The organism is Acidobacteriota bacterium (assembly GCA_016703965.1).
Lineage (GTDB): Bacteria > Acidobacteriota > Blastocatellia > Pyrinomonadales > Pyrinomonadaceae > OLB17.
This window is the reverse complement of the sequence record JADJBB010000021.1, coordinates 1,268,774-1,384,116: the sequence shown is the minus strand read 5'-3', so window position 1 is coordinate 1,384,116 and position 115,343 is coordinate 1,268,774. Positions and strand designations below refer to the sequence as shown.

Sequence of the window (115,343 nt, the reverse complement as noted above, 5' to 3'; positions counted from 1 at the left end):
TCGGCAGAGATATCGCATGCCTTACAGCTTGGGTTTAGAACGACGAGTAGAGTTAGGTTGTTTGCGGAGTCTGGATTTTTTTGCAATCCGTCAAGACCTACGAGATTTGATGAGTCAAACCGGAAGCCAATACCCGGAAACTCCGATCCCTTTTCTTCAAGGACTTTTGCAAAGTTAAATCGTTCGCCTACCAAAAGGTTCGGGGGAGGTGGGAAGACGATTGAGTATCCAAAAACCAGCCCAACCGTAGTCGCAAAACCAGCGCAGATAGGAAAGAAATACTTGCGAAATCTCTTCATGATCTAGGAGGTTGATTCTTTGGCAACAATATCAAACATTTTGCTGCAACAACGGACAATACCGATAAATTGAGATTTATGCGGGACCGCGGCTTTGATATCCGTCCGATGTTGTCAAACAGTTTTGCATCTTGGTCAATCAAGATTTTCTCAGAAAACGGATTGCCGATATCGATCGGCCTTATTTCAAAGTCGGCCATAGACTTCTCGGATAAAGAACTGTTAAACGAATTGGCGAGATCTCGCAACATATTAACCGCGATATCTGCGAAGCCTCTTTTGCCGGCCCATTCTATTAAACCAAACCAATAAACCAGTTTCCGTGGCAGAGGCTTTTCGGCCTTGACAATCTCAACAACAGCCGCGTTGAGAACATCTTCAATAAATTGATCCCCAGATGCGACGGCACCAGAGCGTTTCAAAAAACCAAGTCTTGCGAAGGCTCTAATAGAAGCTGGTGTATTTTGGAGAATTCGCGTCGCCTCCAATTCATCACCTCCCTTTCGTAGCGCAAAAGCAAATCGAGATGATACATCTGCACGGAGATCATCCCAAAGATTTTCATCAATATTTCGTTCTTTTTCCGTCATGCCATCCAAAACTTTAATGGCAGTTGCATACTTTTCTTGGTCACGAGCTAGAAGGCCTGCTCGTGTCAAATAAATTGCCCTAAGCGGATGATTCTCCTTCTGTTCATTTGCAAGCTTAAGGAGATCATCAATGGTCAGACCATTTGTCGGATCCAAGCTCCGACTCGAAGGTTCATTTGAAACCCCTAAGCATTTGGCAACCGCACTTTGCACTGTAGCAGCTTCCGAAGGTAGCAGATCAACAAACTGGGAGTGAAGCACGCCTATAAGTCGTGCTTCACCAGAGCAGCCTCTGTCGGGCGACGATAATGCGGCTTGAATAATATACTGTGCAAAAAATCGCAGTGCCGCCAATTTTTCTTTTCGTTCAAGCATTGCCACGTCATGGACTTCACCGACAATAACTTGTGGAAACGCGGCTAACTGAATAGTTTGGAGCCTTACAAAACTTGGGTCGGATCCCGCTTTTCCAACTGCTGCATTGAAAAGCTGGACAGCAAGATCTGGCTGTTGTCGATTCAATTCCCATATGAGCTTGTAAAGAAAACGCGGACTCCCAAGACCAATAGCCGTAGTGCCCAAACTATGCGCGAATCTCGGGTTATCACGTACGTTTTGTAAGCCATACTCTACAAGGGAGTCTGCATTCAACTCCTTTTCCTTTTGCGAAACATCCGAAATTTCCGCAAGGATACCAATCAACCGATCACGTTGCTTGTCAACACGATTCCCAATTATTTGAAGAATTTTTCTTGACGTCTCGAGATAGGCATTTTGAGAAGTGCGACGCTCATTCGAGGACAGAAAGTACAAGCCGTCAACTGCTTTTACGAACCACTCCGTAGATTTGTCGCTATCAATTTTCCACCAAGCATCCCCAAGCTTCGCTAAAACAAGTGATTTATCGACTTCACTTAGCTTTGATGAGTCTCTAAGAATGTTATCGGTAACCGATTCAGCCCGCGACATCCACAATTGAGCGTCCAAACTCGGCGTTTGCGACTGTGCTCGGACATGCGCAGTAACCGCGGCCAAAATCATAAAAACAAAAAGAAATGAGACACACTTTTTCATTTAGTTCTACCGCCTAATCCCCCAAAACAAGCCCCTCAAAAAACTAGTCTCCTTCCGGCGGTGAGCATTCTCCGCCGACGTGACACTGGGCACCGTTCTCAAGAGCAATAAATTTGCATTCAGAAGCTCCTGCTAGCGGTTTATAGCAGGTAAAGAATGCGCAATTTGGCGGAGGTGGGCATTGGGACTCGTCGGCTTCAGCTCTCGCCATCCATGCTCTCGGCAAAAAAATCGACAATGCCAATACAACGCCGAATAGAAAAGCAGCGAATCGTGGCAATAAACTAAGGACTTTATGATTTTTCATCAACTTCAACCTCCGTTAAATTCATTTGATTTATGTTCGTTACTCAATTCAGAGTGCTAACATGTTGACTCGTTGTTCACGACGAGTCAACGATCATTTCTTGTCCAAAACTGTCACCTCTTGTCCAAACCTATCATTCCTGTCCATCGGAATAGTTTTGGGGACGGGATTGGTGGATTTCGGCTTGGTTGGTTTGGTATTGGGTAGGGGTCATCCCAAACTTTTTCTTGAAGTCTGCAGCAAAGTGGCTTTCGTTTATTAGGCCTACCGCATTGCCGATTTCACTGATGCGGAGAACGCACTCGGGATCGCCGAGCATCTCCGCAGCACGATCGAGTCGCAAGTCGTGAAGGAATGCTTTTGGCGTGACCCCACCATTTGTTATTCTGAATAAACGGTGAAAATTGGACAACGACATGTTAGCTGCTACAGCCATATCCTCGGCCGTCCAATCACGGCCTAAATCCTGGGAAAGTCGCTTCTTGAGATGGAAGATGCGTTTGTCCATTGGGAATTTGTATTTGACAAATGACGCTGAGAATATTACCCCCCCCAGTTCAATTGTCAACGAATTTCCGTACCAAGTCTGAAAGGGTGTGCCAAGTGTTTTGAAGTGCGTTGAGATTCGTCGGCAGCCCTGAGTATCAAAAAACCTGTCACAAACCGCAAACCATCGGTGTATTGCTTGTAGAAATCACAATTTCTTATCAAACAATTTCCGGAGGGCTACGCGAAAAATGAATTATCTTTCTAAAAATCTTAGATACCTCGCGACGATGTGCGTCGCAGCCGTGATCGGCATTGCAGCTACAAACGCTATCGGACAGGACACCGCCAAAGCTGTGGCAAAGTCGGACAAGAGCGAATACAAGTCGAGAGGCTTTTGCGAAAACAACAACTGGTCGGGTAACGACCGCGTCTCGGCAAATGATCTGCGTGAGCTGACGGTTTCTTCGAACGGAACATTGAACGTCGATGCCGGAGCAAACGGCGGCATCAGCGTCAAGGGCGAAGACCGCAGCGACGTTTTGGTACGTGCCTGCGTCCAGGCCTGGGGTGCGACCGACGGCGAAGCAAGAGCCGCGATCGCCTCGATCCGCATCAATACCTCAGGCGAGATCAAGGCCGAAGTTCCCTCGGAGCTAAAGAACTGGTCCGTGTCGTACGAGATCCGCGTACCGCGCTCGTCGAACGCAAGCCTCAAAGCCCACAACGGCGGCATCTCGATCAGCAATGTCGAAGGAAACCTCGAGTTTAATACCACCAACGGCGGCGTCAACGTCAGCAACGCAGCCGGAACCGTGAAGGGACGCACCGCTAACGGCGGCGTCAACGTCACCCTTTCGGGCACCTCGTGGAAAGGCACTGGTATCGACGTTCAGACCACGAACGGCGGCGTCAACCTGACCATCCCTGAGAATTTCCAGGCCAACATCGAAACGGGCACCGTCAACGGCGGATTCCGCTCCAACATCCCGAGCCTCAACGTGACGACCGAGGACGTCAAAGGCGACAATTGGACCCGCTCCAGATCAAAACGCCTCAACCTCGCCCTCAACGGCGGCGGAGCACCTGTTCGCGTTGTCACCACTAACGGCGGTGTCACCATTAACACCCCGGATAAGGACAAGTAGGAAGATTAAGGCAGTGAGCATGGAGGTCAATGCCCGCACATCGCCTTAGCGTCTTTGCGATACCTTTGCGGCTTTGCGGGAACAATATCTGTTCCCTCAGAGCCGCTCAGTTTTTTAGCCGAGATGCCGCCGATGATGGTCTAACGACCATCCTCTCACCGCTCGGATCATCGCTAGACCGAACACCTCTAATGATCGATCGATCGCTGCTCCAAATAGGCCGTCAATAATGCCTTCGAAGATAGGCGGGGTAAGCTAAACTCGTTTTGCGAAGACCGAAGTATGCGAGAGGGCTCGATCTTGACCTGAAGCGCGGTTCCCGGACGTTCGACCAATCTCCAATTTACCTCTACCAAACTGCGTAAAACACCCGGCAGAACGTGCAAAGATTGGCGTTTCAAGTATTTTTGTCGGCTTTTGTCGTTTTTCGAGCTACTAAACCGTTGCTTCAACAGCATTTATCGCCTTTGTAAGCGAGCGGAAAATGTCGCGGCCATCGTTAGAGCCAAGCAATTCTTCGCAAGCCCTCTCCGGATGCGGCATCATGCCGAGAACGTTCCGGTCAAGGTTGCAGATGCCCGCTATGTTCGATCTCGCACCATTCGGATTCGAGGCTGCGGTGATCTGCCCATCGGGTTCACAATAGCGAAAAACGATCTGGCCGTTCTCCTCCAACTGGTGAAAAGTCTCGTCGTCACAGGTGTAATTCCCTTCCGCATGGGCGATCGGTATCGACAGAATTTTGTGTGGATCGACCTCGGAAGTAAACGGCGTATTTGGGTTTTCGAGCTTTAGATTCACATGTTTACAGATAAAATGAAGCCCCGCATTCCGCATCAAAGCCCCCGGAAGCAACCCTGCTTCGCACAAGATCTGAAAGCCGTTACAGATACCGAAAACGAACTTCCCATCGGCCGCAAACTGCTTGATCGCTTTCATCACAGGAGAAAACCTCGCGAGTGCCCCGGCCCGCAGGTAATCCCCATAGGAAAATCCCCCCGGAATGATCACAGCGTCATACCCGGAAAGGTCCGTCTGCTGATGCCAAATAAAATCCACGGGCTGCCCAACATGTTTAGATACAACATGATACGCGTCGTGGTCGCAGTTAGAACCGGGAAAAACTACTACGCCAAACTTCACGCTTCTACCTCCACGCGATAATCCTCAATGACCGGATTTGCAAGAACGTCTTTGGCGATCCGTTCTACTGAAACTCGGGCGTCAGCCTCGGACAATGCAGGGTCGAGAGCGATCTCAAAATACTTGCCCTGACGTATGTCGCCGATCTGATCGAACCCGAGGGATGCGACCGAATGGTGAATGGCTTTTCCCTGCGGATCGAGTACGCTGGGCTTGAGTGTTACAAAGACCTTTGCTTTCATTAATATCGCTCCAAAATAAATTGTAGAATCTAGCGTAAATTCTTGTATTTATCAAAGTCTTGTGTTAGATTTCACGTAAATTTCAGTCAAAGCAATACTTAACAAACTAAACCCTCTAAAGGAGATCGTCTAAATATATGGAAAACGGTAAAACCGCTCTAGGTCTGGATAAAAATGTAGGTTCGCTTCTTTGCTACCTGCCGGTCTGTCTCATCAGCTTGATCTACAGCATTATTGTGATCGTCACGGATAAAGAAAACAAAGACGTACGCTTCCACGCGTTTCAATCTCTTCTTCTTTCAGTTCTCTACATTGTCGTTATTGTCGCCGTGCAGATCGTAGCCGGGATCGCAGGAGCCGCAGGCTCTGGAGCCCTTGCAGGGCTGGTCGGTTTGCTGGCCCTCGTCGTTATCGTCGCTTTTTTAGGCGCTATGATCTTCGGCATGATCAAAGGCTATCAGGGCCAGCAGTTCAAATTCCCGATCGTCGGGGACATGGCTGAAAAATGGGCTAACGGATAAAGTTTTCGGCATCTAATGCTGATTTCAAACGAAATTAAGGGCGAGATCGAAACCAGTTTCGATCTCGCCGTTATTTTTCATAGTCAGTTTAGTGCAGTCTTAAACAACTGTCGTTTTTTCGGACGACTAGCTAAACACCCGGTCAAATACCTTCTCAACGTTTCGCAAGTAATGTTTCAGATCAAAAACCCGTGCTATTTCCTCAGTCGAAAGATGAGATGAAATGTCCGTATCTTGCTTGACCAACTCGGGATAGTCGCCGCCTTCGTCCCAAACCTTCATTGCATTTCGCTGAGTCCAGGCGTATGCGTCTTCGCGTGAAACGCCTTTTTGCGTAAGTACAAGCATCAATTGTCCGCTGAAAACCAAACCTTTGGTGAGATCAAGATTCTTCAACATGTTTTCGGGATACACGATGAGCGTGTCGAGCAGACTCGTGGTTTTGGCGAGTATGTAATCAAGCGTGGCTGATGAATCCGGCAAAACTATTCGTTCGGCAGAGGAATGCGAGATATCGCGTTCGTGCCACAGGGCGACGTTCTCGAGGCCGACGATGGAATTTGCCCTGACGGTGCGAGCCATGCCGCAAATGCGTTCAGAGAGGATCGGATTGCGTTTGTGCGGCATCGCCGACGAGCCTTTCTGGCCGGTTTTGAATTTCTCCTGAGCCTCGCGGACCTCCGTCCTCTGCCAGTGGCGGACCTGCAGAGCGATCTTCTCAAGTGTCGACGCGATTATCGCGAGCGTGCAAAGATATTCAGCATATCGATCACGCTGAATGACTTGCGTCGAAACATCCGCGGCTTTCAAGCCAAGCTTCGCACAAACCTTTTCCTCGACCTCGGGAGCAAGATGAGCAAAAGATCCGACCGCGCCGCTGATCTTACCCACAGCGATCATTTCCTTCGCTCTCGAGAGCCGGTCGCGGTTCCTCCTAGTTTCCGAATACCAGAGTGCCCAAACGAGCCCAAACGATGTAGGCTCGGCGTGTATGCCGTGAGTTCGGCCGATCTGGGGCGTGTCTTTGAATTCAAATGCACGACGCTTCAAGACCTCAAGCAACGCATCCGTTTTTGCCAGCAAAATATCGCACGATTCCTTCAGCAGCAAAGCATTCGCCGTATCAACTACATCGCTCGAAGTCAGCCCGTAGTGAACAAAACGCGCAGAATCACCAATATTTTCGGCCAGATTCGTCGTGAACGCGATCACGTCGTGATCCGTTGTTTTTTCGATCTCGTTGATCCGCTCGACGGTAAATGAAGCCTTCGCTTTGATCTCAGCGACCGCATAGGCCGGGATCGTGCCCATTTCGGCGTGAACTTCGCAAACGGCGATCTCGACATCGAGCCATTTTTGGAATTTGTTGTGAAGCGACCAGATGCCGCCCATTTCGGGTAGTGTGTAACGTTCGATCATAATTTCTGACTCCCTCCCAACGAAGAAGGAGTGGCGGCCGCTTCGGCTGACGGGGTGGTTCTTTCTTCCTCTGGTAATTCGTACGAACCTAATTTATCGCCGAGTACGTCCTCAAAATAAACCATCTTCACGATCACGACCATAACTGCAAGGAGCGGCGTCGCCAGCACTAATCCCGCGCCGCCGATCATCGCTCCAAGGGCCAACTGGAAAATTATCGTCAGAGCTGGCGCGAGCTCAACCGTTTCACGCTCAATTATAGGCGTGACGACGTTTGATTCGATCAACTGAACTCCTACATAAAGTCCGAGAACATAGACCGCACTTATGGGGCTGTCAATAAATGCCAAAAGCAAAGCCGGGATCGCTGAAATTATCGGACCAAAGTTCGGAATAAACGAGAGAAGCCCCGCTATCAGTCCCAGCGTCAGAGCGAGCGGAACTCCCAGGATCGACAGCCCGATCCACGTCAAAAGCCCTATAAAGATCATCGAACCGACCTTCCCGATCAACCACCAGCGTAGTGTTTCGTAGATCGTATCGAGTATTTCTCTCGCGCGACCACGTCTTTCGATCGGGAAAAACCGTGTCATCCCCTCGGCGTAGAACCGGGGCTCGCTTGCTAAATAAATAGCCAGCAATACGGTGACGAAGACATTTCCAACCGCTCCAACTGTTGATGAAAAGAACCCGCCAACCCGCGTGAGCATGCTGGCGGCGTCGATCTTTGCCATAACGTCATCGACGCTAGGCATCTGAGCAAGCACCGTTTGGCCCCAGCTGTAGTGTGATAAAAACTCACCTGCTCGCTGTGCCGACCTAGGGATCTCAACGCGCAAAACGCGAACCTGTTCAGCAACGCTAGGAGCCAGCAAGGCTCCGGCTCCGGCAACGATAACCACCAGAAAAGCGGCGACTAGGATGACCAGCCAGCCTTCGCCGATCGGTATCCAGCGTCGCAGTATATCCGCGAGTCCTCGCAAAAATATAGCAAGAAGGGCCGCTGCAAAGATCAGCAGCAAGATGTCAAAGACAAAATAAACTAGCGCGAGTCCAAGAACCACAAGGCACACGACCGCGACAGCGATCAGTACTCGCCGCGTGAAGTTAGTGCCAGACTCGGTCTTCTCGGCCATTGTTTAGATAAGGTTTTTTGCGATCAGCAATTCTGCATTCAAAACCGCCGAACCCGCCGCACCTCGGACCGTGTTGTGACTCAGGGCGACGAAACGGTAATCAAAAATATTGTCCGGGAAAATGCGGCCGACGGTGATCGTCATTCCCTTCCCGTTATCGCGATCCAGTTTAGGCTGCGGTCGCGAAGGCTCGTCCGTGACCTCGATAAATGTCTCGGGTGACGAATAAAGATCGAGCGACGGAAACGTTTTCATCGCGTCGACAACCTCTTCCAAGGTTGAAGGCTGCCGGAGCTTCACCCGAACCGACGCCGTGTGGCCGTCGATCACATTTACACGAAAACACTGAGCCGACACGGTAAAATCGGCCTTCTGAACGCCGTTCGCTCCTAAAATACCAAGAATTTTTTGAGCTTCTGTCTCAACTTTCGGCTCTTCGCCAGCGATGTACGGGAAGACATTATCTGTGATATCCAACGACGCTACGCCAGGATAGCCGGCACCTGAGATCGCCTGCATTGTCGTGACAAACACAGATTCGACGCCGAATTTGCGGTGCAAAGCGGCAAGAGGCGGGGCAAAGCTGACGACTGCGCAGTTTGGATTCGTGACAATAAAGCCCTTTCCAAACCCGCGATTCTCGCGCTGCTTTTCGATCAAGCCAACATGGTCGCCGTTGATCTCAGCGATCAGAAGCGGCACGTCCTCGTCCATGCGGTAGCTCGACGAATTCGAAATAACCGGATAGCCCGCACGCGCAAAAGCTTCCTCGGTTTCACGGGCGACCGTTGAAGGAAGGCTCGAAAAGACGATGTCGCAATCCAGCGGCGGCTCGATCGGCGTGACGATAATGTCGCGAACCGAAGCCGGAATTTTCCCCGGCAATTTCCACGCACACGCCTCCGAATACGGCTTCCCCGCCGACCGGTCGCTCGCCGCCATCGCCGTTATCTCAAACTGCGGATGATCCTCCAAAAGCTGTGCAAATCGCTGTCCAACGGTGCCCGTGGCACCCAAAATTCCAACTCTATATTTCTTAGGCATAATTAAAAGACTAAAGACAAAACGGTATTGTATTTCATTCGCCGTAAAATGCAGAAACACGGCTTTTTAGAGCCGCGTTTCAATTGCAAATTTGTATCAGTTGCCGCTAGATTCCCAGCCCTGCTTTCATTCGGGCAACACCTTCCGCCATTTTTTCTTCGGTGTTGCAAAATGAGATCCGCAAAAAGCCCTTCGCCTCATCACCAAATGCAACGCCGGGCACGGTGACGACTCGATTCTGCAAGCATTTTTCCGCGATATCGAGATCGTCACCGAGCGAGCGGACGTCGAGCATCGTGTAAAAAGCACCTTCGGGCGAGGTCGCTCGCAGGCCAAGTTCTTTATCGAAAAGATCAACGAGAAATTCGCCGCGTTTTTTGTAAACCTCGCGGGCGTGCTGTTTTGCTTCTTCTGCCTGGTCGTTCCAGCCGAGGAGCGAAGCTTTTTGCGTGATCGTCGATGTGCAAACGGTCGTGAACCCGTGCAAAACCTGAATGGCTTCCATAATCTGAGGATCCTTGCTCGCGGCCCAGCCGAGACGCCAGCCGGTCATCGAAAGTGATTTAGATAAACCGCTGACGATAATGGTCTTATCGTAATATTCCGACGCCGAATGCGGACGTTCGCCGAAATAAAGATCGCTGTAGATCTCATCTGAGATCAGCCAAATACCCGTACCGTCGAGAGCGGCAGCGATCTGTTGCAAATCTTCGGGCCGCATTATTTTGCCCGTCGGGTTTGAGGGTGAAATAACGACCGCAGCTTTGGTTTTCTCGGTAATTTGGGATTTGAAATTTGAAATATGGAATGCAAAATCATCGTCCGCCGGCATCCGGTAATAGACTGGCGTTCCCTGTGCGATCCGGGTACAGGCGTCATAAGCCGGAAAGCTCGGGTTCGGCAGCAAAACCTCATCGCCCTGATCGACGACGCACATAAATGCATCCGTCATCGCTTCCTGCGATCCGCAGGTGACGACAACACCGGTCCTCGGCAGATCGAGATGTGGATATTGCTCAGCGATCTTGTCACGCAGGGCCGGAATGCCGGGATGCGAAGTATACCCATTCTGCTCGTCCCGAGCGATCCTAGCCGCCTCGTCCCGCAAAAACTTTGGCGTCGGCAGATCGGGTTCCCCGAGCCCGAAATTGATCGAATCAGGCAACGCACGCTCAAAAAACTGACGGATCAACGTCGGCTGAAGCCCACGCATACGCTGAGGCAAAACGAATTCTTTTCGCATCGATGCTTCCATTTTCTACCAGCTTCCTCCGGCCGGGCTTTCTCCCTTACCTTTGTCTTCAAGATCTTCTTCGATCTCCTCGCGAATGGTGCCGACCTCGACGTTATATTCGCCTTCAGCTTGAGCCCGCGGGTCGGCGTTGATGACGCCGGCAAGCGTCTCAATTTCACCGATGATCGTCTGGCCAAGACCGCCGATCTTTTCTAGGATGCCGTGTTTTTGTTCGTCGTTTGAGATTTGATCGTTCATTGTGTAAAACTCCTGAATCCTTATTTTAGGCTATTTCGAATGAATAAGAAATGGGCATGGTCGTATCTCGTACAGAGCTCGCGAGCATGCCCCAGTTATGATCCTTAAAACGATGAACGCAGCAATAATTTATCCTCACCAACTCTTTCGAGATAACCCTGCAATAGGTAAGGGCGATCTGGTCTACCTGATCGAAGAACCGCTGCTGTTTACCCAATTCAGGTTTCATCAGCAGAAGCTAGTTTTCCACCGCGCGTCGATGAAGTGGTATGCGGATCGGTTGGAGCAAAGATCCTTCCGCGTGCGGTATATAGATTCATCTGAGATAGAGAAAACGGCAGACATTGCGCAGGTCCTTTCGAAGGATGGCGTATCTAGCGTCAAATTTATCGACCCGGTTGACGATTGGCTTGGGCGGCGTTTGATCGGATCGCTTGATGCGGCAACCATTAGGTACGAGCAGATAGATTCGCCAATGTTCATCAACACGGCTTCGCAGATCGAAGACTATTTCGTTGGACGAAAGTCCTATTCGATGGCTCAGTTCTATAAACGCGAACGTGAACTGAGAAATATTCTGATGGCGAACGACGGGCAGCCTGTCGGCGGAAAATTCTCATTCGACACGGAAAACCGCAAGAAATTGCCAAAGGGTTTGCGTTTGCCAGCTATCGCAAGGCCAAACACGAATACGTTTGTTAATGAAGCGATCACCTACGTTTCTTCAAATTTCCCGGATAATTACGGTTCTGCTGCCGATTTTAACTATCCCGTCACGTTCGACGACGCCGACGCGTGGCTCGACCAGTTCCTTAGCGAGCGGCTGAAACAGTTCGGCGATTACGAAGACGCGATGTCGCCGAATGCCAATTTCGTCTTTCACAGCGTGCTGACGCCGATGTTGAATACCGGTCTGCTTACGCCCCAGGAGGTGATCGACAAAACATTGGCTTTTACTGCCAGAAACGACATTCCACCGAATTCACTTGAAGGATTTATCAGGCAGATCGTCGGCTGGCGCGAATTTATGCGTGGCATCTACGTTTCGCTTGGCCGCAAGCAGCGTACCTCAAATTACTGGAAGCATCATCGGAGGTTACCCGAGAGTTTTTGGAAAGGTAAGACCGGTTTCGAACCAGTCGATGACGTTATCCGCAAAACCCTGCGAAACGCGTACAGCCACCACATTGAGCGGTTGATGATAATGGGAAACTTTATGGTGCTGACCGAGATCAATCCAAACGACGCGTATCGGTGGTTCATGGAAATGTATATCGACGCCTACGATTGGGTGATGGTGCCGAACGTTTATGGCATGAGCCTGCAATCGGACGGAGGCTCGGTCGTTACCAAGCCCTACATTTCCGGCTCAAACTATATTCGCAAAATGTCCGACTATAAACCGGGGCCGTGGTGCGAAATCTGGGACGGATTGTACTGGCGGTTCATCGCCAAGCATGAGGATTTCTTCCGCTCAAACCATCGCCTCTCAATAATGCCAATGCTACTGGCGAAAATGGACATCGAAAAACGCGAGCGACATATGAACACAGCAGAAAACTATCTCGCGGCTTTTAACCGATAGCGGCAAAATCGATAAAGCCCGTTCGTGGGTCAGCCGAAACCAGCCGAACTTTCACCTTCTCACCGACCTGAAGCCCGTGTTCGCCTTGCTCGATGCGGCCATCGACCGGCGGACGAAGGATGCGGGCGAATGTACCACTGGCGGTGACGCCGGTGACGATCGCTTCGAAATTCTCACCAATGTGTCGCTGCATTACCGTCGCGGCGACGACCTTTCGCATCTTTCGCTCGACCTTTCGAGCCGATTTTTCCTGCTCGTTACAGTGTTCGGCTATGGCGTCAAGTTCCTCATTCGAATATGGCTGCGGTTGGTTTGAGATCACCGCCTTGACGAGCCGCTGAACCACGATATCGGTAAATCGCCGATTCGGGGCGGTCGAATGGGCATAATCACGGACCGCGAGGCCAAAATGCCCGCCGGAATCTTCGCCTTGACGTTCGACGACATATTCTCCGCCGCCGATGAGTTTTACGATCGAGAGCGATAGATCGGGGAAATGCTCAGAATCAGCAGCTCGCCTCTTGTTGAGAAATGCGGCCAGAGACGGTTGATCGGGCAGCTCCGGCAAATTCTCGCCATATTCACTCGCAATTCGCCGAATGCCATCCCAACGCTGCGGCTCTTTCACAACACGTCGCAGCGATGCGAAGCCTTTTGCCTCAAGAAATTCCGCCATCTCGACATTAGCCGCTACCATGAAATTTTCGATCAGCTTTTTCGCTGAGTTCGAGCGAACTGAAACCAACCCTTTGATCTCACCGTCTTCAACAACCGCCGAAGACTCGATAGATTCAAATTCGAGTGCTCCCTTTTTCTCACGGTACGCGGCGAGCCGTTTCGCGGCTTCTCGCTGTAGCTCGATCTGAGCCTTTAACTCGGGCAAACGCTGAAGTTCTTCGGGCATCGGGCCATCACCGTCAAGCCATTCGCCGATCTCTTCGTATGAGAATTTTGCGTGATTGCGGATGAATGCTCGAAAAAAGGTGCTCTCGGGAACGTCACCGTTGGCTCTGACGGTCATGTCCGCAACGACCGCGAACCTGTCTTCGTCCTGATTGAGCGAGGTTTTGTCGGTTGAAAGTTCCTCGGGCAACATCGGGAAGATCTTGCTTTCGGTGTACACCGTCACGGTATTCTGAGCCGCGTGAACGTCGATCGGCGTGCCTTTCGCAACGATGGCATCGACGTCCGCGATGCCAACGAGAACTCGAATGTCGTCATTCTCCAACCGCTCAGCCCACTCAACCTGATCGAGATCGCGCGAAGTCCGATTATCGATCGACGACCACAACAAATGCCGCAGGTCCTGAATATCGGCGCCGTGCGAAGGCTCACCGCGATCCGCGATCTGCCGCAGCTGCGAGTAAACCGCGTCCGAAAATTCCGGTTCAAATCCATTGTCGAGCATCGCTTGGTGTGCCCGCTCGGTCAGCCAACTGTTGTTGTGATGGTCATCCATAAATTCATCGTTTCGCGGTTGATGCGTGCCCAGCCATTTTCGGTCTGTTTGTATATCTTATGTTCCGCAGGGCGAAATCCGTCGGCGACCGAGCGGCATTCCAGGCGTTCGATCCGCAGCCAGGGATTATCAAACTGGATCAAATTGAACGAGTGCGGCTCACCGCGAACCCGAGCCGAAGTCGCAGTTCCCGCTTGGATTATCAGTGCGACGCGCCCATTGGGAAGCTTGTACCGATTCGCCGTCGTTTCGATGTTACTCACATGCAGATGGCCTGCCAAAAACACGTCTCCGCCGCAATCCGCGATCATATGTATCGCACGTTCCGCGTGGCCGACGACATCGTCTTCATCGTGTCCGTCGGGCAGATCAAATGGATGATGCGTCACAACGACTTTGAGCATATCGTCGCTAAGATTCCTCAACTGAGACTGTATGTAGTGAGTCTGCTCCTCACTGATCCGTCCGCCTTTGATGGTCAGCGACCGCGCAGTATTCACGCCGACGATGGCGATCTCTTCGTCAATAAAAGTCGGCGTCAGATCATCCGTAATATATTTCTCGAACTTATCAAGCTTTCGCAAAAACCTGTCAAAAACATTATAAAGCGGTACGTCGTGATTGCCGGGCACAACGATCTGCGGCTTTGGCAAACGATCGAGGAAGGCTCTCGCCTGTTTGAATTCTATGCTTTTCGCCCGCTGCGTCAGATCGCCTGAAACTACGACGACATCTGGCGATATTTCATTGATCTTCGAAACAACAAGTTCCGTTACAGCCGGATCTGCCGTTCCAAAATGCACGTCGGAAAGGTGAACGATCTTACGCATCTTCGCTTTCCTCCGTTGCAGGCTTGGGAACAAAAACTCGCACGGCTTTCGGCAGAATGGTATATCTCAGCGGTGTTTTGGCGACCGAGACCTCGCCGTCGAATGCGACATGAATTCGCTTTCGCCTCGTCTGAATAGACACGTCCTCAGCTAAAACCTCTTCGAAATCCTTCCACTGCTTTACGCGGCCAGTAACCGTTCGAAACAAAAGCCGGATTACACCAAAACGACCGCCGCGATGGAGGAAATAAATGCTCAATTTCCCTTGATCGAGAGCCGGGCGACGGCCGATGTTGTAGAGGTCCATTTCGTATTGATTGTTGCCGATGAAGACGAAAGGCGTTTTGCGTAGGAAAAATTTCCCGTCTACAACGATCCCGACCTTGAGAAATGGCGACAGACGAAAGATCTTCAACGCCGCCCAGAACGCCGCACGCCATTTACCGTAACCTAGTCGCTCCTGCTGTTTCTCACGATCTTTTACGATGTGCGGATAGAGCCCAATACTTGAATTGTTAATGAAAATGCGTCCGTTTAGCTCGGCAAGGTCGATCTCGGCGACGTTTCCGTCCGCGATCATACGAACGGCCTCGGTAATGTCCTGCGGGATCTGTAGATCTTTTGAAAAATTATTGAGAGTTCCCAATGGCAGAACGCCAAAGGTTTTGTTGGCTTTCGACACGATCGCGGCGACCGAGCTGATCGTCCCATCACCGCCGCCGGCCACAATTATCTCCGCATCACTTTTCGCAGCGGCTTCGGCAAATTCGCCGATCTGTTCTCCGGTTCTTGCGAGATTGATCTTGGCATCAAGGCCATTCACGGCAAAGGCATCTTTCAGCTTTTGCTCGGTCTCACCCTCGACAAAACTGCCGCCGGCAGCATTTATTATTACTTCGATCGGCGGCATGTTTATAAGTTAGCACACGAGACTGTATGCTTTAGCGCAAATAGTCTTCGAGTTTGGTCGAGGCGTCAGTTTTTTCGTCGCGATATTTGACGATGATCGGGCAATAGATCGACAGGCCGTTCTCTTTGCCAAATCCGCTCGTCACCGCACGCGATCCCTGAACGACCACAGCTCCTGCGGGAATTTCCAACGAACTTCCGCCTTCTGATTTTATGATGCGATTATTTGGCAGATCGAAAACGGGCGTAGAACGCGTCAGAATAACTCCGCTGGCAAGCACCACGCGTTCCCGTACGATCGTTCCCTCATAAACACCGGTGTTTCCGCCAACCAGCACATCGTCCTCAATAATTACTGGCGTCGCATTGACCGGTTCAAGCACTCCGCCGATCTGCGCCGCCGCGGAAAGGTGAACTCGCTTTCCTATCTGTGCGCACGAGCCGACGAGAGCGTGCGAATCGACCATCGTTCCCTCGTCAACATACGCACCGACATTAATATAAGCGGGCGGAACCACAACGACGCTCGGAGCAACGTACGAACCATCGCGAATAGCCGAACCGCCCATCACGATCCTCACACCGTCTTCCAAAGTCATCGGTCGCAGCGGAAATGTGTCTTTGTCAAAAAACTGAAGCGTTTCCGTCGGTTTCGACATCTCGACCATCTTTCCCATCCGAAAACCGAGCAGGATTCCCTGCTTTACCCAGGCGTTTGCGTTCCAATTCCCATTAGAATCTTTCTCAGCCGAACGAATTTCTCCGCGACGGAGGGCGGTTTTGAATGTTTCGTAAATTTCACGATCGTCGGAGGAAAATTCCGACTTGCTGAAAAGTTCTTCAATATGCTGCTTCAAAGATTTCATTTATTTATAATAGTGAACGAATAGTGGCGACGTCCCTGTAACGTACCGATAAGGCCCAATCCATTCTTTCTGAAACTGATTGAAAACCTCACGTTGGCCTTTCCAAGATCGCGAGCCAGCCGTTCCTTGGAGGTCTAGCCTATTTACAAGAAAGCTACTTTCGACTTTTTGTTCAACTTCAGGATAGCTTGCGCGGTCAATTTCAACGGCAGCTCCAGGAACTACAACAGCCTCGATCCAACCTTCCTCTTCGTTAATCCGAAATCGGTCTGATGGAGTGCCCGACGTAAAATGTTCCTTCTTCGCCCATTCTTCAGTTGAATAAAGATATGGCGAGGCCATAGTTGGATACTTGGTGTAGAAACGAACTACAACGTCCGAAGAGGTCGAGTTTGCGACTACGAATCGGGACCACGGCGGCGAATCGCAAGATATTACGGCGAAGAGAAGTACAATGAGTGCGCCGCCCAACATCGGGGAATTTCCTCGTCGGTACCGCACGATTTTTTCCCGAAACAACATCTAGTCCGAATGCTTCATTACCGCCCGTGCGATCAAACCGATCCCGCCAGCAAACAAAACCAACATAATTATCGTGTTAAAAAGGCTCGTGGGTTGGAAATATATCTGTAGATTCATCAAAATGCCCGATGCGATGACGATTATGCTTATCGCGATCAGGATCCAGCCAATAATCGACTTGCCGTTAAAGAAAACAAAAGCGATCCCAAAGATCAGCGGCACGAGCGACAGTCCAAAAGTGTTGTAGCCGCCCCAATTCCAAAACCCGCTGGTCACGATCACGCGGCTGATGAGCATATATCCGCCCGCGATAGTCATGATGAAGCCAATTACAAACTCTGCCAAGCCTCCCGAAGTCCCGCCCGGGTTTTTTAGATCCTCAAATTGCATAAATTTCGTCTATCGGTGATTGATATCCTCGATCGGCAACCAAAAAGAAATATTGACCACGGATGGACACAGATGAACACGGATCTTTTTCTAACTTCTTATCTGTGTCTATCCGTGTTTATCTGTGGTTAATTTTCCTAACTTCAGCTCGTCCATTATGTATCGCAGCGTTTCTTTGGTTCCGGGGCTTACGGGAACCAGCGGCAGCCTCAAATTCTCCTCACACAACCCCATTTCCTTCATCACAAACTTGCACGGGGCTGGCGAAGCCTCGATGAAGTTCGCTTCCATTAGCGGCCGAATCTTGTAATGAATTTTGCGGGCAAAATGGAACGATCCGTTTAGAGCGTGGTCTACCATCTTGACGGTTTCTTTGGGAATTTCGTTTGCGCAGACGGAAACCAAACCATCGCAGCCTAAAGATATCAGCGGCACCGCCGAAGCGTCGTCGCCCGAGAATACTTTGAACCCACGCGGGCGTTTTGCGAGGATTTCCATGATCTGCGAATAATTTCCGGACGCTTCCTTGGTCGCAACGATGTTTTCGAAAGCCGCAGCGAGCCGCAAAGTCGTCTCGGCAGAAATATTCGAAACCGTACGCGACGGAACATTATAAAGCACGATCGGAAAGCCTTTCACCGACTTCGCGATCTCTGCATAATGGGCAAAAAGGCCTTCCTGCGTCGGTTTGTTGTAATAAGGTGCGACGATCAGGGCCGCGTCGGCTCCGGCTTCTCTTGCGGCACGCGTGTTTTCTATCGCGGCCGCCGTATTATTTGTTCCGGTGCCCGCAATTACTTTCGCACCGTGTTTTTTCGCAACCTCAACCGTCAAACGGATCACATGCGACTGCTCTTCCGAAGCCATCGTCACATTTTCACCCGTCGTCCCGCACGGCACGAGCAATTTCACACCACCTTTTATCTGCCGCTCGACGAGTTTGTGAAAACAAACATCATCAACCGATCCGTCCTTCCGAAACGGAGTCACAAGCGCCGTCGCCGTCCCGTGCAGCCAATCTAATTTCATTGTCATAACGAAATTCAGTATATTCTGAGCCGCGTAGAACTTACAAAAATAGATACGAGGAATTTATGGCAAACATAAGGAATAGTTTTGCAGTAATTTAGTTACGAAGAAAATTAACCACAGATGGACACAGATGAACACAGATATTTTAAGGACTTTTCCAAGTCTTATCCGTGTTCATCCGATTTCATCTGTGGATAAATTTCTTCCTAATCGCTACTCACCGGCTTGCCGCAGCAAAAAATCGTTCCAATTTAAACATGTCGAGGTTCCCGTCGGTTCGCACACCCGAACAAATGTCCAAACCGAAGGGCTGAACGACTTCGATCGCTTCGCGGACGTTTTCGGGGTTTAACCCGCCCGCTAAAAATACTGGTTTGCCGCAGGTTTCGACTATTTTGCGGCTCAATTTCCAATCATGCCGCCTGCCCGTGCCGCCTAACTCTTTGACAGCAAGCGTAGGATTCCCGCTATCAAGCAAAATCGCGTCAACAAGCTCCGCCGCCTCGTCAACCGAACTTTCCCCGACAACATGAATAACCTGTACGAGCTTCACGTGCGGCAAAGCGGAACGTATCGCACCGTATTCACGCCCCAACAATTCGTCAACGATCTGAATGGTATTCGTATGCGTCCGCTCATGATGTGCACCGATGTTTTCTGCAGTTTGCTCACTCGCCCCCAAAACACTAGCCACCGGCGGCGGCACAGAAGCCGCAATTGTCTTAATAAGTTCATCCGCGATCGGCCCCGGCCCACTAGGCATCTTCCCAACCAACCCAATAGCCGACGCACCAAAGGAAATAGCCTGGGCAGCTTCGGCATCGCTTGAAATACAGCATATTTTGATTCGCGGCATCATATAAACCTATCTTACAGCTAAGAAAAAAAGCGTGAAAGTGATCGCTCACCTTCACACTTTGCCCCTTGAACTTTGTAGGAATTCTTAATTCAAAACTTCATCGAAAGCTTTTTCGTAGTCGCTCTTTTTGTCATTGTTTGAGGTCTTGAAAACGACCTTGTGATCTTTCAAAACGGCGACGGTAGAGGTTTTTCCTTTGTATTCGTTAAAGAAATCAGACATTCCGAGTTTCTCTGCTTTTGCTTTTGCAAGCGCGGTGGTTTCTGCATTTGTAACGTCAAACACTACAAAGTTCAACTTTTCCGAGTAACTCGATTTCACTTCGTTTACGACCGGATCGATTCGTTTGCAGTACGGACACCAATCGGCGGCGATGATAGCGACGACGGGACGCTTGTCGTCCATTATCATAGCGTCGTCTTTCATCATGGAATCTTTCTTCATTCCATCATGCTTTTTCATATCGTCATGTTTCATCGGCTCCTGAGCGAAAAGTGCCGACGCAGAAACGAGTGTAAAAACAGCTACGAATAACAGCGAAAGTATGGATCTATTGGATTTCATTTTTGTACTCCTGAATATTTTGTCTAAGAATTCTTTGCCCGCCGAAAATAAAGCGGCACGCTAACAAGATGTTTGCGTGCCGCGAAAATATTCCTTATCGGAGGTTAAAACTTACATTTCATCGATCACATCAGTAAATTCAAAGAACCCTTTCTTCCCAACGATCCATTCTGCGGCTGTAATTGCTCCGGAAGCGAAACCTTCACGCGATCTGGCGGTGTGTTCTAAGAGGATTTGATCCGACGGGCCGTCGAAACCTACTCGGTGAGTTCCGGGAATGTTTCCCGCACGGGTTGCGGCGATGGTCAAGTCTTTTTTGATGTGCTCGGCGACTATTTCTTTTAGTTTTAGGGCCGTGCCGCTCGGGGCGTCGAGTTTGCGGGAATGATGCTGCTCTTCGATAAAGGTTTCGTAATCGGGGAACTTTGCAAAAAGCTCGGCGGCAAACGCCGCGATGCGGTAGAAAAGATTTACGCCTATCGAGAAGTTCGCCCCAAACAAAAACGCCCCGTTTCCGTCCCGAACGATCTTTTCAATAGCCTCGCGGTCCTGATTCCACCCCGTCGTGCCCTCAACCAAAGCAACACCAGCCGCCACGCAGGCAGAAACATTCCGTTTGACCGCCCCGGCGACCGTAAAATCTATCGCGACCTCCGCAGAAACCAATTTCGCCGCGAGCGATTTCGCCGAAGCCTGTGCAAATCTGTCGTCAATCACCACAAAAACCTCATGCCCCTTTTCCTCCGCCAAACGCCGGATCAACCTCCCCATCTCTCCGTATCCGATCAGTGCAATTTTCATATAGTTTTATTTACCACAGATTGAAAGAAAATTAACCGCAGATGAACGCGGATGGACACAGATGTTTTCTCAAAGCAATCTTATCTGTGTTTATCTGCGTCCATCTGCGGTTAATTCGTTTCGCTAGATAACAATCGTTTTGCTAGGTTTACGTACAGTTCGACGGCAAACTCGAGATCTTTTTCAGAACAAATTCGTCCTTAGTATGAGCAACGAGGATCGAGCCGGGACCCAAAAGCAGTGGTTGGCCCCAGTTTTGGAGGTGTGGAATGTCGGTTGTAAACCGTACGACCTTTTGTTTGAAGCCTTCGACTGCCAGCATTTTTACCGGGAGGCTGTAGGACATCACTTCGAGTTCGCCGCGGTCGCGGATGAGGCTGTTTAGGGCGTTTACGATCGCTTCTTCGGGCGTGGTGAGACGGATCAGGATGCCGGCTTCCGCATTTGGCGGAATTACATTCAATGCGATGCCGCCGTCGAGCGTTGCGATGTTGCAGGTGGTCTCGCCGAAGAATTCGTCGTTTGGAAACTTTGTATGGCGAACGTCTTCGAGAATATCGAGCAGCTTTTCGATCGCGGAATCTCCCTGCTCGGGATACGCGGAGTGCGCGGCTTTGCCTTTAGTCTTGATCTTCGCCCGAAAAGCACCTTTTGAACCGATCGCAAGATCATTATCGGTCGGTTCGCCGTTGATCATGTATTCACACTTTGCTGCGAAAGGGTGATCGTTCGCAATTTTTGCTCCCGTGGACGCACGCTCCTCTTCGACAGTGTAAAGCAGGCCGATATCTTCGATCCCGTCTTTGCGGAGCAGTTCCGCAGCCGTAATTTGAGCCGCGATGATCCCTTTTGCATCGCAAGAACCGCGCCCGTAGATCTTTTCGTCGTCCTCAGTCGGCGCAATAAACGGCGGAACCGTATCCATATGCGTCGAAAGCCAAACTCGCGGCGTTTCGTTCAGATACGCGATCACGTTGCTCTGATTTTCGGAAACCTGTTGCAATTCCACAGTCCAGCCAAGGCTTTCCAGGTGATCACGAAGAAAAAACCCAACCTCCGCCTCGTCACCGGAAGTGGATGGGATGGTCATGAGGGATTTTGTTAGTTCGAAAAGATTCATTTGTTTAAATTTCGGCGACTTCGGATCAACACCAACATCTGTCGGTTGTATTTTACCCGAATCCCTCACCCGGTGTTTCGCTACCTGCCATATTACGAGATAAAAACCTCCGGTTTTGCTCTCTTAGTCGCAAATTCTTTTACTATTCCGGGCTAAGTTCGCTGGCCATACGACTTTTTTCGGATGAAAAATTCTGGTAAGATTCGGAACAAGTGAATTCTATCCTCCGTCTGATCCTGCTTGCAATTGGTTGTTTTGCCGTTACGGTGTTGCTGGTTATAGTCCTCAACACGATCGTAACGGCGACAGCAGACTGCTATCACACCGGAGATTGCTCCCGCACACCAATTCTGGGCACCATCGCCTACTGTTTTGATGCTCTAAAGATCTTTTGTTACTTCGCGGTCTTTCCCGCCGGTATGCTATTTGGCCGCCGTGATTTTCGTAAGGTGTTTAAGAATAGAATGGTTCGTCGTGCAGCCCGCATTGCGTTCGCTCTTATTCCGTTATTTTTACTGCCGTTGAAATATTTTTTTACTATCAGTTTCTTTCAATAATTTGCCCTAAAACAGTTCCTCGTGAAGGCTTTTTATCACCTCGGCGGCGAATTCTTCTTTAATAACGAAGGTCAGGTTGACGCTTGAGGCTCCGTGAGAAACGAGGGCGATATTGACGTCTTTTATAGTTGAGAAAACCCTGGAAGCGAGCCCGGTCGAGGCTCGAAGGCCTTCGCCGACGACACAGACAACAGCGTAACCGCCTTCTACCTCGACATCGCCGAATCGCGAAAGTTCAGTGACGATCTGTTCGAGTGAATCAGTATTATCGAGCGTCAGAGCAACCGAAACCTCAGACGTAGAAACCACATCGATCACCGTCCGATACCTTTCAAACACCTGAAACAGAGCGCTCATGAACCCGTAGCTCCCGAGCATTCGAGCCGAAGTGATCCTCAGGATCGTGATGTTCTTCTTTGAGGCGATCGATTTGATCTTGTTCGGCGTTTCATCCGAATCGGCGAGCACCATCGTGCCAATTTCGTTCGGTTCGAACGTGTTGCAGACTCTGACGGGGATATTCGTATCGACCGCGGGCTTGATCGTTTTCGGATGAAGGACTTTGGCTCCAAAATATGCAAGCTCTGCAGCTTCTTCGTATGAAAGAACTGGAATTGTAACTGCGGAGCTGCAAATTCGCGGATCACATGTCATCACGCCGGTGACGTCGGTCCAGATCTGCAATTCGTTCGCGTGTAATGCGGCCGCGACCAAAGCAGCCGAATAATCAGAACCGCCGCGTCCCAATGTCGTAGTTTCGCCACCGCGACTAGCAGCAATAAATCCACCCATGATCGGAACTTCACCGCCCGCGATCATTGGCTCGATCTCGAGTTTGACCAGTTTCTCGGTGTCTTCCCAGATGGGTTGAGCCGCCCCGTATTCGTCGTCGGTAACGATCAGCCTTCGCGAATCGACTTGTCTTGCATTAATGCCTTTTGTTTTGAGCACCTCAGCTACGAGCCGCGATGAAAGCTGTTCGCCGTACGAAACTACAGCGTCCTTCAGCATCGAAAGCGGCAGGCTGCGGCGGGAAACGCGTTTGAGCAGGTCGGCGAGCTCTTCGCGAGCGTATTCGAGTTCGCCGTGGAACGCACTGGTGTCGGGAATCGAGAATTGCCGCGTCACCTCAACATGGCGTTCAAAATGAGGCTGCAGCGAAGCAACCGCTGTATCGACATCACCTTTTTTGGCCAGTTCAAATGCGGCAAGCAGTGCGTCCGTCACCTTGGTCATCGCCGAAACGACAACGACCGGATGCCGGTCGTACTGCGTCGAGACGATTTGAAAAACACGTTCAAAGGCGGCGACGTCGCCAACCGACGTGCCGCCAAATTTCATTACAATGGGGCTTTGATCACTCAAGTTATTAAACCGTTCCGAAAAAATATTTTACGACAAAACGTGGTGTTTAGCTCAAGCGATCACTAGATTGCCCGCTAAACTCAGATATCCGCAGCCGAGATCGCTCCCGTCCGGCTGATGGATTGATATCCGAAAAGCTCAATGTGCGGCGACAGATATTCCGCCTTCACTGGTTCGTCTCTTACGAGATCCGTACTCAGATACTTCTTGTTGTCATCCGAAAAAACAGTCGCGACGACTGCATCTTTTCCGAGCTTTTCGAGAGCGATCAACGCTCCCAGGAAATTCGCTCCCGACGAGATCCCTACCGCTAGCCCAAGACTTGCGGCAAGTTTTTGCGCCATCAATATCGAATCGCCATCCGAGACGCTTATCACTTCGTCCAGTTTATCGAGATCACAGATCGCGGGAATAAACTCGTCCGAGATGCCCTGAATGCGATGACTGCCGACCTTGTGGCCCGTCGAAAGCGTTGGCGATTCAAGCGGTTCGAGCGGATGGATCTTAATATCAGGATTCTGTTCCCGCAAAAACGCTCCCGTTCCCATGATCGTTCCGCCCGTTCCAACACCTGCAACAAATGCGTCGGGCTCGAAACCGACCTTCTGCAATTGCTCCCAGATCTCAGGTCCGGTCGTCAGGTAATGAGCCTCAGCGTTCGCAAGATTAGAGAACTGATGGGGCAGAAAAACCCGTCGACGCTCGTATTTAAAGGCGTCAGCCAACTCGATACTTCCGACAAATCCGCCCTGTTCATGGCTAACCAGCGTCACATCGGCACCATAACTCTTGATCAGTGCAATGCGCTCCTTGCTCATCCACTCAGGCATGAAAACGTGCACCGGGTTACCAAAGGCATGACCGATGGCCGAGAACGAGATCCCCGTATTCCCGCTCGTCGCCTCAGCGATGATATCGCCTTTGCGGATCATATCGTCGCGATAAGCTGACTTCAGGATATGGAACGCCATCCGGTCTTTGATGCTTCCGGACAGATTCAGATGTTCCGCTTTTGCAAAGATCGTCCGCCGTTCGCCTTTGAAATGAAAATGAACGGCAAGCAAAGGTGTGTTGCCGATCAAATTCTCAACATAGCCTGACTTTACAGGAACGGCACTGAAATGGTTCTGAAACGCTGCGAGGTCGTTGATTTTCATAGAGGTATGCGATCGTCGATCGATGCTTCTTATCGCATACCATGAAAACTGGTCAGTTTTATGTGAGTTTGGTCACAACCCCGCGTTTCATAAGATCTTGTAACAGCCGGCTGCCGACGCAACGTTCCTCTTATGAGCGAAAAAATGCCCGGACACGCTTTCCGCATCGTCTCTCAGTATTCGACGCAAAACCCGCGACGTTTCCGCCGTATCGCTCAAAAACGCATCGTGGCCGTCTTCAGAATCGATCTCAAAATACCCCGCATTAACACCGTGATGTATCAGACGCTGGGTTAATTCCCGGACATCATTCGCTGGAAACAGCCAGTCGCTTGAGATGCCAACGAGTGAGACCTTTGCCTTTATCCTGCGAATGTCGGCGTCCGACATATCGAACAGGTCCATCGCCTTGGTTATCAGTTCGTAACTGTCGATCTCAAAACGATCACGGAACAAGTCGCCCTGATGATCGAGATAGCCGCCGACATCAAACCGATCGCCATAATTCTCGTGCGGATTCTCGCCATTTCGATTCGGATTTCGCCCAAACCTCTCTCCGAACTTTCGCGGTGATTTGTATGAGACGACCGCGATCTTTCGCGCCATTTCAAGATCGTTCTGCTTGATCGCCTGCCGCTGAAGGTGATTAAGGGCTAGGCCCATCGCAGATAGCGGTGTTGCGGCGATCGAAATGCAATGCTCCGCGATATCAGGGAAATCAGCCGCAAACTGCAACGCAAGCATCCCACCCACGCTGCCGCCGACCACGGCGTGAACTTTCGTTATACCCAAATGCTCGAGCAGAATTACATTTGTTCGGGCAATATCGCGCAAAGTGACGATCGGCAGTTCGCTCCTGCCGCTTTTTGCCCGTCGTTTCTTTAATGTGCTGGCACTCGTCGAACCATAGCTCGAACCGAGGTAGTTCACACAGACGAACGCAAATTCTGACGTATCGAGAGCACACCCGTCACACATCAGCCCGTTCCACCAGTCGCCAATTCGCGAGCTGCCGGTCAGAGCATGGAAAACAAGCACGGCATTCGAACGGTCGGCGTTGAGACGGCCGTAAATGGTCGCCCGCAGTTTGACCTCAGGCAAAACCTCGCCTGATTCGAGCGTGAACGGTTCGTTAAATGTGAAATCTACCTCAAACATCTTTGTTACCTCAATACTTTGGAACTGTCGGGTCGACATGGTTCGACCACGCGGTTATACCGCCTCTTAGATTCACCAGCCGGCCTTCAAACCCCGCATCCTGCAGATAGCCGATCGCTTTCGCACTTCGAACACCGCCTTTACACTGGACAACGGTCGTCTTGCCTTTCGGTATCTCACAGATGCGGTTAACGATCTGGCCTAAGGGAATCAGTTGAGCCCCGGGAATGCTCGCAAATTCAAATTCGTGCGGTTCGCGGACATCGATGATCTGAAGTTCAGCCTGAGCTTTTATCCAGCGATCTAGCTCGGTCGCGGTGATCTCTTCGTACGGCAATTCTTCTTCAATCGGATTGTTTAGTCCGCAGAATGCGTCGTAATCGACGAGCTCTGTGATCGTTGGATTGTCGCCGCAGAGTTCGCAGTTTGGATTCTTGCGAAGTTTCAGCTCGCGGAATTTCATCGTCCAGGCATCGAAAAGGAGAAGACGATTGAGCAAGATCCCTTCGGCTCCGAGGATCACTTTCAAAACCTCATTCGCCTGGATCGTTCCAACGATTCCGGGCAAAACACCGAGTACTCCGCCCTCGGCACAGGATGGAACTAATCCCGGCGGCGGCGGTTCGGGATACAGACAGCGATAACAAGCACCTTTCTCGGCCCAGAAAACGCTCGCCTGCCCCTCAAATCTGAAGATCGAGCCATAAACATTCGGCTTTCCGGTCAGAACCGCGGCGTCATTTACTAAATAACGCGTCTGGAAATTGTCCGTGCCATCAACGACCACGTCGTAATCCTTGAATAACTCCAACGCGTTCTCGCTCGTCAACGCCATCTCATAGGCTTCGACGTTTACGTTCGGATTGACGTCCAAAAGGCGTTCTTTCGCCGATTCGATCTTTGGCCGGCCAACATCTTTCGTACCGTGAATGATCTGCCGCTGGAGGTTTGATTGATCGACGACATCAAAATCTACGACGCCGAGCGTTCCAACACCGGCCGCTGCTAGATATAAACCAAGCGGTGAGCCCAAACCGCCGGTTCCTATCGTCAAAACTCGAGCATTCTTGATCTTTCGCTGCCCTTCGAGACCAACCTCGGGCAGGATCAGATGGCGGGAATAGCGTTGATATTCTTCGGTCGAGAGCGTTGGCAATTCTCCCGTCGACCGAGCCGCTGCCGAATTACCACCAGCGATCGACGGCACGATCGTCAGCGTTTCGCCTTCCGCTAGCTTTGTTTCCGGTCCGTCAAGATAGCGGATATCTTCATCGCCGATATACAGATTGATAAAATTTCGCAAGCTGTCCTGCTCGGTAAAAAGATGCTTTCGCAAGCCTGTAAACTCAAACGTGAGTGCATTTAGTGCCTCGTTAACGTTAGCGGCTTCCACCGCGACCTCTGATTTTCCGCCGGTAAATTGTCTGAGCGGCGTTGGTATTAAAATTGTAATTGCCATATTTATTTTCCTATCAGCTTCCAGCTATCAGCTTTCAGCTATTCCGGCACCTCTTCAATAATTTCCACGACTTCCTTTTTAAATTTAGACCGGTCGTTTTCCATCTCCCACGAGTTCCAATCGACCGCTTTTTTGTCCCTAACCGAGACGATAATGTATGACCAAACCGGCAGAGCGTGATCGAGATCGAACTGTGACGGAACCGCTTCGTCGTCCGGATGCGAATGGTAATAGCCGATCACATCCAGACCCTTTTCGCGAGCTTTCCGGTCGGCGAGCATCAAAGCCCGAGGATCGATCAGCACGCGGTCATGCCGCGTTTCTACCTCCGCCGTGTTTTCCATCGGCAGCGTTTCGACGACCGTCTTGTCGTTTTCTGCATCAAGGTGCCCGAGCAGCAGCCCGCCGCATTCGTGCGGATAATCGGCTTCAGCGTGCGCCTTGATCGCCTCTAAATGTCCCTTTTGCAACTCAAGCATTTTTTGCCTTTTTACTTTTCCCTTTTGCCTTCCCTAGTGCCTGCTCGATGTCCGCGAGGATATCTTCCGCCTTCTCGATGCCGACAGAAATTCGAACCAAACCTTCCGTTATCCCGAGGGCCTCACGCCGTTTCTCAGGCAATTCGCGATGTGATGAGGATGCCGCATGCGAAACAGTTGTAAAAACATCGCCGAGCGTCGTCGCCCTCACGACCAGTTCGAGCGAATTCATGAACGCCCACGCCGCGTCGCGTGTGTCATCAGCCAGCACGATCGACAGCAAAGCTCCGTTGTGCGGCTGCGTAAGGACTTGTTCCGCGACGCCGCCGGTTGAGAATTTTGGATAAAAGACTTTCTTGATGCTCTTGTGATTTGAAAGTGCTTCGGCCAGAAACTCGGCGTTCGAACATTGCTTCTCGAGCCTCAATGCCAGTGTTTTCAACCCGCGTGAGATCGAATGAGCTTCCCAGACGCTCAGGATCCCGCCAACCAGTTTCATCGCACTCGTTAGGGCTGGTTCGTCTGCGATGTCTCGGGCGATGACAACGCCCCCCATTGCGTCGGCGTTGCCGCCGAGGTATTTTGTGGCGCTGTGAACTACTAGATCAGCACCAAATTCTAGCGGCCTTGCGAGATATGGCGTGGCGAATGTGCTGTCTACGATCAATCTTGCCCCGACCGAATGAGCGAGGTCGGCAACGGCAGCGATATCGAGCACTTTCAGCAGTGGATTTGAGATCGTCTCGGCAAGTAAAACGCGCGGTTTCAGCTCTTCGACCTTCCGTTTGAGTTCGACGAGATCTGAGAAATCCGCAAGCTGCGTTTTCACTCCAAATGCCCCGAAAACCTTGTAAAGCAGATCAAAACTCGCTCCGTACAGATCCCGCGAAGCGAGCACGACAGAACCATTCGTCAGATCGCTGGCGAGCAATGCCGCATGCAAAGCTGCCATTCCCGACGCGTAGGCTCGGGCGACCGCTCCTGATTCCAGCACACAGATGGCCTCCTGAAACGCATCCACCGTCGGATTGCCGTAGCGCGTGTAGATGTAATCTTTTAGATCACCTGTGAAAACGCGCTCAGCCTCCTCCATCGACTCGTAGCTATAAGTCGAACTGGCGTATATCGGCGTGGCGTTCGGCAGCCCCTGTGGAAGCGGGCGGCGTTCGCCGGCGTGTACAAATTCTGTTTCGATCGATCGTTTCGTCATAAATTTAAAAAATAAAAAAGCCCTCGTGCTAAAGATGCACGAGAGCTTTTCCTAGAAAGTTCTTCGTATTGTCGACGATCAAATCAAGTCTCGTCGAAACGCTTTAGCAGTTTTTATCGTGGAGCAAGTTGCCTTAAATCGCCACGCTTTTGGTTTTCAAAGTCCTGAAATTATCAGGTTCATTCAGAAACCGCAAGCGTGACGCCCATAATCATATGGCGACAACCTGCGTTCATCTGAATGATAATATTTCTCATCAATAACCCCTTCGGGGCACTTTCTAAGCTACAACAGTCTTTTCGGCTGTGTCAACCAAAAACCTTTGCGACGGAAAATCGTCTCACTTACCTGGACAAATGAGACGGGCTTAAACACCTGACAATGCTGCACTTATTCCAATAAATCGTCTCATTTACGAAAACACAATATCACGAAAGTGAGACGATTTTCCTACAATTTTGTCATCCGCACAAAACAGAACCGCCGTTGATATTCAATATCTCGCCCGTGATATGCCGTGACCAATCGGACAAAAGAAAACAGATCGCCACCGCGATATCGTCGGTTGCTGCCATTCTCTGCAATGGAATGGCTTTCAGCACGCTTTGTTTGTAGTCTTCATCGTTAAAAACCTCGCGGACCATAGCCGTCTCGATCCAACCAGGAGCGACCGCATTGACGCGGATCTTCGGACAAAGTTCGCTGGCCAGAGCCTTGGTGAACGAGATCTGCCCGCCCTTCGATGCAGCGTAATTCGAATAATTCGCCTCACCTCGCTGCCCTGCGGTCGAAGAGACCATAACGATCGCCGCCGAAGCCTGCTTTTTCATGGCCGGAACACACGCTTTCGTCATCGCCCACGCCGATTTCAGATTGGTGTTGATGACCTTATTCCAAAGCTCCTCAGACATTTCCTCGATCGGAGCTCCGTCCCAAACACCGGCGTTGCAGACGAGCAGATCGATGCGGCCAAACCGTTCCAAAGTCTGCTTCGCGATCTCCTGAGCACCCGTAAATTCCGAAACGTCCGCCTTGACCGAGATCGCTCCGACGCCTTTGTTCTTGCACATCTCGACCGTCTCAAAAGCCTCGGCGTCGTTGCTCAGATAGTTGACCACAACATTCGCCCCGGCCTCAGCCAGCCGCAACGCCGTCGCCCGCCCAACGCCGCGCGAAGCACCGGTAACGATCGCCGTTTTACCGGCAAAAAGATTATTTGGAAGGCTGATCGGCGACACGTTTTCGCTCATTTTGTTTCCTTGCGTTTCGCGGGTTAAATTTCCCACGCGCTAGCCGCAGAGCTAAGATGACATTTTCAGAAAATAGTTTGTGAAAATAAGATAGCCGGAAACCGATCTAAAAATCAAAACGGCGACGAGAAATGTCTCGCCGCCGTTCGAATTCGAGAATTTGGTCGTCTTATTTCTCTGCAACCCAACTCTGAGTTAATTTGGCTATGATCAGTACTGCTGGAAATAGATAGATCGAATACCAAAAATAAAGATCGGAAAGGTCTCTGCCGGCCATTAATGGAGCGACAAGAACCAGCATCAATGCCAACGCGATCACAATGCCTGGGACAGCCAGATTTTTCAACTTATATACACTTCCAGATCCCGCGTAGGTCAAAAAAACCGCAAACAGATACATTAGGTAGCCCTGAAAACTGAATCCCAGAGTCGGGTAAAAATACGCGATCGTAAGAGTTAGATAAAACAACGAAAAAACTCCCGGCCCGAATAAGAATATTTCGCGCAGGATGCTCGTCCATCTGTCGGCCTTTTCTCCGAACGTTCTCTCACTAACAACGATCGCGGATTCTCCGGTGTAGGTCATCGCGAAACGGCTCTGGTCGGGCGGCGTTTCAAAAAACGCGTTCATAGCGTTTTCCAGTCTTTCATCGAGCTTTGTTTTTTTCATTTTGCGTGGGTCGAGTCGGGATCTCTATATACATTTTACCTTGCGGCGAAATATGGGGGCAACACTTATTTTCCGCCCTCGATCCGTGCTATTTTGGGAGTACGTTCTTGTCTGTAAATGCCTGAAATACCCGATAAAAACCCGGCGGATCTGATATCACCTGCGTGGCCGAAGTATCTGTTTTTGCCCGCCGTCACGGTATTTCTGTATCTATTTCTGTTCAAATTTCCGGCAACACCGTTCTTTACCGACGGCGACCAATCGATCTTTCTTTACGAAGGCGAACGTTTGTTCAATGGCGATGTGATGTATCGCGATTTTTTCGAATTCACGCTACCGGGAACGCAAGCATTGTACGCTGCGATGTTCGCAATATTTGGGCTCAAATATTGGATCATCGGTGCGGTAACGATAGCGATCGGTGTCTCGACCACGTGGATTTTGTTGAAGACCTCGGAAAAGCTGCTCGCTCCGCCGCTTTCGTATTTGCCTGCCGTTGTTTACGTCTTTTTCGGGTTTCGCTGGTTCGGTATCGACGGGTCGCATCGGATGTTTAGCCCGATATTTATTCTTCTGGCGATCTGGATATTGATGCGTGGGAAAAGCTCAATTGAGCTTGTTTTGGCGGGATGCTCGCTTGCGATCGCTTCTTTTTTTACGCAGCAACGGGGATTTGTGGTGCTGACGGCGATCGTCGTTTACTTGTTTCTGGACCGCTACTTTTCACGCGAAAGCTGGGCTTCGTTTTTTAGATCGACAGCGGTCATAACGCTGAGCTTTTTGATTTTACTGATCGCTCTTTGCTCGTATTTTGTGTTCGCGGCTGGAGCCGATAATTTCTTTTACGCGACATTCGCATATCCTTACAAATATTACAGTTACGGCCATCCGAATAATTTTGGCGTTTATTTTATCGATCTGAAAAAGGCCTTCGCGATCGAATCAGTGTCCGACATTCTGGAATTAGCCCCAACGATCTTTTACGCGATCGCGTTGCCGTTTGTGAACGTCGTTTTACTTGCTCTTTTTTTAAAAAACCGCAAGCATCTCGACTGGCAAACCTGGCGATTCCCGATCCTGATCGGCTTGACTGGGTTTTTTCTGACGCTCAGCACGACCGCTCCGAATCAGTTTCGCCTGTTCCAGATCGCCGGACCGTCGCTGATCGTGCTGGTTTGGCTTTTGGACAGGATCGATTTTTCGTGGAACGTGAAGCGGCGATTCGCCCACGCTGCCATTGGCGTCCTGCTGCTTTTGGGAGCCTTTCAGGCGATCAGGATGCAGACGCATTGGGAATTTGTCGATCTCGATTTCCCTGTCGGCAAACTGACGATGGTCGCGTCGCCGCAGGCCCATCGGTATCAATGGCTGTCGAAAAACGTCCAGCCGGGCGACTATTTTTTCGAAGTTTATGAGCCCTTCGTCTATTTCCCGCTGCAGCTCAAAAACCCGACGCGGTACAGCCAGATCTGGTCGAACGGCTACACACGGCCCGAACAGGTCAATGAGGTCATCAGCGATCTGACGGCGAAAAGGCCGCGTTTCATCCTGTTCGACAACGGCTATCTGCCGTCCGCAACGCCGCGAGGGTCGGGCGATCACACCGGCCCTCTCGCCGATTTCATGCTGCAAAATTACACGCCGATCGGCGAAGTTTACGAGATCGACAGCAAACCCGTACAGATCTGGGAGATAAAGCCGCGATAAACGATCCGAAAAAGACATCGCTAGTCCCAAAAGCCGTCGTGCTCGCGGCTGGCGTTTTCGTCTTTCTGCTCGTTTTCAAACTCCCGTTCACGCCGTTTTTGAACGAGGTCGACCACCACATGTTCCTCTACGAAGGCATGCGTCTCTTCGATGGCGATGTAATGTATCGCGATTTTTTCCAGTTCACCTTCCCCGGCAGCCAGGCATGGTACTGGCTGATGTTCAGCATTTTCGGGCTGAAATATTGGATATTGTCCGCCACGATCGTTGCGATCGCGGTCGGTTCGGCGTGGACGTGTCTAAAAGTTTCGAGAGAAGTGATCGGCGGCTACCTTTTCGTCATCCCGACGCTGCTATTCATATTCTTTGGCTTTCGTTGGGACGGCCTCGATGGAACACATCGGATGTTCAGCCCGATATTTCTGATGCTGGCGATATGGATATTACTGCGTCGAAATGATCTCAAAGGCTTCTTGCTCGCCGGAAGTTTTTGCGCGATCGCGTCATTTTTCACGCAGCAGCGGGGCGTTTATGTGGTTGCTGCGATCGTTGTATTTATTGTTGCGGACGGATTGAATTCAGGCAAGAAATTGCGTGAGATCGCTGGCTCGATCGGCGCGGTTTCCGGGTCGTTTCTTGTCGTGCTCACGGTTCTCTGTTTGTACTTTATTAACGCTGCCGGGCCGGAAACTTTCTTTGCGGCGACGCTCGAATATCCTGCAAAATATTACCATTACGCGGTTTATAATAATTTCGGCATCCTAGCCCTCGATCTCAAAAGCACGCTCCAGATCGTGGATCTTTCGACTGCGTTTTCAGCCGCAGCCTCTCTATTTTATTTGTTCGGCCTGCCGTTGAGTTTGCTCGTGTTTTGGATCGTGTTTCTGATCAAACGAAAACATCACGACTGGCAATATTGGCGAGGGATAGTGTTAGTCGCCCTCGTCGGCAGCGTTCTTACTTTTACGATAACCGCGCCGAACACGAGCCGCCTTTTTCAGGTCGCGATGCCGGGGTTGATCGTGTTTGTATGGCTGATCTCGTATGCGAAGGAGCGATTCGGATTTGCAGCGAAGGCACTCTTCGCAGTGACCGTGTGTTTCGTTCTGCTCAGCTCGATCCAGGCGATCCGCGTGCAGACATTTCCGCACCAGATGCTCGAAACTCCGTCGGGCATGCTGGCTTACAACCCTTCGCCGATCATCGACAAGCGCTACAAATGGTTGATGGAGCGGACGAAACCGGGCGACACCGTTTTCGAAGCGTATCAGCCGTACATATATTTTCCGCTGCTGCTTCGCAACCCGACAAAGTATGGCCAGATCTGGGACAGCGACTACACGCGGCCCGAACACGTCGCCGAGACCATCGCCGATTTGGCGGCGAAACGTCCGCGTTATATCCTATGGAATAACGATCATAACAAGGCGCCGGAAGCACGATCCGCCGGCGATCACACGGCCCCGCTCGCCGAATATTTGCAGCAAAACTACCGTCCCGCGAGCGATGTGATTGAAATTCCCGAAGGCCGAATCCAGATCTGGGAACTGAGATAGCTGTCAGCTGTCAGCGATCAGCAAAGTCACTACATGAACGAAACAAATCTCCTCGAAGACCAACCCATCGCCTGGACACCAACGCCGGAAGTCATCGAACGCGCCCGCCTTACCCAATTCATGAAACAAGTCGGCGTCTCGACCTGGGATGAACTGTACGCGTATTCGATAAACGATGTCGAGCAATTTACGGAAGAGGCGTTGAAGTTTCTCGATATCAAATTCGATCCGCCGTATGAGAAATTGCTCGATACGTCGAGCGGGGTTGAATTTCCGGTCTGGTTTTCCTCACCGCAGAGACGCAGAGACGCAGAGGCTGCCGGATCGGAGTCGGACTCTATGTCAGTACCACCTGCGGTAGCGGGTGGGGATCTCGACGCCGAGCAAAATGCCCCACCCGCTACCGCAGGTGGTACTGACATTGGAGACGCGACCGCGTCCGAGTCAGAACCGGGAGCGATAGCGACTGGGTTCCCCGCCCACGCCGGACTCAACATCACCGAAATGTGCCTCGACCGCTGGCAGACGGATAAGATGAAAGATCAGCTGGCGGTGATCTGGGAAGGTGAAGCAGGCAAAACGGTTGAACTCACATGTGCTGAACTCTTGCTCAGAGTCAACATTGTCGCAAGCAACCTAAGACACTTCGGTTTCAATAAGGGTGACGCCATTGGAATCCATTTGCCTATGATGGTGGAAACCGTTGTGGCCCTCCTTGCGATAAATCGGATTGGAGCTATCGCGGTTCCTGTCTTTTCGGGATACGGAGTAGATGCAATAGCAAGTCGGCTTAATGCGGTTGGAGCCAAAGGACTGTTCACCTGTGACGGTTTCACTCGTCGTGGGAAAGCTTTCAATGCTCTTGATGTTGCTCGTGAAGCAGTGCGTCGTTGCCCTTCTATCGATTCGTCTAAAGGCAATAGGGTTTTCATGGTGAGCGGACTCGCTGAACCGAATGAGGCAATAGGCGATGGTTTTGTTTATTACAGTGCGGTTTTTGACTATCTGTCGAACGACAATCTCGCAAAGCCCGAACCAACCTCCGCCGAAGATCCGCTCATCATCCTCTACACCTCCGGTACGACCGGTAAGCCTAAGGGCATTGCACACACGCACGCGAGTTTTCCGATAAAGGCGGCCCAGGACATGGCGTTTGGGACGGATGTGGGCAAAGGCACGCGGATCTCGTGGTACACCGACATCGGCTGGATGATGGGCCCGTGGCTGATCTATGGGGCGTTGATAAACGGTGCGACGATCTGCATCTACGACGGAGCCCCGGACTATCCAACGCCCGACCGCATGTGGGAATTCTGCGCGAAGCATAAGGTCGAGGTGCTCGGGATCTCACCGACGCTTGTCCGGTCGCTCGCCATGTCAGAACCCCCTGCGTCAGCGGGGGGAACGAGCGTTGACGGTAACGATGTGCGGGAGATCAAAGATGCTTCACGCTCAGACAGCGTTCCGCCCGCTCACGCAGGCGGTTCCGACCCGCACGAACGCCATGACCTCTCCGCACTCCGCATCTTCGCCTCGACCGGTGAGCCCTGGAATCCGGCTCCATGGTGGTGGTTGTTTGAGAAGGTGGGCAATTCTAAGCTCCCGATCATCAACTACAGCGGCGGCACCGAGATCGCGGGGGGCATTCTGATGGGCAATCCGCTCCTGCCGATCAAGCCGTGTTCGTTTCCTGCTCCGTGTCCGGGAATGGACGTGGATATTCTCGATGAAGAAGGCAATCCCGTCGGCCCCGGAAAGGTCGGCGAGCTGGTCATCAAACAGCCGTGGATCGGAATGGCACGTGGGTTTTGGCAAGAGAAGGAACGCTATCTCGACACGTATTGGCGGCGATTCAAAGACATTTGGGTTCACGGCGATTTTGCGATGCGGGACAAGGACGGCCACTGGTTCATCCTCGGCCGCAGCGACGACACGCTAAAAGTCGCCGGCAAACGCGTCGGCCCCGCCGAGGTCGAGAGTTTGCTCGTTGCTCATCCGATGGTTACAGAAGCAGCCGTGATCGGCGTTCCGGATGAGGTAAAGGGAACGGCGATGGTAGCGTTTGTGGTTTTGACTGGAGAGCAAGCACCCTTGCTTGCTCGTGAGAGAGGAGATGAAAACGGGCAAGCAAGGGTGCTTGCACTCCAGACAGAGCTCAAAGCTCTCGTCGCCAAAGACATGGGCAAACCGCTTGCTCCGTCGAAGATCCATTTCGTGTCGGCGATCCCTAAAACCCGCAATGCGAAGGTCATGCGCCGCGTGATCCGCTCGGCTTATTTAGGCGAAGATGCCGGCGACCTGTCCGCGCTCGAAGATCCGTCAGCCGTCGCCGAGATTCGAGCGGCAGCTCAAAAATAATGGCAAAGGCGAAACCGATCGAATCTCTCGACTGCGATGCCAATGCGGCGGCGATGGCGGCGGTCGTACTGAAGGCTCGATATGACGAAATGATGGGTTTCCGCGAGGCCGCGACGAAGCTCGACGGTATTGACGGCGTCCACGACATGCGGGTTTCATCGCGTCGGTTCCGCTCGGCATTTCGCGATCTTTCGCATCTATTCAGGAAGAAGCATCAGAAGCGGTTAAAAGAGGACGCCAAAAAACTTGCGAAAACTCTAGGAACGATTCGAGATATCGACGTTGCCATCGACGCTCTCTTGAACACAGCGTCGCGAGCGCCGAATGACTCGATCAGATCGGGAATAGAAACCCTGACCTCCACGCTCCGGGATTCTCGTTCAAAAGAACACCAACTCTTAGCTGCAAAGTTAACTCAGGAAGCAGTATCCGATCTTGATAAGTTAGCGGCTGAGGCATTCGGATCTCTTGGAAAGAAAGAAGCGTCACAAGGCACAAGTTTTCGCGAGGCCAGTACCGAGTTTCTTCACAGATCCCTCGACGAATTTCTCGTGCGTACCAAAGCCTTGTACGAACCGCAGGATGCGAATGGCCTTCACAAATTGCGTATATCCGCAAAACGCCTGCGTTATGGTTTGGAACTGCTCGCCCCATGCCTCGGGGACGAAGCAAGCTCTTTTGTCAGGAAACTAAAAAAGATCCAGTCATGTCTTGGTTCTGTTCACGATTGCGACCATTGGATCGACCAGATCGATTCAGAGTTGAAGAGCGATCGGGAAGCTGCCGAATGGCTGATCGCCGATTTTCACCGCCTTCGCGCCGATGAATATACACAAGCTCTGGAGCTATGGAAAGATTCTAAGTCCTCCGATCTGAAGGCTAAACTCCTGTCGATACTGTCCAGATGAGAATCTTTACCATCGGCCACGGCCGTCATCCTTTCGCATACTTTCTCGAACTGTTGCAAAAACACGAGATCGAATTTGTGTGCGATGTAAGGGCGTTTGCGCGGTCGCGGTGGCCTCAGTTCAATGGGCTGGTTTTGGCGGAATTGCTGCGCGATAACGCCATCGGTTACGAGCATATTCCCGAAACTGGCGGGAAGAATAAGCCAAAGCCCGAAGACGTCGAATGGGGCGTGAGGCGCATCATCGAGATCGCTTCGGATCTGAAAACTGTGATGATGTGTTCGGAATCAAAGCCGCTGTCTGACCACAAGATCCCGCGAGCCAACTGCCACCGCGTCGGAATGCTAGCTCCAATGCTCCGGGCGAAGGGCGTTTCGCAGATCATTCACATCTTGCCGAACGGTGAGTCTATCGAGTTTGACGAATCCGCGGTGCCGTCGATTTGGTAGGAGTAAGCGTTTGCCCGGGAAATACGCGAAACCGCGCGAACAACACGAATAAACAGGTGCTCCTGCTCAGCAGAATATGCTGATTGTCACTACGCGTAAAAACGAGACGGATTTCTTTTTCGCGACCTTTCGCGTATTTCGCGGGTAAACAACTTTCGCGCTGCAAAATCCGAAAAAAACCTTGCTGATAAACATATGCCTGTGTTAAATTTAGTTTTGCGGCTAGTCCGGGACCTTTCGGCCGCTTTGCCAATACAAAACACCAGGATATACACTAACCTTCGTCGGCTTTTTTCGGCACGAGATACCCAAAATGGCAGAAACGCCTTTTATTTTGCAAGAACATCAGTTTGTAAAGCTGAAGACCGTTTTAGAGCGGCTGCGTGTTGAGTGCGCGGCCCGTGTCGTCTTTTTGATCGACCGTGACGGCCAGCCGATTGCCTTTCATGGCGAGATCGGCGATATGGACACGACGAGTTTTGCGAGTCTGGCTGCCGGTAACGTTGCCGCGACCAGCTCGATGGCAAAGCTGATCGGCGAAGACACGTTCCCGAGCGTTTTCCACGAAGGCGAACGAGAGAGTATTTTTATTTCTATCATTGGCCGTGCTTTGCTCGTCGTCGTTTTTGATGAACGCTCGACTCTGAGCCTTGTGAAAATTCGCACGAAACGCGGCAGCTTCGAGGTCGCATCGATCCTCGACGAGGCAACCGTCGACTCGGCAAATTTCCGTGTAAACCAGAATTCGTTCTTTTCTGAGATCACAGACGAAGATATTGACAGCCTATTTAGTTGATTTTAGATCTTAGATTTTGGATTTTTGATTGAAATCCAAAATCGAAAATCCAAAATCCAAAATCACTATGACTTTCATCAATTACGCATCACGCGAGATCAACTGCAAGATCGTTTATTACGGGCCGGGTTTGTGCGGCAAGACAACGAATCTGCAGTACATCTACGATTCGACCGCCCCGCAGGCGAAAGGCAAGCTCATCAGCCTCGCGACCGAGACGGACCGCACGCTGTTTTTCGATTTTATGCCGCTCGAGCTGGGAACAGTTCGCGGATTTAAGACGCGTTTTCACCTTTACACGGTTCCGGGGCAGGTGTATTACGACGCTTCGCGAAAACTGATCCTGAAAGGCGTCGACGGCGTGGTCTTCGTCGCCGACAGCCAGGAAGAGCGTATGGACGCCAACATCGAGTCGCTCTACAACCTCGAAGAAAACCTGTCGACCCAGGGCTACGACCTCAACAACATCCCTTACGTCCTGCAGCTCAACAAACGCGACCTGCCAAACGTCACGCCATTAGACGAACTCTCGCACGAACTATCGCGAAAGGGCGAACCGGTCTTCGAAGCCGTTGCGGTAAACGGAACCGGCGTTTTCGATACGCTAAAAGCGGTCGCGAAACAGGTGCTGACTGAGCTCCGGAAAGGATAAAACGTCTAACATTGTAATTGTGAAAAAGGGTAAGAGCTCAGCTCCTACCCTTTTTCACTATTCACTATTAACTATTCACTGTTAACTATTTAAGGTTTCCTCGTTCCCCACGTTGGTGACGGCGGTTCTTTGTCGGCCCTGACTACCGGTTTTTCTTTAAGCATTCGCAACGCTTCCTGCACCGCTCGTTCGAGTTGCGGGTCGCGGCCGGCAATGACGTCCTTGGGCCAGTTTTCGACGTCAACGTCGGGGCCGACGCCTTCGTTTTCGACCGCCCATTTGTTGTCGCGTGTGAAGAATCCGCCGCGCGGAGCGATCATCGAACCGCCGTCAATAAACCCAGGCGTATCCGCGGTGTGAACCAAACCGCCCCAGGTTCGCTTACCGACAAGCAAACCGATCTTGCGATTCCTGAACATCCACGGCATCAGATCGCCGCCCGAACCAGCCATTTCGTTGATGATCATTACCTTCGGCCCCCAGATCCCGGCTGCGGGGCTCGTGAACGGATATCGATCACCGGCCACGTTGTTAAAGTAGCCGTCAAAATCACGCTGCAGCACGTCGATAATATAATCCGCCGCCGAACCGCCGCCGTTGAAGCGCTCGTCGATGACCGCACCTTTCTTATCCTGCTGCGAAAAATAGTATCGGTTAAAGCTCGTGTAGCCCGGCTGGCCGGTGTTCGGAATATAGACGTAAGCGAGCTGCCCGTCGGAAAGCTTATCCACCGTCCGCCGGTTCGCCTCAACCCATGCACGCGTGCGTAAAGCTTGCTCGTTAGCAACGGGAACGACGGTTACGCTGCGCGATCCGTCCATGGACGGCTTGTCGTTGACAGTGAGCGAGATCTGACGATTCGCGGTGCCATCGAGCAGCCGGTAGATGTTGTCTGGTGCTTTTAGCTCAACACCATTGATCGCGAGGATGTAATCACCGGCGTTCACATTCGCTCCCGGCACGGCGAGCGGCGAACGCAGGTCGGGATTCCAGCTCTCGTTGTCGTAGATGCGTGCGACCTTGTACCGTCCGCTGTCTATGACAAAATCGGCTCCGAGCAACCCGCCCGCGACATTCGGCACTTCGGGCATGTCTCCGCCGCGAACGTAGCTGTGGCCGATCGCGATCTCGGCTCCCATCATGTCCATGAGGTAATTGAGATCCGCACGATGCATTACGTACGGCAGCATCACTCCGTAGATCTCTTTCTGCTTCGGCCAGTCGCTGCCGTGCATATTCGGCACGTACAGATAATCACGCTGATTGCGCCAGCCTTCGTTAAAGATCTGTTTGAATTCCTCTTTCGGATTGAGGTACATGCGCAGCGAGTAATTCAACCGCCCGGTTCCCGGCTGCGGAGCTGTTTTGTCTGCGTCGACGAGAAATAATGATGGTGCCGGCGGTGTTCCGCCCTGGCCGCCTGCTCCGCCGCCTCCGCCGCCTGCGCGATAAACAAGCTTCTTGCCGTCCGCACTTACGGCAAACGCCGCAACGCCGCTCGCAAACGGAGCCGCCTTGCGGTCGCTCAAGCGGTATCGGTGCAGCGTATTTCCGGCTCCGCCCGGTCCCGAAGCTTCGAGATAAAACACAGTTCCATCGGCTCCGGCCTCGAGGCTCGAATATTGCCGTTCGGGAACGCCCGGGATCGAGATTATCCGCTTCCCGATGCCGTCGAGATCGAGTTGAACTGTAACCGGACCACGCCCGCGTCCTGCACCGTCGCCGCCCGCAGCCGGAGCGGAACTAATTCCCTTATCCTCATCACTCTCGGGAAGCAGCGGGCTCGGCTCACCTTTTTTCAGTACAATAGCGTAAAGCCCGAAATTCTCTTCACGGTCATACGAGGTCATATCGAGCCACTGCGAACGCAGTCCAAAATCGGTCGATGCCAAAAACCAAAGGTATTTGCCGCTCGCATCCCAAACCGGGAACGTCGCATCTGCGAGGCCATCGGTGATCTGTTTCGATTCGCCCGTTTCGACGTTACTGATAAAGATCGCCTTGTACATCGACCTAAGGTGCGACGCATAGGCCACCCATTTCGAGTCGGGGCTCCACGTTGGGTTCATTGTTCGCGCCGGAACCATCGTCGGGTCGCTGCCCACCAGTTTGGCGGCACCGCTCGCGACGTCGAAGACCCACAGTTTTAGATCCGTATCCGTAGCCATGATCTTTTTCGAATCAGGCGACCAAGACACAGTGTAATAATGCTTAGGGTTTTTAATTGCGATCTCGCGAGGCGGCGTGAGCCCGTCGGCGGATTCTATGAAGAGGCTGTATTCGCCCGATCTGTCGCTAAAATACGCGATGGATTTGCCGTCAGCCGACCACGCCGGATCACGTTCAGCAGCACCGCTCGAATTGGTGAGATTTCGCACATCGCCCTTTTCCGCCGGGATCGTGAAAACCTCGCCTCGTGCCTCAACGAGCACACGTTTGCCGGTCGGCGAGAGTGAGATGTTCGTCATTCGCGCCGCAACGTCTTCCCAACGCGGCATCATCCATGGGAAATCGCCGGTTGCCGTGATACTGACCACGCCGTCTTTGCCGCTTTTCGGGTCGAGTTCGTGAATGTAGCCGGCCTGTTCAAAAACGATCGTTCCCGCTCCCGAATCCATCGTCTTGACGTCGAGATCGCGATATTTCGTCACCTGAGCGAGCTTCTTGCTTACCGGATCGAACGACCACACGTTCTGAACTCCGTCGCGGTCGGAGATAAAAAAGACCGTGCCACCGATCCAAACCGGCTCAAGATCCTTCGAATCTGTCCAGGGCGGCGAGACGAGTTCCCAGGTTTTGGTATCGACGATCCAGATCGGACGGTTCTGGCCGCCGCGATAGTTGCGGCGTTCGTCGTCCCAGGAATTATTCATCCGATAAGCGATGTGCGAGCCGTCAGCCGAGATCTTCCCCTGAAAAGCCCGCGGCAGAGCCATCGGCTCTTCCACGCCACCGGTTGCCGGAACGGTCCAGAATTTCGGTGCCCCACTCGGCGACCAGGTCGCCCGTGCCGAAGCAAACATAATGCTCTTCCCATCCGGCGTCCATCCCTGCACCGCATCGCCGCCCGGATGCCACGTCAACCGCTTCGGCTCGCCGCCCTCGGCTGAAACGACGTAAACATCCTGATTCCCTGCGTACTCGCCGCTGAATGCGATCCACTTCCCATCCGGCGAAAAATGCGGATTCGACGTCTGCCCATGAAAGCTCGTTAGACGCCTCGCAGCCCCGCCCGCACGCGGCACCGTCCAGATATTCTGCGCATAAGCAAAAGCGATCTGCGTCTCGCTCACCGTCGGCATCCGCAACATCCGCGTGCCACCCGTTTGGGCCGAAACACAAAAAACGCCCACTGCGATAACCACAGCAGACAAAAACACAGCACGCGCTTTCAAGGTGCGATTAAACATCGATCTTCCTCCGAACAAATTGAATAGAAAAGTTTGAGGAATTTTAACATGAACCGCTCATAACCGTGAGCGATAGAACCCTTCATTCACTCAAAGACGTGCTATACTTCGCGGAATCTAAAAACAAAATGCTCACAATCGGCCAAGAACTGTCGCATTACAAGATCATCTCCGCTATCGGTGCGGGTGGAATGGGCGAGGTGTACAAAGCCCACGATTCCCGGCTAGACCGCGAAGTCGCTATAAAGGTTTTACCACCGGAAATGTCCGCCGACGAAGACCGGCTGCGGCGGTTTGAACAGGAGGCCAAAGCGACCTCAGCGCTCAATCACCCGAACATCCTCACCGTCTACGACATCGGGGAACACGACGGCTCGCCCTTCATCGTCGCCGAGCTGCTCCAGGGCGAAGAGCTTCGTCAGCGTCTGGATGAGGGCACGATACCACTGCGGAAAGTAACGGAATATGCCCAGCAGATCGTCTCTGGCCTGTCGGCAGCTCACGAAAAAGGCATCGTCCATCGCGACCTCAAGCCTGAGAACCTCTTCATCACCAAAAACGACCGAGTAAAGATCCTCGACTTCGGCCTGGCAAAACTGTCAGAACCGCCTGCGTCAGCGGGCGGCCAGACGGGCAACGAAGATGCAACGCGGAAAGCTCTCACCAACCCGGGCGTCGTTATGGGCACCGTCGGCTATATGTCGCCCGAGCAGGTACGCGGCCAACAAACCGATCACCGTTCGGATATCTTTTCGTTTGGGTTGATCCTTTACGAGATGATCACGGGCAGACGGGCGTTTCAGGAGGAATCGCTGGCTGAAACGATGTCGGCGATCGTCAAAGAAGAGCCGCCGGAGATGACGGAATCGAATCCGAACATCAGCCCGTCGCTTGAGCGGATCGTGCGGCGTTGTTTGGAAAAGAAGCCGGAAAGGCGCTTTCAATCTACGGCTGATCTTGGTTTTGCGCTCGAGTCTCTGTCGGCACCGACGAGTTCGTCGGGAACCAACATGACGACAGCGGTCAGTGCGATCGGTACTGACACGGACAGGTCGCCTTGGAAAGCCCGGATCCCCTGGATCGTGGCTGGCGTGTTGGCCTTGATCCTGATCTCGTTTGGTGCGTGGACATTGCTCAGGCCGGCACCGGCACCGCCGCCGTTTGTCACGCTTGACGTTGCGGCTCCGGCGGGGTGGACGACGAATGTGACAAGTTCCCTTTCGCCGGACGGTTCGCGGCTGGCTTTTACGGCCGAACAAGAAAAGGATAAGCCCCATCTATGGCTGCGGATATTGGCGAGCGGCGAGAGTCAGATGGTTGCGGATTCAGAAGGTGCGGTGGCTCCGTTCTGGTCGCCGGATGGGGCCGAGATAGCCTATTTTACGGCCGATCGTCTTCGAGCGATCAACCTCGTTACCGGTCGGTCGCGGGTGATCTGCGATGTCAAAGGAGGCCGCAAGGGAGGCACATGGAATGCCGGCGGCGTGATCGTTTTTGCGACCGAATCGGGTGTGCCGCTCAGACGCGTCAACGCCGATGGCAAATCACTCCCATCGGATCTGCCGCAACAAGGATTCAGGCCGTTCTTTTTACCGGACGGCAGGTATTTCCTGTTTTCGGGACTCGGTGAGTTAGGTGGGAGCGGGCAGGCCATTAAGGTTGGCGATCTTACGACTGATGAGACCAAAGATATCCGGGCTGACGGGTCTGAACCTAAATACGCCGACGGCTATCTCTTTTTCGTTCTCGATGGCGGGATCAAAGCTCAAGTTTTCAACCCCGGCTCTTTCAAGCTTTCGGGCGAGCCCGTACCGGTCGCCGACATCGGCAGACACACCGGCGCTACGGGCACGAATTTCAGCATCGCTGCAAATGGGCTGATAGCATTTCGAAGCGGGTCCGAGGTAGTGCGGGAGATCGCCTGGTACTCGCGCGACGGCACGCGAACGGTTGCCGGTGAACCCGGCGACGCGCGCAACCCGTTATTTTCTCCTGATGATTCAATGATCGCGCTCCAACGGGGCGGAGACATCTGGCTGTTTGACACAGTGCGCGGCACCGGGCGAATGTACGCCTCGGGAAAGCCGACTAATGTGTATAACCCTATGTGGAAATCCGATGGAAGTGCGGTTCTGTTTATCAGGCGGTCGGTCGGCGTAGTTGAGAAACCTATGAACGGTGGATCCGAAAAGACGGTTATTGAAGCAAAGGGTGGTGGTTTCCCCTTCATTACCCAAATGATCAGTGACGGCCGGGCCCTCGGTTTCCGAATAAGGGATGGAAACCGGGATATTTGGATCCGGTCCTCGACTGGTGAAGATGCGTCTTTCGCCCATTCAACGGGGAACGAAACGCAGCCCGCACTCTCGCCTGACGAGCGTTGGCTGGCCTACGTTTATTCCGAGAATTCGGAAAGCGACAAGATCATCTTCATCGAAGCCTTTCCGAACGGCGGGCAGAAAATACGAATTTCGGGGGACATTGGCGGTGTCCAGCCGCGATGGCGTCGTGACGGCCGCGAGCTATATTTTATCGCTCCGGATGGCAGCATGATGTCGGTCACGGTCGAGGAAACGGGCGGCGTACTTAAGGCCGGGACGCCAAAGGCTCTCTTCAAAACCACGATCGATCCCCGAGGCGGCCTAGGAACCCGGGCGAGTTATGACGCAACACGCGACGGATCGCGTTTCTTCGTGACCGAACGTAAGAAAGACCCCGGAGCCGACACCCAACCCGTAACCGTACTCGTAAACTGGCAAAGCATCGTGACAAAAAGATGACATTAACCGAAGGTACAAAACTAGGAAGATACGAGATCCGCTCGTTCATTGGAGCCTGCTCCCTTCTTTTCATTTTGCTATTTGTCGCGACTGGTGTCACCCAGGACGGAAATCGACGGCTAAAGGCTTGGCAGGATCACGTTCGGCTGCGTGACGGTTCTCCGTTTCGCGGTATGCATTGGCAGCCGCTGGGCCCCTCGATGCAGGGTGCTCGGATCGAAGCGCTGGCAGTTCCGTCGCCCGGATCGAGCACGATCTATGCCGGGCCGGGGGCGGGCAACGTCTGGAAAAGCGTAAATAACGGGATGACGTGGCAGCCGATCTTTGAGCACGAATCGGCATTTGCCATCGGCGACATTGCTATCGCTCCGTCAAATCCTGAGATCGTCTGGGTCGGCACCGGCGAAGTTCAGCCACGCCACAGCGGCCCGGCATATGCCGGAACCGGCGTTTTTAAGTCCATCAACGGCGGCCGCTCGTGGGAAAACATGGGGCTTGCCGATACTTTTCATATTGGTAAGGTCGTCATTCATCCGAAAAACCCTGATGTGGTTTACGTGGCGGCGATGGGCCACTTCCGCTCGTCAAATACCGAACGAGGTGTTTTTCGCACGACCAACGGCGGACGCACTTGGGAAAAGGTTCTCTACATCAGCGACCGGACCGGCGTGATCGATCTGGTGATGGACCCATCGGACCCGAAGACGATATATGCGTCGGCCTGGCAATTGACGAGCGGGCCGGAGAGCGGCATTTACCGCACGACCGACGGCGGCAGCACGTGGAAGCGTTTGTCTGCCGGGCTGCCGACCGGGCCGCTGGGCCGCAGCGGCCTCGATATCGCGGCCAGTAATCCGCGTGTCATCTACGCGTTTATCGACAACTGGGCAAGCTGGAAGCCAGCAGCTACGGGTGATCAGCAGCGAAAGATCGCGGGCGGAGAGGTCTATCGTTCGTCAGACCGCGGCGAAACGTGGCAGAAAGTTAACACCGATGATCTTTATCAGGTTTTTGGTATTTACGGCTGGAAGTTTTGCGACGTCCGCGTTTCGCCCGATAACGAGAATGAGATCTACATACTCGGCAATCGGGCCTTTCACTCGACCGATGGCGGGAAAACTTACAAGCGAATCGGCGAAACCATTCGCCGCGTGAACAATACCGAAGGCACGGCGATGCATCTCGATCATCACGAGCTGTGGATCGACCCGGCCAATCCTGACCGATTGCTGCTGGGCAACGACGGCGGCGTACATATGTCTTACGACCGAGGCAGCACGTGGCTGCATCTGAATAACATGCCGATCGGGCAGTTCTATTTTGTCTCGGTCGATATGCAGGACCCGTACACGATCTTTGGCGGGACTCAGGATAATGGTGCTCTTTATGTCGCCTCGGACGAGCGGCCCGATGATCTGCCGGCTGCAAATGAAGCTTGGCGGCACGTTTGGCTGGATATGTGGACCGGCGGAGACGCATTTGTGACGCTGCGCGATCCGACCGATCCGCGCTTTGTATATTACGAACATCAAAACGGCGATATGCGGCGTATGAATCTCGAAGCCGGAATCCCGTTCTCGGGCGGGCCTGCCACCGAGAGCATTCGCCCACGGCCGCCGGTTGGCGAAGCTCCTTGGCGATTTAGCTGGTACACGCCATTCTTCATCTCACGGCACGAGCCGCGAACGCTTTATGCGGGTGCCAATGTCGTCGTCAAATCGACAAATCGCGGTTCGCAATGGCGTGCAATCAGCCCTGACCTAAGCGACCCGGCAGGCGACGAACGCTCCGCGGTTCCGACAGGGTCGATCACGATGCTCGCCGAATCTCGCTTTGCTCCGGGAATCCTATACGCCGGAACCGAGGGCGGCTCTCTACATCTGACGCGGGACGACGGCAAAAACTGGAAAAAGATCAGTGAAGGCTTGCCAAAGAAATGGGTGAGCCGCATTAACGCGTCTGATCACGACCCTGCGACGGTTTATGTCTCGATGACCGGTTATCGGGAAGACGATTTCACCGCCTATTTGTTCCGTTCGACCGATTTTGGAGCGACCTGGAGATCTATCGCGAACAATCTGCCCGCAGAATCGATCAATGTCATTCGCGAAGACCCACAGAATGCCAACCTTCTTTACGTCGGCACGGATGCGGGTGTCTATGTCTCGCTCGATCGCGGAGCCAGTTGGCAATCGCTGTGCGCTGATCTACCCACGACGCCGGTGCAGGACCTGGTCATTCATCCGCGCGAACACGAGCTAACTATCGCAACGCATGGCCGCAGCATGTTTTTGATGGATGTCCGGCCATTACAGGCGTTGACCGATCAGGTGAGAGCCGCCGACCTAACGTTTTTGACGTCCGTCCGGTCACGCTCAAGTGGCGCGTGGCCCGCGAGATCGAACCCTTTCCCCCACGCGGCCGTGCCCGCGTCCATTTCTGGTTGAAGCAGGCGCAGAAAGTTACGATAACCATCGCCAATGCTGAGGGACAAACGATCCGCACGCTGCCGCTGACAGGTTTGGCTGGCCTCAATGACGCGGTTTGGGACGTCCGAGACGACAAGGGCCGGGACGCTACGCCGGGCGTTTATCGAATAACGGTCTCGGCGAGCGGCAGGACGGTTTCGACAAGTGTCAGTTTAAGGCCCGCAATGTGATTCAAGACCGAGATAGATGCGTTTTTGAGAATAGAGTCAGCGGCGGGTCGTTCGGTTTGAGCATGAAACTCAGGCCGGAGGGCGCAGCGTTTGGGCGAGGGCCCGATACCGCGCGAATGGTGACGGAATAAGCACAGCAGATCGTCAGCGGTTTGTCGGCGATACTTTATGAATCGAAGAGGTGAGAGTCTTTATGCCCTCCTCTATTATCGTGTTGCTATACTACTTAGGAACCCACTCGCCTTCGTCCTTGGTTCTTACAAGAGATCACTCAAGCCCGGTCAAATTAACATCAGTCGCATTTGCCACGAGGTTCAACTGGATCGGAGCAAAACGATACCGTTTAGACACGACAGCCACGACATAAGATCCAACCGGTACGCTGGCGAAGGAATAAGCACCAAAGGAACTCGTCGTGGCCAACCGCCTGACGCCCTGAGAGTCAGTCAACACAACGACCACATTCCGGATCCCATTTCCACCCGGCGTCAAGACTCTACCTGAGACCGAGACAGGCAGGACAGAACATGATCCCAATGCTACCTGAATCGACGGTTCCCCCCGAGTCGAGACAATATCCTGGACTCCATCATTGTTGAGGTCAGCCATGGCGACACGGGAAACTCCCGCTGGCGTATCGAAGGAGGCAGCCGGCGTCGTTTGGAAACTTCCGTCACCGTTTCCTCTCACCGCCCAAACCGCGCCGACAAATCCGCTTCTAAGCCCGAGTATCAGGTCGGTTCGTCCATCCCGGTCAAGATCTCCGCTGGCCACGTGATCGGTCCTAAATTGGCCAACGGCAATCGGCGGGAAGGCCGGAAAACTGAATCCACCTAGACCGTCGCCGATACCAAAAAACAGTTCCCCCGTGGTAGAGTTTGCGAAGAAAAGATCTTGATCACCATCGCTGTCAAAGTCCTCCATAAACACTACCCCAGGTCTCACTCCTACCTGGAAACGAAAAACAGGTGTAGCAGCGAAACCTCCAACGCCGTCACCTAGATGAACGACGACGTCAAAGGGCCCCAGCGAGCCTGCGTTGGTGACCGCGAGATCGAAGTATCCATCGCCATTTACGTCACCAATCGCGAGGGATTGAGGTGCCGGCCCTGTCGGCACAGTTGGGACCGGAGGCACAGTGAAACCTCCCTGTCCGTCGCCGAGACGGATCGATACACCGCCCGAGCTTGTCTCGCCGAGCGTGCTGGCGAGATCGGCATAACCATCCCGGTTAAAGTCAACGACTTCGATCTCCACCGGACGATGTCCCGACAGAGAGACCTCAGAAACGGCGGGTAACGTAAATCCGCCGAGGCCATCGCCAAGACGTATCGAAATATTGAAGCCGCCAACGTTGGCGACCGCAAAGTCGTGCTTGCCGTCCGCATTAAAATCGCCGACTTTGATTCCCTGCGGAGCCCTTCCGACGTTAACTTCGGGAACCGACGGAGCGGTAAAGCCCCCGTCCCCATTTCCTAAACGGACTGACACCGTGTCAGCATCGAAGTTTGTCGAGATCATGTCCACGATACCGTCACGGTTAAAGTCACCAAAAGCGATCCTGGAAAAAGTGGAGCCGGAACCGGCTGTTGGTACTGAGTTTGTCTGCACGAGTCCAAAACCGGTGGGGCCATTGCATGCGGGCCCACGGACAATGTTCAAATTAAACCGGCGTTCGGCGGCATTTCCACCTGTTCTCTCCGTGACTACTATCTCGTAAGTGCCAGCAGGGTATGCGTTTGTAATTTGGACGCTCCCGCTAACTCGGTCGACCGCAATAAGCCCTTTGAACCGCAAATCCGTCGAAACCGTAACCGAGCTTCCCGGTAGCGGAGGATTTGTCGGAGGGACGAAGGCACTTCCGCTAAGGCTCACGACAGTAGCTGGGTAATTTCCGATCGCAGGCGTCGGAGCTGGCGTTGGGCTCGGGGTTGGGGTCGGCGTTGGAGTCAGAGTCGGAGTTGGATTCGGCGTTGGAGTCGGATTCGGACTCGGAGTCACCGTTGGCGTTGGGATCGGCGAAGCCGTTGGAGTTGGTGTCGGTGTTGGTGTCGGTGTCGGTGTTGGTGTTGCTAAGGTGCAGGTACCGAGCCGGATCGAGACCGTGCTTGAACCGGTGTTGGCCGCGACAAAATCGTGGATGCCGTCGCCGTTGAAATCGCCAACCACGACCGACTTGGGGTTAGTGCCAACCGTTACTTCGGGCACCACTGGTGATATAAAGCCGCCGCTACCATTTCCCAATCGGATCGAGACAGTGTCTGTAAGGCTATTCGCAGCCACTGCAAGATCCTGCATTCTATCGCCATTAAAATCACCGATCGCAATCGATTCGGGGCCCAATGGAACAGTCACCTCAGGCACGGCAGGTGATACAAAGCCGCCGCTGCCATTTCCCAGTCGGATCGAGACCGTGGTTGAGCCACTGTTCGCCACCGCAACATCCTGAATGTCGTCACCGTTAAAATCGGCAACTGCGACCGAGTTTGGGAAACTACCAACCGTTACTTCGGGCACGGTCGGCAAGGTAAAGCCACCGCTGCCGTTTCCCAGTCTGATCGAGAGGTTGGCTGACCCACCATTCGCCACGGCGAGATCGTAGATGCCATCCCGGTTAAAATCGCCAACCGCTACAGCTGCGGGACCAGAGCCAACCGTTACTTCAGGCACTGCCGGTGATTCGAAGCCGCCGCTGCCATCTCCCAACCGGATCGAGACATTGTTTCCAACTTGGTTAGTTGTTGCAAGATCATGGATGCCGTCGCCGTTAAAATCGCTGATCGCGACCGACGTTGGTAAACTGCCAACCGTCACTTCAGGCACCGCCGGTGATGTGAAACCACCGCCGCCATTTCCCAATCGGATGGAGACGGTGTTTAAACCAAAAGCACTGTTAGCTGTTGCCAAATCCTGGATGCCATCACCGTTAAAATCGCCAACCGCGACGGAGATAGGGAAATTACCAACCGCTACTTCGGGCGGGGCCGGTGATATAAAGCCGCCGCTGCCATTTCCCAACCGTATCGATACGCTGTTTGAAATTAGGTTCGCCACGGCAATGTCCTGAACGCCGTCGGCGTTAAAATCACCTACCGCGACCGAGATAGGGCTATTGCCAACCATCACTTCAGGCACCGGAGGTGACGCGAATCCGGAAGATACCGCGCACGCAGTCGCCGTCACGGTCAAATCGAAAGTTCGCGTCGCCACCCCGCCCGGGCCAACCGCCCTGACAGTGACCGTATACGCCCCCGATCTTGCCGGATGAGCATTTGTAACGCGAATGACGCCCATGGTCCGATCAACTTCAAGTGTCCCCTTAAACCCTGGCGAGGCCCATACGCGGATATCGGTCGCGTTTGCCGGGGAAGCATCAGGTACAACTGTCGTATTTCCACTCAATCCAACGCCCGTTGCCGGATATATTCCCAGCGTGGTAGTCGGCGTCGGTGTCGGCGTCGGCGTCGGGGTGGCTGTCGGCGTCGGATTCGGTGTTGGACTTGGCGTCGGTGTTGGTGTCGCCGTCGGCGTTGGACTTGGCGTCGGTGTCGGCGTCGGCGTTGGACTTGGCGTCGGTGTCGGCGTCGGCGTCAGTGTCGGCTCTGGTGTTGGCGTTGGCGTCGGTGTGGAAGTTGGTGCGGGTGACGGAGTCGAACTTGGCGTTGGCGTAACAAATGGCGTGGGGGTCGGCGTACCTCCCGGAGGAACGCAACTGCCCGAACCCTTTATTTCGTATAGTGTCGGTATCGATCCGTTGAAATTTTTGACGACGACGTGGCCCGATGCAGGAACATTCGGAAAAACAGTCGAACTTGCGGGATCCCCAAAAAGGTCCGGCGACATAATTCCGGCAACGATCGGACTGAGCGGATCAGCGATCTGATCAGCAGCGCTTGGATCATAGACCGCCGTTCCACCGAAGGGCATCGGAATACTGTTTCCGTTATTTCCTTCAAAAGCGGCCTGAATCCACACGACGCCTCCTGCGTTCACATAGGTTTCAAGTTGCCCCAACGCAGCCGAATGCTGTGATTCAAATTCGCCTAGGGAATGGTCTTCCCAGTTTAGAACCACGACCCGATAGGAACTAAGACTCACGCTCGCGAGTTGGCCGGGCGAAAAAACCGTGAATGTGTGTCCCGTACCGGTTATTGCATCTGTAACTCGTGGGCCACCCGCGGGATCATGCGTCTGAAAGATAGCAAAATCATTCGGTGCAGTTTGGCTGTTGGCGTATGTGTAATTAACAATGTTTGCCGTAACCGTAGACTGGTACCGCATGAGAACGCCGGAGCCGATAAACAACCCGCACGCGACCGCAGGCTGTTCAAGGATCGACTGACGGTTGCGTTCAGGACTCCCCTCATCCGTTAAGAGATGGGATAGGACGCGAAGCGGCGTTTCACCGGCCAAAGCCCTCTGTAGAAAGGGTAATGCCGCAGCAGCCGTGGCTCCAAGTAAAATCAGCAAAAGAACTCGTCCCGGGAACCAAGATCTGAAGGTTGCTAACAACCCTAGACCCCGATCGGATCTTCTCAGAGTGCCGTTTCGATTGAACATGACGGTACTATAGGCAGATTGTCCTAAAAAGTCTACAAGTTTTCGCCAAAGAAATTCCCGGATCGTCTCAAAATAGGCTTGGATTCCCGTGACGGGAAAAGAGAAAAGACGTGCGGACGAGAGGATCTACACGTCTTTTTGCCATTCGCGTGGTACCGTCGAAGCAACGCTCAAGACGGCTGAATATGACAAGTTAGATGGTTCGGCTTTGCCGTTTCGTTACCTCGGGCCGGGTTTGCCGGCCGCTATCAAAAACGATCTTGTCCACGCGGGTGGTTCGGGAGCACGACCGAGATTCACCATCTTCTGCCATTTCTCGTCGGTCAGCCGATCTGCGGCCGGATGGATGAATTCGTAATAGCTAAAAACGGCACCGCGGGTGAGAACGAGCTTGCCTTCGACGGGGACGATGACCAAGATCTCGTTTGCGTGGCCGACCGCTTCCTCGAGCACCCGGTCGCCGCCGGTGTGAACGTCAGCGATACACGCCATATCCTTGTCGGTCTCGTTCACGAGTTCCCATGTGTCCGGGTTACCGGTCATCACAGAAAGCGTCAGGTATTCGAGCGTCCCGCCTATAGCCCGGATCGAGTCATATTCGTCCTCGGTCAACTTTTCGTTACGCAACTCTTTCTCAGAGATAGTCTTGAGATTTATCAGCGTTTCCTCGAAAGACTCAAATTTCCCTTCGAGTTCCTCGGGCATCAGCTTGCGCGACGTCAGCCCTTCGCGGGATTTCTTTGTCAATTCGAGCATCTGGCTCCAAAAGCGAACATTCGGTTCGACATAGCCTTTGTACGGAGCCGGTTCGCTGCCGTCGCCCATCTCGGCTCCACTTTGCTTGCCGTAAAGGATCGTGTCGTGACGAAGCTGTGCCCACGAGGCGAGCGAAGAATTAAGCGATTTGTCCTGCCACGCTTCGGTCTTCATGAACGATGGATAGCCGCCTGGAACGGGTTCATTCAGCGTGCGAAGTGCGTTAAGCCAACTCCAATAAAGATTTGACGTCCAGGTTTCTGCCGGGACCTGCGCGAATTGACGGACTAACTTTTCCCGTTCCGGGTTATATTCAGCCCAGTTCTGCGGGTTATAGATCGCGGGATTAGCGTCAAGGATATTCGCTGCACGGCCGCTGCCAAGCACAGCCATGACATCGAGGCTCGCAGGAAAAACGCGTTTCATCGGGATCGATAGCTTCTGCAGGATCTCGCTGTCAGGAATATACCGCTGGCCCATAAAGCGGAACTGGACCTTTGGATCGGGTGCGACAGTCTTTCCGGGCGCGATCAGACGGCGGTACTGGATGCGTGCCGGACGAAGCAGTTGTGCCGCCTCGACGAACGCGTCAAACCTTTGCAGATCAGCAAATTCCGCCATGCGGGCGTTTTCCCCAAACGTCGCGTCCATTGCCGATCTCCAGTCTGCCGGGGTCAGGTCGTCCGCCGTTCCGACGTAAAAAGCGGTCGGCTCGTATATCTTATGCCATTCGTCGATCAACTTGGTTCGATACAGTGAACGGGTCAGTAATATGCTCTGGCGGATCGTCTCGTCCGCACGCTTTTCATTCGAGCGAAGGGCGAACGGCGCGAGGCCGTACCACATCATCACGCGGAAATAACGCTGCAGCGTTTCGGTCCGCGTGTAATGGCCACGCGGAATAAATTGCGAATAATCCACTTCGTAAGGAAAGATCGCTCCGATCTTCATTCCCTCATGACGGTCGATGAGATCGGTCTCGATCCGGATGAGGTTCTCAGCGGCCGACGGCACCGTTGGCTTGAGGCCTAGGTTCCTTGCCGCAACGGCGAAATAAACGACATTTTTAAGTGCAGCGTCCTTTAGTTGAACGTTGTCGGTTTCGTTCCAGGTCTTGACCGAATCGGCAAGCATACCCTCGGTCAATCGGTGAAGGACAGGCGTCAGTGACTGTTCCTCGACCGTGCGGAGAGTAAAATCAAAGAAGATGTGATACAGATGCAGCACCGCGTCGGTCGTCACAAAGGACGGTATGTCCTTATAGTCGTTGTCCTCATAGATCTGGAACAACTGTTTCGTCTTGGTTGGCGATACGGCGAAGAGATTCTTCGCGAGCATAGCGCGCTTTTGTGGACTGATCGGCATCTTTCGATTGAAATGGGCGAGGTTGGAAACCTCTTTCAGTTGGGGCGTTACGCTGTATGGCTTAACCCGGGCGGTCTGTGCTTTCGTAGCTGTTATAGCGATAAGAAGAAGGAGAGTTGCCGATAACCAGGTGATCAAATATTGCTTATATTCATTTCTCATGACGTGCTCCTGTCTTTGCCGAAACAACGAGATGCTCGCCGTCAGCTTCTACTGATATTTGTCCATCTTGCGAGCCGAGGATCTTAGCGGTATGCCAGTCGCCGGTTCGTCTTTCGAGCGTGAATCCAAAACCGTTCCAGCGATAAGCTCCGATGCTCTTCCTTCCATCAAGCGAAGTTTCAACAGCAAACAACTCGGTGCCTGGTTGTTCGTCGAGAGCGGCGAATAAAAAATCTGTGAACGGGCGTGCTAGCGACGATCCGAGCCATTTCGGGTAGGCGTGATCTCCGGCCCAATTGTAGATGAAAAGGCAATTGTGGGGTTGGGGGAAGAATTTTGTCGATTTGAAGACACCGAGGACGATCTCAGGCTTACCGTCGCCATCGACATCAGCTATCTCTAATTTCCAAGGCTTCCAATCGGAGGAAACGCCTGACCATAGCAACTTGCGGTTCCGCCGTATCTCGAGGGCGGACGGTCTTTCGCTGTCAACGTCGATGGTTTCGATCCGGCCGTCGTGGTCGAGGTCAGCGTACTTGATCGCGGAGTATTGAACACCAAATACTATTGACGAGCAAGAAAGAAAGGTGACGATCAGCCCCGGAAAACTCCCGAACCTGCTCCACGCCATGTAAAAACTGCATAGAATGTTGCCAAACTTCCCCATATTAGTTCGGCTTCGCTCCGTTCCAGGTGTCGGTCCGCCAGGGACCGGTCGAACCGTAACGCCAGCGGCCAACAAATTTCTTTCCGTCGGGCGATAGCGTCAGTTCGATGTCGCCGGCATCCTTAGGCGACTGATATGTCGGCGCTTCGGACCACGAACCGATCACCGTATTTCCCTTGACGGTTCCTGTGAACTTTCCGTTGTCATGTTCATATGTTCCGGTTACCGTGTTCCCATTTTGTGTGAATGTAGTCTTGCCCCATGTCGAACGCCATTCTCCCGCAAGGCTGACAGTTGGAGCCTGCGGCGGGGCTTTCGGTGGATTTGAAATAGCAGCACCCTGGACGCTCGAACCCGCAGTTCCCGGGTTCAGCGAACCCGTGACCAACCATCCACGGTCACCATACTGTGTGTTTCGATAATATAGTCCGATAGAGAAACTCCCGGACTGCCCTGGAACGACTGGAATACTCAGCGAGAACGATCTATTCAGTTTTTCCCCGACCTGAGCCCCGTAGCGATATTCTTTTGACTCTTTTCCCGAAGATACGCTCGCGACCAATTCATAGAAATAACCGGAGCCAGGGCCGCCAGGTGAAACATTGTCGCTGATCCCTTTACCCGAAACCGTGAGGGTTCTTCCGGTGATCACGCCTTTATACTGTCTGCCGCCAATAAATCCCCGATCCGAACCAGTTGGCGTGTCGAGCCGCGCCCCGGTGATCGTATAGCTGAGATGGCCCCAAAATCCTGGAACTTCAAGCGTTAGGCTCGTCGAATCCGCCCCTGATGTGACGACCGGTTGTGCAGTTTCAGATCTCTTGGGATCGAATGGAAAGTATGTTAAAGCAAATTCGATACGATCCATTTCGCGCTTCGTCTTAGCGTCCCTGATCTTCTCTTCGGACCAGGTAAGGTCGCCATAGCGCCAGTAGAACTTGCTTCCCCATTTGTCGAGGAGCTCCGCTTGACGCCGCCGTTCCGCGTCTACCGTCTGCCGCAACTGAGTCAGGCGAGCGCGATCTGCGGGGTCCGAACCAAAGACACCGATGGTACTCATGGACGACGACGCTATATCGTTCCTGACCTGCTTGATCGCACTGCTCGCGGCAGCCTCTGCTGCCCGGCTCGCCTTGTATTGCTGGTATATCTGCAATGCTTCCGCCTCGTTCGCATCGCGGGGCGTGATCTGGCCGATCACTCCGGCCGTGGCGAACAAAAGGATAATAATGACGATGTATATGCGTGACATAGTACAACCTGACCTCCCATGATCGCGAATTAATACACTCAGGATCGCGACACATTCTTTCTCTACAATATTTTCTGCAATGTTCGTGCCGAGGCGTGACCTCAGGGGAGGCCGAGAGACCGCGTGAAACTGGCACTTTGGCAGAAATGCGCGGGTTTAGCTCGATGACTAACGTATTTTTTCACGGTAGATATGTATTTTCACGCGGCCCGTAAAACGAGCGCGAAAAAAGACGTGCGGACAGGAGAGTACGCACGTCTTTTCTTTTTGGCACTCTCTTAGAGACGAGTACTATTTTGGCATCAGAACGCTGTCGACGACGTGGATGACGCCGTTTGACTGCATTACGTCGGCGATCGTTACTTTCGATTTGCCGCCTTTTTCATCGGTAAGGATAACGTCCTTGCCTTCGAGAGTTGCGGTCAGTGTGCCGCCGGCGACAGTTTTGAAGGTCGCCTTGCCTTTGCCTTCTTCGATAGCCTTGGCGATCGATGCTGCGTCCTGCTTGCCGGCAACGACGTGGTAGGTCAGGATGCCGCTCAATTTCGCCTTGTTCTCAGGCTTAAGAAGCGTATCGACCGTGCCCTTAGGCAATTTGTCGAACGCAGCGTTGACCGGAGCAAACACGGTGAACGGCCCGGCACCTTTCAGAGTATCGACCAATCCGGCGGCTTTGACCGCAGCGACGAGCGTCGTGTGATCTTTCGAATTAACCGCATTGTCGATGATGTCCTTCGACTTGAGCATCTGCGCTCCGCCGACCGTCGGGCCGGTCTCAGCCGGGGCGGTTGCGGTGTTTGCCGCCGTGTTGGTGTTTGCAGGTTTCATGGCGGAATTGTTCGCCGCCGTATTTGTCGTATTGGTCGCCGCACCGCCGCAGGCAGAGATCGCCGCTACGGTACCAGCCAATGTGATCGTCAGTAATGTTTTATTCATGTAAGTCTCCCAAAAAGTTGTTTCAAAGGTAAACAACACCTTCGCCTTCTGTAGTTCTTTAAGTACTGCAGTCGAAAACCAGATGTTATGTCTCTGGTTTCGCAACGGGAACGAATATGGATTCAAAAGCTGCTATCGGAGGTTGAGGGGCTTATTTCGGATAGCCGCTTCGGTCGACCGATTGGTGTTTGATCTCACTGAGTTGTAAAGATGACGTCGATGATTTAGAGTTCTCAAAAACGCCCGCGACCAATGACTTTATGCTCACTTCTAAAACCAACGGAGAAAACTACATGCGAAAAATTATCGGATCAATGGGCACTATCGCTGCCGCACTGTCACTTACCTTGATCATCGGCGTCGGCCTAGCCGCCGCTCAGGCGAAACCGTCAGTCGCGGTTCTCGAATTTAAGAACAAGTCCAACAATCAATGGTGGTTTCACGGCGGAGCAGAGGCAGCCCAGGACGTTTTTATTACTGAGATTGGTAAGCTCGGCAAATTCAAGGTCATAGATCGTGAGCAGTTCGAAGAGATGATGATGCAGCGAAACCTTACTTTGAGCGGCGAAATCGATGCCAAAACGGCCGTAAAAGTCGGCAAAGCTCTGGGCGTCAACTATCTCCTCGTCGGCTCTGTCACGGAATATGGAAGCACGGGAAGCGGCGGCGGCGGTTTAAATGCAGGTAAACGGACCTTCGTCGCTAGCCTGAACTCGCAGTTGATCGAAACCAAAACCGGCAACCCGGTCTGGTCGGGAGCCGAATCAAACAAGACAGATTCAGTAAAGGTGTCTGTCGGCGGCTTCGGCGGCGGAGTGGACGACAATAAGATGTTCGATAAAGTGTTAAAACCGACCATCGTAAATCTGATCGCCAAACTCAAGGCCGCCGGACCGGTAAAGTGATATTTTTTGGTAAAGGAGATTCGCCGGAAAAGAGGTTCGACCTATCCGGCATTTTAGGCTGGCGTTCTAACCAACTGAACTACGACTCCGCAAGAGTGGTGGGCACTAAGGGACTCGAACCCCTAACTTCCTCCTTGTAAGGGAGGCTGTCTACCAATTGACGTAAGTGCCCGAAAAGCCCGAACAAGAAATTTTTTACGTGTGCCCGACTAGTTTTCAAAAAAACGACGCTCAATTCCTAAAATTGAGCGAACCCTAATCCTACGAAAGTAAGGGATGCGCTGTCAAGTTTACTATCAACAAAGAATTTAACTGCGTTTCATCAGCATCGGCTTGGTACCGGGCGCGGAACCGCCGGAACCATCGTCATAGGTCAGAACCGTCCCGCCGTAGCCGACGACCCAGCCGCGCTGACCATTGAAGGTCACCTTCTCGAGCCGGTGTGTCGTCTTTGAGGCGACATCGCTCCAGGTGCTGCCGCCATCTCGGGTTCTGACCATAACCCCATTTTCGCCAATCGCCCAGCCGCTTGTTGGACTCGTAAAGTAGACATCGGTAAGATTCGCCGTAACACCCGAATCCTGCTGGCGCCATAGACGGCCGCCCCCATTTGAGCGATAGATGCGGCCTTTCGACCCGACGGCCCACGCTCCCTTCTGGCCGGCAAAGAAAACTGAATTGAATCTCGTATCCGTCTCACCCAGCAGGGTTGCCTGTTCCCACGTGAAACCGGCATCTTCCGTAAACATGATCGTTCCGCCTGTCCCAACTATGGCTCCAACCTTATCGCTGCCGTAGGCTCCGTCAAGCAGAAGATAATGCATCGCTGTCTGCGTTTTTCGCCACGAAACGCCATCTTCCTGCAGTTTAAAGAAAACTCCGCCCTCACCAAACGCCATGCCGACGCCATCAGGGTTGAAGAGTATTCGGGTTACGCGTTCGCGGCCGCCATCTTGAAATTCGATCTTTTCCCAGGTCCGGCCGCCGTCAGTTGTTCGCCGCAGGTAAGAAGTAGGGCTATCTCCGCGGCTGAAAATATTGCGTTCACAGAGCAGCCAGCCGGTCGTTTCACTCGAAAAATGGACCTGGATCAGATTGTCGTTTGTGAACTTCTTCGTTTGGACCCACGTTGTACCACCGTCCGCCGTCGAAAGTAAAACACCATCAGTTCCCGCGATCCAACCCTTATTCTGATCAAGAAAGTAGATATCCTTGAACCACGCGAAACTATTGGTATTCCGCTTGACCCAGTCCGCATTAACGGTTTGGATCCCGCAGAGCAGAACCAGGAGAATTAGATTTATCCAGACATTACGCATACGTGACCAGGTCTATCAGCTTAGAGTGGGCTGCCGAAAAGCAGGCGTGCCGCACTTGCCTTGCCCAGGACATCAAAGAACTTCTCGATCGTAAATCCTTTACCGGCCACGAAGACCTGATCACCCGGATTCAAGAAAACCATATCGGCCTTTCCGGCTTCCATCTTGGCGAGACTGACCTGTTGGCGTGTAAGACGGCCGTCCTTACCATAACTGACGACATATACCTTATCTTTGTTACCATTCTTAGTGACGCCGCCGGATTCGATGATAGCTTCGTAGACGCTCACTTTGCGATCCATCACGCGAACACCGGGAAGGGCTACGTTGCCCATAACGCTGTATCGCGTGGACATAGCTTTTTCGAGAGTAACCGTGACTTTTGGATCGATTATAAACTCGTCGAGCTTCTTTGTTATCTCAGCGGCAACTTGCTCTACGGTTCTGCCCGCAACCAATACACCCTCGCGGATCAACGGGTACGAAATTTTTGCATTTGGCGGGATCGGCTTGCTCATGATGCAATAATCGGGACATTGACCAAATACCTCGACCGAGATCACATCGCTCGGTCCAAGCCGATATTCTTTAAGATAGTTATTGTAATAGGGCAGAATATCTTCGGTAACGACCTTTTCCGCTGCTTCATCCGTTTTATCCGTTTGAGATGATGGAGCCGGAAGTGGTACAAGAGCCCTTGTCTTTGGCTCTTTAGCCGCCTTGCTTTCGCTGTTCTTGGCCGTTTCCGTCTGACCAAAGCCTAACCCCGAAAGAATTAACAGGCTTGCTGAAATGATTAGAGTGTTTCTGAGAAGTACCATTGCTTTCATATCGAATTTCCTCGTCCGCTACCAAAAACGTCTATTCAGCGGTTGAATCCAGATTTCCCGCTTCCGCTTACCTTCCCTTTCCAAAAAGAACTGTCTTCACCGTGTCAAAAACTATGACCATGTCCAACGTCAGGCTTTGATTCTTGATGTAGTAGAGGTCGTACTGCAGCTTCTGGATCGCATCGTCCACTGATGCACCGTACGGATATTTGATCTGTGCCCAGCCGGTCAAACCTGGAGTTACAAGATGCCGATGTTCAAAGTAGGGGATCTCTTTTGCAAGCTGCTGTACAAAATGCGGTCTCTCAGGCCTTGGCCCGACAAAGCTCATCTCTCCCTTCAAAATGTTCCAAAACTGAGGAATCTCATCGATCCGGAGCTTTCGGATGATCTTGCCGACCCGGGTCGTTCGCTCGTCATTCGTCGTCGCCCAGATCGGCTTACCGTCAGCTTCGGCATCCGTTTTCATGGAGCGGAACTTAATGACATTGAATGTGTGCCCGGCTTTACCAACGCGCTCCTGCTTATAAAAGATCGGCCCTCGTGAATCAAGCTTGATAAGTATGGCGGTTACGATCGCAACAGGCAGCGAAATCACCAGCCCGACCAGAGCGAGAAGCCTGTGAACAACCTCACGAAAGAAGAGCTTTAACTGAGAATCCCGCTGGCGCCCCGCAAAGATCAGCCATGACGGCCTAAGCATGTCCACATGGACTTTGCCCGTTATCCTTTCAAAAAATGAGGTGCATTCCTCGATCGAGACATCACCGGCGAGACTCATTTTGAGAAGAGCTTCGGTCGGAAATGCTCCGCGGCGTTCGCGAACGGCGATCACCACACGGTCGATCTTTTCGCTCTTTATTACGGCTTCAAGTTCGTGAGCTTTGCCCAAGATCTCTGATCGGCCCAGGCGTTCACGCGGTTTTGCTCCGTTTTCGGATAGGAAGCCTACGATACGGTAGCCTGCATCTCTTCGTTCCCAAACCGCCTCAGCCGTATCAAGGGCGGTTTTTCCGGTGCCTACAACGAGGATCTTTTCTCCGATGTCAGGATGGCCGGTGAGAGCATGAATGGCGATCCGCCATCCAAGCAGAAGCACCAGAACGATCGGCACCGAGAAGACAGAAACTCCACGCCCAAGCAGCATCGCCGGCACGAAGTAGAATAGGAGAGCGAGCAACGCCCATGCAATGCCCAACGCCTGAACGAGCCTTAGCAAGAGCTCGCGGCGGTTGGTCATTACAATGTAGTCGTAAAGATCGTAGAAGTATAGAATAAGCAGACAAACAAAGGTCGCAACGGCGATTTTGATCCAGCCGTTCTTGTTGTCGAGTTCATTTTCAGATCCAGCCATCCCAAAGCGTAGATACATTGCAAGGATGACGCCGCAATAGAGTATCGCGGCGTCAGCGAGCAATAACCAAATCAACCTTGAACTGAATCGTGCAGCACCCATTTTTATTGCCTTCGTTATGGAGCGACCGTCTCACCGAGGCGTTTGTAATTGTAGTAACCGTAGTTATAGTGCGATTCCTCGAGCACGTCCTCACTCTGGTTGAGGACAACGCCGAGCATGCGGTCTTTCGGAATTGGTTCGAGTACGCGTTCGATAGCGCTGCATTTTGTTCTATTTGCCCGCACAACAAGCAGGGCTCCGTCAGCGTGGTTGATCAGAACCGTAGCGTCGGTAAAAATTCCGAGCGGCGGAGCATCGATGATCACGTAGTCGAACATCTCACGTGCTTCCTTCAATATCTCTTTGAATTTCGGCCCTGAGATCATTTCCGCAACGTCGTTGCGGGCATCGCCGCCGGGCAAAATATGGAGGCCAGAAGGCTCGAGCCGAACGATCGACTCGGCTAACGTGGCATCTCCAGTCAGAACGTGCGAAAGGCCTTTGTCTGTTTCGATCCCCAGGTAGTCAGCAAGGCTCGGCATACGCAGATCGCTGTCGATGATCAGGCATTTGACGCCGTCAGTTTGAGCAAGAAGCCAGGAGAGATTGAGTGCTGTTACGGATTTCCCCTCGCTGGGGTTTACGCTCGCGACCACGATCGACTGCAGCTTCTGACGCTGGCTCTTATGCAGAACATGAGTACGGAGGCTGCGGTACTCCTCACAATAATTTGACTGTGGCTGTGTTATAGCGACGAGTCTTGGCTCAACGCGTTCGGTGTCGACGGTCCAACTGACAAAGTCAGGTAACCGTCGATCACCGACACGCGTTAAGGATTCGGCGTTCAATTTTGCCCCGGCAGAGATCTCCGATCCCAAACGAACAGGGAGTGCCGTCCCGTTCGTAGAATGCGGCTGCCCTATGAACGCCGAACTTGGGCTACCGATAACCATGCCGTCACCAAGAAGGTCGGGCGGGACATTTGTCCGCCGGACGCTCCGGTTAAAGGGCACGATATTCTCGTTGACGGCGATCTCGCCGGTTCCGAGAGCTTCGGTATGCTTCTTTTGTAATGCTTTAAGGATGCTCATCGCTGATAGCTCCAATTCCTGATGGCCGAAGTGCGGCTAATTCTCGTTAGTTATACTTATTGCCAAATGACCCGTTCAGAGAGCCGAGTTCGAGTGTCACATCATCCTCAAGGTCCTCGAACATCAGCGTATCGCCGTTCGAATATCCGTTTGAATGCCCATTCTCTAAAGGTTGTTCAGTCTTGAACATTCTCGGCTTTACAGCCTCTGTTCGGGCAGCCCCGTTCCAGATCTCGTCTTTGGCATCGGCTCTCAAAACGCGGCTGCTGCCGACTTCAAATGCTTTTTCGGCGGCGATCAAATTATCGCGTCTTGGCAGCATGTCAAGATTTTCCGCAACTGCCTCGACGATCTGTCGGCCGATCACCTGTTCGCCGGCGGAATAGGCGGCGAGCATCGCGTTGTCACAAAGGTTATTGATCTGACGCGGAATTCCCTCTGAACACTGAAAGATAAAGTCGACCGCTCCGGGAGTGAACACATTCGGCTGCTCGGAACCAGCAATCATCAGTCGTTCGGTGATATATCTATCTACTTCCTCGACATTCGGAAAAGGATGCATCGAACAGCGGAGGGCGACACGCTGCTTGAGCTGACGCAGATTCTGCTGATTCAGCTTCTCGCGAAGCTCAGGCTGGCCCGTCAGCACGATCTGAAGGTGCTTCGCGTTGTCTGACTCAAAATTGAGCAGCAAGCGGATCTCTTCGAGAACATAATCCGACAGCTCGTGGGCTTCGTCGATGATGATCACCGTGCGAAGGCCGCGGCGATGGCGTTCCTCGAGAACCTTACCCATCGTGTTGAGGAGTTCGGATTTATTGGTCCAGTCCTTGATGCCGAGCATCTGCGTGACGTTGTGATAGAATTCGTCGATCGACAAACGCGGATTGAACACGTACGCCGCCAAAACGCTAGAATCGAGACGTCTGAGGATCCAGCGAAGAGCCGTCGTCTTTCCAGTCCCGACTTCGCCGGTGAGCACTATCAGACCTTTTGCATTCTCCAGGCCATAATAGAGGCTCGCGAGAACCTCGTTATAGCTCGGCGTGAACACGATAAAACGCGGGTCCGGCGTCAAGGTAAATGGTGTGTCGTCTAAACCGAAAAATTCTTTATACATAATCGTTATTCCAACCTCTTTGCGAGTTGATCGAATCTGAGAGAGTCTCGACCAGATTAAGAAACAAACTTATCGAACAGCCGCGTAAGCTGCAGGATCAAAATAATTAGCGGGATTATCCCGATCGCGACCGCCGTTCCGGCAGCGAGTTTTAGCCAGCCGGCCTTACGGATCCAATTTTTCTCTGCAACCGAGAGAAGCGGCGGAACCGAAGCAAGTACTGGCAAGCCCGTGTAATGCTTGGCATCGTCAATATTCTGGATCTTAAAGAGCCGCGGAATTTCGAAGAATGCTGCAAGCATCAGCCCGAGAGCAAAGCCGATCCCAGTGCCCAGAATAGTGAGCAAAAAGCGTTTCGGAGCTACGGGAGACTGTGGCACATTTGCCGGATCCTGAACACGGATCGTCTCACCCTGCTGGCCCTGCTCGACGTCGAGCGTTACACCCGCGTCATTCTTTTTCTTGGACATTTCGTCGTAGGCCATCTTGGCCGACTGGAGTTGGGCCGTCACGCTTTCAAGTGCCACTTTTACCTGTGGGACCGCATTTATGCGCGCTTCGAGAGCAGCGATCTGCATCCCGTTCTGCTGGCGTTCCAGGTCTTTCGTGGAAAGCTGTTGTTCGATCTGTCCGATCTGAGCCTGTAAACGCTGGTTTTCAAGTTCCAGGTTCTTTTTCTGCAGATCAGCCTTACGGCTGCTCGATTGCGTAGCTACGGCAACTCGTTTATCCGTATTCTTTCGCAGGTTTTCGATCTCCTCATTTACGCGATCGATCTCAGCTTGTTTCGCGACAACGGCCGGGTGCTTTTCACGCCAAACCTTCACATACGTATCAAGTTGGCCCTTGAGATCAGCCCTTTTCTGTATAAGTTGGGCGTATGCCGGTGTGTCCTCGATCTGCGATGCCTGACGGGCGGTGTCTTGAGTCTCTTTTTCACCAAAATCCTCGATCAAGCGCATCTGGCGATTGTTCGAAGCTATTCCATCACTCAGACGCCCTTTTTCGTTGTAGAGTGATTGTTTTTCCTTAGTAATAGTATCGTCCCGCTGCCGAAGCCCTTCGAGCTGGGCAACCAGTCCCTGCTCGGATTCGGGCAAGGTCGAGACGTTCTGCATCATGATGTCGAGCCGCTGTTTTTCAAGGTTATCGAGAGCGGTCTTCTTTTCATTCAGCTGGCGTTCGAAAAGCTCGTTCGTTGATTCGGCAACCTCAACTGCGTTCTGAACCTGAGCGTTTACGTACTTGCTGGCGAGTTCAGCAGTTACATTCCGGGCCGACTGCGGATCACGGTCGCGATAGCTGATCTTGAATGCCGCGACCTTTTCGTTGCCGCTTTCCGCCATCTTCACCTCGATCGCTTTGGACATTTTCTCAACTACCAACTCCATGGGCAGCCCGGCTGCCCGTTCGGTTTTGTACAAGTCATACTTCAGGATCATTGGTTCCAGCGATGAGCGGCTGAGAACTTCCTGATTGATCGTTGAGAGCCGCTGCGAAAGGTCTTCACGCGAAAGCGGTGCTACCAGATTCTGCGAGATCGTCGGCGGTTTGACGGTCAAAAGCGAAGTCGATTCGTAAACGCTCGGCAGCTTGTACACAACATAACCAATCGCAGCCGTAAGCGTGATCATCGGAAGGATGATGAGCCATTTCTGTCTCTTGATCATTCCCAGCAGCTCGCCGGGCTTTCTTTGTCTGAATTCAGCCATTTCTGTTTACCTTCTACTAAGCTTCTTTAGCAACCTTTTCGTCCGATTTCGCCTTCTCGCTCTTCGCGAGCATCGATCTGAGCAGAACCGCGACGACTACCAAACCAACTCCGAAGACCAGCAATCCGAGCGATTCCGGCACAGAAACTGCAATACTCTCGATAGTCGGTGCATTTCCTATTTCAAATAAAACCATGTTCCCCTCGTTCTAACGGCGAACTATAAATTCGCCAGTACACTCTTTGCATCGCGAAGTTCACGCTGCGAAAGCTGATTACCATTTCTCAACGACGTTTCAACTTCACGCCGTGCCGAAGCTTTATCCCCGGCCTTTGCCAAAGCCATCCCAAGCCTCAGACGATAGCCGGGAGTCGGTGCAGAGCCAGCTTTTTTCGATTCCTCGATCGCAACGGCCTTTCTGAACTGCTCGACCGCCGGCGACGCTAAACCCTTTTGCAGATAGACCCATCCGAGCGTGTCGTAAAAACCCGGAGTTGACTGTCCTTTGCTCACAGCGAGGGTGGCGAGCTGCAGAGCTTCGTCAAGGTTGCCCTGTTTGTCGGCGATCAACCATGCGAGATTGTTGGCAGCGATCGAAGCGTCAGGAGCCATCTCGAGAGCACGGCGGTAGGCTTTTTCTGCCTCCGCGGAATTGCCACGCGAATCCTCGATAATGCCGAGCAGTGTGAACATTGGAGCCGCCGGCCGTTTTTCTAAGATCATTCTGTATTGCGCGACTGCTTCGTCAGCGCGACCTTGGCCGACCAGGAAGCTCGCATATGCCGAGTACGCCGGAAAATAATTTGGATCGAGTTCGATCGCTGCAGCGAGTTCTTTTTCGGTTTCTGCAGCATTCTTTTGGGCGGTGAATACGGTTGATTTCAAATAATGTAAAGCAGCGAGGACGTCAGCTCGCCCGGCGTTCGCCGCCACCATCCGATCGACCTCAGCGTGGGCCTTAGCGGCCTGACCCTGGCGGATCATGATATTTACAACACCACTGACAGCGTCAAAATTCTGCGGATCCGCGGAAAGTGCCTTTTCGAAAAGAGCTATCGCACCATCGTCGTTGCGTTCAGCGATCAGCACTTTGGCAAGATTCACCATCGCAGAAGCGGATTTCGGTGAGATACGAACGATCTCCTGCAGGTCATTCTTCGCCTCAGCAAACCGCCCAAGTTCAAGATTCGCGAGGCCGCGCGACGAAATCGCCCGAACACGAACATCCTGGATCATCTGCGGAGTAAAGTCTGAATTCGCGACAGCGGTGTTCGTCTTTTGAACAAGATCATTCGAGAGTTTCAACGCGGCACTCGAATCACCCGCGTTAAACGCCGCCTGGATCCGGATCAACCCTGCTTTTAGGAAGGAAGGGTGGTAGCGTTCGAGATCTGCAAGAAAAGCGTTTGCCTGATCGATCTGCCCGAGAGCTAGCCGCGCCTGAGCCATCAGAAAAAGTGGTTCGCGTCCGCTAGGCTGCTTCTTCAGAACTTCTTCGAGATCCTTGACCGCATCCTGAGCCTTGCCTTCCTGAATTCTCAGCTTCGACCGCAGCATCAGAGCTTCGAGGTCGTCATCGTTGATCTTAAGGAGAGCGTCGAGCTGCTCAGTAACCTTCGCACTGTCCTTACGGTCGAGATACATTTGGCCCAGTTTATAGCGGGCTCGGACATATTCCGGAGCATCAGTAAGGATCTGGTTGAGTGTAGCGATCGATTCGTCCTCGCGGCCGGCTTTCGCATAAAACTCTGCCAGAACCAACCGGCTTTCCGGGCTGTTCTCCTGGATCTGAACCAGCTCGACATAGGCCTTTTCAGCTTTTTCCATCTGGCGGCTGGTAACGTAAAATTCGGCGATCGATTCGCGAGCCTCGATGCTTGCCCCGTCAATTTCAATAGCTTTATTGAACTGCTGTTCGGCTTCTCCGTCGCGATTCGAATACATGAGAAATCGTCCGTATTCGATATAACCAGTGACCGCCTGCGGACATTCCGCAATACCCTTTTTGATCGCAGCTTCAGCCTCGGCGGCCTTGTCGCGGGTCATGTAGAGCCGCTGCAGACTGACGTACGACTCGATTCGTTTGGTATCGAGAGCGATCGCCTTATTTATGGCTCCGACAACTTCGGTGTCCGATTTGCCCTGGGCAGCGAGGATCGAAGCAGTCAGAATGTGGCCTTCGATAAATGATGGATCAGCAGCCAGGATCTCGTCGCGGATCTTCTCGGCTTCCGCGATCATCGGCGGCTGGACAAGAAGGAAATAGTTACCGAGTTTGGCTTTGGCGTCGAGGTTCTTTGCATCAAGCTCGACCGTTTTTCTGAGTTCCTCGAGAGTGTCGTTGAACTGTCCCAGATTCTCGTAAGCGCGTGCCAGGCCCCAATGTGCTTTCGCCGATGAGCTGTCGGATTCGGCAGCAGAACGGAATTGCATCAGGGCATCGTGAAATTTTCTTTTTTGCAGGTATTCTTCACCCTTTGCCAGGAACGATGCGGTCGAATGTCCGCACGCAGCTATTAAGAAGCTGAGGCAAAGAACGAATAGAGGGTAGGCAAAGCGTCTACGAAGAATCTGGCACTCTCGGTATAACATATATATCGAATTGTCGCTCACGATCCGTTAAGGCAGAGTTTCGGGGCATTGAATCTCTGACGCTGCGTGATCGGGCGTTTGGCGGACCGGAATAAAAACACCTTCCGTATCGGCCGTACTTCTTTGATTTCAAAAACTTACAAAGCGAAAGAACTGAAGTTTTCTCGCATTGAAGAAATACTGCCAATCAGTGCTTGATTTCAGAAAATATTGTTGTTTTTTGTTTGAAGGAGAAAAGCCTACTCAGGAACATAGGGCGGAAGAGCCTCAGCAAGGCGGGCCGAAAGGTCGGAAGCCGCCTTGAGGCCGGCAGCCTCGTCAGCCCCAACGCTCGTCATTACGCGGACAATTGCACCATCACTGCGGCTGCGGGTCACGCTGTCCCAGATAGTGTTTATCTTGTCAGTGTACTCGCTCGCCTCGACACGGCCGCGTCCCTGGTACCAATAGATCATGACCTCGTTGTAGATGCCGTTCTCGACGATGTAGCGGTTTGCTTTGAAGGTTTTGCCATCGGCGGTCGGAATGTCAATGATCTGAGGATCCTTCATCACCCAGCCCGCTCCGGGCAGGCAATTTTGCGGGCTGTGATAGGTTGCGCCGCTTCGCTGCGAGGAATAGTAGCCGACATAGATATTGGCGATCCGGCCGTCAGCAAAGGTGTATTCGCGCATCGTGTAATCACTCGTTTTCAGAACACTTTCCGTCTGCTCACTGAACTTGATCTCGCTTCCCCGCTGCCGCCAATCGCCGAGTGTTTGTGAAAGCTCAGTCAGCGGCTTTCGTTCGATCGAGGTTTCGCCGCGATTGACGAACCAATTGACCGCAATTCCGCCCACGACGATAGCGACCACCAAGGGCAAAACCGGAGCGGAACGCCCGGAGAACATCGCTGATGTTTCAACAGCATCATTTATCTCCCGTCCTCGAAAAATCTTCTTCAGAAGCAGATTTGCCCCGATCAGAAGAACCAACGCGACAACATAAACCATCCAGCCCGACGCATCATGCCAGCTGCCGTCCGTTGCCTGTTTACCCCAGTGATAAGTGAGAATGCCGGTGACCGTCACACGCGCCGCGTTGGTTAAAACTGCGATCGGAACCGCGAGGATCATCAACGCGACCACTCGAAGCAGGTCAGGAGCCGCGAGATTTGCAAAGCCGCCACGTTCATACCGCCGCGTAAAATAGCCGAGAATCAGCGCGAGCGTAACGAGCGTCATCAGCGATCTGATTCCACTACACGCCTCAACAACTTCAAGTGATATCGTCTGCGTTGAGCCTTGCGGCAGGATATCGATCACGTTCCCTTTTCGCAGGGTTGGAACGTCGAAAAGCCGAATTCCCCGAACCGCCATCTGTGACGCCCAGATCTGAAGCGGAAAGGCGATGCGGTTAAAAATGATCTGCGGGATCGGGATCGCCAGCAGGAACAGGGCGACCGGAACGAGCAAAAGATTGAGAACTCTCGTCCCAAACAGATAAAGCACGATCCCTACAAGCATCACCACGAACGAAATCCGAGTGGTAAACAGCTCAGCTCCGAGAGTTCCCGCGAATAGCAGGAACAGCGAAAATGCAATAGCCAGCCCGCCTAGGAGCAAGGCTGGCTTTTTCGAGATAGATTTGAAGCCATCCCACTCTTTCCAAACGATCATCCCGATCACGAACGGTACCAGCAGGCCGTGAGAATAATTCTCATCCGACCACCAATCCCGCCCGAGTTTCGTCAGAACGGTCGCATACAAAAAGGCGATGGCGACCGATATAGCCGCTGCCTTGACGATGTTCGTTTGATTTGTTTGAGTGCTTTCGCTCATCAAAGACCCTTTTAAGAAAAGGACAATCTAGAGCGAATTCCTCTAATTTAGATTAGTCCAGCGAAACGCAATATCTAAAGTAAATTGATCACGAAATGGTGCGTTGTCGAAAAAAGTCCTTTATTCCTGATGTCTCAAGTGAACATTGACTTCGCATTCTAAGCACCCGCGAAAGCATGTTGCAAAATTTTTCGTCTTCTTTTGATATAGAAATTGCCTCACTGCTTCCTAGAATCCAAATGCCGTAATGATTATCCGATATTATCAGCGGTCCAGAGAATGGTTGATCTGTCATCGTGAAACGAAAACGGCGTGAGGTACTCCGTTCCAGTGAACACAGCCAGTCAATCTTTTCATTCAACTCCAAAGTGACTTCACTGTTGGAAAGCAAATCAAAGTCCTCCAGCTCTTTTTGGAGATTGCTTTTTGAAAAGAAGTAACATAACTCCGTAGTACGATTTGCCTTATTAGTCTCTATCCATAAAATCAAAGCGTCTAAGAATTGTTGTTCGTATAGAATTTTACTTTGCTGATCTGCAGTATATTCTCTTGCTCCTAAGATCAATGAGGGAGTCTGTTGACATATATACAACCTCTTTTGGGTCTTTGATATTAGCTCTATCCCCAACTCATACATCTCTTCTCGTGACTGCGTGTAACGAGGCTCTCCGTAATATTTGGCCAGTTCCGTCTTAATGCTATCCCGGACGGCGATCCGAAATTCTGCGAGCGTTCGGTAGTTCTTAAACACGGCTTTTTTTGCAATTGAACCGTCTTCATCGAAACCATCCGAAAGTCCGGTGATGAATCTCTTTGCTTCAATGTCTCGCTCTTCTGAATCGATAAGGGATTTTATGACAATTAAAATCGGTTTGTTGGTTCTAATTGCCTCCTCATATTCAGCTTTAACTGCCGGACGAAGCGATTTCCATATGATCAGGATAAAAATATCGCATTCGCGAACCTCGTCAGTATAGGCTTCTAGAGGAGCTTGGCTCATAGCCGGAAACAGCTCGAACAAAGATGCGTTAATATTAAGCTCCACGAAAACTTCTTGAATGATTTCCCGTTCATTCTCAAGTTCCCGCATTGCGGAGCTTACAAATACTGTTATTCCTTTTTTCACACTCTAATTATTTTAGTTCGTCAAAAATTTCTGTTTATCATAAATTCCGCCCACGAGTAGAGTAGCTCTTTGTATTTCGATTCCGGAATATCTTCAAGAAAGGGTAGAGCTTTGTCAATGTAAATATTTGCTAAATCACTACAACGCTTTACACCTCCCCGGGCCCTCAGTATCTCCACAACCTCGAGAATTTCTTCGGGTGAGGCATTCTGATTTCCTAATATCTTACCCACTTTTCTTTGCTCGTTTAAAGAGGCGTTTTTTATCCCTTCTAGCACTATGATAGTTTTCTTACCTTCTCGAACATCCGAACCCACAGGCTTGCCAGTTTCTTCCTGACTTCCAACGAGTCCCAAAATGTCATCTTGCAGTTGGAAAGCTATACCACAGTTGGCAGTAAAATTCTTGAGCGCCCTAACCTCAGGATTCTCAAAATCCGCACAATCTAGCCCGATCATGGCTCCAGCCATTCCGGCAAATTCGTAGAGGATGCCGGTTTTAAGCCAAAGCATCTCAAGAACTTCATCCTCCGACAAGCTTATTGAAGCTACATCGTCTAAAAGACCGTACTGGATATCTAGAGCCTCTCCGCGAATCAAATTAGCTAGCACATACGACTGCAAATAGGCGACTATTCGTAAAACCACCTTTGAATCAACGCCCCTATCTAGAGCCGAATCAATGAACAAATTGATGGCCCAGCCTTGCTGTAAATCCCCAACAAGAATAGCAACACTTTCCCCGTACTTATTCGCCTTTTCCGGAATCAAGCCCATCTCTTCAGACCCCTTCGCCGAAGTAAGGCTGTGAACAGTAGGAAGACCCCGTCTCAAATTATCGTTGTCGATAATGTCATCGTGGACTAAGGTCCAGGTGTGATACACCTCGACTCCTGCAGCGGCAGGAATTGCTTTCTCAATATCTCCGCCTACGCTTCCGCAGGCCATTAATAAGACAGCCGGTCTTAGCCTTTTCGCAGGTCGTTTTATATAGCTCCATGTTCCGTCGCTGATATGAGCTGGGGCGAAAAAAGAAGTAACGCTGCTCGAATCAAGGTAGGACAAAACCTCTTCATCGGCATCTTTCAAGAACTTAAATAGTTTATTTTGAGACAAACCAAGGCTCGGATTATTTTGCATTAGTTAAATCGTAAGGACTTAGCACAATTTTCGCAAATCAAGGTTCTGTTCCAGGGTCCCCCCTGCCGAACTAGATCGAATCATGTTGTCCTTCGACTACTTTAACTGTAACGCTTCTGGTTTTTTGCGATTCGCTGACCAATACTGTAAATTGCTGTCCTAACATGCCTGTTTCACAAGACGATTTCCGACGTGCTCTCTCTTGTTTTGCGAGCGGAGTAAATGTTGTAACAACAATAGATGCCGAAGGCGAACTGCACGGCCTCACAGTCTCGGCTTTTTGCTCGGTTTCCCTCGCTCCGCCATTGGTACTGATCTGTATCGAAAAAACAACCGCCAGCCATTTTGCCTTCCGCGAATCAAGAGCTTTTGTCGTAAATATCCTGAACGAAGCTCAGGCAAATCTCTCGGAGCATTTTGCAACGCCATTCCGGGATAAATTTTCGAAGGTGCCTTATCGTCGCGGATTAGAGGGCATCCCGGTGCTTCAAGATACGCTTTGCAATCTGGAATGTCGTATCAAACACGATTTCGACGGCGGCGATCATTCGATCTTTGTCGGCGAGGTCGAGCACGCAACCGTTCAAGACGGGCTGCCGCTGATCTATTTTCAGGGCGGTTATCGCAACATATAGCCATGTCAAAACGAGCAGTTCTTGCCATCATTTTGATCTTAGCCACCTTCGCCGCGATCGTTCCGGCTCAGGCAAAACTGAAATGGTACAAGGGCAACACGCATACCCACACGTTAAACAGCGATGGCGATTCAACGCCGGATGATGTCGTAAAATGGTACCGGGAACACGGTTACAATTTCTTGTTTCTCACCGACCACGAATACATCACGAATGTTAAACCTCTGAACGATCTATTCGGGAAAGAGGGCTCATTTCTGATGATCCCGGGCCAGGAAATAACGGATTCGTTCGACAAAAAACCATACCACTCCAACGGCTTGGGCATTTCAAAGATCGTCATGCCAAATCGTCTGGCGGGAGCGGTCGAAACGCTTCAAAAAAACATCGACGATATCCGTGCGGCAGGCGGAATTGCGCAGGTGAATCATCCTAATTTTGGTTGGGCTTTGACAGCCGATCATCTGATCAAACTCCAAAACTACACTCTGCTCGAGATCCACAACGGCCATCCGCTCGTCAACAATCTAGGCGGCGGCGGTTCGCCCGGAGCTGAGGAATTGTGGGATGCGGTTCTGTCGAGCGGCAAAGTCGTTTACGGCGTGGCCGACGACGATTCACACTTTTTCAAGCGAATTGGCGATCCGACGGCTCCGACTCCGGGGCAAGGCTGGATCTATGCTCGAGCAGCGGATCTATCGCCATCGTCGATCCTCGAAGCCCTGCGCAGCGGTAACTTTTATGCTTCGACGGGTGTTGAGTTATTGGATTACCAGGCGGACGACAAGCAGATCACTGTTTCCGTTAAAGCCTTGACGAACAGCAAATACAATGTCCGTTTCATCGGAAAAAACGGACGCACCTTATCCGAAATTCCCTCCGCAACTGCTACCTATAAGATCATTGGCGACGAAGGCTACGTCAGGGCAAAAGTTCTCGAATCGAACGGTAGAGCAGCGTGGACGCAACCGGTCTTCATCGGAAAGAAATAGTTTTAATCAGCGGACAGGATAGCTGCTAGATCGTCTTCGTTTAGCTGATATGTTTCGTTGCAAAATCCGCAAGTCATGACCGCGCCTTTATCTTCCTCGAGCATTGCCGCGACCTCGGCTTTACCAAGAGCAGAGACCATCGATACAGCTTTCTCCGATGAACAGGTGCATTCGAATGCCACCGTATTTTCCCCCAGAACCTCGAAATCGATTATTCCGAGCACCAATCTGAGAAGGTCTTCGGGTGTAGCTCCTTCCTTGATGACGGAGGTTATATGCGGTGCGTGAAGAACTGTGTCCTCGATCATCGTAACGATGTGATCATTTGCGCCAGGCATCATTTGGATCAAAACGCCGCCCGAGGCAGTGACAAATGGCTCGTCTTTTTGCAGCAGCACGCCAAGCAGCACGGCCGACGGGATCTGTTCCGACTTGGCCAAATAAAATGCTAGATCTTCGGCGATCTCGCCCGACGTGATCGGCACTGACCCGATGTAAGGTTCACGGTGGAGTCCTAGTTCGAAGCCCGATTCGCGAATAACGTGGAACATCCCCTGCCCGACAATTCCACTGACATCAAATTTGCCATCCGAACGCGGCGGAAGCTCGGCCTCCGGATTTCTTACGTAGCCTCGAACGCCGCCTTTGTTATTTGCCTCGGCGATGATCCCGCCGACCGGCCCGTCCGAATCAATGCTGAGCGTCAACCGGTCAAAATCCTTGAGGCTCGCCCCCATCAGAGCGGTTCCCGTGAGCATTCGTCCCAGAGCCGCCGAAGCCGTAGGCGATGTGTTATGCCGGCGGATCGCTTCCGCCAGCGTGTCGGTTGTCACCGCTGCGATCAAGCGAACGGTTCCCTCCGCAGCAATTCCGTGTACTAATCTGTCCATCTATTGATAGTTTCGAAAAGTCTGCACCAATAAGTCAAACACCGCAAACTAAAGAAAAATCAACAAGTTGTTGCCTTTGTCCAATTGAAACACAAGATGTTGAGTAAAAAAGTATTGACATTGCACTATTTTCTTACTTAAACTGCTCTCACTTGCGGATATTTCTCGGTGATTATTCTCAAGCCTCAAAACACACAATTCAAGCCGGATTTTCTTTCGAACGCAGCATGAAAATGTTAAAATAGCGTGAATCGGACATCTTTGTCTTCACGGTAAAATGAAGGAGCAACGGGCACATATGAGCACAGTTTTTGAGTCGGCTATCAGCACATTTCTCGATAAGAACGGCGTCGGCACCGGCGCCGGAACGGCTACTGCCCGCGAATTTGTTCCGCTCGGCCTCAATGCCCAAAAGGTCGTCAGCAAACGCTACGCTCTCAAAGATGAACACGGCGAACCTCTCGAAACCTGGAACGACATCGTCCGCCGCGTGGTCGGCCATGTCTCGAAAGCCGAAACCGAGCCCTTCAAACAAAAACTCTTTTACAACGAGATGACCAACGTCATGCTCGCCCGCGAATTCATCCCAAACACGCCGTGCCTGGTTAACGCCGGAAAGCCTAAAGGCCAGCTTGCCGCGTGTTTCGTGCTCAATGTGCCCGACTCGATCGAGGGAATTATGGAGCACGCTCAGAATGTTGCGATCATACACCAGACCGGCGGCGGCACCGGAATGACCTACGAATTCCTACGCCCTGCCGGCTCGATGGTCAACTCGACCCGCGGCGTGGCTTCGGGGCCGGTCAGCTTCATGAACATCGTCAATCAGACGACCGAGGTTGTGAAGCAGGGCGGCGTTCGCCGCGGTGCAAATATGGGCATTCTGAGCGTTACGCATCCCGATATTCTCCAGATTTATCCACGCCAAGAACGACCAGACCAGCCTGACAAATTTCAACATCTCGGTCACCGTTACCGACATGTTCATGGACGCCGTCGACCGAGGAACGTGGTTCCAGACAGAGTTCAAGGGCGAACCCTGGCAGCAGCCGATCTACGATGCGGCGACTGGCCAGGAATACGTCGTTTACCGCCGCGCCGACGGCTCGACCGCTACATTTGCGGACAAGCTGGCGTTCGAAACCGCCGATCTCAGTGACTGCATAATCGAACCGCCGCCGCTGCCCGGGATGGTTTTCGCACCGGATATCTGGAACCGAATCATCGCCTCGGCCCACAAATACGCCGAGCCAGGCATCATCTTTATCGACGAGGTCAACCGCCACAATCACCTCATGAAATCGATGGGCCCGATCTATGCGTGCAATCCGTGCGGCGAACAGCAGCTTCATTTCAACAACTCGTGCAATTTAGGTTCGATCGACGTCGCAAAGTTTTTCAAAAAATCAGCTAGCGGCGAAGGCGTGGTCGATTGGGAACGCCTTTCAAATGTCACGCAGCTTTCGACACAATTTCTCGACAACGTTGTGGATGCCGGGTATTTCCCTTTGCCAGAGATCCGAGATGTCGTCGCCCGCACTCGTCCTGTTGGCCTTGGAATAATGGGCTTTGCCGACCTTTGCCTCAAAATGGGAGTGACGTACGGCAGCGATGACTCGATCGAACTGATGGAAAAGGTCATGGGCTTCGTCCGCCGCGAGGCCTGGCTGGCTTCGCTCAATCTTGGCAAAGAAAAAGGAGTTTTCCCCGAGTTCGAAGCGAATAAAACAGCGTATTCAAAGTTTATCTATGACGAGCTCGGCATTCCGCGTGACATTCCGTTAACCCCGCGAAACTACGAGGTCACGACCATCGCTCCGACCGGAACGATCTCGCTCGTGGCCGAAACTTCGTCTGGCATCGAACCGAATTTCTCGTGGGCTTACGTCCGTCAGGACACGCTTGGAACACGGACATACGTTCATTCCCCGGCCGCGGAAGCCCTCGGGATCACGGTGGATCAAACCGACGAAGAGTCGATAAAAGCAGCGGCTGAATACGTTGTCGAGCACGAAAGCGAGTTGCCGTCTCATTTTATCTCCGCAATGGCGATCAAATCGCTCGACCACGTCAGGGTCCTCGCGGCCGCTCAAAAGCACGTTGACAACGCGATCTCAAAGACATGTAACGGAGCAAAAGACGACTCGCTCGAATCCGTCGACGAATTGTATAAACTCGCCCGAACTCTCGGGTGTAAAGCGGTCAGCTACTATCGCGACGGCAGCCGCGAAGGGCAAGTGCTGAACGCAATGAAGACCGGAACGCAGGCTGCTAGCCTGCCGGTCGAAAATCAAGAGGCTTCGCAAGAGATCGCTGACATTTCAACGCATCAAAACACGCAGGCTGGCAGCCTGCGTTCCGACGGTCGGATCGAACGCCCCCGCGAGCTGCAGGGCTCAACCTGGCAGATCCCGTTCGAGCACCAAAATCTATATGTCACGGTGAACCATGACGGCACGGCGATCCGCGAGGTTTTCGTTGCCGGGCCGATCAGTCCTGGCGTTGGATTGCTGGCGTCGAAGATGCTCCGCGGCGGATTTAACGCCCGAGAAGTGGCTCACAGCCTGAACAAAGTGACCTCGACCCATGCAGTTTGGTTCAATGAACGGCTGCTCACTTCACCGGAACAAGCCGTTGCCGAATGCCTCTCGCTCATCGAACGCCGCCTTCAAGGAATGCCCGAATCCGAGCGTGCGATCAGTAAGGGCAAAGCGGTCGAGACCTCGAAACCGACGGGCCAGATGTCCAGCATGATCGGCACCTGCCCCGAATGCCGCGGCCAGCTTGAGCACGCCTCGGGCTGCGATTTCTGCCGTGACTGCGGCTACTCAAAATGCAAATGACCGGGTGGCGAGCATGCCCGTACAAATCCCGACAAGAAAATACGGGTGCTTTGGTAGAGTTCTTTGATCTGGGGATTTGAGCCAAAACCCGACTCTAGTAGAGGAAAATGCCGGATTGGTAGAGTACTTTTTCGGCCCTCTGGTGAAACTACGATACCGCCCATCACGCTTTCGCCTCACGTCGCTCACAAAAAGCATAACAGCGGCCATCACACTAGACATCATCTGCGGATCTTATCTTACCGTTGCGGACTATAAATTTTTACGTTGGGCGCGCAGGATGCTCGCCCACCATTCTATTCCAATCCGACAAAATCGAAATTCGCCAGATTTCCTGTAATGTCAAAGATCCTGGGTGCGAACCGGTATCGTTTTGACGCGATTCCTATGGTATAGCTGTTGCCGAGCGGAATATTGCTGAACTGGTAAACGCCGAACGAGCTTGTAGTTGCGTTTCGCTTGACGCCAAGTAGATCGGTCAGCACAACTACCGCATTTCGCAGCCCGAGGCCGGTCGGTGTTGTCACGCGGCCTGAAATACTAGCCGTTGGCACAACAACCGCATCGCCAAACACCGTAAACTGCACAAGCTGCGAAACCGAGAACCCATTCGCCGCTCCAGCATCGGTAATGTACCAGCGGCCAAAATAGGTTTTACCCGAAACAGACTGATCATTCGGTATCGCCACGCTGACCGAGGCCCAACCGTTTCCTGCTCCGGTATTTTGCGTGTTAACGGCAGTTCGGACCAACGAACCGGTCGCCGGGATCGAAGTTCCGACTCCGGGATCTGTTTCGCTGATCACCAATACTGCCTGTGAATTCCCCAACGCGCGCGAGACGGAAACCGTGAAACTTGGATTTCCGACCAATGGCGGCGAGATCGCGGTTATCTGCGGCGTGATCGCTCCCGAACCTGCACGTCCGCTTCCCGTTATTTGCGGAACGCGGTTAGATTCCGTAAACAACTTTGGCCGGTCGAATGGCGGGAGTTCATTTTTCACCCTCAGATCCGTGAGCGGACGTTTCATGAACGTCGCCAGATCGGCCTTTTCCTGCGGGCTCAGCCCAAGCTGGCGAATGATGCCGTTCTCAAAATTCGGAGCGTCCTGAAAGTCTCCGCCGCGATCGTAAAAATCCACCACTTCTTCCAAACTCGCGAATTTCCCGTTGTGCATGAACGGAGCATGAAGCTCGACGTTGCGCAGATTCGGCGTTTTAAATCGCCCGTCGTCATCGGTATTAGCTGAGATCGCCCCGCGGCCGCGGTCTTCGCCCGGTGGCCGGACGCCGATGTTGTGAAACTGCTGATTTGTCAGCAAAGGCCCGCCGTGACAGACGTTACAATTTACCTGCAGGAATGTTAAGAAGCCGTTCTCCTCTGCCTGGGTCAGAGCACCCTCGATCTGGGAGTTGTACTTGTCAAACGGCGTTCGGTCCGAGAACAGTGTCCGCTCATGCGTGGCGATCGCCATCGAGATCCGCGCCGGTGTTACGTCAGGCGTGCCGAATGCCTCCTGAAACAGCTCGGGATACGATCTGCCGCCGATCCATGTTGCGAGTCCCGACGGAATGTCTGTCGCCAGAACGAGCGGCCTCGATGTCTGAACGCGGGCGGCGATGTCATTCCAATTCCTGCCGTTATGAGCCATCTCAGCGGACGAAGCCGGCGGTCCGGCGGACTGGCTTTCGAGGGCAGCACGCGATGGCAGCAGAATGTTGTTCGTCAACTGATCGCGGAACGCATCAGTCGCCCGCCCATCCCAAAACAGGCCGTTTCGTGCATATCCGGCATTCAGATAGGTCGGGGATTTCCGCCCTGTGACCTGATCCTTGAAACCATAGGTCTGATCCCAAACAAAGGTTCCGTTCGCTTGATTTTGAGGAACGCCGGGCGAGCCGAAAACGTCATCGGCTGTGCCGAACATCTGATCGAATCCCGGATTTCTCGAACCCGAAAAATTTGCTCCCGTTCGTGGGTCAGAACCTCCGGCCGCCGGACGATGGCATGTTCCGCAGGAAACCGTTCTCGTCGACGAAAGCTGTTCATCCCAAAACAAGGTCTTGCCGAGATAGGCTTTGGCGGCCGTCACATCGTTGCCAGTCGGTGCGGCTGGTGGATTGAGCGGGGTAAATAAGGCGTTGTTATCGACAAATCCAACGGCTTGGAGACCTTGATCGGGCGAACTGAGACTGCTCAGCATTGCTCCGTTCTCGGCCCTGACCCAATAGAAATATGCTTGCGAAGCCTGGGTCGTCGTATCGAAGAAGTAATTCGCAGCGGTCGTGCCGACATCGGTTGCGGTGGCGGAATTATTCGTCGTGTTCCGAAAGATCCGATAGAGAGTTGCTCCGCGTATCGTATCCCAATTGACCCCGATCTTGTTCGCATAATCGCCGTCCGAAGCCGTCACGCGGGTCGGAGCCGCGATCGTGTCATCCACGCTTCGCCCGGCCACATGCGTACCCGCGTCGATCAAATAAAACGCCGATGCGGCGGCCGCAAACAAAACGACCACCACTGATTTGATGAAACTAATACCACCCATTACCTTGTACTTTCCTTTGTAGTTCAAGTTTTTATCGTATCACTACCGGCGTTTATTTTCGAAGCAGGCACGCTTGGTCCTCTCTTTCGGCTTTCGACAATTTCCTGTAAAATCGGGAGTCATGAAACTGTTAAATCAGATGGTCCTGTCGGCGGCGATATTCGGAACTTCGTTCATCGCTCTGTCCGGTAACAACGCGGTCTCGGCTGATTCGCTCCCCACACCGAGCCCGACGCCGGCAACACGTCCGCGAACCACGCCGACCCCACTGGCCACGCGACCGACAACTCCGACGGCGAGCCCGACGGCAATTCCCGCCCCCGCGGCAAAGCCGATGCAAACCATCGAGGAACTCCAATCAACGATTCGCCAGCGGTTGTTCGATCCGGCAGTTCGCCGTGGTCGTGTTGGAGTGAAAGTAGTTTCGCTCAGTAGCGGTAAGGTCGTCTTCGAACAGGATTCCGAAAAATACTTCATGCCGGCGTCGAATATGAAGAATTTTACCGTGGCCGCGGCGATGGAAAAACTTGGGCCTGATTTCAAATTCGTGACCAGCGTTTACGCCAATTCCCTGCCGGACTCAAGCGGCACGATCAAGGGCGATCTCCGGATCTTCGGCCGTGGCGACATCTCGATCTCGACCGCGTTTTTTGGTACATCGCCGTCCGATCCGGACACATATTACAAAGGAATCGACCGGCTCGTTGACCGTATCGCCGCCGCAGGGATCAAAAAGATCGAGGGCAGCATCGTCGGCGACGAGAGCTATTTCAAAGGTTTTTATATTCCCGGCGGTTGGGAATGGGATGATCTGCAGGCGTATTACGGAGCTGAGGTTTCGGCTCTACCGATCAACGACAACGCCGTCGACATAAATGTTTCTCCTGGAACGACCGGCAGCCCGTGCAATGTCACAATATCGCCGGCAAACAAGATCTTTCAGGTCGTGAACACCTGTACCACTGGCGGTCCGAGTTCCACGCGCACTCTTTCGGTTGTCAAAAAACTAGATCGAAACATCGTCGAAGTTTCAGGTTCCATGCCCGCCGGCAAACCGGCTTATGTCAATTCCATAGCGGTCACGCGGCCTGCGGAATTGTTTGTCGCTTTGCTTAAACGCCGTCTGGAAGCAACCGGGATCGTCGTGACCGGAGATTCGCGGCTTCTGCCGCCGAACGCTAAACCGACCCAGAATATCGAGGTTGCCAAACTCGAATCGCCGCCATTCGCCCAGATCGCCGCCAAGACAATGAAGCCGAGCCAGAATATGTTTACCGAAACCATCCTCTGGACGCTTGGCGTCGAGGGATTCCGCAAAGATCGGGGTCAGATTCCAACCGTTTCAGACGGAACCAATGCTTTCCCAGTTACGGAGGACAGTTCCGTTTTAGGCCTCAACCAGGTCAAAGCATTTCTCAAAAAGATCGACGGCATGGCTGAGGACGGCATCATTCAATCCGATGGATCGGGGCTTTCAAGACATGACCTGATAACGCCTGCCGCAGTTGTGACTTTGTACAGGTACATGGCTTTTACGCAAAATGCACAAGCTTGGCGTGAGAGCCTTACTATTGCGGGGGTTGATGGCACCTTGGCTAACCGTTTGAAGGGAACGGCGGCAGAGGCTAACTTTCGCGGGAAGACCGGGACGATCGATCAGGTCTCGGCTCTATCGGGCTATATGACAACCGCTGCGGGAGAACAGCTGGTCGTCTCGATCATTGTAAATAATGTAGGCGGGCCAACCCGAACCCGCACCTCGCTCGCCGACGATATCGTCACGGCGTTAGCGAATTTTAATGGAAAAGTTGACTAGTTGCAGAGTTAGAAGAATGGCTTTGTTCTTAACTCAGTCAACTCTCCAAACTCCGCAACTCACTAAACTAGTTCTACCACCGGCTGTCGCCGCCATAACCGCCTTGGTTTCCGCCGCGGTCGCCTCGGTCACGGCCACCACCGCCGCCATATCCGCCGCGATCACGGCCACCACCGCCATAGCCTCCGCCGCCGCCATAACCGCCGCCACCGCCGCTTCCGCGATATCCGCCGCCGCCGCTGCGCTCTTCGCGTGGCCGGGCTTCGTTGACGACCAGGTTGCGGCCGTCGTAATCGCTGCCGTTAAATTGTGCGATGGCCGCCGTCGCGTCATCGTCCGAAGACATCTCAACAAACCCAAATCCTCGCGAACGCCCCGTTTCGCGGTCCATCACCACATTTGCCGAATCGACCGAACCGGCGGTTGCAAAATGTTCATGCAGATCTTCGCTCGTCACGCGAAAAGACAAGTTACCGACGTATAATTTAGTTCCCATTTCTCCTGTTCCCGAAAATATGTAGAAGCAAAAAGGCAGGCAAACCGGAGGATCCAACTGTGAATTTTCCGTAATATAGCGACGCGTCCCACACCAAAAAATATTACTGCTTCTAAAACCCAAAAACCTACTCTCAGGACCGAACCGAAAAGCGCCGCATTAAGTAACCGGACGGGAAATATCACCGAGATATCAACGAGAGCTAAAAAACTAGTCGGAATTATGCCCGTTTTCAAAAATTTATTCAAGAGTTTTTTCGCTGCGTCCCTGGGCCGCGTGCAGGGCGTTCGAATGTTTCGCTCACACCTCCGAGGCACAGGTCTGCGCATACGCAAGGGTGAAACGCTAACCGCAGCGGTTTTCGCCCTTGCTTACGCGCGGTCTTGTGCCTATAACCGACATCTCGACCATCAAAAACCCATTGACCTCAGCCTCAAATTCCAATAAACTCTCAGACGTACTCGTTGTTCCAGCAGTTCTCTCGTTTTCAGCCGTTCCGACAGGAGGCCAATGATGCGATGCAAATCTGCCATTTTCGTTTTCACTCTCGGCATTCTCTCTTTTTCCCTTGCAATGATTCCAGTAGGTCGTACAGCCAAGGCGGCCAACCTCGCTTCGACAGTTTCTGTCGGGCCTAGTCCTGAGGGAGCTGAGGGCAACATCGGCACCACCAATTTCATCTTCAGGCTCGACCGGACAGGTGATCTCTCGGGCCAGTGTACCGTCTTTTTCGAAACACGCGACGGAACGGCCTTCGCTCCAGAGGACTACACCACCCTCAGCAGTTCAGCGTTCTTTTCGGCTAACCAGAATTTTTTCAATATTCCAGTTAGTGTGACTGGCGAACTTTACGCGGAAGGTGATGAAACCTTTTTCTTCCACATCACGGGTGCCGACGGCTGCAGCATTGGCAATGACACTGGCACTGCCGTGATCTACAATGACGAAACCCCTCCGCCGCCGGGCTTCTTTTTTATCGGTGTCGAAGGCGACATCGGCGGCGGCGTTCCCGATGCGGCTCTCCGGGTAAATGACCTCGTCATTATGCGACGCTTTGCGCTCGGGATCGACGCTCCGCCCAATGGATGGTATTTTCAAAAAGCGGACATAAACGGCGACTGCGGCGACGGACAGATCAATTCTGCGGACGTGGTGGTATTACGCCAATGGATCCTGCTCGGCACCGCCCGCCGCAACAACTGCGGTCCGTTCCAACCGCAATAGCGAGCTTTGGGCTTTATCTAAAATGAACAGAAATAGATCTTCCAACATTCTGCTGACGATCTGGGCGATTCCGGTGTCGCTCAATCGACGATCAATATAAGGCTCAACGGCGCCGCTGCAACCAAACCATTGAATATTATGAACAGCTCGCCGCACGCGGTGATCTTGGCGGCAGTGAGCTTTGGTCGATCGTTGTATTTTCAGCTTGCTTAAAGAAACATTTGTATGATATTTTGTAACTGTCGCACGATTCTTGGACAAAGTACCGTCACACGGCAGATCTTTGACCGGCCATCGTCGATACTAGTAACTAAACAACTTAAACGGGAAGCCTCTTATGCACAAATTGATATATTATACACACAACAATATGTCTTTCCGGTCTTGCGCAAGTCCCGTACTCACGACCCCATATCCGCTAAAAACGGTCAAATTTTCAACACATAATACACACAAGAGATATGAATACCACGAAACATACGTTGGACTTTACCGCGCGGCCCAAGCTCCGCCTGTCTGAGGTTGCACGCCTCATTCGCATCAACCGCATAATTATTCCGCCGCTCTCACGCCGCAAACTCGTCGCCATGTGCGAAGACGGCACCCTGGAACACGCACCACGCCAAACCAGCCGTGATCATTACCTTATTTACGAAGACTCGTTCCTGAAATGGATCCGCGAGATGGACGGAGAATAGTAGATCACGGCTATCGGTATCGTTTGGAATTCTGATTAAAGTCGATTCGTCAGGCCCGGACGCAACGAGAAAGTACTATCGGTAGAATAGTTCAATTCTTAGCAAAATTGGCAGAAAAAAAGGCGGCTTTAATTGGCCGCCTTTTCGGATTGTTATCGTAATGATCGCCTATTCCAGGCCGACCAGGTTCACGTCGCTGAGGTTTTCCGTGAGGTTGACCGTTCGCGTTGCGAATCTGTATCGTTTGCTGGTGACTGTCAGCAGATAGTCGCGGCCTGTTTCGAGGCCTTCGAACTGGTAGGCTCCGAATGAGCTGGTTACCGTTGTTCGCCGGGTGCCTGCCGTGTCGATGATCGTGACCGTCGCGTTTCTCAGGCCCTGTCCGGCTGCGGTTGTTACTCTGCCGGAGATCGTGGCTCCGTCAAGCAGTGTGCCGCCGGTGAATGAGACCAGCCCGTCCGTCCAGTACAGCATCGGCAGCGGGTTGTTCTCCGCGTTTCTCACGTCCCTTTGAGTTGGGAAGTCGCCGAATCTGATCTGGGCACTCGTCGCCGGGCTTTGGAAGGTCGGGAAGGTGATCTTCACGAGTTCTCTCTGTTCCGGCTGGCAGTGCCGCCGTCGGAGTGATCGTGATGCCGACCTTGCCTTGCAGCGAGTTGTTGACGGCCAGGGTGCAGTTCACTGCTCCCGTGCCGCATGTCACCGTCGGGATGCCCAGTGCCGTTACCGGATATTCCACCGTAAAGGCCACCTTCGTCTCGACACCCGTCGTTGTCATCAGCACCGGAACGGTCACAGGCTGTCCCTGCGTTGCTATCTGGCTCACCACCCTCGCCGTTCTCGGTATCGCGTTCGGGCCCGGTACATCGTAGGCGATGAAGTCCCCGCCCGTGATATTGCCGGCCACGTTGGTGTACGTTCTGCTTGTCGCCTCAAACGCCTTGCCGAGGCCGCTTGGGGTGATGGTATAGCTGCCGCCTGTCTGCGTTACTCCGAATGAGTAGTTGCCGTTTGCGTCAGTGGTGGTCGTTGTGGCCTGCTGCGTTGCGGTGTTCAGCAGTGTCATTGTTACGCCCGCGAGGTTCACGTTCGTGCCGAAGGCGATGAACTGCTTGACGTTGCCCGTCAGGCCGATCACCACATTGTGCTGGACTGCCTGTGACGTGCTCGCTCCAAAGTTCGCATCGCCGGCGTAGGTCGCCGTGATGGTCTTCGGACCGAGTGTCGAGGCCAGGCTGCATGTGCCGGCCGCGACCGCTGCCGTACAGGTGTTGCCCGTACCGTCGCTCACTGTCACATTACCCGTCGGGGTTCCCGCTCCCGGGGCGACCGGACTCGTTGTCCAGTTGACCGGGTAGTTCTGTCCGACCACTGTCGAGTTTCCGAGGGCCGAGGCGTTCGTGATCGTGGTCGTCGTTGCCGCCTGCGTCACCGTCAGGGTTGCCGGTACGAAGGTGAAGCCGTAGTTCGGGGCTGCTAAGGTTCCCTGTGCCGCTGTGATCGGGTATGCTCCCGGAGCCGATGTGCTGGTTGCCGTCGTTGTGATCGTCGGGGTTCCCGTCACACCGCTTGTCGCCAGCGTCTCTCCGTTCTGGAAGCCGGTGATCTGGAATGTCAGGGCCGGGTTAGCGGCTCCAAACACTCTCGTCTGGTCATTCGCCGTCACCGTCAGTTGGGATTGGGTGATCGTCAGTGTGCCGTTCGTGAATGTTGTGAAGGCGTAGTTCCCTGATTGAAGCGTGCCCAGGGCTGCCGTGATGGCATACGGGCTGCCCGCGACCGGGCTCGATGGCGTCGCCGTCGTTGACAGCAGCGGGCTTCCGGTCACATCGCTTGTTCCAAGGTTCTGACCGAGGACAAAGCCCGTGAAGGTTGCCGTCAGCGTGGGGTTAGCGGCTCCGTAGGCTCTTGTCTTGTTATCCGCCGTTACCGTCAGGCCTTTCTTGTTGACCGTCACGTTGCCGCCGATGTAGTTGAAGCTGTAGTTGTTCGACACTGCTCCCGTACACGTTGCCGGATACTGCGAGCCTGAGACCGGCGAGCCCTGGACATAGGTCGTCGAGCACGTCGGCTGGGTTGTCAGGTTGGCCGTCGTTTCACCAAGCACGAAGCCCGTGATCGCTGCCGTGATCGCCGGTGCCGCATCGCCGTATGTGACCGTTGCTGACGAAGCCGCGACATTCAGCGGTGCCTTGCCGATCGTCTGGGTCGTCGAGCCGTTGCTTCCGATGTAGTTACCATTGCTCGGCGAGAACACGGCCTGAATGACCTTACCAACTCCGGCCGGAAGCTGGTTCGTCGTACAGACCGCCGAGCCCAGTGCCGTCACTGCCACATTCTGACAGCCCGCAATAGGATTGCCTCCGTCATTGAAGTTAACCGTCCCCTGCGGCGTTCCCGCTCCCGGGGCCACCGCCGTTATCGTCGCCGTCGCCGTCAATGTCGAACCATAATTCGGTGCATTGATCAACGTCTGCACCGTCGTCGCGGTGCTGGCCTGGTTAACGACCTGCGGATTGCCGGTAAGCGTAGCTCCGGAATTCGCGAAGCCAGCGTGATTGCTGACGTAGTTCGCCGTGATCGGATGGTTGCCGAGGGCGAGCGTGTTGAGAGAGATCACCGCCGTTCCACCCAGAACCGGAGCACTTCCTATCATCGATCCGTTATCGAAGAATTGAACCGTTCCCGTCGGCACGCCGACTACCGGAGTTGTCACCACTGTGGCCGTAAACGTGACCGATTGGCCGAACTTTGAAGGGTTCGCTGAGGAGGTTAAAGAAGTACTGGTAGCAAAGACCGGAGGTGATTCAATACTCACGTAGGAGACCGGTGCCCGATTCGTAAACGTGAAGCCACCTGCTCCGGTGCCTGCCGGAGTGAAAACGAGTCCGGTCGTTCCGGTAAAGTTTACGATCAATCCATCGCCCGGCAGGATCGGAGCAACTGGACTGCCGCCGTCGACGTTGATCGGGATCGTGGGCAGAGGTGCCGCGTTGATAGTATCACTGCTTGCGTCAGCCGTGACGGAGACCGCCTCGATGCCGGAGGTGGCGATCGGGCCAGCGAGGAAATTACGATAGGTGGTCGTTACACCATTGATCGTGGCGACTAGAAATCCAGAACCGTCTAGTGAGATTGAGATCGTATCAGCTGCCGCGGTACCAGGTACTACTATCTGGTCGTTGAGCGAGACTCCCCCACCACCACCGACGTTGTCAGTGCCGCCATTGCCGATGAACGTATCGTCTCCGGCACCGCCGTCAAAGGTATCGTCGTCCCCGCCGCCGATGAGCGAATCGTTGCCGTCGTTGCCATTCAGGGCGAGCGTTCCGGGGCCGGCGACCGTTGCACCTGCGTTGATGGTGTCGTCGTTCTCGTTGCCGTTCAGGCTTAATGCGTACGATCCTGATCGAGCGAGAACGGTAATGATATCGTTGCCTTCGTTACCGTTGATATTGAACGTGGTCAGAGCTGCGGGAACGTTAGAGTAGTTTACGGTTACGTTGTCCGCAGCATCGCCGCCGGCAACACCGTCACCGCCATTTACGATGACATTTGTCTTATTATCAAAATCGATCGGTTCGAACGAATCGACCGCCACTCGCAGGCGAGGTGCGACACCACCATTCGTAACAGAGATCGTATTAGCAGCGTCGGTCGAATTTACGGTGAAGTTCGCCGAGGCGACCGTATCGACGATCGGTGCGAGGCCTGTGAACCGGATATCCACTGGATTCGGCCCAGTGAATCTAACTAATCCGTCGCCGTTATTGCCCGGACCAACCCCGATCGGCGGCATCGTCGTGCCGACGAAATAGGTCTCATTAAAGCCAGGCCCGCCGCCGCCGAGCAGGTTCATATTGTCCCCTGGCTGGCCGCCGCCGTTGAAATCAATGCCGTTAACTGGCGCAAACAGCCCGCCCACCGGATTATTGATCGTGAACGTATCGTTACCGCCCGTTCCGTTAAAGGTAAAGCTGGTATTCATAGAAAATGGAACCGGAGCACCGCCGTTGAGCACATAGCTGCCCGCATCGGGACCGGTCGCGGTTACTACCAGAGTATCGTCACCATTTGTCCCGGCAACGACGAGAGCCGGTACCGGCGGCGGTGGCGGCCCCGTGGTGCTTGCTGTCAGATTAAAGGTTCCGGTGTTCGTGCTAAACCCGGTGACCAACACACGATAGGTCGTGCCCAAAGTTGTCGGGAAACTCACCGACGATTGCAGTCCGCAAAAATCGTCATTCCCAACAGCACAAACAAGGGAACCGCAAGTGCCCGTGTAAACTCCGATCTTGGTGTCAAAGCTGGCTCCACACGTACTTAACGTGGCCGTACCGCCATCGCCCGTATAGGTGTACCAAACGCCCCCGGCCGTGCCAAAGGTAGTCGTACACGTGGGAACTGTGTCAATAGTCGAGCCGACTGTTGTGCCTGCCGTCACTGATGGTGCCATGATCGGTATTGCATTGGCACAAAGATCGTTCGCCGGAGCTGCTACTGAGCAACTCGTGCATTGAACAGTCGTCGTGTGACAACTGCCGTCGGTGCCGCAGGAGGCATTAGTGTTTACATGCAGGTAGAGCGTTCCAGTAAACGTATTCGTAAATGATAGAGGCGAAGGGCCATCGGCTAGAACCGGACCGCCAGGCGTACCGCTATGAACTGTGAGATAGTTACCCGCGCCTCCGCTACCCGTAAAGGTTAGATTTTGCCCGGCCGTCGCTCCAGTTATCGTGTTATATTCCCCGGCAAACACACAAGTAGTTATCGACTGTACGACTCCGGTTGTATTGAGGGCGACTGTTGCGAACGCCGATCCGTTTGTGCAGGGAGCGAAGAAAGCGACTGAAGCAAAGGAGTTTGATCGACTAACTTCGGTGCTCAACATTTCGGGAACCGAAAGGGCCGAGATCTGCGAACGGTTACTTAGGTCAACCGTCTTATTTCTCTGAATGGCCGGAGCTGGAACCGGATCAAGTGCTGATACGTACACAACTCCTTCTGCCATTATTGGCCGAGAGACAACCCCAAACCCGCCAAGCAATGAAACCGAAACGGCAACCAGAATTGCCAACCGATAGATACCTAAACCAAATAGTCGCACGCCACTTCTCATAACGATCAAGTTCTCCTAAAAACTCCAAATTCGAAAAGGTTTGTCCGCGCCCCTTTTTGGGTAGGCGTATTGCCATTAGCCCGAACAAATTCCCGATAATAAATGTAAATCTGTGTGCCGAGAAGCTTACGCCTGTTCGCGGAATTTGTCAATGCGGGAACAATGTTCTGTAACTAGCACATCATATGTCCGGTTGTGGTAGCAGATGAGATGTCCGCGTTTAGGGCGAGGGGGAAAAGATCGTAGCAGGAGATATGGAAACTGCTATGAGAAAATACGCCGTAGATTTGTGGGAGCGAGCAATAAAGTGAGAAGAGATCATTTTGAGGGCGTATGCGGGGAAGATGAGTTGGATACAAGCGGCAGAGGTTCGAGGGATGATCTGTCGGCATTTGCGGCGGGTTCGGGATAAGTATGAGCAGTGGTTAAACTAATTGTTAAAACACAAAAGCCTGTCAGTTGTTGACAGGCTAAGTTATTGATTTTAATGGAGCCGCCCATCGGAGTCGAACCGACGACCTTTCGATTACGAATCGAATGCTCTACCAACTGAGCTAGGGCGGCATGAATTGTTTGAGGCCGGACGGATCCGGTGTGGCGAAAAGGCTTAATTGACGCCTGTTTTCGGTAAAAGCCGAAATTTTGAATATACGTTCCCGTCTAGCATCTGTCAAGTTTTCCGATATCGCGGTAGTTGGTTCGTAGTGCGCTGCCGCATACGCCGCTTGATCGATGTGAAAGGTCGGCAGAGGTTTTATCTGCGGGAATTTAGTAGTAACATTTGGCGTGATATCGTAAACATACGTTGCAGGATCCGAAATATGAACAACGAATTTATTTTGCGGCTGAATCGAGCTTTTGATCATGCTTCAATGGCTGATGTAGCTAGAAGATTAGGAATTCCGCACGCCACCGTGCGCAATTATTACCAAGGCCGGATGCCGGCTCCGGAAGTGCTGATTAAGATCGCGAACGAAACGAATGTATCGCTCAATTGGCTACTGATCGGCACGGGCGACATGTATGCGGGACAAACGCCGAAGATCGGGCTTGGACGATTTATCGAGGACCGTATCGGTGAGTTCATAGATGAAAAATTGGCCGCTCTCCGGTCCGATGGTGTTGTAAATCTCGGTTCGGTCGATGTCCGCGAGGAATTTGATGTCGAGGCGGCGCTTGAGCAGTTTGGCGATCCGCAGAGTGTAATGAACGAATGGTTCCGCTACGAGGGCCGCGAATGTCCGCAGGATTACGGTGTCGTGTTCTTTCGCGGGTGGGAGACGTTCTCGGTCCATGACAGAATCGCCGCGATCCGGGATGCAAAGCGTGTGCTCGACCGGTCGCTAGCCAGCAAATAGAGGCGTTATCTCTTACTTTGCGGCACACTTTGCGCCTTTGCGTCTTGGCGGGAAACCACGACTGCAACGGTACATTCCCCGCAAAGCCGCAAAGAAAAGACGCAAAGGCTAAACGAGAATTCTCAATTCTTGCATTTTCTGCTTGAGTTTTTGTATTATTTATGCAACACTTGATCAAAGTTGAGATACTCCCGTGCAATTCTTGATCGAAAAAATAACTAAACTAAGTTTTGGCTGGAACGAGCGGCCGTTGTCCGAGGCCGATCTTTATAGGCTGTGCCGACGGTTTTCTGTGGTCGTGCAGGAAATGCCGCTTGCGGTCGGCGGGTTTTATTACCGTGTGATGGATCGTGACTTCATCGCGGTTGACAGCAAACTGCCGCCGGTCAAAAAACTCGCCGTGCTCTATCACGAGCTCGGCCATTTTCTTTTTCACATGCCGGCATCGGGTACCACGGCAAATTTCCACGGTGTCGGCCGCCGGACCCGGCAGGAGATCGAGGCCGATGTTTTCGCCCTGTGTGCACTCATTCCTCGCGAATGGATTGTGACGCGCACGGCTTGCGACCTGATCGACCTCGAAGGCTTCCCGCCCGAAATGGTCGCCGAGCGTCTCAAGATCCTCGCCGATCACGGGTTTTAAGATTAGCCGGAACCCGCAGAAATATGTGATATGATACGCTCGTCACATTTTCGATCACAGAATTCAGGAGACCATCCCATGGGACTTCGACAGACCTTCAAATTCGTTTCGCTCCTCATGCTTCTCTGCTCGTTCGCCCTCGCCCAGACACAGCCAACCGATAGCGACGCGGACAAAGCCAAGAAGAATAAAGAACAGGACGAGCGCGTCGTTCAATTGCTCGACCAGGCGATCGGCGAGGCGGTGAGCCTACGGCTTCCGCAGAATCGGGCTGTCGTTTACGCAATGGCTGGCGATATGTATTGGAAATTCGACGAGAAGCGTGCGAGAGAGCTTTTCCGAAGTTCCGCCGGCGAGCTGGTGTCTTACAATCAAGAGGCAGAAAAAGAACGACGCGAAGTTACGGCTCAAAATATGCTGACCGACCTCTTTGAGGTTCGCAGCGATATCCGGGCAGAGATCTTACCACTCGTCGCAGCCCACGATGCCGAACTCGCTCTCGAACTTCTCGTGCAAACGCGTCCCGCAAAGCTCGCAGAAGCGATGGCGCGGGCTGCAATGCCGAATAAACCGACCAATGACCTACTAAATTTGGACCGCGTCAGAGTCGGGCAAGAGCTTGCACTCGAGCAGCAGTTTGCACTGCTTGCGGCCGATGAAAATCCTGACAAGGCGATCAAATTGATCAAGGATAGCCTGTCGAAAGGAATTTCCGCGTCCGTGCTGCCATTGCTCCAAAAGCTGAATAAGAAGGACGAGAAAAAAGCTACTGAACTGGCCGGCGAGGTCATTAAAAAACTCGTCGACGCGGACATGACAAAAGGTTTCGAGGACCTTCAGGTGGCGATGAGCTTTCTGCAGTTCGCCAGCAAACCGCCACCGGCTGCGAATGCCAAGGAAAAACAATTCGCCTTCACGGATGCTCAGATCAAGGACCTCGCTAACAAGCTCGCGGACGCTTTTTTGAACGGTCCCAAGACGCTTATTATGAACAGCCTTCTAACGAGTGCCTTATCTATGCTCGAGAAATTCGTTCACGGTAAGATCGCTCTGCTCAAACAGCGAAAGACCGAAAACGAAGCGAACATGCCGCAAGAATTTAAACAGAGTATGGAACTGCAAAAGCTTTTCGACCCGAGCGCGTCACCGGAAGATATCCTTGCTCAGCTACCAAAGCTCTCAAGCGATTTCGAAAAGTCGATGGCATATCAATCCTTATCCGGCAAAATCGGCGAGATCGAAGATGAGACGCGGGCGAAAAAGCTGATCGATCAGATCCCGGATGAGAAAACCAAGGCGAATCTGCTGGAACAGTTTGAGTCAACCAGGATCGCACGTACTGCGGCAGCCGGAAAGCTTGACGACGCGCGAAAGCTGATCGGTAATCTCTCAAATAAAAAGACTCAGATCGAAAGGCTTGTCGCTCTCGCAATGGACTTTCACCGGAAAGGCGGCGAAAAGGATATCGAAAACGCGAAAGCCCTGATGAAAGACGCACGAGCCCTCGCGCCCGAATATGCGGAGACTATCGAAGATATGAACGACGTCATGGAGGTAGTGAAAGGCTATGCCGTGATCGAACCGGATAGTGCGTTTCGAATGTTCGAGCCGATCATCGACCGGCTCAACGAACACGTTCAGGCTTCGGCAACGCTCGCACGATTCAACCCGAAAAGCACTAACTTTGCAAAAGGTGAACTCGTTCTGAGCGTAAACGGGCGTCGCACGGACACCCCGTTGTTCCAATATATCCCGCATATGCAGATGCTCGGCAAAGCCGACCTCGACCGGATGAACGTCGCTTCAAACCGATTTGCCCGCAGCGACGCGAAGGCGATCGTGAAACTTTACGTGTTGCAGGGGTTTCTGAGAGACGATAAGAAGCCGATCGAGAAAGCTCCTGGTCAGCCGCTAAATATTGTTTTTAATTGACTGGAGCCGCAAGCACTCCTGCTTGCCACGCCGCGTCTTTCGCGGTGCTAGGATGATGAGGGTTTTTTGGGTTGACTTCGACTCGGGCGCGTAAGCGGTCTTTCGACCGCTGGCAAGCAGGGATGCTTGCCGCTCCAGTCCGCCGCTCCAGTCGGCGTTTTTGTGGTATAATTCCCGCCGAGACTCGGTCGCAGGAGGCTTTTTGCTGTATGTATCTTCGTAAGATCGCTGCTTTTTCTTTGACGATGACGTTGCTGAGTTCGGTTGGATTTGGCCAGGCAGTTACTGCTCCAACTCCGGCTCCGCTCTCGGCGGAGGCCAAGGCCGAAAAGGCTAAGAAAGACAAGGAGATACAGGAGCAGATCGTCACGATGCTCGACCGGACTATCGCGGATATCGGAGCACTTAAGCTGCCGGGAAACAGAGCGGTCGTTTATGCTTTGGCGGGTGATATCTACTGGCGATACGATTCGAAGCGTGCCCGCGAATTATTCCGCTCGGGCTCGGGCGAACTTTTGAATTACCAGGCCGAGGCCGAACGGGAAAAGCTGGAAAACGTCGGCCAGGGAATGCCGGAGATGTTCGACGTCAGTGATCCTAGGTTCGATTTTCTGAATCTTGTTGGCGGCCGTGACCCTGAATTGGGGCTGGAACTCATGGCCCAAACGCGGCCGCCGGCGATCGCGGACGCGATGGCGAGGATTGCACAGCAATCTGCGGTGGCTGGAGCGGCGGCCGGAACTTCCGGAATCGGAACCGGTTCGGGGGCGGGAACACCGACAACGTTCGACGGCGACCGAATGCGTGCGACGCAGGAGATCGGCCTCGAACAGTCACTTACCATTAGAGCCGCCGCCACCGACCCTGAAAAAGCGGCGAAAGCGATCAAGGATTCCCTCGCGAAAGGCATCTCGTTCTCCGTCCAACCGCTGCTGCAGATCATTTTGCAAAAGGACGAAAAGCGAGCAATGGACCTCGCAGGCGACGTCGTCGGCAAACTAACGAGTGCCGATCTGCTCAAAAACTCCGACGACCTCAACGGAGCTCTCGCATATCTGCAATTCATGGCCCGGCCGCAGCAGCCGGCAAATCCGGGGAGCAAATTCAAGATCTTCTCATTCAGTGACGCGCAGGCTAAAGAGGTCGCGTATGCGATCGCCAGTGCATTGCTGAAGCCCTCGATACCTACATTTGCAACCGCAGCGATCGGGCGAGCAATGCCTTCGCTTGAGAAGCTCGTCCCCGATAAAGCGGCTCTTCTCAAGCAGAAAACGGCCAAACCAGCAAACGTGACAGTATCGGCCTCCGCACCAAAGCCGGCCCAGTCTGCCCGTAGCTGGGATCCGAACGACACGCCGGAGAAGATCATCGCCGCCGCGAATAAGATAACGAACGTCCGCGACAAAACCGCCGCTCTCCAATCCGCCGCGAACAAGATCGGTCAGATCGCGGACGAAGCACGAGCGAAAAAGATAATTGAGTCGATACCCGACGAAAAGATCCGGGCGATGGCCCAGGACAGATTTGACGCGAACCGCATCAACCGCATGACAGTCGAGGGCCGCCTCGATGAAGCTAAGGCTTCGGTTGCGACGCTGACAAACAAGCGAACCCAGATCCAGCGGCTCGTGTCTTTGGCTCTTCAATACCAGCGAAAGAATACGCCGAAAGACCTCGAAACCGCAGGAGGACTGATGACCGAGGCCAAAGCTCTCACCAATCAGTTCCCAGAGGACGAGGATGAACTCGCCGATTATATGGAACTCGTTCGCGGATATGCCGCGGTCGAACCTGACGTGGCATTTCGAATGATTGAGCCAATGATGGATCAGTTCAATGAGATGGTTCAGGCATCTGCCGTGCTCAGCCGGTACAATAAGCGCGACCGGACTTTCAAAAAGGGCGAGATGGTCATGCGTATCAACGGCGGCGGTTCGACTATGCTGGCGTTTCGATACATCCCGCAGATACAGCTTCTCGCACAAGCCGATCTCGATCGCATGAACACGCTAACCGACCGATTTCAGCGAACTGATGCCCGCACGCTGATGAGGCTTTATGTTCTGCAGGGATACCAGAGAGCTCCGATGAACGCCCGGCCGCCGGGAATGTAGCCAACCAAACAAATATGGACATCGATCAAAAATTCGACTGGCGGCGTTCCGACCGCCGTCTATTTCTTCTAGCCTCAGCCTTTTTTGCGATTGTCATTTTCGTTGGATTTGGACCGACCTATTATTTCAAACTCCTTTCCGGCAGCCTTCCGGCCGGTTCGATGCTGATCCATGCACACGGAACGGTAATGACCACTTGGGTCATTCTGTTCATCGCTCAAGTTTTCCTGATCCGCACAAAACAGGCAAAGGTTCACATGAATCTGGGCATGCTCGGGATAGCTCTCGCGATGTTGCTGGTTTTCATAGGTTTCTTCACCGCTGTAGCAGCTGCGAAGTACGGTTCGGCATCGACACCACCGGGAATTCCGCCCCTTGCATTTCTTATTGTTCCGCTGACTGACATTTTGGTATTTATCGGGCTTTTTGGAGCCGCGATCTATTATCGCAAGCGGCTCGCCGACCACAAACGACTGATGCTTCTGACCGTTCTCAACTTTCTCCCGCCAGCTATCGCCCGTATTCCGATCGAGCCTGTTCGAGCTTTGGGCCCTATCGTTTTTTTCGGCGTGCCGGTACTTCTTGCGATCGGGCTCGTCGCTTATGACGCGTGGCGAAATCGTAAGCTAAACCGTGTCTTCTTTATCGGATCGCTGATCCTGATCGCTTCATATCCGCTCAGGCTGGCGGTCTCAGGAACTGAAACTTGGATGGCATTCGCCGGCTGGCTTACAAGCTGGGCAGCGTGAGACTGCAAAACAGAAGGTTAAAAAAACGGGCTTGTAGGCCCGTTTTTTTTGCGTCGAAATTTGACCCGAATAATACCTGATACTTTTTCTCGCCGCTTTCCGCATTATCGAACAGCAGCCGTTGGAGCCAATTCTTCGGCGGCGATATCTATTGAAGGACCGGACTAAAAATATGGCTACAAATTTTGCGGATATAGCAGGTATCGATCTGGCGGCACGCCAATCGCAGCGTTCATTTGAACATCGCTTTTTCCTCGGCGTCGCGGCATTTTTTCCGCTGATGACCCTGATCGGGTTTCTGCCCAATCACATTTTTGACACGCCCCTCAAACCGCCGCCGATGACGGCCCTGGTCATCGCCCATGCGGTGACGATGTCGCTATGGATCGTGCTTTTTGCGGTACAGGCGTATCTCATCTCGGCAAAGCAGATCAAGCTCCACATGACGCTCGGAATGTTCGGCGTGGCACTCGCTGCGGTAATGATCGTGGTCGGAGTTTGGACAGGGTACGCGTCGGCTGCACGAGGATCCGGTTTCCCGGGCTTTACTAATCTTGAGTTTTTTATCGTGCCGATCGGCGATATGGTCGCATTCGCGATCCTCTTTGCGGCGGCGATCTACTATCGAAAGAACGCGGCGAACCACAAACGCCTGATGCTTGTCACGATGCTCAACTTCCTGCCGCCATCGACGGCTCGCTTGCCGCTCCCGTTCATTCCTGATCTCGGTGCGATCTGGCTCTTCGGAGTGCCAACTGTGATCGGCTTGATCCTACTGGCGGGCGACACCTACAGAACCGGCAAGCTGAACAAGGCCTTCGCCGGCGGCGTCTCACTCATGATCCTCTCCGGGCCGCTCCGCGTCGCGATCTGCCGAACCGAAACATGGAGCCACTTCGCTGCCTGGATCCTGAGCTAGTAGACCGCGAGGAGACTATTAATGAAAAGCCGCCTGGAAAAACAGTTTCCGGGCGGCTTTTTCCGTTGTCTGACGACGTTATTGGTCGCTATTCCAATCCCACAAAATCAACATTCGAAAGCGAGCCTTGAACGAGAAGGAATTGCGGGGCGAAACGGTAACGCTTTGACGCGACGGTAAGGGTATAGTTTTGTCCGGTCGTCACCATATCGAACGAATAGATCCCAAACGAACTCGTCGTCGCGATACGCCTGAGGCCCTGCGGATCGATCAGGTAAACGATCGCATTTCTTAACCCCAGGCCGGTCGGTGTCGTCACGCGGCCCGAAATGGTCACGATCGAAGCTGCCGGAGCCGATCCGCCCCAGAATCCGCCCGTTACCTGAAATCCACCGCCACTCGAAGTCGTTCCCGCCGCGGACTGGCCAACCGTGCCGTCCACAACGAACGTGCCGCCCGTCGAATTCCCGCCGCCGCCGGCGATCACGCTCTTACGGATCTCAAAATTCCCGCCCGATTGCCCGAGCGCAGCAGAACACAGGATCATCAGCCCGAACACAACAAGATAGTTATTCGTCCTTTTCATCTTCGTCCTCCTCTACGTGACCGGCTAACTGCCGTTGTTTTTTTGATTCTACGTTCGATAATAACCAGACGTTTAGCCAAAGTCGAGTTCAACGCCTTGAGTGATTCGATCTGGGCTTGCTGCAGATCCAACTGTTTTTGTTGATTCTCGATCTGGCCCTGCTGCTCTTTGATGGCATTTACGAACACCGTGCTCAGGCGGTCGTATTTCACGCCTTCGACATCGCCTTTGTCGTTGTAAGTAACCATGAGCGGCTCGACGGCGGCCACCTCTTCCGCCACAAAACCTATGTCTCTAGATCCCCCTTCCTTCCAGTTGAACGAAACTGGTCGTAGGCGGTCGATAACACGGAGACCACCGGAAAACTGGGCTACATTGGTTTTATACCGCGCACTCGAGCTGCAAGTCGCAATGAAATTGTTAAAAGCTCTGCAGATCGCCACGCTTCCGCCGCCGCCAAGGATATCTAGTTTGAACGAACCGGCTACGTCAAGGGTGGCTATTGGATTGGCCGTGCCAATGCCGACTTTGGAAGAGGTGGAATCGGCCAGGAAACTGGCAACATTGGCGCCGTCGCTGGAGGTGATCTCAAAGTACTTTTGCCCGACGGTAGATAATAGCTGCAGGCCGCTCACGGATCCCGATCGAACTTGACGAAATAACCACGGGCGCTCCGTGCTGAACCTAAGCAGTTCCGCACCGTCCCCCGTGACCGCTATATCCAACCTTGAGAGGGGTGCTATGGTACCGATACCGACGTTGCCCCCCGGGCTGTTCAGAATCAGGTTTCGCGCCACATTTGTCGAATAGTCGTAGGCGAACAGATAGCCAAACTGGTTCGGGGCCCCTATGGGGCTAGATCCAATAACAATGCCAGATCCAGTCACATCCGCTAGAGGTGTTGAGTCACCCTGGAACCAGCTCGATCCACCTCCAGCTCTCACCGCGATCGAACCCGCTCCTGAACTCACCCCATAAACGCCGGTTCTACCGATTCCGTAGACACCGTAGCCGGCGGAGTCACCATTGCCAAAAATACCGACCTGGCTGCCAGCTCCGCCCCCCAAACTATGGCCATACACACCAACGCCATTTGGAGAGATAACATGCAGTTTGAATGATGGACTGCTTGTTCCGATGCCAACCCTTGCCGAAGTGGTTGCTCCGTTGGTCCCGGCGATGCTCCCCAGGACTACGGAATCATTCTGAGCCACATACGCCTTTGCCCCTAAGGCCGTCCCATTATTTACTCCGCCACCGAGATCACTACTAGCTCCTATTATCGTATTGAAATTGCCTGCATTGTTGGTACCTGCAAAGGTACCAAAATAGGAGTTATCAGAACCCGTGCCTCCAAACGCACCTGCAGATTCCCCAAATGCCGAATTGCGATTTCCGGTATTATTCAGTCCGGACGCCGCACCGTAGAATGAATTGCTCGAACCCGGATTTGCAAAAAGCCCCGAAGCATAGCCGTAAAAGCTGTTCCGCTCGCCTGCGATCATTGTTGATCCGACATCCTTGCCGACAAAAGTATTGTATGGGCCCGTTGTGATCGCTTGCCCAACGCCATTCCCAAGAAAGACATTATTTGAACTAGTGGTATGAGCCGTTGCCACATTTAAGCCAGCAAATAAATTGCTGGTACCGCGTACACTCAAAACTCGCAAACCGCCGATATTGTATTGAGTTGCCGCATTTATCGAAGCTGCGGAAAGCGTGCCGCCCGCTGTTCCGCTGCCGCTAATGTTGAAGTCCGCATTCGGCTGCACGGTCGTTTGGTTGAGAATCGGATTCCCGCCTCCGCCGGTCGAAGCGATCGTGAGCGTGTTTCCCGCTGGTGTGATCGTGATATTTGAACCGGCGGCGAGGGTTACGTTGTCGGTCAGGGCATTCAGACTCTTTACGACCTGGCCGCTCGCTATCTTTGGCGAGGTTACCGCCGCATCCGCAATGTTAGCGGTCGGGATCTGGCCGAGAGAGATATTTGGCGTTGCTCCGCCGCTGCTGGCGAGCGGCCCGCTTGCGGTCACGGAAGTGACTCCGCCGCCGGCTCCCGTATTGTCGGCGGCCGGCTGCCATTGATTAGATCCGCTGTTGAACTTGAGAACCTGATCGTTGAGTGGAACTGCGGCGGAAACATTCCTTCCCTGCAGGCGAGCAACGGTCGTCGAATTCTGCGTTCCTGTCACGTCGCCGGTCAATGAGCCCGTGAAATTGCCCGCCGTCGCGGAATTTGAAGAGCTTTCCGAACTTAAACTTTTCACCGAATACGGAGCACTTGTTACTGACTGCCTCGGCGATAACGTCGTAAACGCCCCACCACCCGATTGCCTGACGCGGATCTCAAGAAAACGATTCGCACCCGGAAAACTCGACCCAAAGTCGAGGTTAACGGTAAAGATACCATTCGCGACCGCCACTCCGCTCCGCGAGATCGTCGACCCGACCTGCGATCCCCCGGCGACGGCATCAAATAGAACAAATTCGAAGTCAAAGCTTCCAGTCGCGGGAGCAGATGCGTTTTGCAGTTGCCCTTGATAAGTGATCTCGGTAGATTGAGTCAGCCCGATCATAGAACTGCATAGAATCAAGGTCAGCACCAGAACTGCTCGACAAAAAACGTCCTTCATAATAGCCTCTCCGTTACCTGCAAATTTCCGCCTTCGGATCTAACGAGCATACTACCTTTGTCAACATTTCGATCTGTTTTTGCTGGGACTCGTTCTTCTTTTGTTGATTCTCGATCTGCCTCTGCTGCTCCTTGATGGCATTTACGAAAACCGTGCTCAGGCGGTCGTATTTGACGCCTTCGACCTCGCCTTTGTCGTTGTGGATAGTGAGTAGCGGATCGATCTCGGCTACGGACTCGGCGACAAAGCCAATGTCCTGTGAATTGTCTGATTTCCAGCGGTACGTGATGGGCTGCAGCCGATTTATGATGTCGAGGCCGCCGGCGTAGGTTTGCAGGTCGGTCTTGTAACGTAAGCTCGATCCGCACGTTGCGATCTGGTTCGATGCGTTCAAGCAGAGGGTGGTTATTCCGCCGGTCCCAAGCCTGTTAAGGCCCATAAAACCGCTTGAAAAGACGCCGAAATTGTTGCTTCCATTGCTTGAACCTTCAACGCCGACCCCACTTATGCTTATCCCGTAAACGCCTCGGCCATTGCCGTTGGAAAACCCGCGCGTCCCGCCCAAAGTTCCCTGTCCATCCAGACCATAGTCGAAGCTGCTGACACCCACTATCCCGGTCAGATTAAAACCATCAACTCGTAATCTCGCGCTATTTACACTCGGTGTTCCGATGCCGACGTTTCCGGCATTATCAATTACGATCCCGTTGTTCGGCGGGCCCGTTCCGGCGGGACGGGCCACGAGTTTGATCGTAGTGCCGTCAAATCTAAGATCGGCACGAGGCCCGCCGGGACTCGAAATGGACAATCCTGTTTCTCCATTTGGAGAGCCGAATGCAAGTTGATTTCCTTGTGCCCCAACCGCAAGCTGCACACCATTTGGCAATTGGACGCCTACGGCCGACTGAGTGATCTGTGAGTCGGTCAACGTCGTGCCGCCACTCCAAAGCGGAATGGTGTTCGTCGTCCCGCTGCCGCCTACACCGCCGCCGCCCGTCGATGCGATCGTTACCGTATTCCCTGCGGGTGTAAGGCTGATGTTCGCACCGGCCGCGAGGGTCACATTATCAGTAAGCGTTGTCGCCGCGACCGTCAAGCCCTTGATCACCTGTCCCCCAGCGATCTTCGGGGCAGTGATCGCTCCGTCCGCGATGTTCCCGGTTGGGATCTGGCCGAGCCGTGCATTAGCAAGCGTTCCTGTTGCAATGCTGCCCGCATTCAGATTAGTGAGTCCTGAACCATTGCCGTTAGTTTGTAAATACTGATTTGCTGCAATGCCACCGAGTTGTGTTGCGTTCGCTGCGGTGGTGGCAGTTACGGCAGTCGTTGAATTGGCTACAGTGCCGGTCACCTTGCTGCCGCTGACATCGTTGATCTTGGCATCCGTTACCCCGCCGTCGGCAAGTTGTGATGTGCCGACACCTCCATTTGCGATGTTCAGGGTAACGCTACCGCTAGATCCGCCGCCTGCCAAACCAGTACCCGGCATCACGCCTGTGATCGTCCCCCCACCACCGGCTCCGGTGTTATCGGTGCCGGGCAGCCATTGGTTAGCAGTACTGTTAAATTTGAGCACCTGATCATTGAGCGGTGCAGTATTCGCAACATTGCGGCCTTGCAGACGAACTACGGTAGCCGAGTTTTGTGAACCGGTGACATCTCCGGACAAAACTCCGCTGAAGCTTACCGCAGTAGTCGCATTTGTGGCGTTAACTGCATTTGTCGAATTTGTCGCCGTGTCGGAACTCAGGCTCTTGACCGAATACGGGGTGCTCGTGACCGGTTGTCTCGGTGAAAGGGTCGTGAATCCTCCGCCGCCGGATTGCCTGACGCGTATCTCGAGAAAGCGGCTCGCACCTGGAAAATTCGGCCCAAAGTCCAGGTTGACGGCAAAAACCCCATTCGCGACAGCTACGCCGTTTCGTGTGATCGTCGACCCGATCTGCGAACCGCCTCCATCAAAAAGTAAAAACTCAAAGTCAAAATTACCGTTCGCAAGCGCAGCCGCACTTTGGAGTTGCCCTTGGTACGAAAATTCGGTTGCTTGAGCTTCAATTCGAGGCGCTGCAATTAAGGCGGCTAGCAATACCGCGAAAAAAAGAGCGGAAGATCGTTCCATGGGAATCTCCTATCAAACTTGGACGTCTGCAGTTGAACTAAGTTGATATCACAAGCAAGAGGAAACATAAAGGAATTTGAGGGATAAATTAGCTCTATTAGATCCGTAAACGAAAAAAGCGGCCCGAAGGCCGCTTGCTTCTCAATGAAAACTACTGCTATTCCAATCCAACAAAATCGACGTTCGTGAGTGCCGTATCGATCTGGAGGACTTTAGGTGTGAAGCGGTAACGTTTTGACGCAACCGTAAGGGTATAGGTATCACCCGTGCGAACGCTGTCGAACGAATAGATGCCGAACGAACTCGTCGTTGCAGTTCGTCTGACACCTTGAGGATCGATGATAGAAACGACTGCGTTTCGCAGATTCTGTCCGCCCGGCGTCGTCACTCTGCCTGATACCGTGACGTCGGACGAGAAGATATAAGCTGAGCCTTGTAGAGCATTTGTTCCGACAGTGTCACCGATCGATCCGACGACCGCTGCATTTTGCGTAAACGCTACGCCGGCACCGAAAGAATCGTCGGCAGTTCCATCTGCCGCGACGAGTTTCTGTGACTGCGTCCACGCCGTACCGCTGCGGGTAAAGACGTAGGCCGAACCCTGACGAACATTAGCACCATTAGTGTCGCCCGCAGCTCCGAGCATTACCGCGTCACCAAGGATAAATACGCTGTTACCGAACGAATCATTTGCAGCGCCATCGGCGGCGAGCAGTTTCTGCTGTTGGGTCCAGGTCGATCCGCTGCGTACGAAAACGTATGCAGAACCCTGTTGAAAATTCGCTCCAACATCCTGCAACGTGCCGATCACGGCTGTGTTTCCATCTACCGCTACAGAAAATCCAAAATAGTCGAACGCCGTTCCGTCAGCCGCGGCTAATTTCGCCTGCTGCGTCCACGCCGAACCGGTACGAGTGAATACATAGGCAGAGCCCTGCTGAATATTCGCACCGGTTGCGTCTTCAGTCGCCCCGACAACAACGGTGTCGCCGGAGATCGCTACGCTGTCGCCGAAATAATCGGTTGTAGCTCCGTCAGTTGCGAGAAGTTTTGCCTGCTGTGCCCAGGTAGTACCGGTACGAAGGAAAACGTACGCTGCTCCTTGATCGATATTGGTCAAGGTGTCGGCGCTCGAGGCTCCGACGACGACCGTATCACCCGCAATAGCTACTGCACGTCCAAAATAATCATTGGTCGCGCCATCGGCTACGGTTAATTTCTGTTGAAGAGCCCAGGTCGTGCCGGTGCGAACGAAAACATAGGCTGATCCCTGATTCACATTTGTGCCAACTCTGTCACCAAATGCTCCGACGACAGCCGTGTCCCCCGAGATGGCGACATACGAACCAAAGGCGTCGTCCGCCTCGCCGTCATTTGCAGTCAATTTCTGCTGCAGCGTCCACGCCCCGTTGCTCAAAACATAAACGTAAGCCGAACCGGCTCCCGAAGCCGTTGCAGCTCCACCGTTAGCCCCGACGATGACAGTCGTTCCCGAGATCGCCACACTTCCGCCAAACTGATCACCCGCAACACCGTCACCCGCCTGAAGCTTGGTTGAACCGCCGAACGCAAGCGCAGCGTTTGGAGCATTCGCGTCGGCACCTATTTTCTCGTCTTTATCGGCATTTACCCTTTGAACAAGAGAATCCAAATTTCCGCGTCGCTTCAACTCTGTGATTGCGGCCTTGCCTCTCAACAACGGCAGCGAACCCGCGGCATTGATCGAGCGAGTCTGCATTTCGCCGTTGAGCATAACCGCGGCCAGCAAACATGCAGCCGTGGCGGTAGAAAATACAAACCTTGCAAAGAACTTGCCCTTTCGGATAAAACTCTTACGCGTACCAACACTATCGCTTTTTAAACTACTCATTTAATTCTCCTGAAGAGGTAAACATTGTTTTAACAATTGTTACCTTTAATTATATGTTCGCAGGGCGTAAAACTTCAACAACTTTTACTCCATCTTTCTTTACAGCGATAATTCTGCTGACAACCGCATTTTTACTGGGATTCTTGTCGAGATTATACACGGGTTAGACGCAATCTTCATAAAAAAAGGCGACTTAAAAAGCCGCCTTTTCCTAAAATATGCCCAAAAGCGACAAATTTTATTCCTGTCCGACGAAATCAACATCCGTCAGCGAGTCCGTCACGTTAACGACCCGTGAACCGAAGCGGTAGCGCTTTGACGTGACGCCGATGACGTAGCTCGGGCCGGCTTCGACATTCTCGAAGCTGTAGAAGCCGAACGAGCCTGTCGTCACCGACCGTCGGTTGCCCGACGGATCAGTGATCACAACCGTTGCTCCTCTCACGCCCTGGCCGCTAGCATTGGTGACACGGCCTGAAACGGTCACACCGGCCGCAGTTGTTCCGATGACGACGTTCCCGCTTTGGTAGGTCGTAGCGAGCAAAGCTCCCTGGGCGTTCGAAACGCTCTGAGCGGTCGGCGTCGATGAGAAGCTCACGGGGTATGTTCCGGCCGCAGCGTTGGCAGGAACTGCGAACGTCACGGTGATCATCTGCCTTGCTCCTGCCGCGTACGTATTTGTCGAATCGACCAGCACGCCCAGGCGTCCGGCTGCCGTCTGGCTGGTGTTGGTTCCGAGATTCGAACCTGCCGGAACACCGCCTCCCAGAGCCGAACTGACATAGGTCAGGACCGAAGCCGGGTAGTTCACCGTGTAGCTTGCGGATGCCTCGTTACCGAGCGAATCAAGCATGAACGAAACCGTCACTTGCTGGCCGGCGATAGCCGAAGCATTGACCACACGGATCACGCGTCCGCCCGTGCCCTCGGCCGTCTCGCCGCGGGCCGCCGCCGGAGCGGTCGGGCCGCAGACCGGTTTGGTGGTGATCGGTACGCCGTTGAGTACTCCGAGGTTGTATCCGCGAATAACGGTTACGTCGCCCACATCGATCTGAGCGTTTCCGCAGGCTCCCGCGACGTCGAGATTGACGTCCGCTGCCTGGAACTGCGGTCCTGCCGGCGGCGGCGGTATCAGGCCCAACTGCATCTGGCGAATGATATTGACGTCATTTGCCAGAACCATGTTGTCGCCACTCGGGCCGCCGCTGCCGTCGACCACGTCGCCCTCGACACGCTGCGTGACGCCTTCGTCATTGAGGATCGTGCCAGTGCCGGTTCCGTTCAGTATAGTGCCGTTCGAGATCGACGTGATGTTCAGCGTAAACGTCTCGTTCGGTTCGACGGCCGTATCGCCGTTGACCAGTACCGTCACGTTTTTCGTCACTTCGTTCGGAGCAAAGCTCACGGTTCCGTTCGTTATGGCCGTGTAATCGCCCGGAGCCACCGCGGTTCCGTTCGCTGTCGAATAGGTCACCAGGGAACTGAACGATGTCGGGTTGCCCGCACGCGTGATCGTAAACGTGAACGGCGTCGTTCCCGAATTACCCTCATTACCCGAAACATCATTCACCGAGAACGTCGGCTCGACGTCGTCGTTGAAAATGACGCCGACCGCCTCGCGTTCGGGGAGAATAACGTTCGCCTCGTTTGACAACCTGACGACGAATGCCTCGTTCGGTTCGAACTTCGTATCGCCATTCACCAAAACCGTGATCTTCTGAAGCGAAGGCGTATTCGAGGTGAAGGTGATGATTCCCGAGTTCGCTGCGTAATCGCCATCGGCCACAGTTGCCGTTCCGTCAACGGTCGTAAAGTTGACAGATGACGCCGGGGCTCCTCGAACAGGCAGCCTGTCGATGTTTACGTCGAACGAGTAGGTTGTCGTTCCCGCATTTCCTTCATTCCGGGTAACGCTGCCGATAGTGATCTTCGGCAGAGGCGTCGGCGTCGGGCTCGGAGTTGGCGTCGGCGTTCCTGTCGGCCCGCAAATTGGATTGTACTGGAATGTATCAATACCAATGTAGTTCGAGTTCGCTCCATTGAGCCCGCCATTTGTCACGAAGTAACGGAATGCAAGCCGTCCCGTGGTCGGTGTCGGCACACCGGAGACCGTAGCGGTGAACTGCGTCCATACCTGCGGATAGGCCGAGGTAGTCAGACTCGGATTGATCTCGAGCAGAACAGTAGTGAAATCACCCACGTCCGTCGCGGACGTCCCGACATTTGTGCTTGTGCCGTTGGTACTCATTCGCACCTGTAGCCTGTCCGGGTAAACCGTGCCCGCCGGAATACGCGACCAGAAGGTCATCGTAGCTCCGTTCTGCAGAGTTAACGTCGGGGTCAGAAGCCAATTGCTGATCGTTCCTACGCTTCCCGTACTGTTATAGTTCGCACCGATGTACGATGTAGGTGCTCCCGACTGTGACGCGAAGACAACATCATTTCCCTGGAACCAGCCGTTGGACCCGATGGGTGAGCTATTGTTTTGCGTAAACCATCCGGCACCTGGAAGTGTCGTGATGTTGTCGAAACCTTCCGTCAACGGCGGGCAAGCCGGGGTTGGCGTTGGCGTCGGTGTACCACCGCCACCGCAGCTGCCTGTCGTGAGGCTCAGCGACCACCCGCCCGCGATCGATCCACTATCACCGGTAACGAAATCGACGACGTACAAACTCCACGTTCCGTTTGGACTGGTTCCGCCAAAAACGGATGCGAACGTTGCACTCGTTCCGCCTGCCGGGCCTGGATGGTTGTAGGTCGTACCAGGACCGGGTGCCGGGAAGCTCGAACCCGAATAATGTCCTGCCGGACGATAAGTTCCGGCCGTCCACGCTCCGGTATCCGGCAGAGCCGTCGCTCCGGTATCGCTCAGGGTGTATGTGACCGCGCTCATATCGGTACCGTCGCCAGCTCCATCCTGCAACAGGAAAGCAGCCCCGGTCGGTCCGACTAGTACGATCCCGAAATCATCCGGGAATGTGTGACTCAGATTGTTCAGAGTCACTTGTACACCGCCCGGTGCCGACGAGATATTGCCTGAAAGACCCGAAACCGCGATCGATGACGGATACGGGCTGGCGTTTCCGCTAGTAGGAATCGTGATCGCAGCCGGATTGTTGAAGACCGACGGTAGACATCCTGGTGGAGGTGTCGGCGTTGGTGTACTGACCGGCGTTGGCGCCGGCGTTGGTGTCGGGGTCGGCGTTACGACCGGGCCGCCGCAGTTTGAAGTGTTGATATTAAGAGACCAACCGCCTGCGAAGCTGCCCAGATCGCCGCTCAGATCGTCAACAACATAGAGTGACCATGTGCCGTTAGGGATCGAGCCATTAAAGATAGACAATGCGGATCCACCCAACGGAGCAGGAGCCGGAGCACCAAAGGTATCGCCCGTTCCGATATTTGTCGGTTGGAATGTGCCGCTTGTTAAAGGCCCGGCATCCGGGAGAGCACCGGCGGCCGCATCGTCGAGCGTAAATGTCAGATTCGTAACTCCGGGGTTTCCGCCTCCAACATCCGACATGATGATCGCATTTTGCCCGCTTGGTCCGACCAGCATGACATCAACATCATCAGGGAATGTGTGCGAGAAAGTGTTGAGCGTAACCGTCACCTTCGTCACAGTTCCACCTGCACCGGAAACCACTATATTCGACGGATATGGGCTCGCGCTTCCACTGCTCGGGATCGCGATCGAGGTCGTATTTGAAAGTGCAACGCAGAAAGCCGGTGTAGGACTCGGGCTCGGACTTGGAGTCGGTGTCGGGGTCGGCGTCGGGCTCGGAGTCGGTGTCGGGGTCGGCACTATTGGCGTTGGCGATGGCGTCGGTGTCGGTACCGGCGTTGGCGTCGGAGTTGGTGTCGGCGCCGGGGTTGGCGTCGGTGTCGGCGTCACTCCGGGAGTTGGCGTCGGTGTCGGCGTTGGCGTTACGCCTGGCGTCGGCGTTGGTGTCGGAGTCGCAGCTGTGCAAGTAGTACAAACGAACGAGCTGACAGTCATCGTGATCGTGTCGATCCGCCAGTTTGGATTGGCATTAACTGCTGAACTATCCCAAGCCGCTCGCCATCTGAACCTAACGGTCTGCCCATTAAACGCGGCAGGAAGGCTAAGAGTTGAAGTCACATAAGTTGCCTGAGCTCCCGACCAAGCCGATTGTCCGCCGATGGGACTGCTGAAACCCGACGAAATAGTTGTATTGTATCCGTTAGCAGAAAATACTCCACCAACGCTTGTCACGTTGCTGTAATTCGTTCCGCCGTCGGTACTGATCTCAAGAATTCCTCCGTCAAAACCAGATTCAAAATTCCGTGTCTGACGGAAGCTCAGTTCTGAGCCATTTCCAGCGGGAATAACGATTGCTGGGGAGATTAGACTGTTGGAAGCTACCGAAGATACGCCGTTAGTAAAGGCTGCGTTCGGTGCGGTATCAGGCGTTGTCGCCGTGGTAGCAAATAGCGCCGGAGGAGTCGTGCCTGTCTGGGCAGTTGTCCATCCTGCGGGCAACGCCGGAGCGGTCACACCATCGAAGTTTTCCGAAAACAAATTGTTTGTGACCGTGGTTCCCGTCGGAATTGTATAGACAATATTGCCAAGATTCGAGGCACCGTCCTGATGCTGGACCGTGGCGCTAATAACGGCTCCACAAGTCAGCGATGGGCTCGCGGTGAATGTGAAGTTCCGATTTACTGCCGCTCCACCCGAAACGATAACCCCGTAGTTTTGTGCCGCACTTGGCGACGTAACACCGCCAGTCGCTTGAAGCGTACCAACATCATTTGTTGTATTTGTAGTACCTCCAAGATTTGAAACGGGTAGTGTAACCGTAACGGTTTCACCTGGGTCAACCACCCCATTAGCTGGAAGGCAGCTTTCACTGACGATAGTTACCGGTCCACCTGTAAGGGTCGGGCCAACCAAGACGGAGTTCGCGTTGTAAACAACCAAAGCGAAATCCTGGTCGGTAGTATCTGCATTGCCGGGAATACCATCACCGGCAACATTTGTTGCTCTAACAAAGATCACAACCTGGGCTCCGGTCGGCAGCGTGTTCGCCGGGATGAAAACTGACTCGACGTTATTTCGCGGATCTGCCGCTCCACCGGTTGTGGAATTTGCTCCCGTAAAGACGTTTCCGCGGTATGTGTTACCGCCGGCTATTACCTCGAGGTCGAGATTATTTACAAAAGCATTACCGGAAGTTGATCCGGGTGCGTCCGTAAACGCCATCGTCACCCGGAATGGTTTTGTACCATCAACCACTTGGGCTCCAAAGATGCGGAACTCCCCGGTTGCTCCCAAAAAGTCTGCTGCTGCCTGATCGCGAATAATACGCGGCGTTCCGTCGAAAGCAGTACCAAGGTTCATCATTCCGAATCCCTGATTATTCGATGGCAAGGTATCGTTGGCCGAGACGCCATTCATGTAGCGGGCTGAGTTAACGATATAAGCCTTGTTCATAGCCGGACTCGGCGGAGCACTACCCGCCGGAGTTCGGTTGGTGGCAATGTACGCCGGATTGTTTATGAACTGCTGATACACCAGAGCCGAACCGCCCGCAACTGCAGGATTTGAATGGCTGGTTCCGGATGAAGCGGTATACCACTGCTGCGTTGTCGGGAAGAAGTTACTTCCGCCCGGCCCGGCGCACACGCCGTCCGCACGATAAAGGGCTTCAGCCGTTCCGTTTCCAGTTGTTCCATTCTGGACATAGGTGATGCCAGAGACATGAGTACCCGGTGCCTGAATATCCGGCTTGATCCTTCCGTCAGTGGTTGGGCCGCGGCTTGAAAATCCAACAATATCGTTTGCGCTGTTGGCCTCAGCGTCCGTGGTTCCACAACCATCCGCTCCGCCAAATGGCTGGACGTTTTCAGCAGCACCGACACAGAATACATTCTTACCTGTTGCAGGAGCACCGATCGTAGTCGCTCCTGAACCATCGTTACCAGCTGAGAAAGTGATGATCATCTCCTGGTTTCCGCCAGTACCTGACTGAGCATCACGAACTAAGCCGTCATAGGTCTGCGAGTTCGCGGTATAAGCACCCGCGGCACTTGATCCCCAGCTATTGCTGCTGATACGGGTTCCGCTCGTGTAGCCGGCCGAGATCATGTTCGGGATATTAGGCGTCGTGAAGTTGGGGTCGAAAATAACTGAGTTGCCCAGCTTAACAAATGGGGCCACACCGAGTGCATAGCGAAAACCGCTTGCATCCTGATGAGGAGCGGCTCCAAAAGGTGCTCCTGAATCGGGTACGTAGCCTCCGACGATGCTCATATTGAGCTGTCCGTGGCCGCTAAGGCCAAGTCCACCGTCGGCAGTTGAACCGGAACCCCATCGGCCTTTATACATGTAGCGGCTCGTCCCCGAAGGAGTTGTGCTGCCTATCGGCCTGTTCCCTGATTCATAGAACGCAAAATGGCGTGCGGTAACCGGTCCCGCATTCGCGTTGGTAGCGATCGTTCCAGGGTCAGCTCCGGTTGGATTTCGATAAGCACCGTCGTCCGTAACGTCAACGACGAAGCCAGATGAATTGAACTGAGCCTGTGTGAAGCCCCAGGATGCCAGAAGGGTGAGATAGTTGCCGGTGTTCGGAACGTTGCCGGTAAGGTTTCCGGCCAGGATCATATCCTGACGCTCGTCCATCTTTTTCGGCTCAAGATAAGGATGGATCGAGATCACATCAGGACGGGCTGCGATCTGCTCAACGCCATCGGCGGAAAGGCCCACGACGAGGTTTACATATCTTGAGTAGTCAAAAGCGTTTTTTGCAGGGCCGGTCTCGATCTGCGAAATAAGTGCTCGAGTACCTTGGTTGGTGCTGGGATCCTTGAAGAGCTGAACCTCGTAATAACCCGAATCGCTCTCGATCCGACTCTCTCCTTTCTGCCCCGTGGCTTTGTAAACGTAGGGCTGAATTCGCTGTTCGGCTTTGTAATCACCGATCCACGTGATCCCAGACCCGCCGCGATTTGCGTCTGCAACGAGCCGGTTCAATTCGTTCGCGTCGCCATACACCAGGTAGGCATAGTTTGGGATGTAATCAACGATCGAGACGCCGCTGGCTTCGAGGGCATTATGCCATTCTTCGAGGATCGGGCCGCCAAACTTGACAAGCCGCATCTGCTTGCCCGAGAAACTTTCTCCGGCTCCTGTCGCCAAACGATTTGGAGCCGAGCGTGTATCGATAGGACCAACGTTCAATAAAATTGTGTCCGGGTCTTCCGACGTCACAACACTGGATTCCATACGCGAATTCTCGACGGCTGCGTTCTTTTCCGCGTCCTTTGCTTTGCGGTTTTGCGCGTCCGCCTGCCAGGCGACTACAGCAAAAGCAAATATCCCGAAAAGGACGCCCAGCGATAACAATAGATTGCGATGTAAACTAATAAATGACCCTGATTTCTTTTCCATTACGACCCTCTCTCCCCACGTTTTCTAGTAACCTGCTCCATAACAGAGTCTTTGCCGAGACCCCGCAAAAATTCCGAAAAACGGACAATACAAACTGTTCAATAAAGATTTTGTTGTCGGATTATGCTCCTAAAATAGTATTAAGTCAAGACTTACCGTCACGTTAAGGAGCGATTTTAAAATTATCTTATTACTATCGCTGGCCGTCGAGTTCTGCTTAAATCAACCGCCCGATCCGAAGGATCTCAGCGACGCTCCAGGCTTGGGCGGCGGCACCTCGTGGGGTGTGGGGTGGGTCGCCGTCGAATATTTCAGAGACCTGTCCGGCCATGGCTTTCGTGAGATGGACTTTGAAATGATCGACTATAGAGGCGACTCGTTTTTCGGCTTTTGGATCTTTTGAATGAACCTTCAGATACGCTTCGACGAACGGGCCGATCAGCCATCCCCAAACTGTTCCCTGATGGTACGCTCCGTCTCGTTGAAGGGGCGAGCCGATGTAGGTTCCAATGTATTTTGGATCTTTCGGCGAGAGCGATCGCAGCCCAACCGGCGTGAGCAGTTCCGCCTCGACCTTCTCAACGACCTTGCGGGCAATCACCGGATCGAGCATCGTGTGATGCAAGCTAACTGCAAAAATCTGATTCGGCCTTACGGCGGCATCGCGATGATCTCCATTGACCACGTCGAAAAGACAATTCTCCGCGTCATTCCAAAATTGCCCGTTAAAGCTCTCGCGGGCGACCTCGTCCATTTCTGAGTATTTTGCCTGCTGTTCCTCATCGCCAAAACGGATCGCGAGGTCTGACATTATTCGCAGTGCATTGTACCAGAGAGCTTGTATCTCGACAGGTTTACCCGTTCGGGGCGTTACGACCCAATCGCCGATCTTTGCGTCCATCCACGTTAGCTGGTGGCCTTCGCCGCCGGCGAACAGCAGTCCGTCCGTATCGACGTGGATCCCAAAGCGTGTTCCGCGCACGTGCCAGTCAATGATGTCGACCAGCTTTTCGTATAGTCCGCCTCGAACGACATCGTAGTCGCCGGTCACTTCGATGTAGGCCCTGATCGCCTCAAAATACCAGAGTGTTGCGTCAGCCGTGTTGTAATCCGGCGTTTCTCCCTCGTCGGGAAAACGGTTCGGCAGCATTCCCTGCGAAATGTGGCGCGAAAATTCGAGAATGATACTCTTCGCGACCTCGGGCCGGCCAGTCGCAAGTGTCAATCCGTTCAGAGCTATCATCGTGTCGCGGCCCCAATCGGAGAACCAATGATAACCTGCGATCACCGACTTCCCTGCTCCGCGGTCCACGATGAATTGATCCGCCGCCAGCACGAGCGGCCAGATCGATTCGTCCTTGATCTCGGAACGAACGACCAGGTCTGCCCGCCGTTTCAGCTCGATCTTTTCCAGTTCGGCCGCCTTTGTGTAGGTGTGCTGATCGGCCGATGCGATCACGACTGCCTCGGACGCAAGGTCAAAGCTCATGCTGCACGGCTGGAAAAGATCCTCGCGGTAGTCGAAGCCCCGTTCCATCTCGATCGCGTATTCGAAATTGCGATACCAAAGCCCAGTTCGCTCGACAGAGGAGGCATTGTGGGCAAAAAAGAGCGTCGGCATTTCCGCATAAGGCGTCATCGAGATAAACCCGTTGCCGGTTGAGTATGCAGTATCGAATGCAGGATCTTCCGTACGCAAATGATGATGGTTCCGAAACGCCAGCATCGGCCGAAGTTCCATTCGAACGTCCAGACCGGCAATGTCGGCCGAATCATCCGACATTTCGTATCGCTGATTTAGAACCTCGGAGACATTCGTCACCTTCCATCGGCAAACCGTAGTGTTTTCGCCGTGAACCATAAAAAGCGAACGCTCGATCTCGACGCCATTGATCTCGAACGTCCAACGCGGAAACGGATCGAGCCTGAATGAAGTTAGATACTGAAACCCGCGAGGATGAACGCTGCCGGGATATTGATTGCATGAGATCTCGAACCGCTCGCCATCGATCATGACTGCCTCGTCAAATCTCGAAAGCAGCACCACACGCCCTAGCGGAGGCCGTGTCGCAGCAACAAGCAGACCATGGTAACGCCGCGTTCCGGCACCGGAAACGCTCGATGAAGCATAGCCGCCAATACCATTCGTCTCGAGCCATTCCCGCGACGAGGCCTCTTCAAAATCCGTGCAAATGTTAGTACCGAGTTCGATCATTCTACTTGGATTTTAACGCAAAGGGGCGAAGATGCAGAGACAAAAAGGGAAACAAACTGATCCATCGCTGACCTTTCGCCTTCAACTCCTTATTCCCCGCTCTGCCGCAAAAGTTTCGCTACGAGTCCTGTCCAGCCAGTCTGATGGCTGGCACCGAGGCCGGCACCGTTGTCGCCATGGAAGAATTCGTAAAACAACAGGTGATCACGAAAATGCGGGTCGGTCTGAACCTTCTCAACGCCGCCGAACGCCGGCCGCTTTCCTGATTCGTCTTTCAGGAAGATCCTTGACAGGCGGCGCGATATCTCCTGCGAGACTTCCCACAAATTCATCATACTGCCCGACCCGGTCGGGCATTCGATC

The 115,343-nt window shown here is 53.1% G+C and carries 82 protein-coding genes, 2 tRNA genes and 1 pseudogene (1 of these 85 cut by a window edge); 27 read left to right on the top strand and 58 right to left on the bottom strand.

Annotated elements, in window-relative coordinates; genetic code table 11:
* Positions 1-295: 295 nt before the first annotated feature.
* Together IPG22_13370 and IPG22_13365 are read right to left on the bottom strand one after the other, a co-directional pair.
* Positions 296-1,963, bottom strand: a complete 1,668-nt coding sequence (locus IPG22_13370; GenBank protein MBK6589275.1) for a hypothetical protein — start codon at positions 1,961-1,963, stop codon at positions 296-298.
* A gap of 440 nt (positions 1,964-2,403) precedes the next feature.
* Positions 2,404-2,778 (bottom strand): helix-turn-helix transcriptional regulator, encoded by a 375-nt coding sequence (locus tag IPG22_13365; GenBank protein MBK6589274.1) that lies wholly within the window; start codon positions 2,776-2,778, stop codon positions 2,404-2,406.
* Between the two features lie 229 nt (positions 2,779-3,007).
* Here IPG22_13365 and IPG22_13360 point away from each other — a divergent pair, with 229 nt between their 5' ends.
* Positions 3,008-3,904, top strand: coding sequence for a DUF4097 family beta strand repeat protein (locus IPG22_13360; protein ID MBK6589273.1), 897 nt, complete (start codon positions 3,008-3,010; stop codon positions 3,902-3,904).
* 435 nt (positions 3,905-4,339) lie between these two features.
* On the opposite strand, the gene purQ is transcribed toward IPG22_13360, so the two are convergent.
* Positions 4,340-5,047, bottom strand: a complete 708-nt coding sequence (purQ, locus tag IPG22_13355; GenBank protein MBK6589272.1) for a phosphoribosylformylglycinamidine synthase subunit PurQ — start codon at positions 5,045-5,047, stop codon at positions 4,340-4,342.
* Positions 5,044-5,289 (bottom strand): phosphoribosylformylglycinamidine synthase subunit PurS, encoded by a 246-nt coding sequence (gene purS, locus IPG22_13350; protein ID MBK6589271.1) that lies wholly within the window; start codon positions 5,287-5,289, stop codon positions 5,044-5,046. The genes purQ and purS overlap by 4 nt, the downstream gene beginning before the upstream one ends.
* 137 nt (positions 5,290-5,426) lie before the next feature.
* On the opposite strand from purS, the gene IPG22_13345 reads away from it, so the two are divergent.
* Positions 5,427-5,810 carry a DUF4870 domain-containing protein gene (locus IPG22_13345; GenBank protein MBK6589270.1) on the top strand — a complete coding sequence of 128 codons (384 nt, stop codon included), beginning with the start codon at positions 5,427-5,429 and terminating at the stop codon, positions 5,808-5,810.
* 126 nt (positions 5,811-5,936) lie between these two features.
* On the opposite strand, the gene IPG22_13340 is transcribed toward IPG22_13345, so the two are convergent.
* The 5 genes from IPG22_13340 to IPG22_13320 all read right to left on the bottom strand — a co-directional run bounded on the left by IPG22_13340 (position 5,937) and on the right by IPG22_13320 (position 10,901).
* Positions 5,937-7,229 (bottom strand): adenylosuccinate lyase, encoded by a 1,293-nt coding sequence (locus IPG22_13340; protein MBK6589269.1) that lies wholly within the window; start codon positions 7,227-7,229, stop codon positions 5,937-5,939.
* A complete protein-coding gene (locus IPG22_13335; protein MBK6589268.1) occupies positions 7,226-8,365 on the bottom strand; it encodes an AI-2E family transporter in 1,140 nt (379 codons plus the stop codon). Before IPG22_13335 ends, IPG22_13340 begins: the two co-directional genes overlap by 4 nt.
* A gap of 3 nt (positions 8,366-8,368) precedes the next feature.
* On the bottom strand, positions 8,369-9,409 hold the full coding sequence (asd, locus tag IPG22_13330; GenBank protein ID MBK6589267.1) for an aspartate-semialdehyde dehydrogenase: 1,041 nt from the start codon (positions 9,407-9,409) through the stop codon (positions 8,369-8,371).
* Between the two features lie 106 nt (positions 9,410-9,515).
* The gene (locus IPG22_13325; protein MBK6589266.1) at positions 9,516-10,664 is read right to left on the bottom strand and encodes a pyridoxal phosphate-dependent aminotransferase; all 1,149 of its coding nucleotides are present in this window, start codon (positions 10,662-10,664) and stop codon (positions 9,516-9,518) included.
* Between the two features lie 3 nt (positions 10,665-10,667).
* The gene (locus IPG22_13320; protein ID MBK6589265.1) at positions 10,668-10,901 is read right to left on the bottom strand and encodes a hypothetical protein; all 234 of its coding nucleotides are present in this window, start codon (positions 10,899-10,901) and stop codon (positions 10,668-10,670) included.
* 112 nt (positions 10,902-11,013) lie between these two features.
* On the opposite strand from IPG22_13320, the gene IPG22_13315 reads away from it, so the two are divergent.
* On the top strand, positions 11,014-12,486 hold the full coding sequence (locus tag IPG22_13315) for a cryptochrome/photolyase family protein (GenBank protein ID MBK6589264.1): 1,473 nt from the start codon (positions 11,014-11,016) through the stop codon (positions 12,484-12,486).
* On the opposite strand, the gene IPG22_13310 is transcribed toward IPG22_13315, so the two are convergent.
* From IPG22_13310 to IPG22_13265, 10 genes and pseudogenes are all read right to left on the bottom strand, one after another.
* The gene (locus IPG22_13310; GenBank protein ID MBK6589263.1) at positions 12,476-13,945 is read right to left on the bottom strand and encodes an RNB domain-containing ribonuclease; all 1,470 of its coding nucleotides are present in this window, start codon (positions 13,943-13,945) and stop codon (positions 12,476-12,478) included. The genes IPG22_13315 and IPG22_13310 overlap by 11 nt on opposite strands.
* Positions 13,915-14,775 (bottom strand): metallophosphoesterase, encoded by an 861-nt coding sequence (locus IPG22_13305; GenBank protein ID MBK6589262.1) that lies wholly within the window; start codon positions 14,773-14,775, stop codon positions 13,915-13,917. Before IPG22_13305 ends, IPG22_13310 begins: the two co-directional genes overlap by 31 nt.
* Positions 14,768-15,685 carry a sphingosine kinase gene (locus IPG22_13300; GenBank protein MBK6589261.1) on the bottom strand — a complete coding sequence of 306 codons (918 nt, stop codon included), beginning with the start codon at positions 15,683-15,685 and terminating at the stop codon, positions 14,768-14,770. Before IPG22_13300 ends, IPG22_13305 begins: the two co-directional genes overlap by 8 nt.
* Before the next feature lie 31 nt (positions 15,686-15,716).
* Positions 15,717-16,550 (bottom strand): 2,3,4,5-tetrahydropyridine-2,6-dicarboxylate N-succinyltransferase, encoded by an 834-nt coding sequence (locus IPG22_13295; GenBank protein ID MBK6589260.1) that lies wholly within the window; start codon positions 16,548-16,550, stop codon positions 15,717-15,719.
* A 522-nt stretch (positions 16,551-17,072) separates the two neighbouring features.
* Positions 17,073-17,462 carry a hypothetical protein gene (locus IPG22_13290; protein ID MBK6589259.1) on the bottom strand — a complete coding sequence of 130 codons (390 nt, stop codon included), beginning with the start codon at positions 17,460-17,462 and terminating at the stop codon, positions 17,073-17,075.
* 108 nt (positions 17,463-17,570) lie between these two features.
* On the bottom strand, positions 17,571-18,491 hold the full coding sequence (locus IPG22_13285) for a 4-hydroxy-tetrahydrodipicolinate synthase (GenBank protein MBK6589258.1): 921 nt from the start codon (positions 18,489-18,491) through the stop codon (positions 17,571-17,573).
* Positions 18,492-18,711: 220 nt separating this feature from the next.
* Positions 18,712-19,353, bottom strand: coding sequence for a phosphoribosylanthranilate isomerase (locus tag IPG22_13280; protein MBK6589257.1), 642 nt, complete (start codon positions 19,351-19,353; stop codon positions 18,712-18,714).
* A gap of 84 nt (positions 19,354-19,437) precedes the next feature.
* A complete protein-coding gene (locus IPG22_13275) occupies positions 19,438-19,917 on the bottom strand; it encodes a thioredoxin family protein (GenBank protein ID MBK6589256.1) in 480 nt (159 codons plus the stop codon).
* 111 nt (positions 19,918-20,028) lie between these two features.
* The gene (locus IPG22_13270; GenBank protein MBK6589255.1) at positions 20,029-20,718 is read right to left on the bottom strand and encodes a 4-hydroxy-tetrahydrodipicolinate reductase; all 690 of its coding nucleotides are present in this window, start codon (positions 20,716-20,718) and stop codon (positions 20,029-20,031) included.
* Positions 20,719-20,828: 110 nt separating this feature from the next.
* Positions 20,829-21,838: pseudogene (locus IPG22_13265) on the bottom strand (M20/M25/M40 family metallo-hydrolase).
* A 212-nt stretch (positions 21,839-22,050) separates the two neighbouring features.
* Here IPG22_13265 and IPG22_13260 point away from each other — a divergent pair.
* Positions 22,051-22,395, top strand: a complete 345-nt coding sequence (locus IPG22_13260) for a hypothetical protein (GenBank protein MBK6589254.1) — start codon at positions 22,051-22,053, stop codon at positions 22,393-22,395.
* Positions 22,396-22,401: 6 nt separating this feature from the next.
* Here IPG22_13260 and lysC read toward each other — a convergent pair whose 3' ends face one another.
* The 8 genes from lysC to IPG22_13220 all read right to left on the bottom strand — a co-directional run bounded on the left by lysC (position 22,402) and on the right by IPG22_13220 (position 31,143).
* Positions 22,402-23,760, bottom strand: a complete 1,359-nt coding sequence (lysC, locus tag IPG22_13255) for a lysine-sensitive aspartokinase 3 (protein MBK6589253.1) — start codon at positions 23,758-23,760, stop codon at positions 22,402-22,404.
* A gap of 80 nt (positions 23,761-23,840) precedes the next feature.
* Positions 23,841-24,917 carry a cysteine synthase family protein gene (locus IPG22_13250; GenBank protein MBK6589252.1) on the bottom strand — a complete coding sequence of 359 codons (1,077 nt, stop codon included), beginning with the start codon at positions 24,915-24,917 and terminating at the stop codon, positions 23,841-23,843.
* An 87-nt stretch (positions 24,918-25,004) separates the two neighbouring features.
* Entirely contained in the window at positions 25,005-26,114 is a 1,110-nt protein-coding gene (metX, locus tag IPG22_13245) for a homoserine O-acetyltransferase (GenBank protein ID MBK6589251.1), read from the bottom strand.
* Positions 26,086-27,534, bottom strand: coding sequence for a molybdopterin-synthase adenylyltransferase MoeB (gene moeB, locus IPG22_13240; GenBank protein MBK6589250.1), 1,449 nt, complete (start codon positions 27,532-27,534; stop codon positions 26,086-26,088). Before moeB ends, metX begins: the two co-directional genes overlap by 29 nt.
* Positions 27,535-27,572: 38 nt before the next feature.
* Positions 27,573-28,013, bottom strand: a complete 441-nt coding sequence (locus IPG22_13235) for a M67 family metallopeptidase (GenBank protein MBK6589249.1) — start codon at positions 28,011-28,013, stop codon at positions 27,573-27,575.
* On the bottom strand, positions 28,006-29,223 hold the full coding sequence (locus tag IPG22_13230; GenBank protein MBK6589248.1) for a PLP-dependent transferase: 1,218 nt from the start codon (positions 29,221-29,223) through the stop codon (positions 28,006-28,008). The genes IPG22_13235 and IPG22_13230 overlap by 8 nt, the downstream gene beginning before the upstream one ends.
* 461 nt (positions 29,224-29,684) lie before the next feature.
* Complete coding sequence (locus IPG22_13225; protein ID MBK6589247.1) at positions 29,685-30,473, bottom strand: 3-oxoacyl-ACP reductase FabG; 789 nt, start codon at positions 30,471-30,473, stop codon at positions 29,685-29,687.
* Positions 30,474-30,642: 169 nt separating this feature from the next.
* Complete coding sequence (locus IPG22_13220) at positions 30,643-31,143, bottom strand: hypothetical protein (GenBank protein ID MBK6589246.1); 501 nt, start codon at positions 31,141-31,143, stop codon at positions 30,643-30,645.
* A gap of 117 nt (positions 31,144-31,260) precedes the next feature.
* Between IPG22_13220 and IPG22_13215 the strand changes: the two genes are divergently transcribed.
* The 7 genes from IPG22_13215 to IPG22_13185 all read left to right on the top strand — a co-directional run bounded on the left by IPG22_13215 (position 31,261) and on the right by IPG22_13185 (position 39,569).
* Positions 31,261-32,850 carry a hypothetical protein gene (locus tag IPG22_13215; GenBank protein ID MBK6589245.1) on the top strand — a complete coding sequence of 530 codons (1,590 nt, stop codon included), beginning with the start codon at positions 31,261-31,263 and terminating at the stop codon, positions 32,848-32,850.
* A 38-nt stretch (positions 32,851-32,888) separates the two neighbouring features.
* A complete protein-coding gene (locus tag IPG22_13210) occupies positions 32,889-34,406 on the top strand; it encodes a hypothetical protein (protein MBK6589244.1) in 1,518 nt (505 codons plus the stop codon).
* 33 nt (positions 34,407-34,439) lie between these two features.
* A complete protein-coding gene (locus IPG22_13205) occupies positions 34,440-36,764 on the top strand; it encodes an AMP-binding protein (protein MBK6589243.1) in 2,325 nt (774 codons plus the stop codon).
* On the top strand, positions 36,764-37,672 hold the full coding sequence (locus IPG22_13200; GenBank protein MBK6589242.1) for a CHAD domain-containing protein: 909 nt from the start codon (positions 36,764-36,766) through the stop codon (positions 37,670-37,672). Before IPG22_13205 ends, IPG22_13200 begins: the two co-directional genes overlap by 1 nt.
* Positions 37,669-38,121: a DUF488 domain-containing protein gene (locus tag IPG22_13195; GenBank protein ID MBK6589241.1), complete on the top strand. Its 453-nt coding sequence runs from the start codon at positions 37,669-37,671 to the stop codon at positions 38,119-38,121. The genes IPG22_13200 and IPG22_13195 overlap by 4 nt, the downstream gene beginning before the upstream one ends.
* A gap of 313 nt (positions 38,122-38,434) precedes the next feature.
* On the top strand, positions 38,435-38,917 hold the full coding sequence (locus IPG22_13190) for a roadblock/LC7 domain-containing protein (protein MBK6589240.1): 483 nt from the start codon (positions 38,435-38,437) through the stop codon (positions 38,915-38,917).
* 67 nt (positions 38,918-38,984) lie between these two features.
* Positions 38,985-39,569 carry a GTPase domain-containing protein gene (locus IPG22_13185; protein MBK6589239.1) on the top strand — a complete coding sequence of 195 codons (585 nt, stop codon included), beginning with the start codon at positions 38,985-38,987 and terminating at the stop codon, positions 39,567-39,569.
* Positions 39,570-39,658: 89 nt separating this feature from the next.
* On the opposite strand, the gene IPG22_13180 is transcribed toward IPG22_13185, so the two are convergent.
* A complete protein-coding gene (locus tag IPG22_13180; protein MBK6589238.1) occupies positions 39,659-42,979 on the bottom strand; it encodes a PD40 domain-containing protein in 3,321 nt (1,106 codons plus the stop codon).
* A gap of 128 nt (positions 42,980-43,107) precedes the next feature.
* On the opposite strand from IPG22_13180, the gene IPG22_13175 reads away from it, so the two are divergent.
* The 3 genes from IPG22_13175 to IPG22_13165 are packed head-to-tail and all read left to right on the top strand — an operon-like array spanning position 43,108 to position 48,418.
* Positions 43,108-45,759, top strand: a complete 2,652-nt coding sequence (locus IPG22_13175) for a serine/threonine-protein kinase (protein MBK6589237.1) — start codon at positions 43,108-43,110, stop codon at positions 45,757-45,759.
* Positions 45,756-48,206, top strand: a complete 2,451-nt coding sequence (locus tag IPG22_13170) for a hypothetical protein (protein ID MBK6589236.1) — start codon at positions 45,756-45,758, stop codon at positions 48,204-48,206. Before IPG22_13175 ends, IPG22_13170 begins: the two co-directional genes overlap by 4 nt.
* Positions 48,203-48,418, top strand: a complete 216-nt coding sequence (locus tag IPG22_13165; protein ID MBK6589235.1) for a hypothetical protein — start codon at positions 48,203-48,205, stop codon at positions 48,416-48,418. The genes IPG22_13170 and IPG22_13165 overlap by 4 nt, the downstream gene beginning before the upstream one ends.
* A 267-nt stretch (positions 48,419-48,685) precedes the next feature.
* Here the strand turns inward: IPG22_13165 and IPG22_13160 are convergent, their stop codons facing one another.
* The 5 genes from IPG22_13160 to IPG22_13140 all read right to left on the bottom strand — a co-directional run bounded on the left by IPG22_13160 (position 48,686) and on the right by IPG22_13140 (position 58,008).
* Positions 48,686-52,888, bottom strand: a complete 4,203-nt coding sequence (locus IPG22_13160; protein ID MBK6589234.1) for a VCBS repeat-containing protein — start codon at positions 52,886-52,888, stop codon at positions 48,686-48,688.
* Positions 52,889-53,197: 309 nt separating this feature from the next.
* Complete coding sequence (locus IPG22_13155) at positions 53,198-55,261, bottom strand: DUF3160 domain-containing protein (protein MBK6589233.1); 2,064 nt, start codon at positions 55,259-55,261, stop codon at positions 53,198-53,200.
* Complete coding sequence (locus IPG22_13150; protein MBK6589232.1) at positions 55,251-55,928, bottom strand: VCBS repeat-containing protein; 678 nt, start codon at positions 55,926-55,928, stop codon at positions 55,251-55,253. The genes IPG22_13155 and IPG22_13150 overlap by 11 nt, the downstream gene beginning before the upstream one ends.
* 1 nt (position 55,929) lies before the next feature.
* A complete protein-coding gene (locus IPG22_13145) occupies positions 55,930-57,180 on the bottom strand; it encodes a hypothetical protein (GenBank protein ID MBK6589231.1) in 1,251 nt (416 codons plus the stop codon).
* Between the two features lie 291 nt (positions 57,181-57,471).
* Positions 57,472-58,008: a fasciclin domain-containing protein gene (locus IPG22_13140; protein MBK6589230.1), complete on the bottom strand. Its 537-nt coding sequence runs from the start codon at positions 58,006-58,008 to the stop codon at positions 57,472-57,474.
* Positions 58,009-58,409: 401 nt separating this feature from the next.
* Here IPG22_13140 and IPG22_13135 point away from each other — a divergent pair, with 401 nt between their 5' ends.
* Entirely contained in the window at positions 58,410-59,021 is a 612-nt protein-coding gene (locus IPG22_13135) for a hypothetical protein (GenBank protein MBK6589229.1), read from the top strand.
* A 96-nt stretch (positions 59,022-59,117) separates the two neighbouring features.
* On the opposite strand, the gene IPG22_13130 is transcribed toward IPG22_13135, so the two are convergent.
* The 12 genes from IPG22_13130 to IPG22_13075 form a co-directional block, all read right to left on the bottom strand.
* A tRNA-Val gene (locus IPG22_13130) sits at positions 59,118-59,193 on the bottom strand.
* Positions 59,194-59,329: 136 nt separating this feature from the next.
* The gene (locus IPG22_13125; protein MBK6589228.1) at positions 59,330-60,340 is read right to left on the bottom strand and encodes a hypothetical protein; all 1,011 of its coding nucleotides are present in this window, start codon (positions 60,338-60,340) and stop codon (positions 59,330-59,332) included.
* A 20-nt stretch (positions 60,341-60,360) separates the two neighbouring features.
* Positions 60,361-61,170, bottom strand: coding sequence for a polysaccharide biosynthesis/export family protein (locus IPG22_13120; protein ID MBK6589227.1), 810 nt, complete (start codon positions 61,168-61,170; stop codon positions 60,361-60,363).
* Positions 61,171-61,237: 67 nt separating this feature from the next.
* Complete coding sequence (locus tag IPG22_13115; protein MBK6589226.1) at positions 61,238-62,626, bottom strand: TIGR03013 family PEP-CTERM/XrtA system glycosyltransferase; 1,389 nt, start codon at positions 62,624-62,626, stop codon at positions 61,238-61,240.
* Positions 62,627-62,640: 14 nt separating this feature from the next.
* Complete coding sequence (locus IPG22_13110) at positions 62,641-63,657, bottom strand: CpsD/CapB family tyrosine-protein kinase (protein MBK6589225.1); 1,017 nt, start codon at positions 63,655-63,657, stop codon at positions 62,641-62,643.
* 46 nt (positions 63,658-63,703) lie between these two features.
* On the bottom strand, positions 63,704-64,777 hold the full coding sequence (locus IPG22_13105) for an AAA family ATPase (protein ID MBK6589224.1): 1,074 nt from the start codon (positions 64,775-64,777) through the stop codon (positions 63,704-63,706).
* A 56-nt stretch (positions 64,778-64,833) separates the two neighbouring features.
* Positions 64,834-66,489, bottom strand: coding sequence for a hypothetical protein (locus IPG22_13100; protein ID MBK6589223.1), 1,656 nt, complete (start codon positions 66,487-66,489; stop codon positions 64,834-64,836).
* Between the two features lie 16 nt (positions 66,490-66,505).
* Positions 66,506-66,685 carry a hypothetical protein gene (locus IPG22_13095; protein ID MBK6589222.1) on the bottom strand — a complete coding sequence of 60 codons (180 nt, stop codon included), beginning with the start codon at positions 66,683-66,685 and terminating at the stop codon, positions 66,506-66,508.
* Positions 66,686-66,708: 23 nt separating this feature from the next.
* Positions 66,709-69,081: a tetratricopeptide repeat protein gene (locus IPG22_13090; GenBank protein ID MBK6589221.1), complete on the bottom strand. Its 2,373-nt coding sequence runs from the start codon at positions 69,079-69,081 to the stop codon at positions 66,709-66,711.
* Between the two features lie 239 nt (positions 69,082-69,320).
* Complete coding sequence (epsI, locus tag IPG22_13085; GenBank protein MBK6589220.1) at positions 69,321-70,901, bottom strand: EpsI family protein; 1,581 nt, start codon at positions 70,899-70,901, stop codon at positions 69,321-69,323.
* A gap of 88 nt (positions 70,902-70,989) precedes the next feature.
* Positions 70,990-72,027, bottom strand: a complete 1,038-nt coding sequence (locus IPG22_13080; protein MBK6589219.1) for a DUF4062 domain-containing protein — start codon at positions 72,025-72,027, stop codon at positions 70,990-70,992.
* Between the two features lie 20 nt (positions 72,028-72,047).
* Positions 72,048-73,115 carry a polyprenyl synthetase family protein gene (locus tag IPG22_13075; GenBank protein ID MBK6589218.1) on the bottom strand — a complete coding sequence of 356 codons (1,068 nt, stop codon included), beginning with the start codon at positions 73,113-73,115 and terminating at the stop codon, positions 72,048-72,050.
* 215 nt (positions 73,116-73,330) lie between these two features.
* Between IPG22_13075 and IPG22_13070 the strand changes: the two genes are divergently transcribed.
* Positions 73,331-73,801 (top strand): flavin reductase family protein, encoded by a 471-nt coding sequence (locus IPG22_13070; GenBank protein ID MBK6589217.1) that lies wholly within the window; start codon positions 73,331-73,333, stop codon positions 73,799-73,801.
* Positions 73,802-73,803: 2 nt separating this feature from the next.
* Positions 73,804-74,793: a PHP domain-containing protein gene (locus IPG22_13065; GenBank protein ID MBK6589216.1), complete on the top strand. Its 990-nt coding sequence runs from the start codon at positions 73,804-73,806 to the stop codon at positions 74,791-74,793.
* Positions 74,794-74,795: 2 nt separating this feature from the next.
* Here IPG22_13065 and hslO read toward each other — a convergent pair whose 3' ends face one another.
* Entirely contained in the window at positions 74,796-75,683 is an 888-nt protein-coding gene (gene hslO, locus IPG22_13060; GenBank protein MBK6589215.1) for an Hsp33 family molecular chaperone HslO, read from the bottom strand.
* 298 nt (positions 75,684-75,981) lie between these two features.
* Between hslO and IPG22_13055 the strand changes: the two genes are divergently transcribed.
* Positions 75,982-76,842, top strand: a complete 861-nt coding sequence (locus IPG22_13055; GenBank protein MBK6589214.1) for a hypothetical protein — start codon at positions 75,982-75,984, stop codon at positions 76,840-76,842.
* A gap of 1,980 nt (positions 76,843-78,822) precedes the next feature.
* Here the strand turns inward: IPG22_13055 and IPG22_13050 are convergent.
* A complete protein-coding gene (locus IPG22_13050; protein MBK6589213.1) occupies positions 78,823-81,102 on the bottom strand; it encodes a hypothetical protein in 2,280 nt (759 codons plus the stop codon).
* A gap of 94 nt (positions 81,103-81,196) precedes the next feature.
* On the opposite strand from IPG22_13050, the gene dacB reads away from it, so the two are divergent.
* Positions 81,197-82,891, top strand: coding sequence for a D-alanyl-D-alanine carboxypeptidase/D-alanyl-D-alanine-endopeptidase (gene dacB, locus IPG22_13045; protein MBK6589212.1), 1,695 nt, complete (start codon positions 81,197-81,199; stop codon positions 82,889-82,891).
* Positions 82,892-82,964: 73 nt separating this feature from the next.
* On the opposite strand, the gene IPG22_13040 is transcribed toward dacB, so the two are convergent.
* A complete protein-coding gene (locus IPG22_13040; GenBank protein MBK6589211.1) occupies positions 82,965-83,387 on the bottom strand; it encodes an RNA-binding protein in 423 nt (140 codons plus the stop codon).
* 513 nt (positions 83,388-83,900) lie between these two features.
* Between IPG22_13040 and IPG22_13035 the strand changes: the two genes are divergently transcribed.
* Both IPG22_13035 and IPG22_13030 read left to right on the top strand, forming a co-directional pair.
* On the top strand, positions 83,901-84,611 hold the full coding sequence (locus tag IPG22_13035) for a hypothetical protein (GenBank protein ID MBK6589210.1): 711 nt from the start codon (positions 83,901-83,903) through the stop codon (positions 84,609-84,611).
* 461 nt (positions 84,612-85,072) lie between these two features.
* Entirely contained in the window at positions 85,073-85,309 is a 237-nt protein-coding gene (locus tag IPG22_13030; protein ID MBK6589209.1) for a hypothetical protein, read from the top strand.
* A gap of 168 nt (positions 85,310-85,477) precedes the next feature.
* Here IPG22_13030 and IPG22_13025 read toward each other — a convergent pair whose 3' ends face one another.
* From IPG22_13025 to IPG22_13015, 3 genes are all read right to left on the bottom strand, one after another.
* Positions 85,478-85,783 (bottom strand): carboxypeptidase regulatory-like domain-containing protein, encoded by a 306-nt coding sequence (locus IPG22_13025; GenBank protein MBK6589208.1) that lies wholly within the window; start codon positions 85,781-85,783, stop codon positions 85,478-85,480.
* Positions 85,731-90,428, bottom strand: coding sequence for an Ig-like domain repeat protein (locus tag IPG22_13020; GenBank protein ID MBK6589207.1), 4,698 nt, complete (start codon positions 90,426-90,428; stop codon positions 85,731-85,733). The genes IPG22_13025 and IPG22_13020 overlap by 53 nt, the downstream gene beginning before the upstream one ends.
* A 488-nt stretch (positions 90,429-90,916) precedes the next feature.
* Positions 90,917-90,992, bottom strand: a tRNA-Thr gene (locus IPG22_13015).
* Between the two features lie 257 nt (positions 90,993-91,249).
* Between IPG22_13015 and IPG22_13010 the strand changes: the two genes are divergently transcribed.
* The 6 genes from IPG22_13010 to IPG22_12985 all read left to right on the top strand — a co-directional run bounded on the left by IPG22_13010 (position 91,250) and on the right by IPG22_12985 (position 98,143).
* Positions 91,250-91,786 carry a helix-turn-helix domain-containing protein gene (locus IPG22_13010; GenBank protein ID MBK6589206.1) on the top strand — a complete coding sequence of 179 codons (537 nt, stop codon included), beginning with the start codon at positions 91,250-91,252 and terminating at the stop codon, positions 91,784-91,786.
* Positions 91,787-91,988: 202 nt separating this feature from the next.
* A complete protein-coding gene (locus IPG22_13005) occupies positions 91,989-92,429 on the top strand; it encodes an ImmA/IrrE family metallo-endopeptidase (protein MBK6589205.1) in 441 nt (146 codons plus the stop codon).
* A 78-nt stretch (positions 92,430-92,507) separates the two neighbouring features.
* Complete coding sequence (locus IPG22_13000) at positions 92,508-94,361, top strand: hypothetical protein (protein MBK6589204.1); 1,854 nt, start codon at positions 92,508-92,510, stop codon at positions 94,359-94,361.
* 209 nt (positions 94,362-94,570) lie between these two features.
* Positions 94,571-96,475 (top strand): hypothetical protein, encoded by a 1,905-nt coding sequence (locus IPG22_12995; protein ID MBK6589203.1) that lies wholly within the window; start codon positions 94,571-94,573, stop codon positions 96,473-96,475.
* Between the two features lie 14 nt (positions 96,476-96,489).
* Positions 96,490-97,224 (top strand): hypothetical protein, encoded by a 735-nt coding sequence (locus IPG22_12990; GenBank protein MBK6589202.1) that lies wholly within the window; start codon positions 96,490-96,492, stop codon positions 97,222-97,224.
* A gap of 172 nt (positions 97,225-97,396) precedes the next feature.
* Positions 97,397-98,143 carry a hypothetical protein gene (locus IPG22_12985; GenBank protein MBK6589201.1) on the top strand — a complete coding sequence of 249 codons (747 nt, stop codon included), beginning with the start codon at positions 97,397-97,399 and terminating at the stop codon, positions 98,141-98,143.
* Between the two features lie 88 nt (positions 98,144-98,231).
* Here the strand turns inward: IPG22_12985 and IPG22_12980 are convergent, their stop codons facing one another.
* The 7 genes from IPG22_12980 to IPG22_12950 form a co-directional block, all read right to left on the bottom strand.
* Positions 98,232-98,729: a carboxypeptidase regulatory-like domain-containing protein gene (locus tag IPG22_12980; protein MBK6589200.1), complete on the bottom strand. Its 498-nt coding sequence runs from the start codon at positions 98,727-98,729 to the stop codon at positions 98,232-98,234.
* Entirely contained in the window at positions 98,726-101,362 is a 2,637-nt protein-coding gene (locus IPG22_12975; GenBank protein MBK6589199.1) for a tail fiber domain-containing protein, read from the bottom strand. Before IPG22_12975 ends, IPG22_12980 begins: the two co-directional genes overlap by 4 nt.
* 13 nt (positions 101,363-101,375) lie before the next feature.
* Positions 101,376-103,481 (bottom strand): tail fiber domain-containing protein, encoded by a 2,106-nt coding sequence (locus IPG22_12970; protein ID MBK6589198.1) that lies wholly within the window; start codon positions 103,479-103,481, stop codon positions 101,376-101,378.
* Positions 103,482-103,638: 157 nt separating this feature from the next.
* On the bottom strand, positions 103,639-105,351 hold the full coding sequence (locus tag IPG22_12965; GenBank protein MBK6589197.1) for a carboxypeptidase regulatory-like domain-containing protein: 1,713 nt from the start codon (positions 105,349-105,351) through the stop codon (positions 103,639-103,641).
* A gap of 238 nt (positions 105,352-105,589) precedes the next feature.
* On the bottom strand, positions 105,590-112,765 hold the full coding sequence (locus tag IPG22_12960; GenBank protein MBK6589196.1) for a choice-of-anchor J domain-containing protein: 7,176 nt from the start codon (positions 112,763-112,765) through the stop codon (positions 105,590-105,592).
* A gap of 217 nt (positions 112,766-112,982) precedes the next feature.
* Positions 112,983-114,980 carry an amylo-alpha-1,6-glucosidase gene (locus IPG22_12955; GenBank protein ID MBK6589195.1) on the bottom strand — a complete coding sequence of 666 codons (1,998 nt, stop codon included), beginning with the start codon at positions 114,978-114,980 and terminating at the stop codon, positions 112,983-112,985.
* Positions 114,981-115,069: 89 nt separating this feature from the next.
* Positions 115,070-115,343: the end of a glucosidase gene (locus IPG22_12950; GenBank protein ID MBK6589194.1), read on the bottom strand. Its footprint extends 2,447 nt past the window's final position; the window shows 274 of its 2,721 coding nt (coding positions 2,448-2,721); the start codon falls outside the window, past its right edge — the gene reads right to left on this strand; its stop codon occupies positions 115,070-115,072.

What these genes read in the sequence shown, in the direction of transcription:
- IPG22_12970 (MBK6589198.1), bottom strand. Translation starts at nt 103,481, where the DNA reads ATGGAACGATCTTCCGCTCTTTTTTTCGCGGTATTGCTAGCCGCCTTA.
- asd (MBK6589267.1), bottom strand. Translation starts at nt 9,409, where the DNA reads ATGCCTAAGAAATATAGAGTTGGAATTTTGGGTGCCACGGGCACCGTT.
- IPG22_13070 (MBK6589217.1), top strand. Translation starts at nt 73,331, where the DNA reads ATGCCTGTTTCACAAGACGATTTCCGACGTGCTCTCTCTTGTTTTGCG.
- IPG22_13155 (MBK6589233.1), bottom strand. Translation starts at nt 55,261, where the DNA reads ATGAGAAATGAATATAAGCAATATTTGATCACCTGGTTATCGGCAACT.
- IPG22_13300 (MBK6589261.1), bottom strand. Translation starts at nt 15,685, where the DNA reads ATGCCGCCGATCGAAGTAATAATAAATGCTGCCGGCGGCAGTTTTGTC.
- IPG22_13170 (MBK6589236.1), top strand. Translation starts at nt 45,756, where the DNA reads ATGACATTAACCGAAGGTACAAAACTAGGAAGATACGAGATCCGCTCG.
- IPG22_13095 (MBK6589222.1), bottom strand. Translation starts at nt 66,685, where the DNA reads ATGGTTTTATTTGAAATAGGAAATGCACCGACTATCGAGAGTATTGCA.
- IPG22_13275 (MBK6589256.1), bottom strand. Translation starts at nt 19,917, where the DNA reads ATGAAATCCAATAGATCCATACTTTCGCTGTTATTCGTAGCTGTTTTT.
- IPG22_13270 (MBK6589255.1), bottom strand. Translation starts at nt 20,718, where the DNA reads ATGAAAATTGCACTGATCGGATACGGAGAGATGGGGAGGTTGATCCGG.
- IPG22_13225 (MBK6589247.1), bottom strand. Translation starts at nt 30,473, where the DNA reads ATGAGCGAAAACGTGTCGCCGATCAGCCTTCCAAATAATCTTTTTGCC.
- IPG22_13105 (MBK6589224.1), bottom strand. Translation starts at nt 64,777, where the DNA reads ATGTATAAAGAATTTTTCGGTTTAGACGACACACCATTTACCTTGACG.
- IPG22_13335 (MBK6589268.1), bottom strand. Translation starts at nt 8,365, where the DNA reads ATGGCCGAGAAGACCGAGTCTGGCACTAACTTCACGCGGCGAGTACTG.
- IPG22_13140 (MBK6589230.1), bottom strand. Translation starts at nt 58,008, where the DNA reads ATGAAACCTGCAAACACCAACACGGCGGCAAACACCGCAACCGCCCCG.
- IPG22_13230 (MBK6589248.1), bottom strand. Translation starts at nt 29,223, where the DNA reads ATGACGAAACGATCGATCGAAACAGAATTTGTACACGCCGGCGAACGC.
- IPG22_13310 (MBK6589263.1), bottom strand. Translation starts at nt 13,945, where the DNA reads ATGGATGACCATCACAACAACAGTTGGCTGACCGAGCGGGCACACCAA.
- IPG22_12980 (MBK6589200.1), bottom strand. Translation starts at nt 98,729, where the DNA reads ATGAAAAGGACGAATAACTATCTTGTTGTGTTCGGGCTGATGATCCTG.
- IPG22_13195 (MBK6589241.1), top strand. Translation starts at nt 37,669, where the DNA reads ATGAGAATCTTTACCATCGGCCACGGCCGTCATCCTTTCGCATACTTT.
- IPG22_13305 (MBK6589262.1), bottom strand. Translation starts at nt 14,775, where the DNA reads ATGCGTAAGATCGTTCACCTTTCCGACGTGCATTTTGGAACGGCAGAT.
- IPG22_13125 (MBK6589228.1), bottom strand. Translation starts at nt 60,340, where the DNA reads ATGCGTAATGTCTGGATAAATCTAATTCTCCTGGTTCTGCTCTGCGGG.
- IPG22_13200 (MBK6589242.1), top strand. Translation starts at nt 36,764, where the DNA reads ATGGCAAAGGCGAAACCGATCGAATCTCTCGACTGCGATGCCAATGCG.
- IPG22_13135 (MBK6589229.1), top strand. Translation starts at nt 58,410, where the DNA reads ATGCGAAAAATTATCGGATCAATGGGCACTATCGCTGCCGCACTGTCA.
- IPG22_13290 (MBK6589259.1), bottom strand. Translation starts at nt 17,462, where the DNA reads ATGCAATTTGAGGATCTAAAAAACCCGGGCGGGACTTCGGGAGGCTTG.
- IPG22_13040 (MBK6589211.1), bottom strand. Translation starts at nt 83,387, where the DNA reads ATGGGAACTAAATTATACGTCGGTAACTTGTCTTTTCGCGTGACGAGC.
- IPG22_13365 (MBK6589274.1), bottom strand. Translation starts at nt 2,778, where the DNA reads ATGGACAAACGCATCTTCCATCTCAAGAAGCGACTTTCCCAGGATTTA.
- IPG22_13090 (MBK6589221.1), bottom strand. Translation starts at nt 69,081, where the DNA reads ATGTTATACCGAGAGTGCCAGATTCTTCGTAGACGCTTTGCCTACCCT.
- epsI (MBK6589220.1), bottom strand. Translation starts at nt 70,901, where the DNA reads ATGAGCGAAAGCACTCAAACAAATCAAACGAACATCGTCAAGGCAGCG.
- IPG22_13190 (MBK6589240.1), top strand. Translation starts at nt 38,435, where the DNA reads ATGGCAGAAACGCCTTTTATTTTGCAAGAACATCAGTTTGTAAAGCTG.
- IPG22_13120 (MBK6589227.1), bottom strand. Translation starts at nt 61,170, where the DNA reads ATGAAAGCAATGGTACTTCTCAGAAACACTCTAATCATTTCAGCAAGC.
- IPG22_13030 (MBK6589209.1), top strand. Translation starts at nt 85,073, where the DNA reads ATGAATACCACGAAACATACGTTGGACTTTACCGCGCGGCCCAAGCTC.
- IPG22_13055 (MBK6589214.1), top strand. Translation starts at nt 75,982, where the DNA reads ATGAGCACAGTTTTTGAGTCGGCTATCAGCACATTTCTCGATAAGAAC.
- IPG22_12975 (MBK6589199.1), bottom strand. Translation starts at nt 101,362, where the DNA reads ATGAAGGACGTTTTTTGTCGAGCAGTTCTGGTGCTGACCTTGATTCTA.
- IPG22_13150 (MBK6589232.1), bottom strand. Translation starts at nt 55,928, where the DNA reads ATGGGGAAGTTTGGCAACATTCTATGCAGTTTTTACATGGCGTGGAGC.
- IPG22_13345 (MBK6589270.1), top strand. Translation starts at nt 5,427, where the DNA reads ATGGAAAACGGTAAAACCGCTCTAGGTCTGGATAAAAATGTAGGTTCG.
- IPG22_13370 (MBK6589275.1), bottom strand. Translation starts at nt 1,963, where the DNA reads ATGAAAAAGTGTGTCTCATTTCTTTTTGTTTTTATGATTTTGGCCGCG.
- IPG22_13295 (MBK6589260.1), bottom strand. Translation starts at nt 16,550, where the DNA reads ATGAAATCTTTGAAGCAGCATATTGAAGAACTTTTCAGCAAGTCGGAA.
- IPG22_13325 (MBK6589266.1), bottom strand. Translation starts at nt 10,664, where the DNA reads ATGGAAGCATCGATGCGAAAAGAATTCGTTTTGCCTCAGCGTATGCGT.
- IPG22_13220 (MBK6589246.1), bottom strand. Translation starts at nt 31,143, where the DNA reads ATGAAAAAAACAAAGCTCGATGAAAGACTGGAAAACGCTATGAACGCG.
- IPG22_13250 (MBK6589252.1), bottom strand. Translation starts at nt 24,917, where the DNA reads ATGAAAATCAACGACCTCGCAGCGTTTCAGAACCATTTCAGTGCCGTT.
- IPG22_13315 (MBK6589264.1), top strand. Translation starts at nt 11,014, where the DNA reads ATGAACGCAGCAATAATTTATCCTCACCAACTCTTTCGAGATAACCCT.
- IPG22_13110 (MBK6589225.1), bottom strand. Translation starts at nt 63,657, where the DNA reads ATGAGCATCCTTAAAGCATTACAAAAGAAGCATACCGAAGCTCTCGGA.
- moeB (MBK6589250.1), bottom strand. Translation starts at nt 27,534, where the DNA reads ATGGCAATTACAATTTTAATACCAACGCCGCTCAGACAATTTACCGGC.
- IPG22_13340 (MBK6589269.1), bottom strand. Translation starts at nt 7,229, where the DNA reads ATGATCGAACGTTACACACTACCCGAAATGGGCGGCATCTGGTCGCTT.
- IPG22_13025 (MBK6589208.1), bottom strand. Translation starts at nt 85,783, where the DNA reads ATGCTGTACTGGACGGACGGGCTGGTCTCATTCACCGGCGGCACACTG.
- IPG22_13035 (MBK6589210.1), top strand. Translation starts at nt 83,901, where the DNA reads ATGCGATGCAAATCTGCCATTTTCGTTTTCACTCTCGGCATTCTCTCT.
- IPG22_13175 (MBK6589237.1), top strand. Translation starts at nt 43,108, where the DNA reads ATGCTCACAATCGGCCAAGAACTGTCGCATTACAAGATCATCTCCGCT.
- IPG22_12995 (MBK6589203.1), top strand. Translation starts at nt 94,571, where the DNA reads ATGTATCTTCGTAAGATCGCTGCTTTTTCTTTGACGATGACGTTGCTG.
- dacB (MBK6589212.1), top strand. Translation starts at nt 81,197, where the DNA reads ATGAAACTGTTAAATCAGATGGTCCTGTCGGCGGCGATATTCGGAACT.
- IPG22_13020 (MBK6589207.1), bottom strand. Translation starts at nt 90,428, where the DNA reads ATGAGAAGTGGCGTGCGACTATTTGGTTTAGGTATCTATCGGTTGGCA.
- IPG22_13010 (MBK6589206.1), top strand. Translation starts at nt 91,250, where the DNA reads ATGAACAACGAATTTATTTTGCGGCTGAATCGAGCTTTTGATCATGCT.
- hslO (MBK6589215.1), bottom strand. Translation starts at nt 75,683, where the DNA reads ATGGACAGATTAGTACACGGAATTGCTGCGGAGGGAACCGTTCGCTTG.
- IPG22_13185 (MBK6589239.1), top strand. Translation starts at nt 38,985, where the DNA reads ATGACTTTCATCAATTACGCATCACGCGAGATCAACTGCAAGATCGTT.
- IPG22_13320 (MBK6589265.1), bottom strand. Translation starts at nt 10,901, where the DNA reads ATGAACGATCAAATCTCAAACGACGAACAAAAACACGGCATCCTAGAA.
- IPG22_12960 (MBK6589196.1), bottom strand. Translation starts at nt 112,765, where the DNA reads ATGGAAAAGAAATCAGGGTCATTTATTAGTTTACATCGCAATCTATTG.
- IPG22_12965 (MBK6589197.1), bottom strand. Translation starts at nt 105,351, where the DNA reads ATGAGTAGTTTAAAAAGCGATAGTGTTGGTACGCGTAAGAGTTTTATC.
- IPG22_13000 (MBK6589204.1), top strand. Translation starts at nt 92,508, where the DNA reads ATGGGACTTCGACAGACCTTCAAATTCGTTTCGCTCCTCATGCTTCTC.
- IPG22_13235 (MBK6589249.1), bottom strand. Translation starts at nt 28,013, where the DNA reads ATGCTTGAGTTGCAAAAGGGACATTTAGAGGCGATCAAGGCGCACGCT.
- IPG22_13180 (MBK6589238.1), bottom strand. Translation starts at nt 42,979, where the DNA reads ATGTTTAATCGCACCTTGAAAGCGCGTGCTGTGTTTTTGTCTGCTGTG.
- IPG22_13205 (MBK6589243.1), top strand. Translation starts at nt 34,440, where the DNA reads ATGAACGAAACAAATCTCCTCGAAGACCAACCCATCGCCTGGACACCA.
- IPG22_12955 (MBK6589195.1), bottom strand. Translation starts at nt 114,980, where the DNA reads ATGATCGAACTCGGTACTAACATTTGCACGGATTTTGAAGAGGCCTCG.
- purS (MBK6589271.1), bottom strand. Translation starts at nt 5,289, where the DNA reads ATGAAAGCAAAGGTCTTTGTAACACTCAAGCCCAGCGTACTCGATCCG.
- metX (MBK6589251.1), bottom strand. Translation starts at nt 26,114, where the DNA reads ATGTCGACCCGACAGTTCCAAAGTATTGAGGTAACAAAGATGTTTGAG.
- IPG22_13285 (MBK6589258.1), bottom strand. Translation starts at nt 18,491, where the DNA reads ATGAAATTAGATTGGCTGCACGGGACGGCGACGGCGCTTGTGACTCCG.
- IPG22_12985 (MBK6589201.1), top strand. Translation starts at nt 97,397, where the DNA reads ATGGCTACAAATTTTGCGGATATAGCAGGTATCGATCTGGCGGCACGC.
- IPG22_13280 (MBK6589257.1), bottom strand. Translation starts at nt 19,353, where the DNA reads ATGATGCCGCGAATCAAAATATGCTGTATTTCAAGCGATGCCGAAGCT.
- IPG22_13115 (MBK6589226.1), bottom strand. Translation starts at nt 62,626, where the DNA reads ATGGGTGCTGCACGATTCAGTTCAAGGTTGATTTGGTTATTGCTCGCT.
- IPG22_13215 (MBK6589245.1), top strand. Translation starts at nt 31,261, where the DNA reads ATGCCTGAAATACCCGATAAAAACCCGGCGGATCTGATATCACCTGCG.
- IPG22_13100 (MBK6589223.1), bottom strand. Translation starts at nt 66,489, where the DNA reads ATGGCTGAATTCAGACAAAGAAAGCCCGGCGAGCTGCTGGGAATGATC.
- IPG22_13360 (MBK6589273.1), top strand. Translation starts at nt 3,008, where the DNA reads ATGAATTATCTTTCTAAAAATCTTAGATACCTCGCGACGATGTGCGTC.
- IPG22_13145 (MBK6589231.1), bottom strand. Translation starts at nt 57,180, where the DNA reads ATGTCACGCATATACATCGTCATTATTATCCTTTTGTTCGCCACGGCC.
- IPG22_12990 (MBK6589202.1), top strand. Translation starts at nt 96,490, where the DNA reads ATGGACATCGATCAAAAATTCGACTGGCGGCGTTCCGACCGCCGTCTA.
- IPG22_13065 (MBK6589216.1), top strand. Translation starts at nt 73,804, where the DNA reads ATGTCAAAACGAGCAGTTCTTGCCATCATTTTGATCTTAGCCACCTTC.